General features: G+C 39.8%; 89 protein-coding genes, 3 tRNA genes, 3 rRNA genes and 1 riboswitch. Of the genes, 47 read left to right on the plus strand and 48 right to left on the minus strand.

All coding sequences use genetic code 11. The features are described 5' to 3' along the window. Positions 1-130: 130 nt before the first annotated feature. The 6 genes from MKL51_RS18805 to MKL51_RS21010 all read left to right on the plus strand — a co-directional run bounded on the left by MKL51_RS18805 (position 131) and on the right by MKL51_RS21010 (position 6,144). A 16S ribosomal RNA gene (locus MKL51_RS18805) occupies positions 131-1,668 on the plus strand. A 59-nt stretch (positions 1,669-1,727) separates the two neighbouring features. Beyond that, positions 1,728-1,804 (plus strand) — tRNA-Ile (locus MKL51_RS18810). 55 nt (positions 1,805-1,859) lie between these two features. Beyond that, positions 1,860-1,935, plus strand: a tRNA-Ala gene (locus MKL51_RS18815). A 352-nt stretch (positions 1,936-2,287) separates the two neighbouring features. Beyond that, a 23S ribosomal RNA gene (locus tag MKL51_RS18820) occupies positions 2,288-5,178 on the plus strand. A gap of 186 nt (positions 5,179-5,364) precedes the next feature. After that, positions 5,365-5,479 (plus strand): 5S ribosomal RNA (rrf, locus tag MKL51_RS18825). Together the 16S, 23S and 5S rRNA genes with 2 tRNA genes alongside form the textbook arrangement of a ribosomal RNA operon. Positions 5,480-5,613: 134 nt before the next feature. Continuing rightward, complete coding sequence (locus MKL51_RS21010) at positions 5,614-6,144, plus strand: NMCC_0638 family (lipo)protein (protein WP_017482217.1); 531 nt, start codon at positions 5,614-5,616, stop codon at positions 6,142-6,144. 61 nt (positions 6,145-6,205) lie between these two features. Here MKL51_RS21010 and MKL51_RS18835 read toward each other — a convergent pair whose 3' ends face one another. From MKL51_RS18835 to MKL51_RS18845, 3 genes are all read right to left on the minus strand, one after another. Beyond that, positions 6,206-7,579: a dihydrolipoyl dehydrogenase gene (locus MKL51_RS18835; RefSeq protein ID WP_017482216.1), complete on the minus strand. Its 1,374-nt coding sequence runs from the start codon at positions 7,577-7,579 to the stop codon at positions 6,206-6,208. Positions 7,580-7,661: 82 nt separating this feature from the next. Beyond that, positions 7,662-8,858, minus strand: coding sequence for a hypothetical protein (locus MKL51_RS18840; RefSeq protein ID WP_017482215.1), 1,197 nt, complete (start codon positions 8,856-8,858; stop codon positions 7,662-7,664). Between the two features lie 365 nt (positions 8,859-9,223). Beyond that, positions 9,224-9,559, minus strand: coding sequence for a TIGR01244 family sulfur transferase (locus MKL51_RS18845; protein WP_002116083.1), 336 nt, complete (start codon positions 9,557-9,559; stop codon positions 9,224-9,226). A gap of 192 nt (positions 9,560-9,751) precedes the next feature. Here MKL51_RS18845 and MKL51_RS18850 point away from each other — a divergent pair, with 192 nt between their 5' ends. The 3 genes from MKL51_RS18850 to MKL51_RS18860 are packed head-to-tail and all read left to right on the plus strand — an operon-like array spanning position 9,752 to position 11,504. Further along, the gene (locus MKL51_RS18850) at positions 9,752-10,648 is read left to right on the plus strand and encodes an alpha/beta hydrolase (protein WP_017482214.1); all 897 of its coding nucleotides are present in this window, start codon (positions 9,752-9,754) and stop codon (positions 10,646-10,648) included. Then, complete coding sequence (trxC, locus tag MKL51_RS18855; RefSeq protein WP_017482213.1) at positions 10,649-11,086, plus strand: thioredoxin TrxC; 438 nt, start codon at positions 10,649-10,651, stop codon at positions 11,084-11,086. It abuts the gene before it with no gap. A 1-nt stretch (position 11,087) separates the two neighbouring features. Next, positions 11,088-11,504, plus strand: a complete 417-nt coding sequence (locus MKL51_RS18860) for an acyl-CoA thioesterase (protein ID WP_002116010.1) — start codon at positions 11,088-11,090, stop codon at positions 11,502-11,504. A 70-nt stretch (positions 11,505-11,574) separates the two neighbouring features. Here MKL51_RS18860 and MKL51_RS18865 read toward each other — a convergent pair whose 3' ends face one another. The 3 genes from MKL51_RS18865 to MKL51_RS18875 all read right to left on the minus strand — a co-directional run bounded on the left by MKL51_RS18865 (position 11,575) and on the right by MKL51_RS18875 (position 13,174). After that, a complete protein-coding gene (locus MKL51_RS18865; RefSeq protein WP_014207652.1) occupies positions 11,575-12,081 on the minus strand; it encodes a nuclear transport factor 2 family protein in 507 nt (168 codons plus the stop codon). A gap of 75 nt (positions 12,082-12,156) precedes the next feature. Further along, positions 12,157-12,651, minus strand: coding sequence for a DUF4442 domain-containing protein (locus MKL51_RS18870; protein ID WP_017482212.1), 495 nt, complete (start codon positions 12,649-12,651; stop codon positions 12,157-12,159). A gap of 34 nt (positions 12,652-12,685) precedes the next feature. Beyond that, positions 12,686-13,174 carry a YajQ family cyclic di-GMP-binding protein gene (locus tag MKL51_RS18875; protein ID WP_017482211.1) on the minus strand — a complete coding sequence of 163 codons (489 nt, stop codon included), beginning with the start codon at positions 13,172-13,174 and terminating at the stop codon, positions 12,686-12,688. A gap of 91 nt (positions 13,175-13,265) precedes the next feature. Between MKL51_RS18875 and MKL51_RS18880 the strand changes: the two genes are divergently transcribed. Continuing rightward, a complete protein-coding gene (locus MKL51_RS18880; RefSeq protein WP_002116171.1) occupies positions 13,266-13,580 on the plus strand; it encodes a rhodanese-like domain-containing protein in 315 nt (104 codons plus the stop codon). A 36-nt stretch (positions 13,581-13,616) separates the two neighbouring features. Here MKL51_RS18880 and mnmC read toward each other — a convergent pair whose 3' ends face one another. From mnmC to MKL51_RS18900, 4 genes are read right to left on the minus strand one after another with little or no spacing between them, the layout of a single operon-like run. After that, complete coding sequence (gene mnmC, locus MKL51_RS18885; RefSeq protein WP_017482210.1) at positions 13,617-15,491, minus strand: FAD-dependent 5-carboxymethylaminomethyl-2-thiouridine(34) oxidoreductase MnmC; 1,875 nt, start codon at positions 15,489-15,491, stop codon at positions 13,617-13,619. Between the two features lie 23 nt (positions 15,492-15,514). Then, positions 15,515-15,997, minus strand: a complete 483-nt coding sequence (locus tag MKL51_RS18890; RefSeq protein WP_005804734.1) for a hypothetical protein — start codon at positions 15,995-15,997, stop codon at positions 15,515-15,517. Between the two features lie 4 nt (positions 15,998-16,001). Next, positions 16,002-16,304, minus strand: coding sequence for a YciI family protein (locus MKL51_RS18895; RefSeq protein WP_005804733.1), 303 nt, complete (start codon positions 16,302-16,304; stop codon positions 16,002-16,004). 34 nt (positions 16,305-16,338) lie between these two features. Then, on the minus strand, positions 16,339-16,953 hold the full coding sequence (locus MKL51_RS18900) for a septation protein IspZ (protein WP_005064166.1): 615 nt from the start codon (positions 16,951-16,953) through the stop codon (positions 16,339-16,341). A gap of 44 nt (positions 16,954-16,997) precedes the next feature. Between MKL51_RS18900 and MKL51_RS18905 the strand changes: the two genes are divergently transcribed. Then, positions 16,998-17,849 carry a PHP domain-containing protein gene (locus MKL51_RS18905; RefSeq protein WP_017482209.1) on the plus strand — a complete coding sequence of 284 codons (852 nt, stop codon included), beginning with the start codon at positions 16,998-17,000 and terminating at the stop codon, positions 17,847-17,849. A gap of 5 nt (positions 17,850-17,854) precedes the next feature. Here the strand turns inward: MKL51_RS18905 and MKL51_RS18910 are convergent, their stop codons facing one another. Both MKL51_RS18910 and radC read right to left on the minus strand, forming a co-directional pair. After that, complete coding sequence (locus MKL51_RS18910) at positions 17,855-18,766, minus strand: bestrophin family protein (protein WP_005064169.1); 912 nt, start codon at positions 18,764-18,766, stop codon at positions 17,855-17,857. A gap of 61 nt (positions 18,767-18,827) precedes the next feature. Next, entirely contained in the window at positions 18,828-19,547 is a 720-nt protein-coding gene (gene radC, locus MKL51_RS18915) for a RadC family protein (RefSeq protein WP_017482208.1), read from the minus strand. Between the two features lie 99 nt (positions 19,548-19,646). Here radC and coaBC point away from each other — a divergent pair, with 99 nt between their 5' ends. Then, positions 19,647-20,900, plus strand: coding sequence for a bifunctional phosphopantothenoylcysteine decarboxylase/phosphopantothenate--cysteine ligase CoaBC (gene coaBC / locus MKL51_RS18920; protein WP_002116235.1), 1,254 nt, complete (start codon positions 19,647-19,649; stop codon positions 20,898-20,900). A 64-nt stretch (positions 20,901-20,964) separates the two neighbouring features. On the opposite strand, the gene secF is transcribed toward coaBC, so the two are convergent. The 5 genes from secF to queA form a co-directional block, all read right to left on the minus strand. Beyond that, the gene (gene secF, locus MKL51_RS18925) at positions 20,965-21,930 is read right to left on the minus strand and encodes a protein translocase subunit SecF (protein WP_014207646.1); all 966 of its coding nucleotides are present in this window, start codon (positions 21,928-21,930) and stop codon (positions 20,965-20,967) included. 8 nt (positions 21,931-21,938) lie between these two features. Beyond that, on the minus strand, positions 21,939-23,840 hold the full coding sequence (secD, locus tag MKL51_RS18930) for a protein translocase subunit SecD (RefSeq protein WP_002116237.1): 1,902 nt from the start codon (positions 23,838-23,840) through the stop codon (positions 21,939-21,941). Positions 23,841-23,891: 51 nt separating this feature from the next. After that, positions 23,892-24,221, minus strand: a complete 330-nt coding sequence (yajC, locus tag MKL51_RS18935) for a preprotein translocase subunit YajC (RefSeq protein ID WP_002116168.1) — start codon at positions 24,219-24,221, stop codon at positions 23,892-23,894. 97 nt (positions 24,222-24,318) lie between these two features. Continuing rightward, complete coding sequence (tgt, locus tag MKL51_RS18940; protein WP_002116306.1) at positions 24,319-25,452, minus strand: tRNA guanosine(34) transglycosylase Tgt; 1,134 nt, start codon at positions 25,450-25,452, stop codon at positions 24,319-24,321. Positions 25,453-25,746: 294 nt separating this feature from the next. Next, positions 25,747-26,784, minus strand: a complete 1,038-nt coding sequence (queA, locus tag MKL51_RS18945) for a tRNA preQ1(34) S-adenosylmethionine ribosyltransferase-isomerase QueA (protein ID WP_262448588.1) — start codon at positions 26,782-26,784, stop codon at positions 25,747-25,749. Between the two features lie 181 nt (positions 26,785-26,965). On the opposite strand from queA, the gene MKL51_RS18950 reads away from it, so the two are divergent. The 8 genes from MKL51_RS18950 to MKL51_RS18985 all read left to right on the plus strand — a co-directional run bounded on the left by MKL51_RS18950 (position 26,966) and on the right by MKL51_RS18985 (position 36,431). After that, positions 26,966-27,052 (plus strand) — tRNA-Leu (locus MKL51_RS18950). A gap of 516 nt (positions 27,053-27,568) precedes the next feature. Continuing rightward, a complete protein-coding gene (locus tag MKL51_RS18955) occupies positions 27,569-28,840 on the plus strand; it encodes a sensor histidine kinase (protein WP_017482207.1) in 1,272 nt (423 codons plus the stop codon). 67 nt (positions 28,841-28,907) lie between these two features. Further along, on the plus strand, positions 28,908-31,658 hold the full coding sequence (gene glnE / locus MKL51_RS18960; RefSeq protein WP_017482206.1) for a bifunctional [glutamate--ammonia ligase]-adenylyl-L-tyrosine phosphorylase/[glutamate--ammonia-ligase] adenylyltransferase: 2,751 nt from the start codon (positions 28,908-28,910) through the stop codon (positions 31,656-31,658). A 24-nt stretch (positions 31,659-31,682) separates the two neighbouring features. Further along, positions 31,683-32,609 carry a branched-chain amino acid transaminase gene (locus tag MKL51_RS18965; protein ID WP_004705670.1) on the plus strand — a complete coding sequence of 309 codons (927 nt, stop codon included), beginning with the start codon at positions 31,683-31,685 and terminating at the stop codon, positions 32,607-32,609. A gap of 69 nt (positions 32,610-32,678) precedes the next feature. Further along, positions 32,679-33,566, plus strand: coding sequence for a mitochondrial fission ELM1 family protein (locus tag MKL51_RS18970; RefSeq protein WP_002116427.1), 888 nt, complete (start codon positions 32,679-32,681; stop codon positions 33,564-33,566). Between the two features lie 13 nt (positions 33,567-33,579). Next, positions 33,580-34,389: a polysaccharide deacetylase family protein gene (locus tag MKL51_RS18975; protein WP_005064195.1), complete on the plus strand. Its 810-nt coding sequence runs from the start codon at positions 33,580-33,582 to the stop codon at positions 34,387-34,389. Positions 34,390-34,391: 2 nt separating this feature from the next. After that, on the plus strand, positions 34,392-35,375 hold the full coding sequence (locus tag MKL51_RS18980; protein ID WP_002116302.1) for a glycosyltransferase: 984 nt from the start codon (positions 34,392-34,394) through the stop codon (positions 35,373-35,375). A 12-nt stretch (positions 35,376-35,387) separates the two neighbouring features. Further along, positions 35,388-36,431 (plus strand): ELM1/GtrOC1 family putative glycosyltransferase, encoded by a 1,044-nt coding sequence (locus MKL51_RS18985; protein ID WP_005064198.1) that lies wholly within the window; start codon positions 35,388-35,390, stop codon positions 36,429-36,431. Between the two features lie 105 nt (positions 36,432-36,536). Here MKL51_RS18985 and MKL51_RS18990 read toward each other — a convergent pair whose 3' ends face one another. The 5 genes from MKL51_RS18990 to MKL51_RS19010 form a co-directional block, all read right to left on the minus strand. After that, a complete protein-coding gene (locus MKL51_RS18990) occupies positions 36,537-37,556 on the minus strand; it encodes a glycosyltransferase (protein ID WP_017482205.1) in 1,020 nt (339 codons plus the stop codon). Positions 37,557-37,595: 39 nt separating this feature from the next. Then, complete coding sequence (locus MKL51_RS18995; protein ID WP_002116205.1) at positions 37,596-38,528, minus strand: CgeB family protein; 933 nt, start codon at positions 38,526-38,528, stop codon at positions 37,596-37,598. After that, a complete protein-coding gene (locus MKL51_RS19000; protein WP_002116556.1) occupies positions 38,528-38,746 on the minus strand; it encodes a hypothetical protein in 219 nt (72 codons plus the stop codon). Before MKL51_RS19000 ends, MKL51_RS18995 begins: the two co-directional genes overlap by 1 nt. A 147-nt stretch (positions 38,747-38,893) precedes the next feature. Further along, positions 38,894-40,678, minus strand: coding sequence for an aspartate--tRNA ligase (gene aspS / locus MKL51_RS19005; protein WP_002116046.1), 1,785 nt, complete (start codon positions 40,676-40,678; stop codon positions 38,894-38,896). A 170-nt stretch (positions 40,679-40,848) separates the two neighbouring features. Beyond that, a complete protein-coding gene (locus MKL51_RS19010) occupies positions 40,849-41,613 on the minus strand; it encodes a DUF4184 family protein (RefSeq protein ID WP_017482204.1) in 765 nt (254 codons plus the stop codon). 136 nt (positions 41,614-41,749) lie between these two features. Between MKL51_RS19010 and znuD the strand changes: the two genes are divergently transcribed. Together znuD and MKL51_RS19020 are read left to right on the plus strand one after the other, a co-directional pair. After that, the gene (gene znuD, locus MKL51_RS19015) at positions 41,750-43,825 is read left to right on the plus strand and encodes a zinc piracy TonB-dependent receptor ZnuD (protein ID WP_017482203.1); all 2,076 of its coding nucleotides are present in this window, start codon (positions 41,750-41,752) and stop codon (positions 43,823-43,825) included. A gap of 75 nt (positions 43,826-43,900) precedes the next feature. Next, positions 43,901-45,364 carry a phospholipase D family protein gene (locus MKL51_RS19020; protein ID WP_017482202.1) on the plus strand — a complete coding sequence of 488 codons (1,464 nt, stop codon included), beginning with the start codon at positions 43,901-43,903 and terminating at the stop codon, positions 45,362-45,364. 249 nt (positions 45,365-45,613) lie between these two features. Here MKL51_RS19020 and MKL51_RS19025 read toward each other — a convergent pair whose 3' ends face one another. Further along, entirely contained in the window at positions 45,614-46,060 is a 447-nt protein-coding gene (locus MKL51_RS19025) for a hypothetical protein (RefSeq protein ID WP_002116392.1), read from the minus strand. Positions 46,061-46,225: 165 nt separating this feature from the next. Between MKL51_RS19025 and MKL51_RS19030 the strand changes: the two genes are divergently transcribed. Then, positions 46,226-46,609: an RcnB family protein gene (locus MKL51_RS19030; RefSeq protein WP_032006076.1), complete on the plus strand. Its 384-nt coding sequence runs from the start codon at positions 46,226-46,228 to the stop codon at positions 46,607-46,609. A 38-nt stretch (positions 46,610-46,647) separates the two neighbouring features. On the opposite strand, the gene MKL51_RS19035 is transcribed toward MKL51_RS19030, so the two are convergent. Both MKL51_RS19035 and MKL51_RS19040 read right to left on the minus strand, forming a co-directional pair. Beyond that, positions 46,648-47,130, minus strand: coding sequence for a phosphate-starvation-inducible protein PsiE (locus MKL51_RS19035; RefSeq protein WP_002116490.1), 483 nt, complete (start codon positions 47,128-47,130; stop codon positions 46,648-46,650). Between the two features lie 160 nt (positions 47,131-47,290). Further along, on the minus strand, positions 47,291-48,001 hold the full coding sequence (locus MKL51_RS19040) for a glutathione S-transferase family protein (RefSeq protein WP_032006075.1): 711 nt from the start codon (positions 47,999-48,001) through the stop codon (positions 47,291-47,293). Positions 48,002-48,124: 123 nt separating this feature from the next. On the opposite strand from MKL51_RS19040, the gene MKL51_RS19045 reads away from it, so the two are divergent. Next, entirely contained in the window at positions 48,125-49,003 is an 879-nt protein-coding gene (locus MKL51_RS19045) for a LysR substrate-binding domain-containing protein (protein ID WP_080973434.1), read from the plus strand. Positions 49,004-49,075: 72 nt separating this feature from the next. Here MKL51_RS19045 and MKL51_RS19050 read toward each other — a convergent pair whose 3' ends face one another. The 3 genes from MKL51_RS19050 to MKL51_RS19060 form a co-directional block, all read right to left on the minus strand. After that, a complete protein-coding gene (locus MKL51_RS19050; RefSeq protein WP_032006072.1) occupies positions 49,076-50,857 on the minus strand; it encodes an acyl-CoA dehydrogenase C-terminal domain-containing protein in 1,782 nt (593 codons plus the stop codon). Between the two features lie 167 nt (positions 50,858-51,024). Next, entirely contained in the window at positions 51,025-52,827 is a 1,803-nt protein-coding gene (locus MKL51_RS19055) for an acyl-CoA dehydrogenase C-terminal domain-containing protein (RefSeq protein ID WP_032006071.1), read from the minus strand. A gap of 289 nt (positions 52,828-53,116) precedes the next feature. Continuing rightward, on the minus strand, positions 53,117-53,494 hold the full coding sequence (locus MKL51_RS19060; protein WP_032006070.1) for a hypothetical protein: 378 nt from the start codon (positions 53,492-53,494) through the stop codon (positions 53,117-53,119). 132 nt (positions 53,495-53,626) lie between these two features. Between MKL51_RS19060 and baeS the strand changes: the two genes are divergently transcribed. Beyond that, positions 53,627-55,285, plus strand: a complete 1,659-nt coding sequence (gene baeS / locus MKL51_RS19065) for a sensor histidine kinase efflux regulator BaeS (protein ID WP_032005542.1) — start codon at positions 53,627-53,629, stop codon at positions 55,283-55,285. Positions 55,286-55,306: 21 nt separating this feature from the next. Continuing rightward, complete coding sequence (locus MKL51_RS19070) at positions 55,307-55,993, plus strand: response regulator (protein ID WP_002116101.1); 687 nt, start codon at positions 55,307-55,309, stop codon at positions 55,991-55,993. Between the two features lie 70 nt (positions 55,994-56,063). Here MKL51_RS19070 and MKL51_RS19075 read toward each other — a convergent pair whose 3' ends face one another. The 3 genes from MKL51_RS19075 to MKL51_RS19085 form a co-directional block, all read right to left on the minus strand. After that, positions 56,064-56,645, minus strand: coding sequence for a L,D-transpeptidase family protein (locus MKL51_RS19075; protein ID WP_032006066.1), 582 nt, complete (start codon positions 56,643-56,645; stop codon positions 56,064-56,066). Positions 56,646-56,718: 73 nt separating this feature from the next. Further along, entirely contained in the window at positions 56,719-58,161 is a 1,443-nt protein-coding gene (locus tag MKL51_RS19080; protein WP_032006065.1) for a protein adenylyltransferase SelO, read from the minus strand. Positions 58,162-58,260: 99 nt separating this feature from the next. Beyond that, positions 58,261-59,433 (minus strand): acyl-CoA desaturase, encoded by a 1,173-nt coding sequence (locus tag MKL51_RS19085; RefSeq protein WP_032006064.1) that lies wholly within the window; start codon positions 59,431-59,433, stop codon positions 58,261-58,263. A 208-nt stretch (positions 59,434-59,641) separates the two neighbouring features. Between MKL51_RS19085 and MKL51_RS19090 the strand changes: the two genes are divergently transcribed. Beyond that, a complete protein-coding gene (locus MKL51_RS19090) occupies positions 59,642-60,175 on the plus strand; it encodes an META domain-containing protein (protein ID WP_032006062.1) in 534 nt (177 codons plus the stop codon). 28 nt (positions 60,176-60,203) lie between these two features. On the opposite strand, the gene MKL51_RS19095 is transcribed toward MKL51_RS19090, so the two are convergent. The 3 genes from MKL51_RS19095 to MKL51_RS19105 all read right to left on the minus strand — a co-directional run bounded on the left by MKL51_RS19095 (position 60,204) and on the right by MKL51_RS19105 (position 63,582). Beyond that, positions 60,204-60,917, minus strand: coding sequence for a glycerophosphodiester phosphodiesterase (locus MKL51_RS19095; RefSeq protein ID WP_032006060.1), 714 nt, complete (start codon positions 60,915-60,917; stop codon positions 60,204-60,206). Between the two features lie 74 nt (positions 60,918-60,991). Further along, positions 60,992-61,570, minus strand: coding sequence for a cob(I)yrinic acid a,c-diamide adenosyltransferase (locus tag MKL51_RS19100; protein ID WP_017482190.1), 579 nt, complete (start codon positions 61,568-61,570; stop codon positions 60,992-60,994). A 95-nt stretch (positions 61,571-61,665) separates the two neighbouring features. Next, positions 61,666-63,582, minus strand: a complete 1,917-nt coding sequence (locus tag MKL51_RS19105; protein WP_017482189.1) for a TonB-dependent receptor plug domain-containing protein — start codon at positions 63,580-63,582, stop codon at positions 61,666-61,668. Between the two features lie 24 nt (positions 63,583-63,606). Then, positions 63,607-63,813: riboswitch (cobalamin riboswitch) on the minus strand. A gap of 126 nt (positions 63,814-63,939) precedes the next feature. On the opposite strand from MKL51_RS19105, the gene MKL51_RS19110 reads away from it, so the two are divergent. The 4 genes from MKL51_RS19110 to MKL51_RS19125 are packed head-to-tail and all read left to right on the plus strand — an operon-like array spanning position 63,940 to position 67,367. After that, entirely contained in the window at positions 63,940-64,608 is a 669-nt protein-coding gene (locus tag MKL51_RS19110) for a phosphoribosylanthranilate isomerase (protein WP_032006058.1), read from the plus strand. Next, entirely contained in the window at positions 64,583-65,812 is a 1,230-nt protein-coding gene (gene trpB, locus MKL51_RS19115) for a tryptophan synthase subunit beta (protein ID WP_017482187.1), read from the plus strand. Before MKL51_RS19110 ends, trpB begins: the two co-directional genes overlap by 26 nt. A 9-nt stretch (positions 65,813-65,821) precedes the next feature. Continuing rightward, a complete protein-coding gene (locus MKL51_RS19120) occupies positions 65,822-66,334 on the plus strand; it encodes a DUF1543 domain-containing protein (RefSeq protein ID WP_001139542.1) in 513 nt (170 codons plus the stop codon). Positions 66,335-66,371: 37 nt separating this feature from the next. Then, positions 66,372-67,367: a DUF2804 domain-containing protein gene (locus MKL51_RS19125; protein WP_017482186.1), complete on the plus strand. Its 996-nt coding sequence runs from the start codon at positions 66,372-66,374 to the stop codon at positions 67,365-67,367. A gap of 8 nt (positions 67,368-67,375) precedes the next feature. Here MKL51_RS19125 and MKL51_RS19130 read toward each other — a convergent pair whose 3' ends face one another. Continuing rightward, positions 67,376-68,251 carry a metal-dependent hydrolase gene (locus tag MKL51_RS19130; protein ID WP_025468518.1) on the minus strand — a complete coding sequence of 292 codons (876 nt, stop codon included), beginning with the start codon at positions 68,249-68,251 and terminating at the stop codon, positions 67,376-67,378. A gap of 121 nt (positions 68,252-68,372) precedes the next feature. Here MKL51_RS19130 and MKL51_RS19135 point away from each other — a divergent pair, with 121 nt between their 5' ends. The 5 genes from MKL51_RS19135 (at position 68,373) to MKL51_RS19155 (ending at position 73,697) form a co-directional block, all read left to right on the plus strand. Beyond that, complete coding sequence (locus MKL51_RS19135; protein ID WP_017482184.1) at positions 68,373-69,422, plus strand: AraC family transcriptional regulator; 1,050 nt, start codon at positions 68,373-68,375, stop codon at positions 69,420-69,422. 246 nt (positions 69,423-69,668) lie between these two features. Next, positions 69,669-70,472 carry a tryptophan synthase subunit alpha gene (trpA, locus tag MKL51_RS19140; protein ID WP_002116163.1) on the plus strand — a complete coding sequence of 268 codons (804 nt, stop codon included), beginning with the start codon at positions 69,669-69,671 and terminating at the stop codon, positions 70,470-70,472. Continuing rightward, positions 70,469-71,365 (plus strand): acetyl-CoA carboxylase, carboxyltransferase subunit beta, encoded by an 897-nt coding sequence (gene accD / locus MKL51_RS19145; protein ID WP_002116475.1) that lies wholly within the window; start codon positions 70,469-70,471, stop codon positions 71,363-71,365. Before trpA ends, accD begins: the two co-directional genes overlap by 4 nt. Then, a complete protein-coding gene (gene folC, locus MKL51_RS19150; RefSeq protein WP_017482182.1) occupies positions 71,362-72,648 on the plus strand; it encodes a bifunctional tetrahydrofolate synthase/dihydrofolate synthase in 1,287 nt (428 codons plus the stop codon). Before accD ends, folC begins: the two co-directional genes overlap by 4 nt. Then, positions 72,639-73,697, plus strand: coding sequence for an SPOR domain-containing protein (locus MKL51_RS19155; RefSeq protein WP_032006052.1), 1,059 nt, complete (start codon positions 72,639-72,641; stop codon positions 73,695-73,697). The genes folC and MKL51_RS19155 overlap by 10 nt, the downstream gene beginning before the upstream one ends. Positions 73,698-73,726: 29 nt before the next feature. On the opposite strand, the gene MKL51_RS19160 is transcribed toward MKL51_RS19155, so the two are convergent. From MKL51_RS19160 to MKL51_RS19170, 3 genes are all read right to left on the minus strand, one after another. After that, positions 73,727-74,305, minus strand: coding sequence for a dual specificity protein phosphatase family protein (locus MKL51_RS19160; protein ID WP_270904386.1), 579 nt, complete (start codon positions 74,303-74,305; stop codon positions 73,727-73,729). Next, entirely contained in the window at positions 74,302-75,114 is an 813-nt protein-coding gene (locus tag MKL51_RS19165) for an MBL fold metallo-hydrolase (RefSeq protein WP_181949729.1), read from the minus strand. The genes MKL51_RS19160 and MKL51_RS19165 overlap by 4 nt, the downstream gene beginning before the upstream one ends. A gap of 215 nt (positions 75,115-75,329) precedes the next feature. Next, complete coding sequence (locus MKL51_RS19170; protein ID WP_017482178.1) at positions 75,330-75,980, minus strand: peroxiredoxin; 651 nt, start codon at positions 75,978-75,980, stop codon at positions 75,330-75,332. Positions 75,981-76,387: 407 nt separating this feature from the next. Between MKL51_RS19170 and secA the strand changes: the two genes are divergently transcribed. After that, positions 76,388-79,108 (plus strand): preprotein translocase subunit SecA, encoded by a 2,721-nt coding sequence (gene secA / locus MKL51_RS19175; protein ID WP_017482177.1) that lies wholly within the window; start codon positions 76,388-76,390, stop codon positions 79,106-79,108. Between the two features lie 131 nt (positions 79,109-79,239). Continuing rightward, the gene (locus MKL51_RS19180; RefSeq protein WP_032006050.1) at positions 79,240-79,683 is read left to right on the plus strand and encodes a hypothetical protein; all 444 of its coding nucleotides are present in this window, start codon (positions 79,240-79,242) and stop codon (positions 79,681-79,683) included. 66 nt (positions 79,684-79,749) lie between these two features. Here the strand turns inward: MKL51_RS19180 and MKL51_RS19185 are convergent, their stop codons facing one another. Together MKL51_RS19185 and trhA are read right to left on the minus strand one after the other, a co-directional pair. Continuing rightward, positions 79,750-81,060, minus strand: a complete 1,311-nt coding sequence (locus tag MKL51_RS19185; RefSeq protein WP_017482176.1) for an MFS transporter — start codon at positions 81,058-81,060, stop codon at positions 79,750-79,752. Positions 81,061-81,192: 132 nt separating this feature from the next. Then, complete coding sequence (gene trhA / locus MKL51_RS19190) at positions 81,193-81,834, minus strand: PAQR family membrane homeostasis protein TrhA (RefSeq protein WP_017482175.1); 642 nt, start codon at positions 81,832-81,834, stop codon at positions 81,193-81,195. Positions 81,835-81,962: 128 nt separating this feature from the next. On the opposite strand from trhA, the gene MKL51_RS19195 reads away from it, so the two are divergent. Both MKL51_RS19195 and MKL51_RS19200 read left to right on the plus strand, forming a co-directional pair. Then, on the plus strand, positions 81,963-83,174 hold the full coding sequence (locus tag MKL51_RS19195) for a class I SAM-dependent methyltransferase (RefSeq protein ID WP_032006048.1): 1,212 nt from the start codon (positions 81,963-81,965) through the stop codon (positions 83,172-83,174). Between the two features lie 12 nt (positions 83,175-83,186). Next, the gene (locus MKL51_RS19200) at positions 83,187-83,606 is read left to right on the plus strand and encodes a GNAT family N-acetyltransferase (RefSeq protein ID WP_017482173.1); all 420 of its coding nucleotides are present in this window, start codon (positions 83,187-83,189) and stop codon (positions 83,604-83,606) included. Between the two features lie 29 nt (positions 83,607-83,635). Here MKL51_RS19200 and MKL51_RS19205 read toward each other — a convergent pair whose 3' ends face one another. The 5 genes from MKL51_RS19205 to MKL51_RS19225 form a co-directional block, all read right to left on the minus strand. Further along, positions 83,636-84,496 (minus strand): patatin-like phospholipase family protein, encoded by an 861-nt coding sequence (locus tag MKL51_RS19205; RefSeq protein ID WP_032006047.1) that lies wholly within the window; start codon positions 84,494-84,496, stop codon positions 83,636-83,638. Positions 84,497-84,511: 15 nt separating this feature from the next. Then, the gene (locus MKL51_RS19210) at positions 84,512-84,769 is read right to left on the minus strand and encodes a hypothetical protein (RefSeq protein WP_001280981.1); all 258 of its coding nucleotides are present in this window, start codon (positions 84,767-84,769) and stop codon (positions 84,512-84,514) included. Between the two features lie 165 nt (positions 84,770-84,934). After that, positions 84,935-87,070, minus strand: a complete 2,136-nt coding sequence (locus MKL51_RS19215; RefSeq protein WP_032052665.1) for a 3-hydroxyacyl-CoA dehydrogenase NAD-binding domain-containing protein — start codon at positions 87,068-87,070, stop codon at positions 84,935-84,937. 18 nt (positions 87,071-87,088) lie between these two features. Continuing rightward, the gene (locus tag MKL51_RS19220; RefSeq protein WP_025468516.1) at positions 87,089-88,294 is read right to left on the minus strand and encodes an acetyl-CoA C-acetyltransferase; all 1,206 of its coding nucleotides are present in this window, start codon (positions 88,292-88,294) and stop codon (positions 87,089-87,091) included. 169 nt (positions 88,295-88,463) lie between these two features. Further along, on the minus strand, positions 88,464-89,474 hold the full coding sequence (locus MKL51_RS19225; protein WP_002116561.1) for an AraC family transcriptional regulator: 1,011 nt from the start codon (positions 89,472-89,474) through the stop codon (positions 88,464-88,466). A gap of 210 nt (positions 89,475-89,684) precedes the next feature. Here MKL51_RS19225 and MKL51_RS19230 point away from each other — a divergent pair, with 210 nt between their 5' ends. From MKL51_RS19230 to MKL51_RS19255, 6 genes are all read left to right on the plus strand, one after another. Next, complete coding sequence (locus tag MKL51_RS19230) at positions 89,685-90,803, plus strand: CaiB/BaiF CoA transferase family protein (RefSeq protein WP_032006043.1); 1,119 nt, start codon at positions 89,685-89,687, stop codon at positions 90,801-90,803. A 155-nt stretch (positions 90,804-90,958) separates the two neighbouring features. Further along, positions 90,959-92,191 (plus strand): carbohydrate porin, encoded by a 1,233-nt coding sequence (locus tag MKL51_RS19235; RefSeq protein ID WP_080947650.1) that lies wholly within the window; start codon positions 90,959-90,961, stop codon positions 92,189-92,191. A gap of 174 nt (positions 92,192-92,365) precedes the next feature. Next, a complete protein-coding gene (locus MKL51_RS19240) occupies positions 92,366-94,771 on the plus strand; it encodes a glucose/quinate/shikimate family membrane-bound PQQ-dependent dehydrogenase (protein WP_032006039.1) in 2,406 nt (801 codons plus the stop codon). Between the two features lie 166 nt (positions 94,772-94,937). Next, positions 94,938-96,581: a nitrite/sulfite reductase gene (locus tag MKL51_RS19245; protein ID WP_032006037.1), complete on the plus strand. Its 1,644-nt coding sequence runs from the start codon at positions 94,938-94,940 to the stop codon at positions 96,579-96,581. Beyond that, on the plus strand, positions 96,574-97,059 hold the full coding sequence (locus MKL51_RS19250; protein WP_017400273.1) for a DUF934 domain-containing protein: 486 nt from the start codon (positions 96,574-96,576) through the stop codon (positions 97,057-97,059). The genes MKL51_RS19245 and MKL51_RS19250 overlap by 8 nt, the downstream gene beginning before the upstream one ends. Before the next feature lie 82 nt (positions 97,060-97,141). Beyond that, on the plus strand, positions 97,142-97,495 hold the full coding sequence (locus tag MKL51_RS19255; RefSeq protein WP_032042223.1) for a DMT family transporter: 354 nt from the start codon (positions 97,142-97,144) through the stop codon (positions 97,493-97,495). A gap of 51 nt (positions 97,496-97,546) precedes the next feature. On the opposite strand, the gene MKL51_RS19260 is transcribed toward MKL51_RS19255, so the two are convergent. The 3 genes from MKL51_RS19260 to MKL51_RS19270 form a co-directional block, all read right to left on the minus strand. Beyond that, positions 97,547-97,990 (minus strand): VOC family protein, encoded by a 444-nt coding sequence (locus MKL51_RS19260; protein ID WP_005072758.1) that lies wholly within the window; start codon positions 97,988-97,990, stop codon positions 97,547-97,549. A gap of 129 nt (positions 97,991-98,119) precedes the next feature. Further along, entirely contained in the window at positions 98,120-99,295 is a 1,176-nt protein-coding gene (locus MKL51_RS19265) for a thiolase family protein (RefSeq protein WP_270904387.1), read from the minus strand. A 108-nt stretch (positions 99,296-99,403) separates the two neighbouring features. Continuing rightward, positions 99,404-99,919 (minus strand): GspH/FimT family pseudopilin, encoded by a 516-nt coding sequence (locus MKL51_RS19270; protein WP_017400271.1) that lies wholly within the window; start codon positions 99,917-99,919, stop codon positions 99,404-99,406. Between the two features lie 379 nt (positions 99,920-100,298). On the opposite strand from MKL51_RS19270, the gene omp38 reads away from it, so the two are divergent. Continuing rightward, on the plus strand, positions 100,299-101,339 hold the full coding sequence (gene omp38, locus MKL51_RS19275) for an outer membrane protein Omp38 (protein WP_002116311.1): 1,041 nt from the start codon (positions 100,299-100,301) through the stop codon (positions 101,337-101,339). The last annotated feature ends 28 nt before the right edge of the window (positions 101,340-101,367 follow it).

Raw genomic sequence — 101,367 nt, forward strand, 5'->3', positions numbered from 1 at the left:
TTGATTAATCGAAATAATTTTCATTGATTGATTGGTTTAAATTACTCGAAGTTTATTTGAGCGAAATTTAAGTCAGTAATTGATGAGCCAGAATTGGTACCTTGTCTTTAAATAAGGTACAAAATGATTTTAACTGAAGAGTTTGATCATGGCTCAGATTGAACGCTGGCGGCAGGCTTAACACATGCAAGTCGAGCGGAGAGAGGTAGCTTGCTACTGATCTTAGCGGCGGACGGGTGAGTAATGCTTAGGAATCTGCCTATTAGTGGGGGACAACATTTCGAAAGGAATGCTAATACCGCATACGTCCTACGGGAGAAAGCAGGGGATCTTCGGACCTTGCGCTAATAGATGAGCCTAAGTCGGATTAGCTAGTTGGTGGGGTAAAGGCCTACCAAGGCGACGATCTGTAGCGGGTCTGAGAGGATGATCCGCCACACTGGGACTGAGACACGGCCCAGACTCCTACGGGAGGCAGCAGTGGGGAATATTGGACAATGGGCGCAAGCCTGATCCAGCCATGCCGCGTGTGTGAAGAAGGCCTTATGGTTGTAAAGCACTTTAAGCGAGGAGGAGGCTACTTTAGTTAATACCTAGAGATAGTGGACGTTACTCGCAGAATAAGCACCGGCTAACTCTGTGCCAGCAGCCGCGGTAATACAGAGGGTGCAAGCGTTAATCGGATTTACTGGGCGTAAAGCGCGCGTAGGCGGCTAATTAAGTCAAATGTGAAATCCCCGAGCTTAACTTGGGAATTGCATTCGATACTGGTTAGCTAGAGTGTGGGAGAGGATGGTAGAATTCCAGGTGTAGCGGTGAAATGCGTAGAGATCTGGAGGAATACCGATGGCGAAGGCAGCCATCTGGCCTAACACTGACGCTGAGGTGCGAAAGCATGGGGAGCAAACAGGATTAGATACCCTGGTAGTCCATGCCGTAAACGATGTCTACTAGCCGTTGGGGCCTTTGAGGCTTTAGTGGCGCAGCTAACGCGATAAGTAGACCGCCTGGGGAGTACGGTCGCAAGACTAAAACTCAAATGAATTGACGGGGGCCCGCACAAGCGGTGGAGCATGTGGTTTAATTCGATGCAACGCGAAGAACCTTACCTGGCCTTGACATAGTAAGAACTTTCCAGAGATGGATTGGTGCCTTCGGGAACTTACATACAGGTGCTGCATGGCTGTCGTCAGCTCGTGTCGTGAGATGTTGGGTTAAGTCCCGCAACGAGCGCAACCCTTTTCCTTATTTGCCAGCGAGTAATGTCGGGAACTTTAAGGATACTGCCAGTGACAAACTGGAGGAAGGCGGGGACGACGTCAAGTCATCATGGCCCTTACGGCCAGGGCTACACACGTGCTACAATGGTCGGTACAAAGGGTTGCTACCTAGCGATAGGATGCTAATCTCAAAAAGCCGATCGTAGTCCGGATTGGAGTCTGCAACTCGACTCCATGAAGTCGGAATCGCTAGTAATCGCGGATCAGAATGCCGCGGTGAATACGTTCCCGGGCCTTGTACACACCGCCCGTCACACCATGGGAGTTTGTTGCACCAGAAGTAGCTAGCCTAACTGCAAAGAGGGCGGTTACCACGGTGTGGCCGATGACTGGGGTGAAGTCGTAACAAGGTAGCCGTAGGGGAACCTGCGGCTGGATCACCTCCTTAACGAAAGATTGACGATTGGTAAGAATCCACAACAAGTTGTTCTTCATAGATGTATCTGAGGGTCTGTAGCTCAGTTGGTTAGAGCACACGCTTGATAAGCGTGGGGTCACAAGTTCAAGTCTTGTCAGACCCACCATGACTTTGACTGGTTGAAGTTATAGATAAAAGATACATGACTGATGATGTAAGCTGGGGACTTAGCTTAGTTGGTAGAGCGCCTGCTTTGCACGCAGGAGGTCAGGAGTTCGACTCTCCTAGTCTCCACCAGAACTTAAGAGAAGTTCGGATTACAGAAATTAGTAAATAGAGATTTCGGTCTTGGTTTATTAACTTCTGTGATTTAAGTATCACGGTATTAAGCATGACCTGACGAAGGCGTGTTTATTCATTAACAGATTGGCAAAATTGAGTCTGAAATAAATTGTTCACTCAAGAGTTTAGATTAAGCAATTAATCTAGATGAATTGAGAACTAGCAAATTAACTGAATCAAGCGTTTTGGTATATGAATTTAGATTGAAGCTGTACAGTGTTTAAGTACACAGACAACAGATAGTAGCGATGAAGAATCGCACGGACAACACTCACTTGTAGGTGTTGACGACTGTTTGGGGTTGTATAGTCAAGTAATTAAGTGCATGTGGTGGATGCCTTGGCAGTCAGAGGCGATGAAAGACGTGATAGCCTGCGAAAAGCTCCGGGGAGGCGGCAAATATCCTTTGATCCGGAGATTTCTGAATGGGGGAACCCACCTACTTTAAGGTAGGTATTGCAACATGAATACATAGTGTTGCAAGGCGAACGAGGGGAAGTGAAACATCTCAGTACCCTTAGGAAAAGAAATCAATTGAGATTCCCTCAGTAGCGGCGAGCGAACGGGGATCAGCCCATTAAGTTATGTGTGTTTTAGTGGAACGCTCTGGGAAGTGCGAACGTAGAGGGTGATATTCCCGTACACGAAAGGGCACACATAATGATGACGAGTAGGGCGAGGCACGTGAAACCTTGTCTGAATATGGGGGGACCATCCTCCAAGGCTAAATACTCCTGACTGACCGATAGTGAACCAGTACCGTGAGGGAAAGGCGAAAAGAACCCCTGTGAGGGGAGTGAAATAGATCCTGAAACCGCATGCATACAAGCAGTGGGAGCACCTTCGTGGTGTGACTGCGTACCTTTTGTATAATGGGTCAGCGACTTATATTCAGTAGCGAGGTTAACCGTATAGGGGAGCCGTAGAGAAATCGAGTCTTAATAGGGCGTTTAGTTGCTGGGTATAGACCCGAAACCAGGCGATCTATCCATGAGCAGGTTGAAGGTTGGGTAACACTAACTGGAGGACCGAACCCACTGTCGTTGAAAAGCCAGGGGATGACTTGTGGATAGGGGTGAAAGGCTAATCAAGCCTGGTGATAGCTGGTTCTCCCCGAAAGCTATTTAGGTAGCGCCTCGGACGAATACCATAGGGGGTAGAGCACTGTTTCGGCTAGGGGGTCATCCCGACTTACCAAACCGATGCAAACTCCGAATACCTATGAGTACTATCCGGGAGACAGACTGCGGGTGCTAACGTCCGTAGTCAAGAGGAAAACAATCCAGACCGCCAGCTAAGGCCCCAAAATCATAGTTAAGTGGGAAACGATGTGGGAAGGCATAGACAGCTAGGAGGTTGGCTTAGAAGCAGCCACCCTTTAAAGAAAGCGTAATAGCTCACTAGTCGAGTCGGCCTGCGCGGAAGATGTAACGGGGCTAAAACTATGTGCCGAAGCTGCGGATTTGACATTAGTCAAGTGGTAGGGGAGCGTTCTGTAAGCCGATGAAGGTGTATTGAGAAGTATGCTGGAGGTATCAGAAGTGCGAATGCTGACGTGAGTAACGACAAAACGGGTGAAAAACCCGTTCGCCGAAAGACCAAGGGTTCCAGTCCAACGTTAATCGGGGCTGGGTGAGTCGACCCCTAAGGCGAGGCCGAAAGGCGTAGTCGATGGGAAATTGGTTAATATTCCAATACTTCTGTGTAATGCGATGAGAGGACGGAGAAGGTTAAGTCAGCCTGGCGTTGGTTGTCCAGGTGGAAGGATGTAGGTATGTATCTTAGGCAAATCCGGGGTACTCTATACTGAGATCCGATAGCAAGCTGTACTTGTACAGTGAAGTGGCTGATACCATGCTTCCAGGAAAAGTCTCTAAGCTTCAGTTACACAGGAATCGTACCCGAAACCGACACAGGTGGTCAGGTCGAGTAGACCAAGGCGCTTGAGAGAACTCTGCTGAAGGAACTAGGCAAAATGGTACCGTAACTTCGGGAGAAGGTACGCTGTTGTTGGTGATGGAACTTGCTTCCTGAGCTGACGACAGCCGCAGAAACCAGGCCGCTGCAACTGTTTATTAAAAACATAGCACTCTGCAAACACGAAAGTGGACGTATAGGGTGTGATGCCTGCCCGGTGCTGGAAGGTTAATTGATGGGGTTAGCGTAAGCGAAGCTCTTGATCGAAGCCCCAGTAAACGGCGGCCGTAACTATAACGGTCCTAAGGTAGCGAAATTCCTTGTCGGGTAAGTTCCGACCTGCACGAATGGCATAATGATGGCGGCGCTGTCTCCAGCAGAGGCTCAGTGAAATCGAAATCGCTGTGAAGATGCAGTGTACCCGCGGCTAGACGGAAAGACCCCGTGAACCTTTACTGCAGCTTGACACTGAACTTTGACCTTACTTGTGTAGGATAGGTGGGAGGCTTTGAAGTTGGAACGCTAGTTCCAATGGAGCCGTCCTTGAAATACCACCCTGGTAATGTTGAGGTTCTAACTCTGTCCCGTTATCCGGGACGAGGACCGTGTCTGGTGGGTAGTTTGACTGGGGCGGTCTCCTCCTAAAGAGTAACGGAGGAGTACGAAGGTGCGCTCAGCGTGGTCGGAAATCACGCGTAGAGTATAAAGGCAAAAGCGCGCTTAACTGCGAGACCCACAAGTCGAGCAGGTACGAAAGTAGGTCTTAGTGATCCGGTGGTTCTGTATGGAAGGGCCATCGCTCAACGGATAAAAGGTACTCTGGGGATAACAGGCTGATACCGCCCAAGAGTTCATATCGACGGCGGTGTTTGGCACCTCGATGTCGGCTCATCTCATCCTGGGGCTGAAGCAGGTCCCAAGGGTATGGCTGTTCGCCATTTAAAGAGGTACGCGAGCTGGGTTTAGAACGTCGTGAGACAGTTCGGTCCCTATCTACCGTGGGCGCTGGAAATTTGAGAGGATCTGCTCCTAGTACGAGAGGACCAGAGTGGACGAACCTCTGGTGTACCGGTTGTGACGCCAGTCGCATCGCCGGGTAGCTATGTTCGGAAGGGATAACCGCTGAAAGCATCTAAGCGGGAAGCCTACCTCAAGATAAGATTTCCCTAGGAATTTATTCCTCTAAAGAGCCGTTCGAGACTAGGACGTTGATAGGTTGGATGTGGAAGCATAGTGATATGTGAAGCTGACCAATACTAATTGCTCGTGAGGCTTGACTATACAACACCCAAGCAGTTGTATATGAAGCATCAATCGATTCATAAACATGCAAAGCAACTTGATTTAGTTATACTACTAGCTAAAATGAACAACGAAAAATCAGACCAATCAGCCCATCTGTAAAGATTTGGAAAACGCAACGTATCACACAGTGAATAAAACGAAGCAAGTATCCATACCAGTTGTGCTGGCGACCATAGCAAGAGTGAACCACCTGATCCCTTCCCGAACTCAGAAGTGAAACCTCTTAGCGCTGATGGTAGTGTGGGGTTACCCATGTGAGAGTAAGTCATCGCCAGCTCATTATTCTAAACACCCCCGTTCTAATGAATGGGGGTGTTTTTTTATGTGATAAAAAAACTAAATCCCCGAGTAACTTTAGAATGAATTATGATATAAATCACATTATTTAAAATGATAATAAGAGTATTAATCATGAAATTTTCAGAATTTAAAATATTTTCCTTCATATTGTTTACAATACTCAGTTGTAGTTCTATATATGCTAATGAAACTGTGAAAAGTTTGTATAGTACAAAAGCCTTTTTAAATATTTGTGTAAGTTCTAGAGGAAACCCTGAATTAATAAATAAACAAGCAAAAAATATGGGATTTATCCAAATGCCTGATGAATATGCTGCACATTTTTTAAAAGATTATAATGGTCATGCATGGATGATAAGTTCCTCTGAAGGAAAATTTGTTATTACTCAACTCGATAATGGCGTATGTTCATTATTTATAAATAAAGGAAATTCAACTGAAATTCAGAAGAATTTAGAAAGCTGGTTACCTCCAGAATCTACGGGCCTAACTTACAAAAAAGAAGTATTTAAAGGTAAGAATTTGACCACGACAAATTATATTATTTCTAAAAATGGGAAGCCTTTAGAGACATGGATATATACTAGTTCATCTGAAAAGAATGCTTCATTAGTTGCGGTTATTTCCCATCAAATGAATTAATGAAAGCAAGTGGAAGTAGAGAAGAGCCAATTTAATTAATAAAGGGCTCTTCTAAAATTGATTATTTCAGTTGTCTACGCGCATGCTTTAGAGCAGTTCGAAGACCTTCTTCTAAAGTCGGGTGATAAAAGGGTTTCTCTAGAATATCATTTAGCGTTAATTCTTCACTGATTATCCAGCTTAATAAATGAGCCATATGTTCAGTTGCTTCTGTAAATAGCTCAGCACCGAGAAGCATTTGGCTTTCCCGTTCAATATAAACTTCAATAGCACCTTTATTTTTTCCAAGAACTATAGCTCTTCCTTGTCGTTCATAGGAGGCTTCGCCTGTAATAAAATCTATACTTTCATCTTTTAATTGCTTATAACTTTGACCTACGATCGCCATTTCAGGATGACTAAAGACAATTCCTAATGGAGTAAGCGTCTTAACTGAGTTTACCTGTGGATAATTTAAACAGTTATAAACAACTTTTTTACCTTCATGTGCTGCTTCATGTTGTAGTGGCGTTGAGGTGTAAGCGTCACCGACAACAAAAATTGGATATGTATCTAGCTGCTTAGTTTTAGCATTTACAGGTAATAACTTAATATCTTTGAATGAATTATCGATATTTTCTAGTTTTAAAGTATCAATTAAACTTGTACGGCCGGTTGCAGCTAAAACATATTCAACTTCGAGAGTTTTCTCTGTTTCATCAAGCTGGTAAGTTAATACAGCGTTTTCCTGACTGCATTTAACTTCACTCGGTAAAGTCTCGAATAGAATTGTTAATTCTTTTCCTAGCTCTTTTTGAGCAAGCTGTTGAAGTCTAGAACTAGTTAGAATTCCAATTCGTTTACTGCGAGCGAAGATAGTTGTTTCTACACCTAGGCGATGCATAGCTTGTGCGATCTCAAGAGCGATTACACCGCTACCAATTACAGCAATAGATTTAGGAAGTGTTTTTAACTCAAATATTTGGTCTGTTGTTATAAGCCGGTTTCCTAATTCTTGCTTCCAAGTTTGATCATAATTAGGGGTTGAACCAACCGCCAGAATAAAACTTTTTGATTTGTAATGTTTTCCGTTAACTTCTACAGTTTGTGCATCAATAAAATGTGCTTTGCCAGAAATTTTATGCTCAGTCGGCCATTGATCTACATCTTTTAAAGTTGCTTGTGTAAATCTGTCACGTAAAGTTTGTACATGCTGCATTACTTGATCAGTATTAATATTTGCAGATACATCTAAAGCAACCTCTTGAGCATTTTGAATGTCAAACATACGGTTTGCTGTAGAGATGAGAACTTTACTTGGCATACAGCCTACCCGGGCACAAGTAGTATCCCATGGTCCATCATTTATAATTAAAATATTGTTGGTATGTTTAACGGCTTCTTTGTATGCGCTAATACCAGCAGTACCTGCGCCAATGATAATAATATCGAACATTGTCATTAAGCTATTTTAATAGATATTTAGAATATATAGAAAAACCCTCTTAAACAGAGGGTTTCGTCCTAATTATTTAGCTTTAAAATGTAAATTTTTGCATAAAAGGTGTTTTTAGGGTTGTTGAAACAGTCCCATTTTGATTAATAGATTGACCTTCAATGCTTATCCCATTAATAACATGCTTAAAGTCTAATGTAGTTCCATTCAAGCTTTGTTTGAAAGTAAAAATATTTTGTCCTTCTAAATAAATACTACCATTAAATTTCTGTGCATTCGTTGTTGGTGATTCATTTTCAACTCGGCTTCCTTCAAGGCTAGTAATACTTGGTAGGCTCAATATTTGGTGATTATTAGCCATTACTTTATACGTCGCATTGTTCGTATTACCAGGAGTTGAGTTCACAACAAATGAAATTGGCTCTGCAAAAGGGACATTAGGATTGTCATTAATGAGTACGTTGAAACCAGAACCACCTTGAACTACACAGAGATCACCATCAATTGATGTATTATCTTTATAGACACTCATTGCACCCGTGGTTACTTCTTTTTCAGTTGGTTGGCCAGTCTCTGGATCTTGAACTAGAGCGGTTGTCGTAATTTTATAATCACTTGTGGCAGCATTAATTAATACGAATCTTTTTTGCTTGGTTTGTTCAAGTCCCCATGACTGTTGGAAAGGATAAGCAAACGCACCTGTAATAGTTACATCTTGAAAGTTTTTATCATTATTTTCATTTTCAAAAATATAAATTCTGGTATTTGATTGATAGTCCTGTAAGTTCGGAGATATATTGTCGTTTGCCAGTTTAATATTTTTTAAATCATCTGCTGTAATATCAAAATCCCAATCATTATATCCAGTGAGTAAAGTTTTTATTTCTTCCCCTTTAAATACATAGCAGGCGCGGTAGTCTGTAGTACTCTTGATAAAACATTTATCTCGATAGTGATCGGAGTACTTAGTTAGATCTACTTTTCGAATGTCTAAGGTTAACTTAAGTGGTCCTTGAGCGAAGGTATCTAGTGCATGATCAATATAACCTTTTGATAGCTTTTCATCATTAAGATCATAGGCACCAAATAGATATTTACCTTCTTGTTTTACATTATTTAAAACTAAGGTTGCTAACTCCTGATCTGGTGATGGAGTGGTTGGTGTTGTTGTAGAACCAGAATTTGAATTTTGATTATAGTAGCCATCATTGCCACCCCCACCACAAGCTGTCAAAAAAGCAGCCAAAGTAACTCCACATACTCCTTGAGTAAGTTTCATGATTATCCCCATTAAAATGATAAGTTATTTAAAATAATTTTTTAGATTTATAAAATAACATATATTTCATGAGGTTGCTCATGATATTTATAGGCAGAGTAACTGATTAAATGCGTGTACCCATCGTTACTCCGACAGTAGGTTTTACCTGCATTGAGGAGCATGCGCTAATGATTAAACAGCTTAAAAGAATGAAAATAAATTTATTCATAGAAAATTAATAAATGAATCAAAAGATATAAATACTCTAAATTAATATTATTTTTAGTTCTGTTGAGTTCGTGCAGAGATATGCAAAATAATTTATCAAAAAACCCTACTTTAAAAAAGAAAATAGGGTTTTAAAGAGTGCCAATTTCTTAAACTTAGTCGTCTAATAAATCCATTTGTTTTGCTAATTGATATAGGTTGTTTGAACGGTTTCCTGTGCGGCAGAACATCAGCACAGGTTTTGGCAATTCATTATAATGATTAGCAAAAGTACGTACATCTAGTTCAGTAATTTGTCCAGCTACAACAGGTTGATACACATAGTCTAAGCCTACTTGACGTGCTGCTTCTTCAATCTGAGCGCTTGTAGGTTGTTCTGGGCCGCCTTCCATATCTGGTCGGTTATTAATAATAGATTTAAATCCTTTTTCTACAACTTGGCCAACGTGTTCTGGACCAATTTGACCTGCGAAACCAACATTATCTGACATTTCGTCACTCCAAAATTTAACAAAACCTCTTATGCTGTATCATAGCATTAAGCTTAACCTGAGATACAAGACACTAAAACGTTGTTCCTACATAGATAAAACTTATGTCATAGAACAGCTCTAGATTTTTAAAAGGCGATCAGGATGTTTTTTGTAAATTCATTACTTCGACCATAATGCCACGGAGCACATATGCACGCTTATACGGTTGAGCCTTTATATGTTCCATGTGATCAGGAAATGATCGCAGCTGACTTTTATATTCCAAAAACAAATAATAAATCTGCGGTAATTATCATGGCGCATGGTTTTGCTGGATTGCGTCAATTTAAACTTATTCAATATGCCCAGCGATTTGCACAAGCAGGTTACGCTGTTATTTTATTTGATTACAGATATTGGGGCGGTAGTACTGGTAAGCCTAGAGAAATGGTCTCCATCAATTCACAATTAGAAGATTGGAAGACGGTGATTCAGTATGCTTCGACTTCTAAACTCGTAGATAACCGAAGGATTGTGCTTTGGGGAACTTCTTTAAGTGGGGGATATGCGCTAAGCCTAGCTTCTGAGTTAAAGAATATTCAAGCAGTTTTAGTACAAATTCCTTATGTAGATGGCGCTGAAACTGCCAAGCTCTATCCTTTGCAGCGCTATCCCCAAGCATTAAAGCTATCGAGTCAGGATTATATGGGATCAAAGATGGGGCTTAATCCAAAGAGATTACCTGTTGTTGATCAACATAACCTATGCTTTATGCCTACTGCAGATAGTTATTATGGCTATTTGTCGATTGTAAATCCTGATTATTATTGGAGTGGGGAAGTTCCTGCTCGTGTCTTTTTTAATCTGATGCGATACCGTCCAATCCAAGTTGTGCGCCAGATTAATATTCCTGTTTTATTTATTGCTGCTCAAAAAGATTCGCTTATTCCTATTGAGTCAAGCCGTGAAGCTGCGACAAATATTGCGCCTTTTGTGAGTTATCATGAATGGGATATGAAACATTTTGATATCTATCACGGTTCATGGTTTGAAAAAGCAGTGATAACCCAATTAGAATTTTTACATCAGCATATAGGAGTGATGTAAATGATTATTGTATGTGCATCGTGTGGTGCTAAAAACCGAGTTCCAGAAGAAAAACTTCCAGAGCAACCAAGCTGTGGGCAATGTCATCAGCCGCTACTACCGCTTGCACCAATTGAGCTAAATGAGCAAAATTTTAGTAACTACATCACGAATAGTGATCTACCTATTCTTATAGACTTATGGGCAGAATGGTGTGGACCTTGTAAAATGATGGCTCCACATTTTGCGCAGGTCGCAAAACAGAATCCAGGCGTTATCTTTGCCAAGATTGATACCGAAGAATCTCCTCGCTTGAGCCAAGCTTTTCATGTGAGAAGTATTCCGACACTTGTCTTAATGAATAAAACGACAGAGGTCGCGCGTATTAGCGGTGCATTACGTGGGCCTGAATTGCAACAGTGGCTCGATCAACAACTTCAAACGAATTTCGGGAGCTAAGGTGTCAGAAGCTTATACCAAACCAGAAGGAATTTTATCCTTACAAACGATTGCCATGCCAGCAGATACAAACTGGAGTGGTGATGTATTTGGTGGATGGATTGTGTCACAAATGGACTTGGCTGGAGCAATTCACGCAGAACGTTTCAGTCGTGGTCGCTGTGCTACGATTTCTATTAATCAAATGACCTTTTTGGTTCCGGTAAAAGTTGGCTTTGTCATTAGCTGCTATACCAAGATCTTAAAAGTTGGAAATACTTCTATTCAGATGCAAATTGAAGTTTGGGATAGTCATGATGACTCTCGTGAACCAATACGCATTACTGAAGGAGTCTTTACCTTTGTAGCAGTAGATGTAAAAGGTAATAAGCGTCAAATACCTGAAGAAGCGAAACAAAAGTTTTTGGAAACTCAATAAGAATCAGAAAGCCTGAATATTAGTATTCAGGCTTTAATTTTTATTCAAAAGAAAAACTAGTTTTTAGAAATTAAAACATCGTATTTGTATTTTTGCTTTGCTCAGGAATATTTTGTATCACATCCCAATGCTCTACGATTTTTCCATTTTCAACACGGAATATATCAACAATCGCTCTTCCTCGATCTTTTTCGTTTTCAGTGGAATGGACATGTAAAACGACAAGATTGCCTTCAGCAATCGCACGTTTAATCTCATTTTTAGCTTGCGGATTCTTTTGGAATTTTTCAGTGAAGAAATTAACGAAAGGTGCTTTCCCATCTGGAACATTAGGATTGTGCTGAATGTATTGTTGACCAATATAGCGGTCTGCATATTCTTTGACTTTATGTTTTAAAAAGACACCTTCATAAAAGTCGGTCACTATTCTTTTGTTTTGAGCACTTACTTTATCAATAGCTTCTGATTTAGCCGAAGTTACTTTACTGGTTTCAATGCTGGGTTCAGTCGCGTGAGCCGTTATTGTTGTAAATATTAAACTGGTAAATAAAGAGGAAAGAATTAATATTTTTTTCATTTTAACCTCAAGATACAAAATATTAGTTTTATATCTTGAGGTAAATAACCGTCTAAAAATACTTTAGATTAGTTATTATTTCTTACGTTTAGGTAACCATGCCCAGAGCATTTGGCATTGAATTGGTTCATTGCCTGCATCATCAATCACAGTAACAGGAATCATAAGTTCACCTTTCTCATTATCTGCAATAAACTTTTGTTGTTCAGCAGACAATGTTGCTGTAGCAGTCAAACCGCCTTCAACCACTTTTAAATAATCTACATGTAATGATTTGATTAATAAAATTCGATTATCAGGAATATGTAAACCGGTTAGAAAACCTGTTGCAGTTTCTGCTAAAAGCGCCATAGCCGCAGCGTGGACGCCTTTAATATGATTCTGCATATTTTTTTGGTTATCTAAACGGACAGTAACGTGGTTTGAGTCTACTTCCAGATAGCGGATATTTGCTGTACCCACCATTGGTACGATACGACCAAACGCCTTGCTCCAAAGCGTGCTCCGAATACCTTTAGGGAATTTTGAAGTTGCTTTTACCAGTTTTGATAGACGGTTGGATTGAGACATGGGATTACCTTAGCTTTAAATGGCCGACAAGATATTAATCTTTAAAGTTATTAAACTGTAATGGCACACCGAATTGTTGTTCACGTAAAAAAGTCATGACTTGTTGTAAGGTGTCACGCTTCTTATCAGTCACACGAATTTTGTCGCCTTGAATAGAAGATTGCACTTTAACGCCACTTTCTTTAATGGCTTTATTAATTTTTTTTGCAGTATCAGAGTCAAGACCATCTTTAAGTTTAATGACTTGTACAAAGTTTTTGCCAGAAGCCGCAGCTTTTTGTGGATCAAGTGCTTGAACATCAATTTTACGTTTATAAAAATGATTTTCTAACATGTTATAAACTTGTTCACACTGGAAATCACTTTCGGTACTGATTTTGATTTCTTTACTTTTTTCATTTAATTCGATAGAAACATCGTGACCACGGAAGTCAAAGCGTGTTGCAATCTCTTTTTGTGTGTTTTGTACAGCATGATTAACTTCAAATAACTCTAATTCAGAGACAATATCGAAAGAAGGCATAGTTTAGACCTTTACAAAGTGAAAGAATATTTGAGATGCTAAGAGGGTTTTCTTCATTTGCCAAGTGTTGTTTACATCAAAGGAGTGCACAATGATCCGTAAACAAGAAATTACAACATTTGAATTCCCAGAAAATGCTGTTATCTGGGATGTCCGTGATACTAATGCTTATGCAGAAGGGCATGTTAAAGGTGCGGTGAATCGCCCAATTAATGATTTGAATGCTGATATTTTGAACCAGGTCTCTGCGGGTCAGCCGATTTATATTTTATGTGGTGGTGGTAGCAAAGCTCCTCGTGCAGCTGAGAAACTAGAAGGATTGGATGCCTCGCGTGAATATGTCGTGCTGATGGGCGGGACACGTGCAGCTCGTGATGCTGGCTTGCCTCTAGAGCAGGGCGCATAAAAAAAGCACCTTCGGGTGCTTTTTTATTGAAATGAATTATTGCGGTTTAAAATAAGGCTTTTTAGGTTTCACTTTCTTTTGGAACCGTTGAGGACTCAATTTTTGTAATAGGCGGTCTGGCACTGGACAAGCTTCTCCTAATATTTGAGCAACTAAGATTTCACTGCATAGCGGTGCAAAAAGAAACCCTTTAGAGCCAAGCCCGGCAAAAGTAGCAATTCGGCTATTCTCCTGCATTTTTCCAACCAGAGGAAAATAATCCAAGCTTTGTGCCCGTATGGATGCACGCCCTTGCCATGTCGAAGGTGACGGTAACTTTTCAGCATATTCAGGGAATACACTGTGGATTAATTCAAAGTTATGCACATGGTCTTCGGGAAGTACATCTTGATCTTCACGATTTGGGTAGAAAGATGCACCTAAAATCATCTGTGCAGCGTCAAGTTGCATGCAATAGCCACCATAGCTATAAGCTTCATTTAAAGGCAGGGGGGCAAACGTATTATCAACCCAGCTCACTTGTCCACGTATTGGTTTTAACTGTGGATAGCTGTCAAATAAAGCAGCACTTTCTCGAGCGCAGCACACAACGACATGGTCTGCTTCTGCAATAATTTCATTGTCGGTTTGCAATTGAACTTTATTTTCACAAGAAATCAGTGCTGTGACATGGGCAATTTTGAGATTGATACATGGATGCTGCAAAATTTCATCACGTAATTGATGTGGTGAAACGGAACCAGCCTCAGTTAGTAATATGCTTGAGTAATCAGTTTCAAGTGAGTTCGCTGAGTTAGTAATAACTTGAGCTGGATACTGATTTACCAAATCTAAAAGTTCTTCTGCATTTTTCAATGCAATTTGTTGAATTTGAAGTGGACGGAATGCATTAAAATTTTTATAAAAATTTAAAGCATGTTGCCAACTTAAAGTCATCAGGTGCTCATGACTTTGTTCAATTGGGCATAGTTTCGGATTAAGTAATGCCAAAGGATTTCCAGAGGCACCCGATAATGCATTGGTTTGCTCGTATAAGGTCACTTGGTGGCCACGTGCTGCAAATGCCCACGCCGTACTTAAACCTGCTACACCAGCCCCTATAATCGCAATATGCTGTTGCTCTGTAGCCAATGCGTGAGTTTGCCCTAATTCTGCGGAACCTTCATCAGATTCAGGCGGATTCCAGACTGCTTTGAGCATTTCTCGTTTGTGGCCAAAACCACGTGGACGAGAAATATCAATACCATGTGCTTTGAGTCCACGTTTTAGAATGCCAGCAACACTAAAAGAGGCAAATGTAGTGCCATAACCTGAAAGACGGACAATATTATTTAAAACATTTTGTTCCCACATGTCTGGGTTACAAGATGGTGCAAAGCCATCTAAAAACCAGGCATTCACAGCTTTAGTTTTAGCCATGCTTGGGAAAATTTCTTGCGCGTCTCCAAGCCATAAATCGATGCTAAAACGTTCTTTAGGAAAAGTTAAACGATGACATCCAGCAATAGGCAGGGGATATTGTTCAATTAACTGCTCTGCAAGTGGTTTAAGTTCATCCCAGACATTTAAAGCGCGAATAAGATCAACTTTACTTAATGGAAATTTTTCCACGCTAATTGCATGTAAATGGCTTTGATTATCAGGACGAACTTGCCGCCAAAGTTGCCAGAGTGCAAGAATATTTAAACCTGTACCAAAACCGGTTTCTCCTACACTGAAATATTCAAAATCTTTTAGATTGGCTAATCGTTCCGATAAGTCGTTACCATTTAGAAAAACATGTCGTGTTTCAAGTAGGCCATTATCTTTAGAAAAGTAGACATCACCAAATTGTTTAGAAATGGGAATCTCGATACCATCGACAAATTCCCAGTCCAGCTCTGCTGTTTGGATACGGTTTGATACGTTCATTGAATTTAATAGATCGCTTGGTATTACCACTGGCGTCGACGTTTTGTATGAATATAACTAGCAATAAAGAAACCTAGCAATACACCACCCGCTAAGGTAACAGCGCCATATAAAAACATTTGCGCACTTCGTTCGCTTTGTAAGACTTGAACCTGAACAGAGAGATTATCATTTTTTAGCTGTAACTCTTGGTTCTGGGCTAGTGCTTCAAGGTTGGCATGTTCTAGCTGTTTTAAGCGAGATGCTTGATCTTGAACTAAGGCTTTGATTTTTGCGTCTTGCTGTTGCTTGTTCTTTGCGAGCTGTTCTGCTGTAAGTGGTTGTGTTGCAGTTGGTGCGGCCGTTGCTGCTGTCTTGATCCCAGTTACAGATGTTGGAGCTGGTTTAGCGGCTTGAGCTGAAGGCGCACTTGGAGAAGGAGTTGCTGGTGTCGCAGCAGGTTCAACTGCTCCAGCAGTTGAACAAATCAAACACAAGCCAAGAAAGCTTTTGATTGCAAGCTGCATGCGATTACCCTTTTGGAAATGCTTTATTAAACGGTTTTACATCAACGTGAGCATAAATGCCTTCTTTAACAAATGGTTCTTCTTTTAACCATTCATCTAATGCTTCGCGACTGTCGAATTCAACAATCATGGTGCTACCATAGAAGCCTGCTTGCGGATCATTAGGATCTTTTGGCATAGCACCCGCTGTAACAAGGCGGCCTTCATCATCGAGTTTTTGTAGACGTTCGATATGCTGAGGGCGTACTGCCAAGCGTTTTTCTAAAGTTCCTTCATTATCGGTACAGCTTAGAACAAAAAAAGGCATGTAATCGTATCTCTATAATCAATCTGGAAGCACTTTAAGCGTCTGGTGACTTAAAATGTTTGCGTAAAATAATGAACTGAATAATGATAAATGAAAACATCACGATCATGTCACCAAATGCAGTAAATTCGCCCCAATATTTTCCACCGTGAAATAAAAACGCGAAGAATACATGGAGACAAGACATCACGACAAACATCGCAGCCCAAGCAAAATTGAGGTTTTTCCAACCTTTTTCACTCAAATCTAAAATCGGGTCAAATAAGCGTTGAATGAGTGGTTTACGGTCTTTACCAAACCAAGGTGAAACCAAGAATGCGCCTGCAAAAACTAAATTTAAAATCGCAGCTTTAAGACGAATATAGAAATCGTCACTTAACATGAGGGTGATGCCACCAAAAATGACAGTCATAAACAATACAAACCACTGTTGTTTATCAAGACGGAATTTTTGGAAAACGAATAGGGCACCATATACCACAAGCATTGAAATAATTAAGCCAGTCGTCGCTACAAGAATATTATTATTATCGGCACCACCAGCAGACCCGATCAGTTTCAGTAAAGGATGCTGGGTGTCAGTTGGATCAACTGTTTTATATAAATAGAAGAAAATAATTAATGGAACAAAGTCCAGAAGTGCTTTCATGTTAGAGTATCTGATCAGGTTTGGCGAATGGCATAGTATAAAAGATGCAAGGCATAGATTTACATACACATAGCAATATTTCTGATGGAACTTTGTCTCCGGAATTGCTTGTGCAAGCTGCTATAGATGTGAACTTGCATACGTTGGCTTTGACTGACCACGATACAATGGATGGGTTGCAGCGTGCAAAAATTGCTGCACAAGGCCATGATTTAAATATTATTTCTGGTGCAGAGATTTCTAGTCAATGGTCGCGCCCAACCACTAAGAAGAGTTATGGTGTACATATTGTTGCTTTAAATATGCAAGATGAAGCACCAATTTTAGAAGCATTAGAACAACAAAAAAGAATTAGAGCGCAAAGAGCTAAAGTGATTTGTGAGCTATTAGAAAAATGTATTGGTTTTCAGATTTATGATGATGTTCTTGCCAAAGTAGAAAATCAGGCGGATAGGGTAACAAGAACTCACATTGCTAAAACATTGGTCGAGAAAAATGTCGTGACTCGTCCTCAACAAGCATTTGATCGTTTCTTAAAAGAAGGAAAACGTGCTTTTGTAAAGTTTGAAGGACTAGGCTTAAAAGAAACTATTGATGTGATTCATCAAAGTAAAGGTTTCGCAGTATTAGCACACCCGACCCGTTATGATTTATCTGCAACTAACGTTCGTTATTTAATTGAATTATTCGCAACTTCAGGTGGAGACGCAATTGAGTTACCTCCACCAATGGAACCTCTATCTACTCGCCAAATGATTGATCGAATGATTGAACAATATCAGTTGGCAGTTTCAATTGGCAGTGATTTTCATGGTGAAAATATGCCATGGATTAAACTAGGAAATACACCTAAACCCACTGATAAGCAGCATGGGATTTGGGAACGTTTTGTTTAAACTCTTTACAGTAAGTTGTTATCTTGAGCCTGAATGGGTGGTGGAGTAGGTTTACCGAGCGTCCCTAATAGCTCAATCTCGATACTACGTACCATTGCATCTAGCGGTAAGTCATTACTTTGCGTACCGAAAGGCTCTTCAATTTCAGAGCTTAGAGCATCCAGACCCAAAAATGTGTATGCCAAAATTCCGACGAGTAAAGGTGTTGCTAATCCAAGCAATGAACCCAGACTAAACGGCAACATAAAACAGAAAAAATAGACTGTGCGGTTAAGTAAAACTGAATAAGCAAATGGAATAGGCGTATTGGCAATTCGGTCACAGCCAGTTTGTACGACGCTTAAGTCGGCAACATTCTTATTCATTTGTGCATAAATGATGTCAGAAATTTCGCCTTCTTTAAGTGCCTGCAACAATTCCCAGTGAATGAGACTGAGCGTGTACTGAGGGGCATTATTTTGTTGGTAGAGTTGAGTGAGTGCTTGCTGACTCATACCACTGGTTTGAATCAACTCAGTTGGGTTCGCCGTCTGACGACGTAAACGGTCACGCAATACATTAGCAAAAACAATCACATGTTGAATAACACGCTCACGGCGAGCTTGAGTTAAAATACGGCAGTCACGGTCAAAATGACGTGAAGTCGCAATGAGAACGCCCCATAATTTTCGCGCTTCCCACCAACGGTCATAACACGCCGTATTTTTAAATCCTAAAAAAATAGAAAGTACGACACCAATGAGCGTGAAGCCAACCAAAGGAATCTCTGGAAAGCGATAAAGATTGATGTATTCGACTCCACCAATGATTGCCGAGATCAGCATCACAACGCCTAGGGATGGCAAAATTTTGGGTAAAATTGTGCCTCGCCAAGAGAATAATACTTTGAAAATACTAGGCTGTTCCCGAACAATCATTTTATTTTAAACGTCGCTATTTTTGTTTTGATCTTCTAGGCTTAGTAGTACTTTGTCAATATCATTGAACTGATATTGTTGCTGGGTTGAGCAGTTGTTGTTCAGCAAAGGAAAAGCTCCCTTCTGGTGAGATAATAAAATGGTCAAGCAAACGAATTTCGACAAGCTGACAAGCCTGTTCAAGTTGCTGAGTTAAGGCAATATCTTCGGAAGAAGGCTGCGCTGATCCAAATGGATGATTGTGTGCAATAACGAGCTGGCAAGCATGTTGCTGTAAGGCGTAGCGTAAGGTTTGATTGATCGAAACTGCGCAATGCTTAACTGAACCAAAGAATAGCTTTTTAAAATGAAGCTTTCTTAATTCGGGATCTAGGCACAAAACAGCAAAGACTTCTTGTTTTTCGCCTTTTAACTCATAGCGCAGATAATCCAAAACTAAATCTGATGAATGAAGGCTGAGATTATTTGTCTGGAAGTGATGATCGAGATAACGCCGTCCGAGTTCTTTGACTGCCAGTAATTGTGAATATTTCGTTGCTCCAATGCCATTAAATTGAGTTAACTCACTAAATGAGGCATCAAACACGGCATTAAGATTACCGAAGTGCTGAATGAGTAAACGAGATAACTCGACTGCTGAATATTGCCGTGAACCTGAGCGAAGAAAAATCGCGAGTAGCTCAGCATCTGATAAACTTTGTGGACCTTGTTGTAATAACCGTTCTCTTGGCCGTTCTTGTTCAGGCCAATTTTTAATAGAAGTATTCATATTCCCCAACATAATTCGCTTAAAATTTTATTTTGTTTGCCCAATCAATCTTGGGTCTGCGCGTATTTAATGCTATTGTGAGCGCCACTGCAACAGAAAGGTATCCTGTTCGTGAGCTTTGATCTAAGCGTTATTCCTCATAAAAACATTGTTTTAGCTGTTACTGGCGGAATTGCTGCCTATAAAAGTGCCATCTTAGTCCGCCGCCTCAAAGATTATGGCTTTGACGTGCGAGTGGTGATGACACATGGTGCTCAGGCATTTATTACACCATTAACTTTTCAGGCTCTTTCTGGTAATCCTGTTCATACTGAACTTCTAGACCCTGCGGCTGAAGCGGGTATGGGACATATTGAATTAGCACGTTGGGCTGATTTATTACTAGTCGCACCTGCAAGCTGTGACACATTGGCTAAATTTGCGAATGGTTTGGCAGATGATTTACTCAGTACAGTTTTTTTGGCAACAAAATCTCCTGTTTGGGTAGCTCCGGCGATGAATCAGCAAATGTGGGCGGCTAAAGCAACTCAACGTAATTTGCAAACCTTGGTCGAAGATGGCGTACATGTGATCATGCCGGATGCGGGTGAGCAGGCTTGTGGTGATGTTGGCTTAGGCCGTATGCCTGAGCCAGAAGAAATTGCTCGCCAAGTCGCTGGCTATTTCCATCAAGCTCAACGTGCCATCGCTGAGAAATTTGGACTGTTGGCAGGTAAGCGAGTAGTTATTACTGCTGGGCCGACACGTGAAGCGATTGATCCTGTCCGTTATATCTCAAACCATAGTACTGGCAAAATGGGCTTTGCTTTAGCCGCTGCTTGTTATGCTGCTGGCGCGCAAGTGACTCTGATTGCGGGACCTGTAAGTTTAGATACGCCAAATGGTGTTCAACGTGTAAATGTTGCCTCAGCACGACAAATGCTCGATGTCAGTATGAGTTCACTAGAAACAGGCTGCGATATTTTTATTGCGACTGCGGCAGTTGCAGACTATCGCGTAGCAGAAGTTGCTGAGCATAAAATTAAAAAAGCAGGGGATGAGTTGAATGTTTCCCTTGTCAAAAATCCAGATATTGTGGCAACAATCGCAGGTCAGGAAAAACGTCCATTTATGGTGGGCTTTGCAGCCGAAACGCAAAATGTTGAAGAATATGCGGCAGGTAAACTTGTTGCTAAAAAATTAGACATGATTGCGTGTAACGATGTATCACGTGCTGATATTGGATTTGCTTCCGATGAGAATGCGATGACAGTTTTCTTTGCTGAAAGCTATCACATGAAAAAGCGGGAGTTGGAGAAAGCATCTAAACAGGAAATTTCTCAACAATTGGTTGAAGCTATTTCGGATGCATTACGCCGTAAATAATTTTTGAATCAAATAAAAAACCGCGAATGAATCGCGGTTTTTTATTTGTCTTGTTTTAGACAACTTAAGGAATTTCATCCTCAAATTCAGGTTTAACCTGAACGATGAAGTCTTGACGGTTAAGACCACGCCATAATGCAAATGCAGTACCGATATAAATCGAAGAATAAGTACCGACAAATACACCAACAAACATTGCCACAGAGAACCAGTGTAGACCATCACCACCTAAGAACATCATTGCTAGAACAACAAGTAATAATGTCATTGAGGTATGAATAGTACGACGCAAAGTCTCAGTTAACGCAATATCGACGATTTCACGAGGAGTCGCACCGCGAATTTTACGGAAATTTTCACGAATACGGTCTGACACTACAATGTTATCGTTAAGTGAGAAACCAATAACAGCAAGTACCGCAGCTAACACTGTAAGGTCAAATGGCCATTGGAATAATGCAAAAGCACCAATAATAATGATGATGTCGTGGAATAAAGACATTACAGCACCCATCGCGAGTTTGAACTCAAAGCGGATGGTTACGTAGATCAACATTAAGATAAGTGCAAGTGCAACGGCACCAGCAGAACGAACATAGAGCTCGTTACCAACCTGACCACCTACAGAGTCCACTTTATGAACTTCGGCAGCATTATTTGGTAATTGTACAGCCTTAGTGATCGCGTTATTGAGATCTTCAACCTTAACTTCTTGTACTGGCATACGCACAAGTAAGTCTTTATTACTGCCTAAGGTTTGTACTACAGCATCTTTAAAACCAGCTTTATCGAGCGCCTGAATAACTTCAGACTGATTGGCTGGTTGAGCATAGTTAAGCTCAGCTGAAACACCACCTGTAAAGTCTAAACCGAGGTTAAGACCTTTAGTCGCAATAAAGAAAATACTTGCCAAAGTAATCAGGATCGAGAAGATCGCTGCAGGTTTGGCAATCTTCATGAACGGGATGATTTTTGCATCATCCGGACGACCATATTGTTTTGAATCTTGTTGAGTCACTTTAGTCATCATCGATCTCCTTAAATGCTCAACTTTTTCAAATTACGACGTTTGCCATAAATGATTTGTACGATTGCACGAGTTACTGTAATTGCAGTAAACATCGAACAAATAATACCGATCATTAATGTCACGGCGAAACCTTTGATTGGGCCTGTACCAATTGCAAACAGAATGAATGCAACGAGGAACGTGGTTAAGTTCGAGTCAAAAATGGTGTTATAGGCTCGATCATAACCGGCCACAATGGCCTGTTTGGGTGAGGCCCCCCAGAGCATTTCTTCTCGGATACGCTCACATATCAATACGTTCGCATCGACCGCCATACCAATGGTAATAACGATACCGGCAATACCCGGTAAGGTGAGGGAAGCTCCAATCCATGACATCACGGTTAAAATCATTGCCAAGTTAAACACAAGAGCAAAGTTCGCGATTAAACCGAATACACGGAAGAAAACCACCATCCAGATTGCAACGAGCAAGAAGCCGATTTGAGTAGACAATACACCTTTATCAATGTTTTCTTGACCAAGGCTTGGACCTACTACACGCTCTTCAACAAAGTACATTGGCGCAGCCAAAGCACCAGCACGAAGCATTAATGCAAGTTCAGATGCTTCTTGAGGAGAACTTAAACCGGTAATACGGAAAGTCGAACCTAAAACAGCTTGAACTGTTGCAGCGTTAATGACTACAGACTCAGTATATGGCGTACGAACTTCTGTTTGTGCACCAGTTTTTGGATCTGTGACATAGTTAATTTTTTGCTTGTTCTCGATGAACAATACCGCCATGCGTTTACCAACCGCATTACGGGTTGCATCGGACATTAGCTTACCGCCAGCGCTGTCGAGCGTGATATTTACTTCGGCACCGCCAGAGTCCTGACTAAAGCCAGAGCTTGCATTTTGAACACGCTCACCAGTCAAGATTCGGTTACGTTGCAACAAGAGTTGACGACCGCTATCTAAAGACTCATAAGCAAAAACTTCTGTGCCCGGAGGTAAAGGTTGACCATTATATTTACCCGTATATGGATCGATATATTGATCATTTAAGTCAGAAACTAAACGGAATTCGAGGTTCGCAGTACGCCCTAAAACACGTTTAGCTTCAGCTGTATCTTGTACACCCGGTAATTCAACAACAATACGGTTGCTACCCTGACTTTGTACCAATGCTTCTGCAACACCAAGTTCGTTAATACGATTACGTAATGTTGTTAAGTTCTGATTTACCGCATATGACTGAATTTCTTGGCGACGTACATCGGTATAAGTAAGCTTTAAAGTAGAACCTGTAGAGCTTGCTAATGCCTGTTGGGTATATTCATTCCCATTACGACGTAAAAAATCCATTGCTGCATCACGGTCAGCATTGTCAGCAAATTGAACAGTGATCACATTATTCGTTAATGCAAGACTGTTAAATTTGATCTTGTTTTCACGGAACTGACGACGCAAATCGGTAGCAGAGGTTTCCATACGTTGGGCAACGGCTTTGTCCATATCTACTTCAAGCAAGAAGTGGACACCACCACGTAAGTCCAAACCAAGTTTCATTGGTTTTGCCCCAATCTTTTGCAGCCATTCCGGTGTGGTTGGTGCAAGGTTTAGGGCGACAACATATTCATCACCTAAGTCACGACGTAATACTTCTTTTGCCTTTAACTGCGCTTCAGATGAACTGACACGCAATAGGGCAGCATTATTTGTAAAAGTATTGTCATGGCTCGCAATATTTGCTGTTTTTAAAATTTGCTCTGCTTTTTTCACCACACTTTGATCAATTTGGGTACCAGCTTTGGCACCGGAAATTTGAACAGCGGGCTCATCCGGATATAGACTAGGCAGTGCGTATAATGTACTGATTACCAGAACAACCAGAATCAGTAAATATTTCCATGCAGGGTAACGCATTCGCTTTCTTCTTAAATGAAAAAGCCGTGCTAAAGCACGACTGTTTTATGATTAAAGGTTATTTAGAGTGCCTTCAGGTAATACTGAAATTACGCTGGCACGCTGAATTTTTACTTCTACACCACGGCTAAGTTCAACAACTGCATAGTCACCTTCAATTTTGGTTACTTTGCCCATTAAACCGCCAGCAAAAACAACTTCACTACCAACACCTAAGCTCTCGATTAAAGAACGGTGTTCTTTAGCACGTTTTGCTTGAGGGCGCCAAATTAAGAAATAAAAGATTGCAACGAATACGACAATCATCAAGATGTTTGGCAAAATACCATTAGTTGGGCCAGCTGCCGGTGCTGCATGAGCAGCAGAAATTAAAAAGCTCATTTTGATTTCCTAAAGTTAAAAATATGAGTCAGATAACTGACATAATCCTAATTCGTTTTGCAATTTACCTTGTCTTGAGGTTGAGCGCAAATCTGGCTTATTCATCAACCGGACATGGTGGAACTTCTAAACCACGACGGGCATAAAAGTCCTGAACAAATTCATCAAATGTGCCATTGTCTAATGCATCACGCATACCTTCAGTCAAACGTTGGTAATAACGTAAGTTATGAATAGTACCGAGCATAGACGCCAACATTTCTCCACATTTTTCAAGGTGGAATAGATAAGCGCGGGTAAAGTTCTTACAAGTGTAGCAATCGCAATGTGGATCGAGCGGGCTCTGGTCATGGCGATATTTACTATTACGAATACGTACCAGACCATCAGTGACAAAATAATGACCGTTTCGCGCATTACGAGTCGGCATTACACAGTCAAACATATCGACACCGCGGCGCACCGCTTCAACGATATCTTCTGGTTTACCAACGCCCATCAAATAACGAGGTTTGTCATGTGGCATTTTATTCGGTAGATAATCTAAAACTTTGATCATCTCTTCTTTAGGTTCACCTACAGATAAACCGCCAATTGCGTAACCGTCAAAGCCGATTTCTAAAAGGCCATTTAAAGACTCATCGCGTAAGTCTTCATACATGCCACCTTGAATAATGCCAAATAACGCATTGTGATTTTTGAGCTCATCATGATGATGGGTTTTACAACGTTTTGCCCAGCGTAAAGAAAGCTGCAATGATTTTTGAGCTTCTTCATGTGTCGCAGGGTAAGGCGTACACTCATCAAAAATCATAACGATGTCAGAGTTCAAGACCTGCTGAATTTCCATAGAAATTTCAGGTGATAAAAATACTTTTGAACCATCAATCGGTGAGCGGAAAGTAACACCTTCCTCTTTGATTTTGCGCATTGCGCCAAGACTAAAAACCTGGAAACCGCCAGAGTCAGTCAAAATTGGCTTATTCCATTTAATAAAGTCATGCAAACCACCGTGTTCTTTAATCACTTCAAGACCCGGACGCAAATATAAATGGAACGTATTTCCTAAAATAATTTGTGCCTGAATGTCTTCGATGTCACGAGGTAACATGCCTTTGACTGTACCGTAAGTCCCCACTGGCATAAAAACAGGTGTTTCAACAACACCATGTTCTAAAGTTAAACGACCACGACGGGCGCGCCCCGACTGACCTAATTTTTCAAACTTCATCTAAAAATCCTGAACACGAGCAGAGGCGAAGAAACAGTTCGCTGCTAAAAAGAGGGCTATTTTCCTTGATTCTGCGATGTAGTTCTACTACTAAATGTAGCTGTTATATAAAAAGATTGGAGAAACTAAGGATAGGTTTTATGGCATAGATATTTTAATGAAGGAAATATCTAAAATTCAGGCTTATAAAAATTATAATCGACTTGGTAAAGCTAATCGATATTGCTAAATATTTGCATCCTTATTATAGAAGATGTTTATAGATGATTAACAATATCGATCAGAATTTAGTTTTTAAACTTCTAGCTTATCAATCAGCATTGCATCGCCATAGCTAAAGAAACGATAGCGGCTTTTAACTGCATGTTCATAGGCAGCCAAAATGTTGTCTCGATTTGATAGCGCTGATACCAACATGAGCAGGGTAGACTCTGGTAAATGGAAGTTGGTAATTAAACGGTCCACGATGCAGAACTCATAACCCGGATAGATAAAGATTTGTGTGTCACCCGTCCAAGCTGCAATTTTACCGCCATGAGCTTGAGCTGCACTTTCTAAAGCACGTGTCGCGGTTGTACCAATGGCAATCACTTTATTGCCGCGTGCTTTAGTCGCCAAAATTAAATCAATAGTTTCTTGAGGAACATCACACCATTCACTGTGCATGACATGATTGGTAATGTCATCAGTACGAACAGGCATAAATGTGCCAGCACCGACGTGTAAAGTCACAAAAGATTTTTGAACATTTTTTTGCTCTAACTTTGCTAGTAACTCTTCGTCAAAGTGCAAGCTTGCAGTAGGAGCGGCAACACTGGCAATTTTTTCAGGATTATGGAAAACCGTTTGATAGCGTTCAGTATCAATTTCTTCTGCTTCACGGTTAAAGTAAGGCGGAATAGGTAACTGACCATATTGCTCAAGTACAGGCAAGATGGGCTGTGAAAACTCAACCACAAATAAATTTTCGTGACGACCACGAACAATCACAGGAATGTTATCTGCACCAACAAAAAGCTCAGCATCTGCTTTAGGTGAGTTGCTCGATTTAATATGACAATACGCTGTAGTGTGGTTCAGCATGCGCTCAACCAAAATCTCGATAGCACCGCCTGTAGAGCGTTTTCCTTTAAGTCGCGCTTTCATGACCTTGGTGTCATTAAGCACCAACAAATCACCTTCTTCGAACAGATCGATAATGTCTGTGAACATGTGATCGTGATATTGACCCTTTGAATCTAGGTGCAACAACCGCGAAGCACTACGTGATTCGAGAGGGTAACGGGCAATAAGTTCATCAGGTAATTCAAAGGAAAAGTCAGACAGTTGCATATTTAGAAAAAACACCGCAAAAATTGGGCCTAGTATAAACTTTTTCGCTTTTTTATGGCTGTGCTTCTGACCTAAATCATGAAAAATGTTTAAATGATCTAAAAGTGAACGATAATATTCACTTAGGGTTTGACAAGTTTTACAAACGCGCTAATATACGCAACACAAACATACTTCCTCTCCCGAGGTGGTGAAATTGGTAGACGCGGCGGACTCAAAATCCGCTGTCAGAGATGACGTGTCGGTTCGAGTCCGACCCTCGGGACCATATTCAGAATCGTAAGATTCTACGAAAACCCCTAAGTTAACGGCTTAGGGGTTTTTTGTTGGGTATAAAAAAGTGGATAGAGCTTAAGAAATTATTATTTGATCCCGAGGGTCGGACTCGAATTTCTAGCTATAAATTTAGAGCTTATAAAAATCTTTCATTTTTTAAGCTCAAGAAGTTCTTCTTTAAATACCAAACATGTTTGATAAAAGCGAAACTGAGTAAGAATCTAAGCTCTTATTCAAAATAATATTTTTTGACCATCTCTTACGAGTATTCCGAACTCGTATTTCTAACATCTTACAACTCTTTACCTTCAAACATTTGTTGTATTTTCCTCAAGCATACCCACTTTATGTATCTGAAAACCTTTAATTGAAACTTCACATTTCTATTTTGAAAAGAACGTTGCTCTTTTAATGTACTGTGTTAAAGTTTGTAGTAGATCATAATGATTATAAGTACATTTCTTGAGAGCGGTTCCGACCAAAAACGACATAATCTGTGAGGCGGGCAATGACATTCCAACGTTTAGAACTAAATCAGGTTGAGCAGTTAAGTGCTTGTAGGATATCTCTGTTGCTTGGATTAAATGCCGAGCAGAACTACATCGAGCAATTTTTCCGGTTTAGTCTTCGTCTTTTGAATTGTAAAAAAGCCTTATTGACTTTTAATGAGGAACCCTACTTTTGGCACCGTTGCCCTGAAGGCATGACCGCCATTTCGTTTAAGCCATCGAAGCATTTAAAACAGTGCTTCGCCAAACAACAGATCATTAATCACTTACATCCTTCATATCAAAATTTAATCAACTATTTAAAAGAATTAAATATTGAGTGCAGCAGGGCATTGGCCGTGCATCTTTTACATCCTGATAAAACCTCGATGGGGTTTGCTGTCTTTTTTGATGACGATGCTGCAACGTTTGAAGATGATGATATTCAATTATTGCTCGATTATTGTTCTACTTTTATGCAACAAGTTGAGTTGAAGTTTAACTATGAAGAGTTAAATGAACTTTATGAACAACAAGTTGCGATTAATTCGAGTAAGACGAAATTCTTTTCGATTATCTCACATGACTTACGTGCACCGTTTCATGGATTACTTGGATTTTCTGAAGTACTTGCCAAAGAGCGTGAAACCTTAGATGAATCTAGTATTCAAAATATTGCAGATTATTTATATGACACCTCACAATCGACCTATAACTTGCTTGAAAGTTTGCTGACATGGGCGATGGCTGAGGGAGGGCGTTTTGTTTATCACCCAATTAACTTTAAGCTTAGACAAGTCAGCAATATCGTTTGTGATGTACTGCACACATTAGCTTTAAAGAAAAATATTGAACTGGTGAATGGTGTTCCAGATGATTTAAATATCTACGCCGATATCAATATGATGACCTCTGTAATTCAAAACTTGGTGTCAAATGCGCTGAAATTTACCGACATTGATGGATCGGGCAAAGTCTTTATTGAAGCTCAACAAGCGGATGCAAATGTAGAAATTACTGTTCGAGATACAGGTCTGGGTATGACCGAGCAACAAATAGCAAATTTATTCCATCCACGTATTACCGCTAGTTTTAAAGGCACTGCAGGTGAAAAAGGTGCCGGCTTAGGTTTGAGTCTTTGCAAGCGTTTTGTCGAGATTAATCAGGGGCAAATTACTGTTAGCTCCAAAGAAGGGGTAGGAACGACATTTAAGGTTCTATTACCTTCAGCTCAAGAAAGTCATGAGGTACATACCGAACATCATTCTTCATCAGAAGCAAAATTAGTCTAATCCCTTTTCCTAACACTACTCGAACTGCTATAACTAAAAACAGAGTACGAGGAAAAGAGCTTTTTATATGAATGCGGAGCAGTTACAAAAAACATTGCGTGCCAGCCAGTACGCAGAACAAGTTTTAGGTTTGCATCAAGCTGTTTTACAACAAGATTATCAAATAGATCAATTTACTGCACCGCTCTCGACCGAACAGATTTACCAATTTGTACAGACCACGCTAGATGGGATTGGTGATGAAACGCTTTGGATGCGCGAAATGCGCATTTTACGTAGCCGTTTAATGTTCCGCTGGATCTGGCAGGATGCCAATCAGCTTACCGATGTTGTCACACTCACTCGCGAACTTTCTGATTTTGCAGATGCCAGTATCTGTGCTGCAAAAGATTTTGCACGTGTCGCACTTGTGACGAAACACGGTGAACCTGTGAGTTACTCTGGCAAAGTTCAAGATTTGATTGTGGTTGCCATGGGTAAACTTGGTGCTCAAGAGCTTAATTTGTCGAGTGATATCGACTTAATTTTTGCCTTTGATGAGCAAGGTGAAACCAACGGTCGCAAATGTATTGATGTACAGCAGTTCTGTATTTTGTGGGGACAAAAACTCATTTATTTGCTTGAACACATCACCGCAGATGGTTTTGTGTTTCGAGTTGATATGCGCTTACGTCCTTGGGGGGATGGCTCGGCATTAGCGATTAGTCATGCCGCTTTAGAAAAATATTTAAGTCAACATGGCCGTGAGTGGGAACGTTATGCGTGGATTAAAGCGCGTGTAGTGACTGGAGGTAAAGAAGGGCAGGATTTGTTAGAAATGACACGTCCTTTTGTGTTCCGCCGTTATGTCGATTACACCGCTTTTGCTGCCATGCGTGATATGAAAGCGATGATTGAGCGCGAAGTCTTACGTCGTCATATTGAGGATGATATTAAACTCGGAGCAGGTGGTATTCGTGAAATTGAGTTTATTGTTCAGGTCTTCCAGCTTATTTATGGCGGGTCTAAACGTGAGTTACAAGACCGTCAATGTTTAGTTAGTCTTGAGCACATTGGTGAAGCTGGCTTATTAGAAAAACAAGCTGTATTAGAACTTGAAGATGCTTACCTATTCTTACGCCGTGTTGAACACGCGATTCAAGCCCTTAATGACCAACAAACCCAATTATTACCAGAAGAATTAGACTTAAGACAACGCATTATAGATACCTTAGGTTTCACTAGCTGGAAGGAGTTTCTTGATGTTCTTAATGAGAAACGTCAAAAAGTAAAAGTTCAATTTAAGCAGCTCATTGAAGATACAAGTTCAAATGCCGCAACTGAAAATTTCGGACAGTTAGAGCAGCAGTTAGATGAAGTGTTGGATGACAATGCGAGAAATCTGATTCATGAGTTTTGGCATGGTCATGCACTTAAGAAACTCCCTTCAAATGCTGTGCAGCGTTTAAAAACCTTCTGGCCTCATTTAATTGAAGCCATCTTGCAATCAGAACAACCACAAACTGCACTGTTGCGCTTAATGCCACTTATTGAATCAGTCATGCGTCGAACCGTGTATTTGGTGATGTTGATTGAAAGTAAGGGGGCACTGCAACGCTTAGTGAAAATGGCGACGGTGAGTCCGTGGATTTGTGAAGAGCTAACGCAATATCCAGTACTGCTGGATGAGTTCTTATCGATGGATTTCGAGTTGCCAAAGCGTAAGGACCTAGAAGACTCATTACGTCAGCAATTGCTTCGCATTGAAATTGATCAGGTCGAAGACCAAATGCGAGCACTTCGCCTGTTTAAAAAGAGCAATGTACTCACTGTTGCTGCAAGTGATGTGTTAGCTGAAAGCCCATTAATGAAAGTATCTGATGCATTGACTGATATTGCTGAAGTCAGTGTAAACGCAACTCTCCATTTAGCTTATCAGACCGTGGCGAAGCGTCATGGTTACCCATGTGATGTTGATGGAAAACGTTGCTCTCTAGACTACAAAGCTTTTGCTGTCATTGGTTATGGCAAAGTGGGTGGTATTGAGCTGGGCTATGGTTCTGACTTAGATCTTGTCTTTATTCATTATCTAGATGAACAAGCTGATACGGATGGAACGAAGTCAATTAGTGGCTTTGAGTTTGCTATGCGTGTTGCTCAAAAGTTTATGTCTTTGATGACTACGCAAACGCTAGATGGTCGTGTCTATGAAATTGATACACGGTTAAGACCTTCAGGTGAAGCAGGTTTATTGGTAACAAGCTTGAAAGCCTATGAACACTATCAGTTGAAAAGTGCATGGCTTTGGGAACACCAGGCATTAGTACGTGCCCGTTCTATTGCAGGTGATGAGGTGCTTTGCCAGAAATTTGAAATATTTCGACGCGAGATATTGACTCAATCTAGAGATGAGGCTTATGTTCGTGAGGAAGTGTTGAAAATGCGTCAGAAAATGAAAGACCACCTAGGTTCGTCTTCTGAACAAAAAAAACATGGTATTTTTCATTTAAAACAGGACGCAGGTGGTATCGTCGATATCGAATTTATGGCACAGTATGCTGTACTTGCATGGAGCGGGACGAAACCCGATCTCGCCCATTATTCTGATAATGTAAGAATATTAGAAGATGCTGCTAAAGCAGACTGCTTATCCAGTGAAGATGCCACAGCATTAATTCGAGCCTATCTTAGTGAACGTGCCGAAAGCCACCGTTTAGCCCTTGCAAATCAATCCATGCAAGTCAGCGCAGCGGACTGGCGTAGTACCCGTGCGGTCGTTTGCAATTTATGGCAAAGATTAATAGACCCAACCGCTTCGGTTGAGTTGGATAGTGAATGATTTTATAACAATTTGGAGTGTTCCATGAATTTGGCTGATCGTGATGGTTTTATTTGGCAAGATGGAAAATTAATTGATTGGCGTGATGCAAAGATTCACGTTTTAACCCATACATTACACTACAGTATGGGCGTATTTGAAGGTGTTCGTGCTTATGAAACGCCTAAAGGTACAGCGATTTTCCGTCTTCAAGACCACACAAAACGTTTGTTAAATTCAGCAAAAATTTATCAAATGAAAGTGCCGTATGATCAAGCAACGCTTGAACAAGCACAAATCGATGTTGTTCGTGAAAATAAATTAGCTTCTTGCTATTTACGCCCGTTGATCTGGATCGGTTCAGAGAAACTAGGTATTGCAGCAACAAATAACACAATTCATGCCGCTGTTGCTGCGTGGGCGTGGGGTGCATACCTTGGTGATGAAGCGATGGCTAAAGGTATTCGCGTTAAAACTTCATCATTTACTCACCATCATCCAAACGTGACTATGTGTAAAGCAAAAGCATCTGGTAACTACACGTTGTCAATTCTTGCTCACCAAGAAGTTGCACACTCAGGTTACGATGAAGCAATGTTAATGGACCCACAAGGTTATGTATGCCAAGGTTCAGGTGAAAACGTATTCTTGATTAAAGATGGCGTTTTACACACTCCAGATATCGCTGGTGGTGCACTTGACGGTATTACACGCCAAACTGTGATGACAATCGCTAGAGATCTTGGTTACCAAGTTGTTGAGCGCCGTATTACACGTGACGAATTCTATATTGCAGACGAAGCATTCTTCACAGGTACTGCTGCTGAAGTAACACCAATTCGTGAATACGATGACCGTCCAATCGGTTCGGGTACTCGTGGCCCAATTACCACTGAAATCCAAAAAACTTACTTTGATGCGGTTCAAGGTAGAAATCCGAAATATGAACACTGGTTAACTTACGTAAAATAAGTTAATCCGTTAACATAAAAAGGCGAACTTCGGTTTCGCCTTTTTTATTTTTTGGCTTAGGGAGCTTCTATGCATATTGTCTATGTGTCTGATGGTAAGGCAGGGCACCGCTCACAAGCATTAGGCTTGTTTCAGGCAATGCAAAGACAACAGCCAGAAACAACTTTTGAAGAGGTCCTAATTTCTGATTTACCTATTATTTCCTTAATTCAGGCACTCTTCTCTTCGAAAAATTCCTTATTTAAACAAGCGCCTGATTTTGTATTTGGCGTGGGAAGCCACACACATTTTCGTGTTTTGTTGCTCGGTAGAATTTTTAAAAAGGCTAAAACGATTATTTTAATGAAGCCGAGTTTACCTATTGGTTGCTTTGATTATGCTGTTATTCCGGAGCATGATGGTATTCACGCCGATAACCATGTGATTGTCACGCGTGGTGCATTAAATCCTATCCGTAATGAAAATCGTCATCAAACCGCGAGAGTTTTAATCGCTTTAGGTGGTTCATCTAAACGACATCAATGGAACCAAAATAAAGTATTAACCAGTGTTCAAAAAATTGTTGAGAATAATCCAGACGCTGAAATTATTCTGACCACTTCACGTCGAACCCCAGCAGAGTTTGTCGATATTTTAAGGCAACAAAGTTTTGCCCAGCATTTACACATATTTCCAGTTGATCAAACACCCCAAGGCTGGATTTTCGAAGAAATGCAAAAAGCAGAAGCAGTTTGGGTGACAGAAGACAGCGTCTCTATGATTTTTGAGGCGCTTACCGCGGGTTGTCGAGTCGGGGTGATGGCAATGGACCGTTTGAAAGACGACCGGATTACGCACTCAGTTGACCAAATGTTAGAATCAAAATTAATCTCACAGCAGACTTATGTTGTACAGTTACCACAACCTTATGCTTTTAAAGAAGCAGACCGTGTGGCAACATATCTTTTAGCAAAATAATGAGTTTGAGATTGTGCTATATATACTGATTTTATTGGTTCTGCTTATCTTCGTATTAAGTTATAAGTATGCTTGGTGGAAGCCGAAAATAAGTTGGAATCAGCCTCGTATATTGATGTATCACATGGTCAGAAACCATATTGATGGTGCTAAATTTAATAAACTTCGTGTGAAACCCGCTGAATTTGAAAAGCAGATTGCCTGGATGAAATCACAAGGATTCCATTTTGTAACTATGCAAGAGTTACAAAATGGTTGGGGGGAACACCCTGCTAAAACAATAGCAATTACATTTGATGATGGTTATTTAGATAACTTACAAAATGCCTATCCAATTTTAGAAAAATATCAAGCAAAAGCAACAGTTTATGTGGTGGTTGACCGTCATGATAGAGATTGGTCAACTTATAAAAAAGAACATCACAATAGTGGTGAACTTATGCGTGAAGCTAAGTTGAATGATGCCCAAGTCAAGCAACTCGCAGACAGTGGGCTGATTGAAATTGGTTCACATACATTGACGCATGCCAATTTAAATAAACTCAGTGATGCCGATTGTTTAAGAGAATTGACTGACTCAAAGCAACAACTTGAGCAATTAATTTGCAAACCCGTGACCAGTTTTGCATATCCATTTGGGATTTATTCAGACCGCGATGTCAAACTGGTAAAACAGTCAGGGTATAGCAATGCTGTAACGACTGTAGAAGGAATTGAAGGCGAACAGCCAGACTTTTTTCAACTACAACGTATTAAAATCAGTGGTAAAGATTCATTATTTGCTGTCAAGCTCCGTTTAAAGCTTGGTAAGCGTGAGGGATAAGCATGAAAATTACTCTTGTAATGGCGAGTGATGAGGAAGGGGGACTAGAAAAGCATGTACTTGAGTTGGCTGCTGGTTTGTCACAATCACATGAAGTATCTTTAATTGCACATCAGAAATATAAAAGTCAGGTGAAAAGTGCGGTGAACTTTGTGGCTTTCGACATGAGTGGTAGCCGTTATAACCCATGGACAAAATATCGGCTTAAAAAATTAATATTGGCGACAGAGCCACAAGTGCTACATGCTCATGCTTCGAAAACAGCAAAACTTTTACAAGGTATATTGAATAGTTTGAATTTTCCATGTGTTGTAACCATGCATGGTGCAAAAAAGAATATTAAAACCTATTTGGCATTTGATCATATTATTTGTGTAAGTAAACGTCTTGCACAAATAGTAGGGCAACCACATAAAGTAAGTGTGGTTTATAATGGGATTTCCTTAAATATAACTGCTCAACCATTTGTAAAGAATAGAAAATTTATTGCAATAGGCCGTTTAAATGAAGTGAAAGGTTTTAATCTTTTATTAGCCGCTTGGCAGAACATTCCTTGTGAATTAACTATTATTGGTGATGGTGAAGAACGGGACAGACTGGAAAAATTGATTAAAGAATATCAGTTAGCTGATCGTGTTAAGCTATATGGTTATAGTAATAATATTCATCCATTGATTGCGGAACATGAAGCCTTAATTGTTTCATCTTTACGTGAAGGCGGTCCTTATACACTTGCTGAGACCTTGTTGCTTGAGCGACCAGTTATTGGTACAAATGTCGGGATGATGTCTGAATTTATTCCCACAGAATTTTTATGTGAACCTAATAATATATTGGCTTTACAGCAGCTCATCCAAAATTATTTAAAAATATCTGATCCAGAGAGTAGTTTTAAAACTGCTTATGTACTAGCACAAGAACAACTTACTTTCACGAAAATGATTGATCATACAGTACAAGTATATCAGTCACTGTTTTCAGTATAGGATTATGTATTGATGACACAACAAAAGGATTTTATTCTTGCATTGACAGATGGTAAACCTGGTCACGAAACTCAAACTCAGGGAATGGTTCAGCTATTGAATCAACAGAAAAACTATCAAGTGGAATGGATTCAACTAAATTTACCTAAGAAATGGTTATACCGTGTTCTTAAGTTTCTGTCCAATTTTTCAATAAATACTCATTGGTTATGCTATTTCCTTGATATGAAAACTATCAAGTCGTTAGAACAGAAACAAGTTGCATATATTGTATCAGCGGGGGGAAATACCTTGCTCGCCAATTTGTTGTTAAAACAACATTTACGCAATAATCAAGCCATTAAAAATTTAGTAGCGAGTTCATTACGAGGAATTCGTGCTGATTTATTCGATGTGGTATTTACCATTCATGATCAACAAGCTACATTGCCACATTACTTTTACTACCCAGTTGCACCTAATAAAATGTGTGCTTTGCCTTTGACACGTGATCAGGCACGTGAGCATTTAGGAATTCACAGTGCTGAATTAGTGATAGCAGTTCTAATTGGTGCGAATACCAAAACAGTCAAAATCGGTGATGCTGTACAATGGGCAACTGTTTTACAACAGATTCGGTTGCAATATCCAACAGCGAGATTATTAGTTACGACATCGCGTAGAACGTCAGTTAATTTCGAAAAAGAGTTACAAGAGCTTACTGAACAGTACGATATTTTTCAGGCAAATGACTTGCTAACATGGGTTGCACAAGGGCAAAGTTGTGATATTAAAGACTACATTAAAGCAGCTGATTGGATTTTAGCGAGCCCAGACTCAACCTCGATGGTTGCAGAGGTTATTATGTCCGGAAGCAAATTGCTAGTACTTTATGATGAAGTTGCAGTACAGGATGTGGCTATCAAACAACAATTAAACTCCTTAGCTCAACAGCGGTGGTTATATTTATTAAATTTTTTAGATGCTCATCAAATTGTTGAGGCTGTCCAAAAATTAAAAGTACAAGACCATACGGGAGAGATGACTCGGAAATTGAATAATATTTTGGGAAAATAAACTAAATATTTAGATTTTATTTTTTAATAATCGCCAACTTGATCATTCAATATATCAAATTCTAGATAAATTTAAAAAATAAAAAGAGCAGGAATCTCCTCTTTTTTATTTTGTTTGCTTTAATAATGCTTTATAAGGAGCAACGAAGCAAATTGATAAAATAAGTTGTATAAGTAGTTTTAGAATATAAATAGGTACAATGTAGAAAGGTAAAGTCTCCAGCGCTGTTATACAGGTTGGCATAATCCGATTATAATAACGACGACGAATAGCTAAAGAAGCATTTTTTCTTAATTCTTTTGATAGACATCTTTGGTTAATTTGATAAGCCTTATTCGCTTCTGGATGTTGATGGGAATAGGCTTTTAAAAACTGTGACATGCTTTGGCGGAACAAAATGACTTGACGTCTAACTTCAAAATGATCTTTTTTCTTTTTTGCCTGCGCAATAACGCTTGTATTATGATAACGAAAATAGTTTAAACATTCATGAGTAAAAAAAATATCGCCTTGTGTTACGATCTTTGCCCAAATTTCCCAATCGCCAATGAAGCGTAAGCTCGGGTTAGCCCCTCCCACATCAAAGTAAGTTTGTTTTTTGAAAATAACCCCACTCGCATTAGGAATAGTATTTTGAGTATTTAAAAATTTTTCTATATATTCAAGCCCTTTCATTTCAAAGTTGTTTTCGAAAAGTTTTGGGTCTACTTGATCTGTAAAATCTTTCCAAGAACCAGTTATTTCTCCTTTAGCGTTCATTCGATATGATTGGCTATACGCCAGTACTAAATTGTGGTTTTTCTCAAACTGTGGTACTAATTTTTCTAAAAAACGAGGATCTGCTATATCATCGGATTCAGCAATCCAGATCAGCTCTCCTTTCGCTAAATGCATCCCTTTGTTCCATTGGTAGAAGGTGGAGCCTGAATTTTTTTCATTGATAATGCAATGAGAAACTTTAGGATGTTTTCGGTATTTTTCTAAAATTTTAGCGCTATGATCTGGTGACAAATCATCTAAAAGGATTAATTCAAATTGTGAATAGCTTTGATTAAGAATACTATTAATTCTTTCTTCTAAATATTGAGCATGATTATAACTTGGGACAATGATACTAACAAACACTGAGTAGAACCTATAACATGAATACTGGTAACGATACTCTTAAAGCAATAGGTCAACAATCGTATCTATCCTATTTTTATAGGTATGATCTCGTTGAACCTTGTCCATTGCTAGTAAGGGATTAATAGAATTTTCTTTGAGTTTGCTTTGCAGTTCGGAAGGGTCTGAAAAAGTTATAATTTCATTTTCTATGCTGAATGCAAATTCAAGATCTTTTACATATTCACTGACTAAAATGCAACCGCAAGCAGGTGCTTCAAAACAACGCATATTCATGCCTTGTCGTATATTTACTTTATTAATGAGGTTAAGAACATACTTATGTTTACGGTAAAGTTCAGCGACATTGGGTAGACTAATATTATGTGGATGAATAATACTGTCATTTTTTACAAGATTATTCCAGCCTTTACCATAAATAGTAATTGGGAGCGGAATTCGTTCAATTAGTTCTTGTCTGTCAGGAGACCAAGCTCCTACAAATAAAAGTCTGTCATTTTTTTGTTCATCCTTCGGAAAAAAGATTTCAGGATTGTAAGCTAGTGGAAGGTAGATTGAATGATCTAATCCTATATCTTTAGCATCTTTAATAAAACTGAAGTCGGTAAAGCAGTATAAGTCAATAATTTCTTTTGTTTTTTTTAGCCTTGAATCAAAAAAATCTCCGATCCAATGAGCTTTTTTGCATGGAAAGTCAGCTAAAACTTCTAGTAGATAATCATTAAAATAAAAGAGATCGGCAATCAATATTAGATCGGGCTGAAATGTTTGTAACTTTTTCTTTAGTAAATTAGCTGTATATATATCTTTATTTGGTAAAATTTTCTTAAGAAATCGTTCACAGGTATTATTGTGATTTAAAGCAAAGCCTTGAATCACATAATTAGGGTGTCGGTGAGAAGTGGCAAGAATATTTTCGAACCATTGCAATATACCCCCACGTTTACCAAGAATGAGTAATTTCTTTTGCATTACTCTTTGTCCGCATTTCCTTTTAAAACCATATAAATCAATGCAACAAAAATGAGCAATGCACCAACCAAGCTACTTACACAGAAAAATAAAATACGTTGATTTGTAGTCATGTTAAATAATTCATTTGCAAGAATATAGCGCATGAAAAACCATTGTGCGAGGGAGAATACAATCACGACTAAAGCATGTCGACGTACATCAGGGCGCATAGCCATAAAGCTGACCTCTTAATTAAAAGCAGCCTATTATGCCACTGACGTGCTTTTTCGCAAAGCATAGCTTATGAAAATTGAATGTTTGTTTAATACTGTCTAATAAGAAACCCTGCATAAGCAGGGTTTCTTATTGAGAAAATCTAAAAATTATTTAGATTCTTCAGTTTTTGGCTTTTCACGTAGGCGGATACCCAAGTCACGAAGCTGGTTTGCTTCAACAGGAGCAGGTGCTTGAGTAAGTGGACATTCAGCAGTCTTAGTTTTCGGGAACGCAATAACGTCACGAATTGAAGTCGCGCCAGTCATAAGCATAACTAAACGGTCAAGACCAAATGCCAAACCACCGTGAGGAGGAGCACCATAACGAAGCGCGTTAAGTAAGAAGCTGAATTTCTCTTCTGCTTCTTCATCAGAAATACCAAGCGCTTCAAAAATCGCTTTTTGCATTTCTAATGTGTAAATACGAAGTGAACCACCGCCAACTTCAGTACCATTCAATACCATGTCGTAAGCAACAGAAAGTGCTTCACCTGGATTGCTCTTCACGTCTTCTACGCTAGATTTAGGTAGTGTGAATGGGTGGTGAACAGAAGTCCATTTACCATCGTCAGTTTCTTCAAACATTGGGAAGTCAACAACCCAAAGTGGAGCCCACTCACAAGTTGAAAGATTCAAATCGTGACCAATCTTGACACGAAGCGCACCCATTGCGTCATTTACAACTTTAGCTTTATCAGCACCGAAGAATACGATATCGCCATCTTGTGCGCCAACACGTTCCAACAGTTCAAGTACAATCGGTTCAATGAATTTCACGATTGGAGATTGAAGACCTTCAATTCCTTTAGCGAGTTCATTAACTTTAATGTACGCTAAACCTTTAGCACCATAGATGCCAACGAATTTGGTGTATTCATCGATTGCACTACGTGGCAATGAAGCTGCACCAGGAACACGTAAAGCAACAATACGACCTTTAGGATCTTTTGCAGGGCCAGCAAATACTTTGAACTCTACTTCTTGCATTAAGTCTGCAACGTCAACGAGTTTCAACGGAATACGCAAATCTGGTTTGTCAGATGCATAGTCACGCATTGCTTCGCTATATGGCATACGGCGGAATTTTTCAAATTTTACGCCAAGCAAGTCGTTAAATAATTTAACAGTCATGCCTTCCATCAAATCCATGATTTCATCGTCGTTTAAGAACGATGTTTCAATGTCGATTTGAGTGAATTCTGGCTGACGGTCAGCACGTAAGTCTTCATCACGGAAACATTTCGCGATTTGGTAGTAACGATCAATACCACCCACCATCAATAATTGTTTAAACAATTGCGGTGATTGTGGAAGTGCGTAGAAGCTACCATTTTGTACACGACTTGGTACTAAATAGTCACGCGCGCCTTCAGGAGTTGCACGAGTTAAAATCGGAGTTTCAACGTCTAAGAAACCGTGATCGTCTAAATAATTACGGATCAAGTTAGTTACTTTAGAACGGAAACGTAAGCGATCTAACATTTCTGGACGACGGATGTCCAAGAAACGATATTTTAAACGGTGTTCTTCTGACACGTTAATCGTGTCATCATTTAACGGGAATGGCGGAGTTTCAGAAGCAGCAAGAACTTCGATTTCTTTGCCTAAAACTTCGATTTGACCACTCACCATATTTTGGTTTTCAGTACCTTCATAACGGCGACGAACACGACCTGTAATTTTTAATACATATTCAGAACGTGCTTTATCTGCTGTTGCAAATGCTTCTGGAGTATCTGGGTCAATAACCACTTGAACGAGACCATCACGGTCACGCATATCAAGGAAAATAACACCGCCATGGTCACGGCGACGATGTACCCAACCGCATAGTGTAACGGTCTGGTCGATTTGGGCTTCAGTTAAAGAGCCACAGTAATGAGTTCGCATCATGATGAAGATTATCCAAACTATATTGGCTGAAAGGACGGATGCGTAAACCGCGCACCGTCAAAAAAGTAAGTTTTCGATTATGCCTTGTTGGATGGTTTGTCACAAGAACTAGATCAAAAAACCGCAGAAATTAACCTGAAAATGAGCAATTTGGCAGCGATTTTAGTTATTCATCCCATTCTTTGTTGTCGATCTAAAATCAAGAATAGTAAGCATCCTAAGCTAAAAGTACTTAACCAACCTTGCATAAATTCATTAATGGAGCGGCCCGTGAAATAATAGGTATCGGCATGCCAAACTTCATGAGGAATGTAGCGGGCATAATCCCAAAAAGAAAATAGGCCTAACACTGTAGATAAAAACAACAGACACCATGCAAAAATTTTAATTTTTTTACTTACTTTCCAGTGTTGTTTATAGCGCTGATAATAGTGAACACACATCCAAACAATAAAAGGTAAGGCAAGAGCAGAGGAGCCTAACTGCAAAAGACGATGTAAGGGATAGGGGTGTCCTAAAAGGTGAATATTTGTTGCTAATACATCTTTAAATACAAAAGTCCGAAAGTCTGAGTGTGTTAGACCATCCCATATTAAATGTGTTGCAATTCCTAAAGTAAGTGCGAGTAATGTTCCAACCAAAAATAAAAAAATACGTTTTAAAGAGTTGAGGCCAAGATCATGCTGAATGCCGAAAAAACGGTAAATTACAGGTCGATATAGAAAGTACCAAATAGCACAAAAAATGAAGCCTAAGGCAAGGTTGGGATAAATCAGGCCTTTCCATTGATGTGTCAACATACCTGATTGCATTGTAAATAAGCGGTAAAGATCGGGTGTCATACTTCCAATTGCTAGAGCTGCAACTGGTAAAGTATTTCGGCTAAGCTTTGAAAGAGGAGGAGCTATAACGGCATGAGAGATTGTAAAAGGCATTATAAAACAGAGATTACTCACATCATTTAATTGCCCAGTCTAACGAATCAGCCGATTGGAAATGTTTTTTATTGCAAAAAGACTGAAATGTTATAATATAACAAAACAAAAGGCGTAGCGATCAGAGAATCACCTCATGTTGTTCTATAAAAATATTTTGACCTTATCCATTTTAGCTGTCATATCGGTACCTTCGTTTGCAGCAGAAAGTGAAAATGTTGAAAAGCTAGAAACCATTCGAATTAAGGCTCATCCACTTGAGCAAACTTCACAAGATTTTGCTGTGGCAGATACTGTTGTTGATCAAAAGCATCTGTCGCAAGGCGCTGCTACCATTGGGGATGCACTCAGTAGTGAAGTCGGAATTTACGCGAATCAGTTTGGGGCTGGTTCGAGTCGTCCAGTCATCCGTGGACAAGATGGGCCACGCGTTAAAGTACTGCAAAATTCATCAGAAAATATTGATGTCTCGACCTTGTCTCCTGACCACGCTGTCACTGTAGATCCTGTGCTTGCGAAACAAGTCGAAGTAATTCGCGGCCCTTCAACTTTACTGTTTGGTGCGGGGACTGTCGGTGGTTTAGTCAACGTCATTGATAACAAGATCCCTACGCAAATGCCTGAAAATGGTTATGAAGGACAAGTTGGCTTACGTTACAACACTGGAAGTGATGAAAAACTGGTGAGCGCTGGCGTAACTGTTGGCTTGGGCAGCCAAGTTGCTTTACGTGTTGAGGGGTTAACTCGTGATGCGAATAATTATATTGCTCCCAATTATATTCATGAAGGTGAAAAAGAGCGCCGTGTAGACAATACTTTTGCGCAGGGTGACTCGGTTAATGTTGGTCTATCTTGGATTTATGACCGTGGTTATACGGGTATTTCTTATAGCAACCGTCGTGATCAATATGGCTTACCGGGGCATAGCCATGAATACGAAAGTTGTAGCGCTCATCTAGGTGGAAGACCGCATTTGCATTGTGGAGACCATGAACATGAAGAGGGTGAAGAAGGTCACGATCATGAGCATGAAGAACATGAACACGAACATGGCGGCCCATGGATTGATTTAAAATCTGAGCGTTACGATTTTAAAACCGAGTTAAATGATCCATTTGCAGGCTTCCAAAAGTTACGTGCGCAAGCAAGCTATACTGACTATCAGCATGATGAAATTGAAGAGGGAACAATTGCGACCCGATTCCAAAACAAAGGCTATGATGGTCGTATTGAGTTAGTACATAACCCGATTGCAAGTTGGGAAGGCGTAATTGGCGCACAGTTAGGTCAACAGAAATTAGATTTAACTGGCGAAGAAGCATTTATGGCTCCGACCACTACCAAAAAGTGGAGCGTATTTGCTTTAGAACATAAACAATGGAAAGACGTACATTTTGAGCTTTCTGCCCGTGCAGATCAGCAAGAAATTGATGTAGACGACAACTCTAAACAGGATTTTGATGGTTCGGCATTCTCTTACGCAGGTGCTGCGAATTGGGAGTTTGCACCGAACTATAAACTTTCTTTTGTCGCTTCACATCAAGAGCGTTTGCCTTTAGCTCAAGAGTTATATGCAAATGGTGGACATTTTGCGACGAATACTTATGAGTTAGGAAATGATCAACTCAGTAAGGAAAAATCGAATAATGTTGAGTTAGGTTTGCATTTTGATAATGACAAACTTGATTATCATCTTCATGTGTACCATAACTGGTTTGATGACTACATCTATGCGCAAACCCTTGACCGTTATAAAGACTTCCGTTTAGTTCAATACACTCAAGATAAAGCACGCTTCTATGGTGCAGAGGGTGAAATTGGTTATCAAATTACCCCAATGTACAAGATCAGTGCTTTTGGTGATTATGTGCGCGGTAAAATTGATGCAGAAGGTAATGCTCCACGTATTCCAGCAGGACGTTTAGGTACTAAAGTCGATGCAGATTTTGGTGATGGTTTTAGTGGTTCTGCCGAGTACTACCATGTCTTTAACCAAGATAAGATTGCAGCTTACGAGACCGAAACTGAAGGCTACAACATGCTTAATCTTGGCATAGCATACTCTGGACAATATGGTGCAAAAACTGATTACCGTGTTTATATGAAAGCAAATAACTTGTTAGATGACACGGTTTATCAACATGCTTCATTCTTATCAAATATTCCACAAGTTGGACGTAATTTTACTGTAGGTGTTGATTTTAGTTTCTAAGGTTTTAACACGAAACTAAACTTGAAAAATCAATCCAAAAGGCCTAATTTGAAAGCATCAAGTTAGGTCTTTTTTATGCGTATTTTTCAACGAATTCATCAAAAAATAAATTGGTCAGGGCGTCGTTATATGGCGGTATTACTTTGCGTTGTTGCTATTGCATATCTTGCATCAGCGATTTACCACACAGTAAAACCATTACCACAAGGGATTAACTTTAGTGGCAAGCTTAGACATGCCGATGTCAAATTTTTAGCTGATAAAACCTATCTAGATACGAAAGGACACCAGCAGGTTGACCAGCATATTTTTGATGAAATTTTGAAAATGATTGATGAGGCAAAAACCACGATTGTGGTGGATATGTTCTTGTTTAATTCAGAAGTGGGTGACTCAAAACTCAAGCAAAGACCATTAATGCAAGAGCTAACCGATGCATTAGTAAGTAAGAAAAGACAGAACCGCCAAATTCAGATCGTTATGATTACCGACCCGATTAACTCGGTATACGGTGGTATCAGCCCTGAACACTACCGTCAGTTACGTCAGGCAGGTGTTGATGTGATTGAAACGAATTTAGTCCCTTTGCGTGCTTCTAACCCGTTTTGGTCTGGCTTCTGGTACATCTGCTGTCAAAATATTGGCAATAACCCTGAAATGGGCTGGTTACCGAATCCATTCGGTGATGAAAAAATTACACTGCGCAGCTATCTAAACTTATTTAATTTTAAGGCCAATCACCGTAAGACTGTTGTGGTCGATACCGATGCTGGTTGGAAGTCATTGGTGACCTCAGCAAATCCACATGATGGCAGCTCTAGACATTCTAATGTCGCGTTAGTTGTAACCGGGGCGACAGCTGCTGATGTTCTCCAAACTGAAGCTGCCGTTGCACAAATATCAGGCAGTAGCTCTCCATCGCTCATTTTAGGTGACTTTGAAAAAGACGTTAGCAAGCCTCAAGTGCAGGTGTTAACTGAAGGCGCAATTTATCAATCTGTATTGAAATTGATTAATTCAGCGAAGCCGAAAGAGCATCTTGATTTAAGTATGTTCTATTTGTCTGAACGTAAGATTATTAAAGCTCTAAAAAGTGCTCAAGAACGAGGTGTTATTGTTCGTGTTTTACTCGATCCAAATAAAGATGCATTTGGTCGACAAAAGAATGGTATTCCAAACCGTCAGGTGGCTTCAGAGTTGCATGCTGTCGGTATTCCAATCCGTTGGTGTGATACTCATGGCGAGCAGAACCATAGCAAAATGATTTTGAAATATAACACCCAACAAGCTGAGTTGATTGTAGGATCTGCCAACTTTACGGCCCGTAATTTAAAAAATTATAACCTTGAAACGGATATGTTGGTCATTGGCAAAGTTCAAGATCAAGTTTTTAAAGATGCGCAAGATTACTTCAATACCTCGTGGTCAAACCTAAAAGATAAACAGATGAGCGTGGACTATGCGAAGTATGCAGATGAGTCTAAAGTGAAGTATTGGATTTACCGTTTTATGGAATGGTCAGGGTTATCGACTTTTTAATCACTATCTTTGGAGTTTCCTAAAAAATGGCTGTGCCTAGAGTCATCCACAACCTGCCCAAAATCTGCGATTAAATTGTTTTTGCAATAAAATTAGATAAACGAAAACAGTGAACAGGTTTTGTGGATGACAAATGCTTTTGGTTACTTTGGGCGAAACCAAAGTAACGAATTAGCTACTACAAGTGGAACTTAAAGCGGTAAGACCCCGTCGTGCTAATTAAAAATAGAGAGTAAAACTTTGAATATTTTAAGGCGCTGGCGGAATCAATTGATCCAACGCTTTATCATCAAGTTTTTCGATTTCACTCAAATCCGTCTTAATTTTCCACTGTGACTCGTCGTCAACAGGATTTGGCAAACGCGCTTCAAGCCAATCACAGACCACATCGGGAGAAAATTCAGGATGGTTACATTGAATAATCCATGATAAAAAATCTTTGGCTTCACCATTCATGTAAGGTGGCGGTGAAACAGGGAAGAATAATGTGGGTAGGCGTTCATTTGTCGATAGATAATTTAAAACATGACCTAATTCTTGAACTGTTTGCCATGCAAGTGCATGCTCTACGTCAATACTGAACTTAAACCACCAAGCATGTTCGCCATCTGCTCCATGAGCCATAATACGGGCTTCTTGTACACTTGGAACTTTGCAAAAAAATTGATGAAGACGCTCAAAACTGATTTCAGACACAGCAATTGACCTAGTTTGAAAAATGCTAATGGTAGCACAGATACAGATTCTTCATATTTTCTTTATAGTCATTACAAAGTTTAGCAATCAAAGCGGTTTTATTCATGGTTTCTCCTTGAGTCTCTTTTAATCTAGCTTCATATCAAGATTAAAAGGAAATAGGCCATGAAAAAGCCAATCGTTCTTGTACTTTCGACATTAATGTTAGGTATATCAGCTACCGCGATGGCCGATTCTGGACACCGTTGGAACAATGACCATGGTAAAAACTATGATCGATATGAGCATCGTGATGACCGTCGTCATGATTATCGTAATGATCACCGCGCTCCACAGTGGTCAAATGCTGATCGTGGTAAGCATTATGGTAACTATGTTGCTTTTAAACGTGGTGAACGTATTCCTACCCAATATCGCCATAGCCGTTATTATGTTTCGGACTGGAGAGCGCACCGTTTATACGCGCCACCACGTGGATACCACTGGGTTAAAACACCTAATCAATACTTATTAGTAGACTCAAGACACAACATTTACCGAGTTCGTTAAACGTAAAAATAAAAAGGCCTCAATATTGAGGCCTTTTTCTATGCTAATTCGTCATCTTGCGGTTGAGGGGTTTTCAAATTATTAGAAGTTTTTGCATGTTTCTCTTTCATCACTGATGGGTAGTGCCATGAAGCAAATCGGACGACTAAAATAGATAAAGCTAAAATCAAAATTGAGCCCGTAATAATGACTTGATCAATATCCGCTTTGTGGTCATGTTGAATATCTGAAATGAGTAGACGGGTTAAGGCTGTAATCGCGACATAAATAAGAAAACGTACAGGCATATGGTTGGTTTTAAAGTAAATTCCAACCATTGCTCCAAGCTCTAAGTAAATAAATAATAATAAAATATCATCAATTGAAGCATACTTTTTGACGGTCAGAATTTCAAAAACCGTATTGGCTGCCGACCATGCCACCATACACCCGATAATGAATAAGGCTAAATAATGGAAGGCTTCTACGGCGTAATGTCCGAAACGGTCGAGTATTCGTTCGTATTTTTTAGGATCAGGCATAATAAGATCTTTTGTTTACTTCGTAATGTTTAGAAATTAAACAAATTTTGTGCCAATGGAAATAGTAAATACAAAATAAAAACGCCTGATTATTCAGGCGTTTTTATGAAGATTTAATTCAACTCAGGTAGTAAGGTGATATCCACTATAAATACAAAGTCTATTTCAAGTTTTTATATTGTTGAATGACATCTTCAAATGCAATATGACCTAAAAAGTTGCTTATACTCTTTGTTGACTGTTCTTGTTCAATTGCATGTGCAAATTTAACTGCTGCCTCATTCTGTAATTGTTCATAAAGTCGTTTGCAGTTTGGAAATTGATCAATATCAATAACATTATGATATTTCAACCATCGTGCGATACCTGCGTAGTATCCGTCCACAAAAGACAATTGATCGCCCATTAACCAAGTTTGATTTATCAGGCTATTCTCTAAAGCTGTAAATGCTCTTTTAACTTGGGCTGCTCCATATTCACGTAATGCTTGTTTATTACTTTCTGAGGACGAGTGTTCAAGGCTATACCAGAGTGGGCTAAATGCATTGAATAAAGTCGTATTCAAAAAAGCTAGTTTCTGATTAAACATATTAAATTGTTCTGTTCCTTGTTCATAATGAAAAGCCGCATTCAGGCTTTTTGCCATGACATGGTTCAAGATAGCTATGCTTTCCGTTAAAACTTTACCATTATCGTAGAGCAGTGCAGGCGTTTCACCGACTGGATTAATTTGGCGGTATTCCTCGGTGTTGCATTGAGCTGGCATCTCGATTCTACAGAGTTGATATGGTAAACCTGACCATTCCAATGCAACTATTGAACCAAATGAACATCCAGAAGGTACGCCATAAAATAAAGTGAAAGTTGACATGATGATTACTCTTTTTTGATGTGTAAAATCATCATAAGTCGACAGAAAAGTTTCTAGTAGTCAGGTATTATGAAACTTATTGTCTACATATATGGACATTGAAGAATGCTACTTAGACAAAACTTGAATGATGTTTATCTCTTTGTTGTTGCTGTAGAGCATCAAGGATTTTCTGCCGCAGCTAAACAGCTCAATTTACCTAAATCAACTATTAGTAAGCGTGTTGCAATATTAGAAAATAAGCTGGGCTTAACGTTAATTCATCGTAGTTCACGTAGTTTTGTCTTAAGCGAATCAGGAAAACTGTTTTATCAACATGCCAAAAATGCAGTAGATGAGTTTCGTTACGCAGAAGAAAATTTATTAATACAACAACAAGAGCCAAGTGGTGTAGTCAGGCTCAGTGCTTCTGTACCCATTGCTCAGTATCTTCTATCTGATTGTTTGCCTGAACTTGCAGAACGTTATCCTAAGCTGTTATTACAAGTAGAGGTAACTGATCGTTACGTTGATGTTATGAGTGAAAACTTTGATATTGTGATCCGTAGTCATTTTCAACCATTGCCGGATTCTGGATTAATTCAACGTGTGCTTAAAAATGATAAAATCATTGCTGTTGTAGCGCCTACCTACTTAATGAAATCGGCTCCTATACATACACCAGAAGATTTGCTTAAACACGAAGGCTTATGGCCTGAATTGCAAATGAATCCATGGCATTTTCAAAATATAAATGGTCAGAAAGAGATAGTACGTCCAAACATCCGCTTTGTAGCAAATGAGTCGGAGATCTTAAAGGGGGCTGCAAAAAGGGGATTGGGTATTACGCTTTTACCTGAAACTTTTTGTATGAATGAACTATCTGAGGGTAGCTTAATTCATGTTTTGCCAGACTGGTCTGCTGGTAGCGTAACGACAAGTTTATTGATGTTGACAAGACGAGGGCTTTTACCCAGTGTCAATATTACTGCTGACTTCTTGGTCGAGAAATTAAAAACTTAAAAGCTATCTATCTTTTATGATTAGAAATAAAAAAACGCCTGATTATTCAGGCGTTTTTTATAAAGAGCTTAATTAAGCTTGATTTGTAAAGTAATCTTCACTAAAGCCCATAATTAAGTCAGAACCAGCTTTGATTTTAGCAATACGCGCATCAATATCCGGCAAGATACGTTCAACAAAGTACTGAGCCAAAGCAAGTTTGTTCTGATAGAAATCACCAGACTTATCTTTAGCAGCGGCAGCAATTTTTGCAAACATATATGAGAAGCTGAGTAAACCAACCGCATGTAAATAATCAACCGCAGCTGAGTTCGGGAACTCTACATTTTCAGCAGCTTGCTCAATAATAAACTGAGTGATTGCTTCAATTTCAGTTGCAGCATCTAAAGTTGCATCTTTAATGAAGTTCAAGTCAGTGTCTAGGTCATTTGCAAAGTCACGGATTTCAGTGATGTATTCAGCAATGAAAGCGCCGCCACACTTAATGGTTTTACGACCAATTAAATCTTGAGACTGAACGCCGTTGGTTCCTTCGTAGATTTGAGCAATACGAAGGTCACGAATACATTGTTCCATACCCCATTCACGGATGTAACCGTGACCACCAAAAACCATTTGAGCATCTAAAGTTGCTTGGAATGCGGTATCTGTGAGGTAAGCTTTTGCAATTGGAGTTAAAAGCGCAACACGGTCATTGGCTTTTTTCACTGCTGCTGCATCAGTTGAGAATTTAGTAATATCGAGTTGTTGACCTACATAGACAGCAAATGCACGAGATGCTTCATTATTGGCACGTACATTTAACAACATACGACGTACATCACCATGCACTAAAATGCTGTCAGCAGGTTTGTTTGGTGATTGAACACCAGCTGCACTACGACCTTGTAAACGGTCAGTCGCGTATTGAGCAGCATTTTGATAAGCAAATTCAGATGCACCTAAACCTTGAATACCCATTGATAAACGTTCGTAGTTCATCATAACGAACATTGCAGCAAGGCCTTCGTTTTCTTTACCAACGAGGTAACCTTTAGCTCCATCAAAGTTCATCACACAAGTTGCAGATGCCTTGATACCCATTTTATGTTCAATAGAACCTGGACCAACATGGTTACGGTCGCCTAAAGAACCATCTTCATTTACAAGGTATTTCGGTACGATAAATAACGAGATACCACGTGAACCAGCAGGGGCATCTGGAGTTTTAGCAAGTACCAAGTGAATGATGTTTTCTGCTAAATCGTTGTCACCGCCAGTAATGAAAATTTTAGTACCTGTAATGTTATAAGTACCGTCTTCATTACGTTCTGCTTTAGTTTTGATAATCCCTAAGTCAGTACCTGCATGTGGCTCGGTTAAGCACATGGTACCTGACCATTCACCTGAATAAATCTTAGGTAAATAAGTTTCTTTTTGTTCTTGAGATGCGTAGCTGCTTAAAGCCATACCAGCACCTACTGAAAGAAGCGGGTAAAGCATGAAAGATGGGTTAGTCGCAAATAACATTTCATCAGAAAGAACGGTGAGCATTTTTGGCATGCCTTGACCGCCCCATTCCTCATCGGCACCTAAGCCAATCCAACCACCTTCTGCATATTGACGAAATGCATCTTTAAAACCAGCTGGTGTGAATACTTCGCCGTTTTCATAGCGAGCACCTTCTTCATCACCAGTACGGTTTAATGGATGAGTCACGTTCTGAGCAAATTTAGCCATTTCTTCTAAAATTGCTTCAGCTATTGCAGCATCTACATGAGCGAGTTTCTCATTAGACTGCCAAAATTGTTCTGCTTTAAATACATCATTTAAGATGAATTTCATATCAGCTAAAGGAGCATTGTAAATTGGCATAATCGTTCACCTTTTTTGTGCACATTGGCCTGTGCTAGATATCCTGTAAAACGAAATGGATATGGAATTTAAAGTGTAAATTTATCATTGATTTTATAAAAAAAGGACCGTCAAAACTGAGCAGTCCTTTTTTGTTTTTTAACATTGCATATCGCAACTAACTATGGTTAGAAAGCGAAATGTTCAGCGTCTAATGACATTAATGGATCTAGACCACCAGCGATCACATCTACGTGAGAACGTACACGTGGCAAGATTTTCTTGAAGTAGAAACGAGCAGTAGTTACTTTCGCATTGTAGAAGTCAACATCGGTTGTACCTTCTGCTAATTTCTCTTGTGCTACAAGCGCCATACGAGCCCATAGGTAAGCTAAAGTGATATAACCTGCGAAGTATAGGTAATCTACAGCAGCAGCACCGACTTCATCTGGGTTTTGCATCGCACGCATACCGATTTGCATAGTAAGATCGCCCCATTCTTTGTTAAGCGCCGCAAGCGGTTCAACAAATTCTTTTATAGCAGCGTTGTCTTTGTTTGCTTCTACGAATTTATGGATGATCTTAGTGAAGTCACGTAGCATTGCACCTTGAGTTTGCAATACTTTACGACCTAACAAATCAAGTGCTTGAATTTCAGTTGTACCTTCGTATAAGCAAGCAATACGTGTATCACGTACGATTTGCTCCATGCCATGCTCAGAAATAAAGCCATGACCACCGAAGACTTGTACACCGTGCTTAGCAGATTCAGAACCTGTTTCAGTTAAGAATGCTTTTGCAATTGGAGTCAATAAAGACAAGATGTTGTCAGCAAACTTACGCTCTTCTTCAGTTTCGCCCTTTTCAACGATATCTGCGTATTGAGCAAGTAAGTAAACAAGAGCACGACCACCTTCAGCAAACGCTTTTTGAGTTAAAAGCATGTTACGAACAGCAGGGTGAACGATAATAGGGTCTGCTTCTTTTTCTGGAGCTTTAGGACCAGAAAGTGAACGCATTGCTAAACGTTCTTTCGCGTAAGTCAACGCACCTTGGAAAGATGATTCAGACGCTGCTAAACCTTGAACAGCAGTACCAATACGTGCTGTGTTCATGAAGGTGAACATACAGTTCAAACCACGGTTTTCAGGTCCAATCAAGTAACCTTTAGCTTGGTCAAAGTTAATGACACAAGTCGCGTTACCATGAATACCCATTTTGTGTTCGATAGAACCACAACGTACCGCATTACGTTCGCCAATAGATCCATCTGCATTTACATTGAATTTAGGAACGATGAATAATGAGATACCTTTAGTACCTTTTGGTGCACCAGGTAGGCGAGCAAGAACGATATGGATGATGTTCTCAGCCATGTCATGTTCACCAGCAGAGATAAAGATTTTCTCGCCAGAGATTGCATAGCTACCATCAGCATTTGGTTCTGCTTTAGAACGGATAATACCCAAGTCTGAACCTGCGTGAGACTCAGTTAAGCACATCGTACCCGTCCAAACACCTGAAACAAGGTTTGGTAAGTAAGTATTTTTTTGTTCATCAGAACCGTGATGCTCTAATGTACGTACAGCTCCGTGAGACAAACCTGGGTACATGCCCCATGCCCAGTTAGAGCTACCTACCATTTCAGAAATTGCGATACCTAAAGAGTTAGGTAATGCCTGACCACCGTATTGTTCTTCTGCTGATAAAGACGGAAAGCCAAGTTCAATATACTTTTGATAAGCTTCTTTAAAACCTGTTGGAGTGGTAACTACGCCATCATTCCAAGTACAACCTTCGCGGTCGCCAACTTGGTTTAAAGGAGAAAGCTCATTTTCACAGAAGTCCGCCGCAGCTTCTAAATATTGATCAACCAATTCACGGCTTACGTTACCTTGGAAATCAGGTAATTTTGCATAGTGTTCTTCAGCATTTAATAATTCATGCAAAACGAATTGCATATCACGTAAGGGCGCTTTGTATTGTGGCATATCGGGTTCCTCAATACTGGTGAAACCAGAGTTATAATCTTAATCTATGATAATGTGCCATGAGGCACCTTGGACTATTACATCGTGCAACAACTTGCATAACTGTACAAGCACCTCAGGACCTTTACTTTGTGACTGCAAAGTCAAGAAAAAAATGCTGAAACTATGTAAGTGCTTTGAGTGTAAATACTTTTGGTTATGTTTATATGATACAAATAGTCAAAATCGTAAACACTTATGTATAAACAAAAGGCGCCTATAGGCGCCTTTTGTTTTATGATTTTTAGAATTATTTTGCTTGAACTGGTGCAGGAGCAGGAGCGTTAACTGGTGGTTGAGGACGCTTTGGTTCAAAACGAAGGTTACAAGTACCTTCAAGTGTCTTATCTCCAACTTGAACATTTACTGTTTGTCCATTCGCTTTACCATCACATGCTTTTTGAATTTGTTCAAAGCGAGCTTGACGTTCTGCTCGATGCTGTTCCCATGCAGCTTTTTGTTCTGGAGTGAACTCACGGTGCTTCATACGGTGGTGACCCTCACGTGGGCCATCTTGCATCATTCCATGCTCTGGTTTAGGTGGTTGAGTTGTCGATTGACACGCAGCCAAACTTCCCATTGTTACAATTGCCGCACTGAATAATGCAATTTTTGCCGTCATTTTCATATTTAAAGACCTTTAATGTTGTGTTTTCTGATGTCTTAAAGATTAGATAATAAAGATGTAGAAACAATGGAGAGTTTTTCTTTTCGTTGTTGGTTACAATGCAAAATATAGGGTAAAAATGAGAGAGTGCTTTTGAACGTTCTACGTGTTCCCATTGCATTACGGTTATTTTTGACAGTCTTGCTCACCACATTGCTTATTGCGACTGCAAGCTTGAGCGTTTTGCACTGGACAATGCAAAAGAACTTTGCCAAATATGTAGCTGACGTTGAAATGCAGAAACTAGACCGCCTCATTACCAATCTTGGCGATGTCTATACGGTGTACCATGATTGGGGGAATGCGATTCAGGCACAGATTTTACAAATCGAAGGAACCGCGGCTCCCGATGACTATGACCGTCTCTCGCAGTGGTGGCTCCGTCGCCAATATGACATTGCCATACAGCAGCATTCTTTTGATGAACACGCGCTCATCAATATTTCGCCTCAAGTTGCGCCGACAAATAAAAATACTATTTTTAGTGATGAGGAATTAAGAGCACTCGAGCAAAATTTACCTTCACAGTATCAACCCTTTGAAGGATTACGTTTCCCTTTAAGCGCAAATCAGTTTCGCCCAAGTGATGATAAAAATAAATCAAAGAAGGGAAGCTTAAAAGATATTGAAACCCAAAATGGGAAGAAGCGTTTTATCGCTTTGCCAGACCGTTTAGGGTTGAGTTCGCGTTTATCTCTATATGACGCGCAGCACCAGTTTGTAGTAGGTGAACCGCCTTCTTCAGATCAAATGTCATTTCGCCCAATTATTTTAAATAATAAAGTCGTGGGATATTTAGGTTTAAAGCCTGTTTTAGATAAAGAAGACGCTTTGAGTATTAATTTCTTTAGTAATCAAAAGCGTTATTTACTCTTAATCTATGCTTTAACCTTACTATCAAGTTTAGTTGCAGCACTGTTAATGGCGACTTATTTTAAAAAGCCAATTCAGCGTTTATTAAATGCAACCAATGAATTAACCAAAGGAAATTATCAACACCAAGTAGTTATTAAGCGAAATGATGAGTTAGGTGATTTATCAACTCAATTGAACCATTTGGCAGAGATTTTACATCAGCATGAAGAGTCACGACGTCAATGGGTGGCAGATACGTCCCATGAATTAAAAACGCCTTTGGCTGTATTGCAAGCACAAATTGAAGCCATGCAAGACGGGATTCGAAAAGCCACACCTGAACATTTAGATGCAATGATGCGTCAGGTTTCAAGCTTGAAAAAATTGACCCAAGACCTTGCAGACTTGGCGCAGGCAGATGCTCAGCAGCTTAAGTGTTATTTGAGCTCTGTAAATCCATGGGAAGTGGTACTACAAGAAGTTGAAAACTTTAAACCCAAACTTGAGCAGGCTGGTCTCGAAATTCAAGTTGAAGGAACAAGTTCTCCGCTATTATTAGACCGTGACCGTTTTAAACAGATTATTGTTAATTTAATTAGTAATAGTATTCGTTACACAGAAACAGGTGGCAAAATTCATATTCATACAAGTCAGAATCCTCAAGAGTGGACTTTGTATGTCGATGATAGTCCTTATGGTTTAAGTGATGAGCAGTTATCCCGTTTAGGTGAACGTTTCTATCGCGTAGATGATTCGCGTACGCGTAGTACAGGTGGAACAGGGCTGGGTTTAGCTTTGTCTTGTAAGATTGCGCAGGCGCTTGGTGGTACACTCAGTTTTGAACATTCACCATTAGGTGGTTTACGTTGTGTACTTACTTTTAAAAAGCAGAGTTAAATATAAAAGGAAAAATATCTCATGAAACATGTGATGTTGGTTGAAGATGAAGTCGAATTGGCGCATTTGGTGCGTGATTATCTTGAAGCTGCCGGTTTTGAAGTAAGTATGTTTCATGATGGTCAAGATGCCTATGCGAGTTTCCAGCAACGTAAACCAAATTTGATGATTCTGGACTTAATGGTTCCACGAATGGATGGTTTAACGATTTGCCGTAAAGTTCGTGAACAATCAGATTTACCGATTATTATGGTCACTGCCCGTACCGAAGAAATTGACAGAGTATTAGGTCTTAACATGGGCGCTGATGATTACGTATGTAAACCATTTAGTCCCAAAGAGTTAGTTGCTCGTGTACAAGCTGTTTTACGTCGTTTAGAGCGTAAGGCAGAGCCTGAGCAAAATGATTCTTTCAGAATTGATAAAGCACAACAAAGAATTTGGTATCAACAAAAATCATTGAGCTTAACGCCAACCGAATTTCGCTTACTTGAGCTATTTTTAGAGCATGTAGGGCAAGTATATTCACGTGCACAATTATTAGATCATATTAATCCAGATAGTTTTGACGTTGCCGACCGTGTAATTGACAGCCATATCAAAAACTTGCGCCGAAAAATTAGTGAAGCGGCTGAAACTGGTAACCGTCATGAATGGATTCAAGCCGTTTATGGTGTAGGTTATCGCTTCGAATATCCTGAAGAGTAAGTCTTCATAAAAGTTATTCTGTGGATAACCACAATGTTATCCACAGAAAATGTGGATAGTTTTAAAGATTTTATGGATAAATTATAATCTTGGTATGATTGGGTACTAATTGCCAAATCTCATCTATATCTACATTTCTAACCGCGATACATCCTAACGTCCAATCCTTATGGGGCATATAAGTCGAGCTAAAAGGTATCGAGAGTAATGATTTCGGAACAGATCCATGAATCATGATATCTCCTCCTGTTGGTTGATTATGTTGCTTGGCATAAGCAATATCTTTCGCATCGGGATAGGAAATATGCAAAGATTTATAGTAAGCACTTTGTGAGTTTCGCCAATCTATAGAATAAATCCCTTCAGGTGTTCTACCATCATTTTCAAAGTGTTTATGTCCATTGGGATTAAAGCCGAGACGAATCGGATATTGCCGAATCACGCCCTGATTACTCTTGAGCAGAAGTAGGCGTTGGTTTTTAAACACTTCAATTGAGGTAACTGGCTTGGTCTTTATGAGTTCTAATATTTCTTCTTTTGAGAGCGCTTGATGGCTTGACGTAAAAGTCGGTAAATATCTTTCATAATTATAAAAAGCGATTCCCAGTGGAATGATAAGAAGTGTGCAAATAATGAACGGTCTAATTTTCATATATTATTTTTTATACTCAATGAACTCTCTTAAGTGTCTCAAATTAACTTAAGAGAGTTTTAGTTTTTTAATATTAAGATGAACAGCTCACTGCTACATCTGGAACATCACTTGGTAATGGCCCTAAGTCTTGTGGTTGCTCAAGCTCTGGTTGTTTTGTGTATGGGTGATTAAGTAGCTTAAATAAACGATCTACCTCACTAAAATCATCTCGTTCAGCTGCTTCAATAGCACGCTGCGCCATGTGATTACGTAAAATATAAACTGGATTTGCTTTTTGCATATTTGCATCAAGTTCATCAATATCTTGATGTTCACGAATGCTTTCATATTGGCTAAGAAACTCATCAAACTGTCGAATATCAAGACAATCATCTCGTAAAGCTTTGTATTCTTTATTTTGAAGACGAATAAAACTTTGAGTGTAATCGAGTTGTTCAGTTTGTAAGATTCTTAAAAATGCAAAACTACAATCAAGGCTGTCTTTATGGAAATGAGGAAGTCCCATTTTTTGACATAAACCTTGTCCATAGTGTTCTAAAAAGATTGGTTCAAATTGTTCTAAGCAACGTGCTAACTCTTCTTTAAACTTATCTTTTTGTTCAGGTTCAGCGAGAGGAATTAAGTTGTTTAGCCACGTCCATAAGTTCCAATGGCCTATACTCGGTTGATTTTGATAAGTATAACGACCTTGGTAGTCCGAGTGATTGTTGATCCAGTTCGGGCGGAAACGCTCCATAAAACCATATGGGCCAAAATCGAGTGTTGAACCTGTAATATTTAAGTTATCTGTATTCATCACGCCGTGAGCAAACCCAACCAATTGCCATTTCGCAATCATGATTGCAGTACGCTCAACCACCTTTTTAGCAAAGGATAAAATTGGATTTTCGGTTTCTAGACATTCTGGATAATGCCATTCAATACATTTTTGAGTGAATTCTGACAGCAACTCAGGCGCATATTGATTAATCCATTCAAAGTGCCCTAAACGAATATGGCATTCAGATGTTCTGAGTAGCATTGCACCTAACTCTAATTTTTCACGCTGTACGCCTTGAGTCGAGGTTGTGAAACCGACTGCATGACTAGATGCGACGCCTAAAGCATTTAGAGCATGTCCTGCTAAATATTCACGGACCACAGAACGTAATACTGCTCGTCCATCTCCCATTCTTGAATAAGGGGTAGGGCCTGCACCTTTGAGATGTAGGTCAATGGTTTGACCCTTTGTATTTAGTATTTGCGCAATCAGTAAGCCACGTCCATCGCCGAGTTGTCCTGCCCATTGTCCGAATTGGTGGCCAGCATAGACCATCGCAAGAGACGGAAATTCAGGGAATGTACGCTGTCCACTACAGATCTCAACCCATGTATTTTTATCGTCTTCTGACCATTGCAGTTCATCAGCCAAAGCACTGTTAAAATGTCCTGCTTTTGCACCACGTAAGGGTGATGGCTGCTGAACATGAAATAGTTTAGACGGAAGTGAAGGGTAGAGCGGATTAAACTGCATAGGATTAGCAAAATAGAGAGAGCAGATTTCACTATAACACAGTTAAAAAGCAGGCATAAAAATAGCTCCCGAAAGAGCTATTTTAGATCAGAATTTATTTTAGTCTGACACCACATTGGTATTCTTTTTAACACTACGCATAAGTGTTTCTAAGCATTCGCGGTGATGACTTAAACGGTGTTCAAGCAATTGGAAATCAACTTTAAGCTTATGATCCATTCTATGAATCTTTTCAGCCATTGCTGCTTTTTTAGCTTGTAACTCTTGTTCTTTAAGTTTTGCCCAATCATTTAATGTATGTGTAAATGCTTCGTACTCTTGTGCAATACGTTGCTTCATTTGAGTAATGTCTGCATTTACATCATGACCATAAATAGCGAGGTCTTGTTCAGCGTATTTAAATTTCATCGCCAGTTCTGCTTTTTTAATATTAAAGCTTGGGATGCGACGTAAATTTTTAGCTAAACCAATTTTAGAACATGACCAGATCAACCATTTTGTTGGGTCATACTGCCACCATTTCACACCATTACGATAGTCGTATTGGAAGATATGGTGATAGTTGTGGTAACCCTCGCCCCAAGTGGCAATGGCTAACCAGAAATTATCACGTGCTGAGTTTTCGTCTGTATAAGGACGTTTACCAAACATATGGCAAAGTGAGTTAATAAAGAAAGTTACTTGATGGCTAATGATTAAACGTACTAAACCACCCAAGAGTACTACACCCCATAGGTCGCCAGTCGCCCAACCGATTAAGCCTAAAATACTAACATGAACTGCAACTACCAGTAAACCGTAGTATTTATGTTGGAACATGACCAATTTATCGTTGAGTAGGTCTGGTGCATTTTTAAAATCTGGCTCAGATGGTGAGTGATCACGGATCATCCAACCCATATGGGCATACCAAAAACCACGCTCAATTGAATACGGATCTTCATCAACATTATCAACATGTCGATGGTGAGTACGGTGACCAGATGCCCAGAACAAAATACTATTTTGCACGGCAAATGTTCCACCGATCATTAAAAGAATTTTAAGCGGTAACGACGCTTCATAAGCTCGGTGAGCCCAAAGGCGATGGTAACCAGCAGTAATCCCCATACTACTTAGAGCTAAAAGAAAAAATAAGCTTACCCATGCGCTTACACTAAAATCATAATAATACGCATAAATCGGGATTATGATTGCGGCAAGAATTGGTAAACCAATTAAGGTAATGCTAGCGGTCCAGTTAATTGGGGCTTTGAGTGGGGCGGAAGTCATATCCGGCAGCGCTCCTAGAATCCTTGTGAAACAAGGTACAAAGACAAAACGACATAGCAAAACCAATCATCAAGATATATTGCTATTCTATCCTTCATATTAGCACGTGCTTAGTGAGAATCACTAGCATTATTGTACAGATGTATTGAAAGAACCGTAACAGAATTAAACTATGTCAAAGAGTTTTTCAAGCAGGAGAAGTTGTTTAATGAACGTACAACGATTGAAAAAAAAGAACAGCATTGATATTTCAAGAAAATTATCATTGAAGTGTGTCTTGGTCACAATCAGTCTTGTATTAGCCGCATGTCAAAGTGCACCCGAACAAACTACGAAAAAAGTTCAAACAAAAAGAACAGTTCATCAGACTCAAACCCCTGTTGTAAAAAAGAGAGTGAGTTTAGATGGCATTCAAGATATTGATTGGCAGATCACTCAGATCAGTGGTCATAAGGCAAAATTTTTTAACCAATGGCCTACTCTTTCACTGAACTCAGCAGTCAAAACAGTATCGGGACATACTGGCTGTAATGCTGTTTTTGGCCGTTATACATTTAACTTCAGTCAGCAAAAACTTGATATGCAAGTAAATGCAGGCCATTCAAGCTGTGATGGTGCTTTGGCTCAAGAAGCAGAGCTAGTAGATGCTTTGCAACGTATTCAACGCTTTCAACTCGTAGGTAATACCCTATATCTACTTGACCAGAGTGGTCAGCGCCTCATTCAGGCACAAAAGAAATAAAAGGTGGTTTTTACCACCTTTTTTATATTTACAGGGCTTGTAACATCGTAGTTGGAATATCTGTAATTAAGCCTTGAACCTCTAAATCACGCAGCCTTTTTGCTCTTTCTACATCATTGACTGTCCAGACACTAATGTTCAAACCAGCTTGATGTGATAGTTGGATCATTTCATCTGTTGCCAGCTGATCATGCCAACCAATATGACCGCAACCATATTGATGCGCGAGTTCAATTGCCGTTGCCCCAACAGGAAGTTCAACTAACAATCCGCGTTTAAATTGAGAGTTTATATCGCTTAAGGCAGTTAAAATTTGAAGATCAAAACTTGTGATGGTTACAACTTTTTCAAAGCCCTGTAATTCCGTCTCAAGCTTTTGAACGAGCTTTTCGGCCAACGCCATATCTCTTACAGCTTTAACTTCAACTTCAATATGATCGAAATTATCAAGTAAGTTTAAAACACCTGTAAGGGTCGGTGTTGATTCAGAAGTTGGCCAATTGGGCCAGCCTTGCCGATGATCGAATAACAACGCTTGAGCCAAAGTCGATTGCTCTACAATTTGATCGACTCCAGCTGTACGCAAAAAATTGTCATCATGAATAACAACTAACTCTTGGTCTTGAAGCTGACGAATATCAAATTCGACACCACGAATACCTAAATTTTTTATATGCTGAAACCCACCAAGTGTATTTTCAGGAGCTTCTCGGCGTGCACCACGATGACCAATAACGCGCATAATTTTCTTCTATGAAATATTTTAACTATGGTCTCTTTAAAATGAGTAGAGACCATGTTTAATCTAATCTATTTTTAAATAATCTCATTAATATTTTTTTGCCAAAGTACTTCTTGTCCGCCTTCGGCACGCTGTAAAGCACGCGATGCGACAAATAACCAGTCAGATAGACGGTTTAAAAGTTGGAGTGCTGTAGCTTGAATATTTTGATCACGAGTTTGCACCGACATGAGTGATCGCTCTGCACGGCGGCAAACGGCACGGGCTTGATGAGCATAACTACAAGATAAAGAACCAGACGGTAGAATAAACTCCTTAAGCATCGGTAAGTCTTCATTCATACGATCAATTTCTTTTTCAAGAAATTCAATACAAACTGGCTGGAGTAGATTGTAATTTGGAATACAAACCTCTCCACCTAAATCAAAAAGCCAATGTTGAATTAGACTTAAGCTTTTATCCCAATCAGCCTTATCAGTTACTTGGCTATCTGTGATTTGAGCACGAAGTACCCCAATAATGGCGTTGAGTTCATCAACATCACCAAGTGCCGTAATTCGTAAATCATCCTTGGCAACACGAGAACCATCGCCTAAACCTGTTGTACCTGAGTCGCCTGTGCGTGTATAGATTTTGCTTAAACGGTGTCCCATGATGGATATCCTGAACATAAAAAAGGGATAATGTCGGTCAGAACATTACCCCGAAACTGGAGTTAAGAAAATATTTTTATAGTTGGTGTGAGAAATTAATAACGGAAAGTTACGCCAACAGAAGCTTGACGGCCACCGTTCACATACCAGTTACTAAAGTTGTAAACTGTTTTATATTCAGCATCACCTACATTTTCGATATTAGTAAATACTTTAACGTTTGGATTGATATTCCAGTAAGCATTTAAATCGACAGTAGCATAGCCTGGTACTTTTTGTGGATTAGAGCTATTCTGCGCATTAGAGCTAGAGCGGGCAATAACAGAAGCGCTAACACCGTAAACAGCATTTTCTAAACCTGTAGTTAAGGTAAGTGTTTGTTTAGGTCGATAAGCAATTTCTAAACCAGTTTCTTTATTCTCAGTTTTTACATAGGCATATTCAGTCGATAAAAATAGATCATCTTGTTTCCATTTAAATCCAACTTCTCCACCAGAAAATTGTGCTTTGTTTAGATTTTCATAAGTACTAGTCGTTGTATTAGTTGCAACATCAAAGCTTGAAGTTGAGGCAATTAAATTTTTGACGTCTGTTTTGTATGCCGATAAATATGCTGTTAATGCAGGAGTAAACTGATGATCTAAGCCAATTTCATATGAAGTACTTTCTTCTGGTTTTAGATTAGTATTCCCATAAGTATGATAAATTCCAAAAGAACCATAATCCGCTTCGCTGTGATAATACAATTCAGTAAGTGAAGGAGCTCTAAATGCTGTTCCGATATTTGCATATATACTGGTTGACGGTAATACAAAGTAACGAATAGCCCCTTGTCCTACATTATGTGTTCCAAATTTTTCATTATCTTCGAGGCGGACGCCTAATTGCGTGCTGATTTTATCAGTTTTATATTGATGTTGTAGATAATAGCCAGTAGAGTCAATATCTTGCTTTCCATTTAAAATGGAGGCATCTTGATACTCTGTATTATCAATACTTGTGCCAACCAAGATGTTTTGTGCCTGTGTAAATTGCCACTTAACATTTAAATCACCTTCATTGCGTTTAGTGTCGGCATGATAAGGTGATGATTCACGATACTTCTGTGTATCTTTAAAATTAGAATATCTTGTATTGATAGTGATATTAGTTGTCGGTTTGTATTCGACTCTGGTACTGACTAACTGATTGTCAAACTCACGTTTAGCTGTATTACTTATGCCACCATTGTCTGAATAATTATTAGCGCCTTTATTTTGAGAAATTTCAACACTTGTATTTAAATTATTTTTATTGTCATATCCTAATTTTGCGCTATAACCTTTTTGATCATAAGCAGCTTTTAAATTGTCTGGTTGTGTGTTGAAAATATGTGTTCCATCACTTTCCATACTTTGCCCACGAATCTGAGCAAAGAATCCTGCATCACTGACTAAATCTGTTCCAATAATGGCCTTATAAGTATTATCTTCACCATAAATACCTGTAACGAATGCAGAGTTTCTTTCAGGTGTAGATGTAATCATTTGGATCACACCACCAATCGCATCAGTACCATATTGAACTGATGCAGGACCTTTTAATATCTCAATGCGGTCAAGATTAGTTGTATCTAAAAGTTCAGGATAGATTGGGGAAAGGGTATTTGGAGTATTTAGACGTGCTCCATCTTTTAATAACAGTACATGATTTGGATTTGTACCACGAATCAAAAGATTAGTGCCTTGTCCAAGACCACCATTTTGTTTGATATAAATAGATGCATCTTTTTGTAAGATATTAGATAAATTTGAAATAGGATTTTTTTCAATTTCTTCTTTTGAAATCACTGAAATCCGCGCCGGAACTTCACTTGCTTTTTCAGCACTTTTTGAAGCAGTCACTACAATTGGATCAAGCTGAGTTACATTCGTTGCATCTTCAGCAAAAATAACAGGTGAAAACCCCATCGCAATAGCGATAGCCCCTACCAGACGAGTAGGTTGAAAAGACTTAGACATAACATGCTCCATACATTCACCCCACGTGAATGATCGGGTAGATAGATGAAACAAGTAGGTCTCCGGACTTCAGCGCCATATTTATGTTATGGACATATTCACCTTCCCACATTACTGCAGTGGCGTAAGTCGAGAACGACTTAAAAAATATGCTTTACATTGTTACCGTTGCGGGGGCAGTGCCGGACTTTCACCAGCTTCCCTAAAGCATGAATTGCTTACACTTGCTTCCAATTTTACGCAGTATAAAGTGGCGATTTACTTCATACAATGTCATTTGGAGCAATTCTCAGAGAACTTTTACGCAAGGGACAAAAATTGCATTACAATGGCGCTTATTTTAAGAAATGGTCGTAGTTTAGGCAGATCATGAACCCATCAAACCAAAAACGTACACGAGCAAAAATCTGTGGAATTACTCGGATGCAAGATGTTCAGGCAGTTGTTGTTGCTGGAGCGGATGCGATTGGTTTTGTTTTTTTTCCGCCAAGTCCAAGACATGTAACAGTTGAACAGGCCCAAGAATTAGCAAAAGTAATTCCGCCTTATGTACAAATGGTAGGTTTGTTTGTAAATGCGAGTGCTACTGAAATTCAGGATGTACTTGATTGTGTTCCCCTAGATGTATTACAACTACATGGCGATGAAACTCCAGAACAATGTCAGGAAATTGCTCGCCATTGTAAACGTCGCTGGTATAAAGCGATTCAGGTTAAACCTGATCTGGATGTAGTTGCTGAAATTCAAAAATATCAGGCGGCTGGTGCCAGTGCTGTATTGCTCGATGCGTGGCATCCTGAGCTCAAAGGGGGCACAGGACATCAGTTTGACTGGTCTAAGTTCCCAAAACTTGATATTCCATTAATCTTGGCAGGTGGTTTAAGCCCTGACAATGTCATTGACGCTATTCATACTACCGGTGCTTTTGCAGTAGATGTGAGCGGAGGCGTAGAGTCCGCAAAAGGTATAAAAGACCAACAACTCATTGAACGATTTATGCAAGGAGTCCAACGTGGATCAGCAAAACAATGTGATTGACTATACACAGTACCCAGATGCTGCAGGGCATTTCGGTATCCATGGCGGACGTTTTGTGTCAGAAACTCTAATGGCGGCATTAGAAGATTTAGAAAATCTCTATTCTCGCATGAAAAATGATGAACAGTTTTTGGCAGAATTCGACCGTGACCTCGCCTACTATGTAGGTCGTCCTAGTCCACTTTATTATGCTGAGCGATGGTCAAAAGAGTTAGGTGGTGCGCAAATTTACCTTAAACGTGAAGACTTGAACCATACAGGCTCACATAAGGTAAACAACACGATTGGTCAGGCGTTATTGGCAAAGCTTTCTGGTAAAAAACGTATTATTGCCGAAACTGGTGCAGGGCAGCATGGCGTAGCAACAGCAACAATTGCAGCACGTTTAGGTCTCGAATGTGTTGTTTATATGGGTGCTGAAGACGTTAAGCGTCAAGCGATGAACGTTTATCGTATGCGTTTGTTGGGTGCTACAGTTGTTCCTGTACAAAGTGGTTCTAAAACGCTGAAAGATGCCATGAACGAAGCGATGCGTGACTGGGTAACCAACGTTGATACGACATACTATGTAATTGGTACAGTTGCAGGCCCACATCCATATCCTCAATTGGTTCGTGACTTCCAGTCGATTATTGGCCGTGAAGCACGCAAACAGATCTTTGAGCAAGCAGGCCGCTTACCAGATGCATTAGTTGCGTGTGTGGGTGGCGGTTCAAATGCAATGGGCTTGTTCTATCCATTCTTAAACGATGCCAACGTGAAAATGTATGGTGTTGAAGCAGCTGGTTTTGGTATTGAAACTGGTAAACACTCTGCACCATTAAATGCGGGTCACGTGGGTGTATTACATGGTAACCGTACTTACTTGATGAGTGATGAACAAGGCCAGATTATTGAGACACATAGTATCTCGGCAGGCCTTGATTATCCGGGTGTTGGCCCTGAACATAGCTTCTTGAAAGATATGAAGCGCGTAGAGTACGTGCCGATTAATGATACAGAAGCTCTACAAGGTTTCCGTGATTTAACCAAAATCGAAGGGATTATTCCTGCACTTGAAAGCTCGCATGCTATGGCGTACGTCTCTAAGCTTGCACCGACGATGTCTAAAGATCAGATTATTATTGCGACTGTTTCAGGCCGTGGTGATAAAGACTTAATGACAGTTGCACGCATTGATGGCGTAGAAATGGTTGAGATGTAAGAGGAAAAAATGCCAAGTTTGTTTATGGTGATGTTAGGCGGGCGTCATGCTCGCGCTAATACAGAAGTTCATGATGTAGTCATGGCTGTAGGAGATACTTTGGAAGAAGTTTATCCTCAACTTAAACAGGCTTGGTTTGGGGAGGCTCAAGGATTGCATATTGATGCTTGGGCCAAGCTCTCAGGAGTTAGCTCTCAAGGGCAAAATTATCAAATTCATTTTACAGATGCTGCTCCACAACCAGATGATTTAAAATTATATTTAATTAATCTGGGCGGATATAATGCAAGTGAATTCGGTGAACTTCACCGTTATGAGTTTGTGGTTGCACCGAATGCGGTAGCTGCCAAACAATTAGGTAAACAATTTATAGATCGGCAGTGGCAAAAAGCACATACAGATCGAGTCATTGATATTGATGACTGCTTAGCGATAGATTGTGTAGCAGGGCGCTATATTCATTTAATAAAAGGCGATTTTGCTGAAACAATTTGGGAAAATACGTATTTGACCGTGGTATAGGTCATTTGAAATCTAATATTCATATGGAAGTGGGTAAATGGATTTAATTCAAGAAAATGGACAGCCTCGCTACGGGCGTTTTGAATCTGTACCGTCAACCATTCACGTACAACATTATATTTATAAAACCCCTTACGGTAAGGTCCTTAAAGGCTGGCGTAAGCAATTAAAATATAAAAAATTTAAATTCTGCGGCATTCAACATAAACACTATAGTATTGGTCTGGCAATTGCAGATATTGGCTGGGTTGGGCACGGTTTTTTCTATATTTATGACCATGAAACAGAGCAAGTCATCGAGTGGAATGCGATTCAGCCTTTGGGGCATAAAACCTACCTTGATGAACAGCCCTTATTTAATCAAAGTTATTTTTCTAAATCGCCTTATCAGTTTGATATCCAGCATGCCAATGGTGTGCGATACATTCGAGTCACTAAATATGGTGAGATTCAGCTTAGCGCTCGTATTTTTTGTGCTGGAACCGATATATTAAGTTTGTGTACACCAACTGGCATCAATGGTTGGACTTATACCCAAAAGCAGACCACATTGGCTGTAGAGGGAATGTTTATTAATAAGCAAAACCAAGTCGTACAATTTGATGAAAAGACATTTGCCTCTTTAGATGATACCTGCGGTTTTTTGCGACCTGAAACGGCTTGGTTCTGGCTTTCATGTAATTTCTGGGATGAGCAAGGGCGTCGTATTGGTTTAAATTTAGCTTCTGGTGTTAATGAAAGTTTTGGTAATGAAAACTGCTTATGGATTAACGGAGTTTTATTTCCACTAACTGATGTTTTATTTGAAAAAGTAAATGATGAGCTTTGGCAAATTAGCTCTTTAGATCAAAAACTTAATCTACAGGTCCATATTGGTTGGTGCCGATACGAAAATATTAATTTAAGAATGATCGGCAGCCAGTTCAATCAGTGGCAAGCTAAAATTAGCGGAACGATTGAGCATGAGGCAACCGATATCATCAATTGCTACGAACAATATGGTTTACTAGAACAACATTATGCGAAATGGTAACAAGCAGGTTATAAACCTGCTTGCCAGAATGCCTCACCAGCTGCAATAGGATCATTTGTCTTTTCGAGTGTTTCAATCCAAACAGGATATTGACGAATGACTGGATGCTGACTTGGATGAAAGTCTTTTTTAAACCAATCTAAATATTGGCTTTTCATGGCAGTTAATGTGCCATTTTTGCCGAAGAACCAAGGTAAACCTTTAAGGTTCATCAAGAGTCTTTCTCTTGGACTAAAGCCATCACATTTCAACATGATGTTGGTGCGATAGAGTGTAAAGCCAAACATTAGTACTGTCGTAAGAACCAATACAAAACGACGAGTCGACTCAGGAACTTCACCTACTTGTTTCATGACATCAAAAGCAACATCGCGGTGCTCCATCTCTTCAATGGCATGCCAAGCAAACAGCGCTCGAACATAGGGGTGAGCATTTTCTAAAGTTTTTTTATGGCTATAAAACGTTTCTGCCATTAGCGCTGTTAAATGTTCCGCTGCTGCTGTCATCGCAATATTGTATTGTGGTGAGCGTTTGGTGAGTTCAAAACGAAAAATTCTTTTAAGTGTGGCTGTGAACTGGTCAACAGGCATGCCTTGCTCTTTCATGAGCTGATTCATTTTGTCATGTGCAATACCGTGTTGAGCTTCTTGTTTAATAAAGTCTGCAACCCGTTTTTGTAGTTCAGGATCATCAATTTTGTCTCGGAACATACGGACACATTCAATAAAATAACGCTCTCCATCTGGAAAGGTTAAGCTGAGCGCATCAAACATACGAGTCAAAAAAGGATCATTATTAAACCAAAAGCGAGGCGCTTCGTTTAAATGAAAATCTAGATCTTTACGAACTACTGGCTCGACCTGATAAGAAACATGTGCGTTCATATTTTTATTTCTCGCATCTAACATGTTCATTAGTATGTCGCTAATAGTCGGCTTTGTTTTGACAGTTATTGCCAATTTTTATACAGTTTGCGACAAGATGGCATTAAAAAAAGGATGAGCCATGCAGGATTTTACGATTTCAAATGGCTACTTTTATCTGTGGAATACTTATCTAAAAGAGAAAGGAATCGATTGGCAGGCATTAAACCTTACAGATGTTCAGGCCCGTCAAGTTCAAAATATTTTAGCTTCATCTATTGATGCTCAATCTTCTTTAAACTTTTTTCTTGAACTTTTAGAGCTGACAGAGTCTCGTCTACAAGTTTCTAATTTAGCCCTAGAAATGGCAACTTGTATTACACCTGCCAATTTTGGTGTACTGGGATATATGGCTTCTCGGAGTGGCAGCTTTGCAGAGGTTCTTGAATATGTCATGAAATTTCATCGTCTCGTGATTGACGGTGAGCAAGTCGTGCCTATGCAAGTTGAACAAGATGCTTCTAACATTCGTCTGTATTGGCCGCTAGTTGATGCCAGTAATATCATACTTTGTGAGCTGACTTTAGCTGCTATGGTTCAGCTTGCTAAACAAATTGCTCCTTTCCATGATTTTCTCTTGCAGCATGTTGAGTTTGTGCACCGCTCACGTGGTCCCTTAGTTCACTATCAGCGTTTCTTTCAATGTAAATTATCATTTGAGCAACCTTACTATGCATTAACTTTTGCAAGTGAGGGATTGAATGTTCGTCCTCGACATGCGGACCCCAGCTTAATGCAACTTTTGGTGAAACAAGCAGAAGAGGCATTAGCTCAGCGGAAAATACATACAGATTTAGCCCAGCAAATACATTGGATTGTTCATGAATATTTTAAACATAAGCAACAAGCCCCTAAAATAGAGGATATTGCCATCGAGTTGAATATTTCAGTACGAAGCTTGCAGCGTCAATTACAGTCATTAAATACTTCATTTAAATTAATTTTAGATACTGAACGCATGAAACGCTGTGAAATATTACTTCACCAAAATGAAAGCCTCACCACAATTGCTGAACAGTTAGGATATTCCGATCAGTCGGCACTTGCACGGGCTCATAAAAATTTGACAGGACAAACTTTACTCACGCGGAAAAAGGAATTACAACTCGCCAATAAAAATATTGAGAAATAAGTTTTGTGTGATTGTTTTTTGATCGGGAAGCAATCTAATAATGGCTCGAAAATAGGAAGCTTTGATCATTGAGAAAAGTTTCAAAATATTGATAAATGTACACCATGGGTTGTATGAATCATACAATCGAATATCGCCATAACGTTAGACCTGTTCAATGGACAAAAAATAGCGTTAAAATGCGATGTTCTTGTATTTCTACAAACAACTCCTCAATTTTAAATAATTCAAGGAAAGCACAACCCTATGTCACGTCTTGCCACCCGTTTTGAAAAGCTTAAGTCCCAACAACGTAAAGCGCTTGTATCTTATGTTATGGCGGGTGATCCACAGCCACAAGTAACGGTTCCGTTACTGCATAAAATGGTTGCGGCAGGAGTAGATGTCATTGAGCTTGGTTTACCATTTTCAGATCCAATGGCTGATGGTCCGGTAATTGCGCTTGCAGCTGAACGTGCGCTTGCAGCAGGGACTAACACGTTGGATGCACTCAACATGGTAAAAGAGTTCCGTGAGCAGGATCAGGAGACACCTGTTGTTTTAATGGGTTATCTCAATCCGGTTGAGGTGATTGGTTACGAGAAGTTTGTTTCTCATGCGAAACAATGTGGTGTAGATGGCTTATTACTTGTGGATTTACCACCAGAAGAGTCAAAAGAGTTTGGTGCTGTGTTGAAACAACATGATATGGACCAAATTTTCTTGCTTGCGCCAACTTCTACAGATCAACGCATTCAACATGTGACTAATCAGGCAAGTGGTTTTATTTACTACGTTTCACTTAAGGGTGTAACTGGAGCAGCAACACTTGATACGGCAGAAGCTGCTGCGCGTATTCAAAAAATCAAAAATGCCACTAATATTCCAGTGGGTGTTGGTTTTGGTATTAGTGATGCCGCTTCAGCAAAAGCAATGGGTAATGTTGCTGATGCCGTGATTGTAGGTAGTGCTTTCGTTAAAAATTTTGCAACGTTGGCAGCGGATGACGCTGTTGAACAGACGGTGAGTAAAGTCAAGGAGCTTCGAGCAGCGCTCGATGAGTTAGTATGAATCAAGAAGTGAAACCAGGGAAAGTTCTTAGCCCTTCGACACCATGGACAAAACGTCCGGTTCCAGGTATTGAAGTCGCAGATGAGCAACAAATTCTCAAAGCAACATTTACTGAGCCAACGATTGAATGTCCTGAATGTCATGCACTAGTGACACGTACAGCAATTTCTTTCAATGCATATGTTTGTCCGCAATGTGACGAACACTTACGAATGAAAGCTCGTGACCGCTTGAACTGGTTCTTCGATAATGTTGTAACTGAATTGGGTCAAGAATTTACTGCAAAAGATCCATTAAAGTTTGTTGACTCTAAACCGTATCCAGATCGTATGCGTGAAGCGCAAAGCAAAACTGGTGAAACGGAAGCGTTAATTGCCATGCAAGGTAACTTAAATGGCGTAGATATGATTGCATGTGCTTTTGAGTTCGACTTTATGGGCGGCTCAATGGGTACAGTTGTAGGTGATCGTTTTGTAAAGGCTGCCGAGCTTGCAATTGAAAAACGTCAGCCATTAATCTGTTTCGCAGCTTCTGGCGGCGCGCGTATGCAAGAAGGTATGTTGTCGCTTATGCAAATGGCGCGTACTTCTGCTGCGATTCAAAAATTAAAAGATGCTGGCTTACCATATATCGTCGTGTTAACACATCCTGTGTATGGTGGTGTAACAGCTTCTTTAGCAATGTTGGGTGATATTCATATTGCTGAACCTAAAGCAATGATTGGCTTTGCTGGTAAGCGTGTAATTGAGCAGACTGTACGTGAAACTCTTGAAGAACCGTTCCAACGTGCTGAATATTTGCTTGATCATGGTGTAATCGATCAGATTGTTCATCGTCATGCTTTACGTGATACTGTATCTCGACTTGTATCGAAATTGATGAACTTACCTTGAACCAACAAGCTCCACTTTCAATAGACTCTTTAGATACATGGCTCAATTATTGGAGCCATGTTCACGTTACAGGGATAGATCTTGGTCTGGAACGTGTAATTCCTGTTGCAGAAAAGCTGGGTGTAACTCAGCCTCATGCTAAAGTTTTTACAGTAGCCGGAACGAATGGTAAAGGCTCAACCACAACCACACTGGCTGCGATATTAAACGCACAGGGTTATAAAGTTGGGTTATATCAGTCACCGCATATCTATCGCTTTAATGAGCGAGTTAAGTTAGGTGGAGTTGAAGTCGATGATCAAAGTCTGATTGATGCTTTTGTTCAAGTCGATCAGGCTCGTCGCGATTGTGATTTAAGCTTATCTTTTTTTGAAGCAACCACTTTGGCTGCTTTTGTTATTTTTAAACAACAACAATGTGATGTATGGGTGCTCGAAGTCGGTTTGGGCGGACGTTTAGATGTCGTCAATGTGATTGATCCCGACATTGCAGTGATTACTAATATTGGCCTAGATCATATAGACTGGTTAGGCGATACCATCGAAAAAATTGCTTTTGAAAAAGCAGGCATTATTCGTCCATATATTCCGGTTATCTTCGCGGGTGAGCAACAATTACCGCAAGCAATTCAAGATAAAGCACAAAGTTCACAAGCAGACTTATATACCGTTAATCGTGATTATTTTTATAAGCTCGCAGAAGATGGACAAAACTGGTACTTTGCTTCGGAAGGAACCACTTTAAAACTTCCTTTAGGTACATTAGCGATTGAAAATATTGCAGGAGCAGTTGCGGCCATTTTAAATAGCGGACTAGAGATTTCTCAGTCAGCATTAGAAAAAGGTATTCAATCTGCTCGCTTAGCAGGGCGTTTTGAACAGCGCCAAGTGGACGGGAAAACGGTCATTTTTGATGCTGGGCACAATCCACATGGTGTTGAATTTTTGTTAAAGCAATTGCGAAATTTCTTAGAATACAATAAACAGTACACAGAAGTTGTCGCAGTATTTTCAATGCTGGCAGATAAAGATATAAAATCAGTGGTCGATTTATTGAAACCTACTGTTTTACATTGGAAAATTGCTGAATTGAATGTGCCGCGTGCTGCACCGATTCAGCAACTCAATGATGCCTTGCAAGGCCAGACAGTACAACAATATGGCAATATCAAAGAGGCTTTTAAATCAGCGCTTGAGCAAACAAATAACAATCAGCTGATTTTGGCCTGTGGTTCGTTTCATACTTTAGAAGCGATTTGGGAGTATTTGGAAGAATGTCAATGAATAACAAACAACGCTGGATGGGTGGCGTTGTTTTACTAGGAGGTGGTGTTTTATTGGCAGCATTACTTCTAAAAGGAAATGAGGAAATAAAACAGGTTGAAGCTCAACCATCCGCATCCACATCGCCAAAAACTCAAACTAAACCAAAACAGACAACTGAAGGGCAAATGGTACAACTACAACCGCTTGCGGTTGATGTTGAGACTGAAAAACGTTTGCTAGAAGAACAGCGTCGTGCACGTGAAAAGGCCGTTGCTGAACAAGAAGCACGTGCAGCTGAGTTCTTAGCAATGCAGCAGCAAGCTGAAGCTGATGCTGCTCGTAAAGCTGCAGCAGAGTACGCTGCGATTAATGCGCGCCGTACAGCGGCTCAAGAAAGTTCAGATAATATTCCACCGGAGTTAGTGGGTGAGGCGAAAGCTAAAAACCAGCAAACCAATACGGTGAATAAAATAACTGATACTTCAAAAATAGATGCAGACAAAAAAGCTGCTGAAGCAAAACGCCAAGCAGAAGCAGACAAGAAAGCAGCTGAAGCTAAACGACAGGCAGAAGCAGACAAAAAAGCAACTGAAGCAAAACGCCAAGCAGAAGCAGAAAAGAAAGCAGCTGAAGCTAAACGACAGGCAGAAGCAGATAAAAAAGCTGCTGAAGCAAAACGCCAAGCAGAAGCAGACAAGAAAGCTGCTGAAGCCAAACGACAAGCAGAAGCTGATAAAAAAGCCTCCGATGCTAAACGAAAAGCTGAGGCTGAGAAAAAAGCTGAAGCTGAAAAAGCACGTGAACTGCTTGAAAATGGCGATAAAAAGTGGATGGTTCAAGTCGCTTTGGCTGCTAACCAAGCCAATGCAGATGCAGTTGTTTCTAAATTACGAGCTAAAGGCTATAAGGTCACTACAAGCCCAACCAGTAAGGGTATTCGTATTATGGTTGGACCTGCAAAAGACCGTGATACAGCAGATGCTGCTCGTAAGAAAATTACTTCTGATTCAAGTTTAAACATGAAATCAGCGTGGGTGATTGACTGGGTACCGTTAGACCAACGTTAACCAAATTAAAAATTCCACTCAAGATGTTACTAAGATGGATTCGACAGTTGCTGTTGAATCCATTTTACATTTTCAGGTGTAAATAATCGGTCAATGTTCTTCCAAATAATATGATAACCGTAACCCCCTTGTTTCATTTCCTTAACCGCATCATCAATTGCCCAATTTTCAAAAATAATGCGATACATGGCAACGCTGGCGCCTGTACGATCTGAACCATGGTAGCAGTGCAATAAAACGCGCTGATCATTCTGTTTGGCAAGTTTGATTTGTAGCATGACTTCTAAGAGGTCATGTCGGTCAATTGCCCAAGTGTTGATAGGAATATGCACAAGATTAAAATTTTCATTTTTAAAAACTAAACTATCTGCGTCTTTGGCTCTTAAATTAATGATCGTTCCAATTTGATGATTCTTTAATTCAGAAATCATTGCAGTATCAGGTTGTTCACTGCGATAAACATCATTACTAATTTGATAAAAGTTATGAGTCTGAGAAACTAAGCTTCCCCAATCTTGTGGTCGATGCTCATGGGCGATACTTTCGTGCTGAATACACCCTTGTAAACTTATACAGATGACAAGTGTAAGGAGCGATAATTTCTTCATGTTTGATACCGTTTAAGCTCATCGGGGTCGTGAGCACAAATTATTTCAATCGTGGGTTCATGTTGGGCTAAATGCTGTAAACGCTTGAGGTTAAAAAGACGCTTTTCATTATCTTCTGCAAATGTTTTTTCCACCAGACCAAGTGATCTTAATTTATTTTTAGGGTTTAACTCTAGGTGTGAGTAGTAGGCATCTCCACAAAATAATAACCATTGATTTTGTTGCTTTATGGCAATCCCGCAATGTCCAGCTGTATGTCCTAACAGTGGTATCATTAAAATTTCATCTTGAAACAGCGGAAAACCTTTGACTTTTTCGAGGTTGAACCATGCTTCACCTTTTTGATATTCAACGAAGTTCCAATACCGATGATCTTTATATTGATTGGTTCTATAGCGAAGTTTGCCTTTAAAATTTGGAAGTTGGGCAGCGTTGTATTCTGCTGCTAAAACATGAATTGTGGCATGAGGAAAATCTGAGATACCACCAGCATGGTCAAAATCAAGATGAGTGACAAAAATATGCTGTACATCTTTGGGACTAAACCCGAGCTTTTGAATTTGTTGGATCGCACTAAATTCAAGATTATGCTCAATATTGCCTAAGCGTTTAACTAATGAGCCTAGGCGCTGCTTCATATGTAAGTAATCTTGCAAGCCAAAGCCAGTATCGATAAGCACTAAGCCTCGATCAGTTTCAACTAAAAGACAATGACAGATTACTTCAGCTCGGAAGCCTTTTTGTCCAAATAAGGGTGCACAAACTGGGCACATGCTGCCGCACTTTAAATGATGAATTTTATAGATCATGATTTTTATTTTTTTACCGAATCGTTTCGAGTTATAACTGATCTGGACAATAAAAACCATGAGTATTCAATACATAAATAAAAAAGCCATCACTACGGATGACTTTTTCGGGTGTGATATTTAATCTAAGTGTGCCTACGCGCTTTGCTTGTCTTGTAGGGAATTTTTCAGATATTTGCCTACGCACTGCGTTTGTCTTGCAAGCAATAAAACCTTTAGTCGGTTTTATTGTTTTCAGGCTGTGGCGTGAGGCGTAAATAAGGTTTAACAGCCGTATAACCTTTAGGGAAACGTTGTTTAATTTCTTCTTCATCTTTAAGTGATGGCACAATAACGACATCTTCACCTTGCTGCCAGTTCGCAGGTGTAGCGACTTTATGCTTGTCTGTTAATTGTAATGAATCCACAACACGTAAGACTTCGTTAAAATTTCGGCCCGTCGAAGCAGGGTAGGTAATGATTAAGCGAACTTTTTTGTTAGGATCAATAATTACTAAAGAACGCACCGTGAGTGTTTCACTGGCATTAGGATGGATGAAACCATAAAGCTCAGATACTTTACGATCTTTATCTGCAATGATTGGAAAGTTTACAGTTGTATTTTGTGTTTCATTGATGTCGTTGATCCAGCCTTTGTGAGACTCTACATCATCTACTGACAAAGCAATCGCTTTAACATTACGCTTCGTAAATTCATCTTTTAATTTTGCTGTATAACCTAATTCAGTTGTACATACGGGAGTATAGTCGGCTGGATGTGAAAATAAGATTCCCCAACTATCCCCTAAAAAATCATAAAAATTAATTGTGCCTTCACTCGATTCTTGTTGAAAATCGGGAGCAGTATCTCCTAATCGTAGTGTCATGATCGTTCCTCAATTGCGCATAATTTGTTATTCGATTGAATGAATATGCAGCATTTACTTTATGATTAAAATTATTGTTTTTGTATTTTATTATGAACTTTTTATATAAGTGTAAATATATATGACTAAAACTCATTATTTTAAGTGCTTAATCAATGTAACTTTAAGGTAAATTTGCTAAATTAGATTTCTCGGAAGTTATGCTTAATCGATGAGCGTTAATGGTGTGTTTTTGGTGCTCGGCACATTAAGGGGAGATTAGATGAATGAAAAAACCATTCGTCTAACTATCAGTTTTTTTTTAGGGGTTTTGTGCAAACCCCTTGTACTTCAAATTTCTGGCACCATAATAAACGACTGAGAAAAAGTTTATTCATTTGACCAAGCAAGATTTAGAGAGTTTATCCATGTTGGCAAGTCTGATCGGAGGTATCTTCGGTACAAAAAATGAGCGTGAACTCAAACGCATGCGCAAAATTGTTGAGCAAATCAATGCGCTCGAGCCGACGATATCAGCTTTAAGCGATGCAGACTTATCTGCAAAAACTCCAGAATTCAAACAACGTTATAATAATGGCGAAAGTTTAGATAAATTACTTCCAGAAGCGTTTGCAGTTTGTCGTGAAGCTGCTAAGCGTGTGATGGGTATGCGTCACTATGACGTTCAGTTAATCGGTGGTATTACTTTACATGAAGGTAAGATTGCCGAGATGCGTACTGGTGAAGGTAAAACCCTTATGGGTACTCTGGCGTGTTATTTAAACGCTTTGAGTGGCCAAGGTGTACATGTCATTACTGTGAACGATTATTTGGCACAGCGTGATGCCGAGTTGAACCGCCCATTATTTGAATTTTTGGGTCTATCAATTGGTACGATTTATTCAATGCAAGGTCCGTCAGAAAAAGCGGCAGCTTACCTTGCCGATATTACTTACGGTACCAATAACGAATTCGGTTTTGACTATTTACGTGACAACATGGTGTTTTCTTTAGCAGAAAAGAAACAACGTGGTTTGCACTATGCCATTATCGATGAAGTTGACTCCATCTTAATTGATGAGGCTCGTACACCATTAATTATTTCTGGTCAAAGTGAAGACTCTTCACACCTCTACAGTGCAATCAATACGATTCCACCTAAATTACATCCGCAAAAAGAAGAAAAAGTAGCAGATGGTGGGCATTTCTGGATTGATGAAAAGCAGCGTTCAGTTGAAATGACCGAGGTTGGTTATGAAACTGTTGAACAAGAACTTATTCAGATGGGCTTGTTGGCTGAAGGCGAAAGCTTATATTCAGCAACAAACCTGAACCTTGTTCACCATGTATCTGCTGCTATTCGTGCGCATTTCCTATTCCAACGTGATGTTCACTATATTATTCATGATGGTGAAGTGGTTATTGTCGATGAACATACGGGTCGTACGATGCCTGGTCGTCGTTGGTCAGAAGGTTTGCATCAAGCTGTTGAAGCAAAAGAAGGCTTAGAAATTCAGCCTGAAAACCAAACTTTAGCGACAACAACATTCCAGAACTATTTCCGTCTCTATAAAAAGCTTTCAGGTATGACAGGTACTGCTGATACTGAAGCTGCGGAAATGAAAGAAATTTACGGTCTTGATGTTGTGATTATTCCAACTCACCGTCCAATGATTCGTAACGACCAAAACGATTTAATTTATTTAAACCGTAACGGCAAATATAACGCGATTATTCAAGAAATTATGAATATTCGTCAGCAGGGTGTTGCTCCAATTTTGATTGGTACAGCAACCATTGAAGCCAGCGAAATTTTATCTTCTAAGCTAATGCAAGCTGGTATTCATCATGAAGTTTTGAATGCAAAGCAGCATGAGCGTGAAGCTGACATTATTGCTCAAGCGGGTAGCCCGAATGCAGTAACGATTGCAACTAACATGGCTGGTCGTGGTACGGATATTATCTTGGGTGGTAACTGGAAAGCTAAGCTTGCCAAACTTGAAAACCCAACAGCAGAAGATGAAGCACGTCTAAAAGCACAATGGGAACAAGACCACGAAGATGTATTGCAAGCCGGTGGTTTGCATATCATTGGTTCTGAACGCCATGAATCACGTCGTATTGATAACCAGTTACGTGGTCGTGCCGGTCGTCAGGGTGACCCTGGTGTTTCTCGCTTCTATTTATCTCTTGAAGATGACCTTATGCGTATTTTCGCAGGCGACCGTGTCGTTGGTATGATGCGCGCGATGGGTTTAAAAGAAGATGAAGCGATTGAACATAAAATGGTGAGCCGTTCGATTGAGAATGCTCAGCGTAAAGTTGAAGCGCGTAACTTCGATATTCGTAAGAACTTGTTGAAATACGATGACGTGAATAATGAACAGCGTAAGATTATTTATTCACAACGTGATGAAGTATTAGCTGAAAACACCTTAAAAGAATACGTTGAAGAAATGCATCGTGAAGTGATGCAAGGCATGATTGCTAACTTTATTCCACCAGAGTCAATTCATGACCAGTGGGATGTGGAAGGTTTAGAAAATGCTTTACGTATTGATTTAGGTATTGAGCTTCCAATTCAAGAATGGTTAGACCAAGATCGTCGTTTAGATGAAGAAGGTTTGGTTGAGCGTATTAGCGATGAAGTAATTGAGCGTTATCGTCAGCGCCGTGCTCAAATGGGTGATGAATCAGCAGCAATGCTTGAGCGCCATTTCGTTTTAAACTCTCTTGATCGCCATTGGAAAGATCACTTGGCTGCAATGGATTATTTGCGTCAAGGTATTCACTTACGTGGCTATGCGCAAAAGAACCCTGAGCAGGAATATAAGAAAGAAGCCTTCAACTTGTTCGTAAACATGTTGGGTATTATTAAAACTGATGTTGTAACTGATTTGTCTCGTGTACATATCCCAACACCAGAAGAACTTGCAGAAATGGAAGCTCAACAGCAGCAGCAAGCTGAATCAATGAAGCTTTCTTTTGAACATGATGATGTAGATGGTTTAACTGGTGAAGTTACACTTTCTCAAGAAACCATGAACGAGTCTGCCGATCAGCAAGCTTTCCCTGTTCCAGAAAGCCGTAATGCCCCATGCCCATGTGGTTCAGGATTAAAATATAAGCAATGTCACGGTAAGATCTAATCTGCCTTCACAAAAAAAGCAGAACAATTGTTCTGCTTTTTTTATGTTTGTAGTAAGCCTGTGAATAATGTTTGCAGTTTTAAGCATTAAATGCTATTTACTTCTCATCCAGAGTGTATGTTGGAAAGACAATGAAAAAAGTATTACAACCTTTATTTTTAACTGTTCTTGCTGTACCAAGTTTTGTTTTTGCAGCAGAAGCAGCTTCAGCCCCTCAAACGACAACGGTTGACAAAGTACTTGCAGCAAAAGGCCCAACTTCGGCTCAAGCTGTAGTGAAGCAAGAAAATACTACAGTGATTAGTCCACGTACAGGTATTCGCTATACGTTGGGTAACACAGGTAATCGCCCAATTATTTTACAAACTACAGCGATTGCTCCGGCAAACTCAGCAAACATTAATCGAATTGTGGCAAGTAACCCAGCTCTTTCTGCAAAAAGCCAAGAAAAAGCAAAAGTTGCTTTAATTGGTGAAGCAGCAGTAGCAGGACCAGCAGCAGTTGCAGCAAGCAATGTAACAGCGCCAGCTGCAACAAATAGTGTTGCTCCCGCAAATCCTGCATCAATTAATTAATTCATATACGTATAAAAAAGCCAGTTCAAATTGAACTGGCTTTTTTATGGGGGTGTCTTTACAACTTTAAATCTGATTATTCACATCATCATTTTTTGTTTCACGAATGAGTAAGAATGCGATAAGTGATAAAAGTGATGCAGCAGTAAGATAATAACCAACCGCATATAAACCATAAGTTTCAGCAAGTTTAGTCGCAATCAGTGGGGCAAACGATGCACCAAAAATACCAGCCAAGTTAAAAGTTAATGCTGAACCTGTATATCGAACTGAAGTTGGGAAAAGTTCAGAAAGAACTGTACCAATTGGACCATAGGTTAAGCCCATAATCGCCAAGCCAGTACATAAGAAAAGGAATACGATTAAGGTATTTCCAGACTCTAACATACTAGAGAAGAACAAGCCGAAAATCGCAGCAGCGATACAGACGCCAATAGAAGTTGTTTTCCGACCAAATTTTTCTGCAAAAATAGCAGATAAAGGAATAAATGCGGCAAAGCAAAGTGTGGCAAACAATTGAAGTTCTAAAAACTCTCCACGCGCATAACCCAGTTTAGTGGTTCCCCAGTTTAAGGCAAATACGGTAGTAAGATAGAACACAACAAAGGTACAGATTGCTGCAACTGTACCAAGAATAAGCTTACCTGTATGTTTGGTTAAGACTTCTTTAAATGGAATATTAACTTCTTTTTGCTTATCTAAGACTTTCTGGAAAGCTGGAGTTTCATGAAGTTTTAAACGGATATATAAGCCAACAATAACCAATACAGCACTGGCAATGAATGGAATACGCCAACCCCATTGCATGAATGCTTGCTCAGGAATAACTGCACTCAATAATAAGAATGAACCTGTTGCCAGAATAAAGCCAATTGGAGCACCTAGCTGTGGAAACATCCCGTACCATGCTCTTTTACCTTCTGGGGCATTTTCAGTCGCTAATAATACTGCGCCGCTCCATTCACCGCCTAAACCTAAGCCTTGTCCTAAACGACAAACAGCTAATAGTAATGGTGCGATAATTCCGATTTGAGCATAAGTTGGAAGTAAACCAATACATACGGTTGAAATACCCATGGTCAGTAAAGCTGCAACTAGAGTTGCTTTACGACCGATACGGTCTCCTAGATGGCCAAATAATGCGGCACCGATAGGACGAGCAATAAAGGCAATTGCAAAGGTTGCCAGAGATTGTAAGACTGCGGCACTGCCACTACTAGCAGGAAAAAATAGGTGAGGAAAGATAATCACGGCAGCTGTTGCATAGATATAAAAGTCGAAGAACTCAATGGTTGTACCGACTAAGCTTGCAAACAAAACTCGTGTTTTTGAATTAGTGGCTACTACAGGAGCAGCAGTCGCAGAAGTTGACTCCATATAAGTCCTTATATCTGTTAAAATTTATTTTTAATGACTACTCTTTTTAAAGACGTATTTTTCTCAAAGAATAGCGTGAAAGAACATCATCCATGACTCTTTCAGGATCACTGAATATGAGTGAAAAATGGACTAAACTACGTACCAATAGATTGCAAGAAAATGTGCCCCTGCACCTAAAAGCACAAAAATATGCCAGATCGCATGGGTATATCTTACCTTTTTTAACGCGTAAAACAATGCTCCAACCGTATAAGCTAATCCGCCAATAATTAACAAAATCAACGCGTCTTTACTCAGATAGGTGCGCATATCATCCATAACAAATACAGCAAGCCACCCCATAAGAACATAAGCAAGTAGCGAAATTTTCTGAAAACGATGAATAAAAACTAACTTGAAAAGTGTACCAATTGCAGCAATGCTCCAGAGAGCAATAAGTAAAATATGAGCTTTTTGTGTAGGTATAGCAATGCTTAAGAACGGGGTATATGTTCCAGCAATTAAATAATAAATAGCAGTGTGGTCGAGTTTTTTATACCAGTAGCGTAGGTTTTGTGTTTGAGCAAAATGATAAAGTGTAGAACTGGTAAAAACTAGAATGAGACTAAATGAGTATACCCATAAGCCCACCCACTGAGCAGTTGGAAGATAAGATCCCTTTATAATTAAAAAGATAGAAGCTACAACTGCCATAACAACACCAGCACCATGACTATAGGCATTAAATAGTTCTTCTTTTGGATCGTAAGTTTCCAACACAGATTTACTCATAACTTTAATTTTTTTGATTAAAAATACAAATGTATAGAAATAAAAAACAGTCGTAAAGTTATTTTATTTTTAATCCTAGACCCTTTAAACTTCTATTTTATATGAGTCTTCATTTTTTAGGTATATCCGTGTCGGTTTTCTCCTTTGAGCAAGAACAGCAATTCTTTTATGAAATCAAGCAAATGCTTGACCAACAAGCTTTTGAGCGTTTGATCTTGAGCCAATATAAGGGAGAGTTGGCGCAACTGGAAAAAATCACTTTCCGCGTTGTAGAGCTACATGGACAAAAACAGCTTTCAGCTCTATACCATCATACGACCCAAGATGTGACTAAAAACTATTCATTTCAAGAAGGTTTGCAACAGATTGAGCAATTAATCATTCAGTGTAAGCAAGCAAACTTATTTTCGACTACTCAAGAAATTCAACTTAAAAAAAATAAGAAAAAAGCCATATTGAATATGGGGAAAAAGCAGGCGGTAAATGCGACACAAACGGTTCAGGCGCATGACCGTGAAAAGCAGCGCTATCTACAGCAGGGCAATGCATTTTTAAAAGAGCTGGGTATTACTGATGAAAAAGCTCAGGTCATTCCAAGCATGGCTCGTAAGTGGAAACAGATTAATAAATTTATCGAAATTTTTGCAAGTGCCTATGAACAAATTGATGCGTCTCCACAAGAGTTACGCATTGTCGATTTTGGATCAGGGAAAGGTTATTTAACTTTTGCATTGTATGATTATCTGCAACAACAACAGAAAACACCATTCATTACTGGTGTAGAGCTGCGCCGTAATTTGGTGGAGTTTTGCCAGAACGTTGCAGACAAAGTTCATTTCAATCATTTAGATTTTTTTGAAGGTGACGTTCGTAGTTATCAACCAGAAAAGTTGGATGTAATGATTGCCTTACATGCGTGTGATATTGCGACTGACTTTGCTATTCATACAGGAATTCGTTTAAACGCTTCGATGATTATGTGCGCGCCATGTTGTCACAAAGAGTTGCGCCCACAATTACATAGCCCAGAAGTTTTACAGCCAATGCTACAGTTTGGTATTCATGCTGGGCAACAAGCCGAGATGTTAACTGACACTTTACGTGCGTTACTTTTAAAAGCGTATGGTTATGAAACCAAAGTTTTTGAGTTTGTATCGCTTGAACACACCAGCAAAAATAAAATGATTTTGGCGACAAAACGCAAAAACGTTTCACAACCTGACGCCAAGATTATGTCTCAAATCCAAGCATTGAAAGAAATGTATGGTATTAAAAAACAAACGTTGGAATTGTTATTGCAAGATCAGTTGCCGATCGAAAATATCGGCTGTAAGTGCTAGGAAGGTGAATGGATGTATAAAATTGTAGAGGATGGTTGGGAACAGCTTGAGCAAGATGCGAAATACATCCGTGAACAAGTCTTTATTCAAGAGCAAGGAATTGCACCTGAAGATGAATGGGACGACTTGGATGCCACAGTTCTACATTTTATTGTCTATGACAAAGAGCAGCCTATCGCTACAGCACGTTTGTTGCCGCAGCATAGCGTAGGGCGTGTTGCTGTTTTAATGCCTTATCGAAAGCAGGGTATAGGTAAAATTTTAATGCAGCATATTATTGAATATGCGCGCCAACATAAATTGCCTTACTTAAAGCTTTCAGCACAATCCTATGTGACAGCTTTTTACGAAGCTTTAGGTTTTAAAGTGCAGGGGGAGGTTTATGAAGACTGTGGCATTCCACATATTGATATGGTTTTAGAGTTAAATTGAGACTTCTTTTTAGAAATCTCAATTTAGATTTATTTCATTGCATTCCAGCTTTCAATTGCCTGTAGTCCTGTTTCTAAACCAACTTCATAACTGTAGCGAAGCTTTTTCGGATTGGTAGTTAAACGGCCAGCCATATTCTTAAGAGGCGGTGGGCCAACTTCTAAAATTTGCTGGTCTGAGTTTTGACCACGAACAAACTCTACCGACGCGTTATAACGAGCACAACGGCTACGTAAGCTGTTTGCAAAACCATAATGATGTTTAAACGCATATTTTGCGAGGAATTGATCACCTAGACTACTTGCTTTGAAATAGTTTTTCGGACGAGTACGTAAAACTAACATTTTTTTGACGCCACTTTGCTGAGCTGTCCAGCGAACGGGTAAGGCATCTGCAACACCCCCATCAAAATAAGGTTCACCCATAATATCGACGGGATGACGCGTTAAAACTGGAATTGAGCTAGAAGCACGAAGCGCATTGAGTAAATTGTCTTTACCCGCACGAAGATATTCTGCATGACCTGTTTTGGCATGCGTCAACACCATATAAAAATCAGGATTTTTGGCAAAAAGACTCTGTTGATCAAGAGGATGCTCTTGCTCACCAATTTCCCACATCCATTTTAAATCAAGTAAATCGCCGCCCTTAAAAAAGCGCTTGTAATCGATAAATTCAGGACGCAGTGAATGATCAATATAAAATGTTAAAGTGCGGCCTTGCTGGCCTGCCAGATAGTTGGCGACATTAGTTGAACCAGACGATACACCAACATATAAATCGAATGGGTTGAACTGTTGTTGTAAAAACGCGTCAAGTACACCACTGGTAAAGGCACCACGCATGCCTCCACCTTCTACAACCAGTGCGTTGCGGGAAAAATCTGTCATTTGAAAAATATCTGATTACTGAGTTGATTGCTTATGTTCTTGCATATCCATTTCAGGCATGTTGTCACTATGTTGAGCGTGTTGCTCTGTAGAGTGTTCAGCCTTTTGCTGCATTTGCTCTTGTTGTGCTTTGCGCTGTGCACCTGGCATATAGTCAGGTTCATTACTCATTGCTAAATAAAAAAAGCCAAGGAAAATTGCACTTAAAACACCAACGATCAGAACAAATTTCCAGCCTAAAATTGCTGACTCGGAAGAATTTTTATCGGACATAAGAATTTCTCGAATGTGCTGTAGAAGCACAAAAATGAAGTCTATTTATAGCATATTTAGGCAGGGGGCAGGAATCTTAAAGGTCATAAAGAAAAACCCATATAAATAAAATATATTTATATGGGTAAGGTTTATGCAGTTTTTTAAATATTCAATAAGACTAAATTACTGAATATTTTGTTTCTGCTCAGCTTTGGTTTTTAGTAAAGCTGGTGGTGTAAAACGTTCACCATATTTGGCAGCCAATTCTTCTGCACGTTTTTGTGCTTTATCAGTACCATACTGATTTAGGAATTGAATTGCTCCTCCAGTCCAAGGTGCATAACCAATCCCAAAGATAGAACCGACATTGGCATCAATTACAGACTCCAATACGCCTTCTTCATAACAACGTAAAGTATCTAAGGCCTGTACAAACAGAATGCGATCAATCATATCTTGTTCAGAAATATCATGATCTTTTTTCCAGCGGTTTAAGCCTTCCCATAGATGCTTTTTACCATTTTCAGGGTATTCATAAAAACCAGCTCCAGCAGCTTTACCTTTACGGTTTAACTCATGAATCATGGTGTGAACCACTTCATCTACAGAAGTTTTAGGTAAATCTTTTCCTTCGGCTTGTAGAGCTTTGCGTGCTTCACTGGCAACATGTTCGGTTAATGTTAAAGATACTTCATCTTGAATAGCGAGGGGGCCAACTGGCATACCAGCTTTCAGTGCTGCCATTTCAATACGCGCTGGGTGGACACCTTCGGCAAGCAAGCGCATACCCTCTTGAATGAAAGTACCAAACACACGACTGGTAAAGAAACCACGGCTATCATTGACAACAATCGGTGTTTTTCCAATTTGTTGTACAAAGTCGTAAGCTTTGGCAAGTGTCTCTGCGGAGGTGTTTTTACCTTTAATAATCTCAACCAACTGCATTTTGTCGACAGGGCTAAAGAAATGCAGACCGATAAAAGCTTTATCATCCTTACTTGCCTGAGCTAAACCTGTAATTGGCAGGGTTGAGGTGTTTGATGCCATCACACCGTTAGGCGCTAGATATTGCTCGGCTTCTTGAGTGACTTTAGCTTTGAGTTCTTGATTTTCAAATACCGCTTCAATAATTAAATCACAACCTTGAAGATCTTGAGCGGAAGCTGTCGCCGTGATGAGAGATAAAATCTGATCACGTTTTTCTGCGGTCATGCGGCCTTGTGAAACACGTTTATCTAAGAGCTTTTGTGAGTAAGCTTTACCTTTCTCAGCATTTTCAACAGATACATCTTTAAGTACAACTGGAATGCCTTTAATGGCTGTTGAATAAGCAATACCTGCACCCATCATGCCTGCACCCAATACACCAACTTTAGTCGCTTGCCATTTTGGAACGTCGGCAGGACGACTAGCACCAGACTTAATTGCATTTAGACCATGCCAGAAAGTGCCGATCATATTTTTAGAAATTTGACCTGTTGTAAGCTGAGTAAAGTAGCGAGACTCAATACGTAAAGCAGTATCGACATCAACTTGTGCACCTTCAACTGCGGCAGCCATAATTGCTTCAGGGGCAGGGTAACAACCTTTGGTTTTGTCTTTTAACATGGCTGGTGCAATTGCAAGAACTTGTGCAACTGCTGGAGTTTTTGGATCGCCACCCGGAATTTTATAACCCTTCACATCAAATGGCTGCTGAGATTTTGGATTGGCCTTGATCCAAGCAATTGCTTTATCTAAAAGTTCTTGTTCATTTTCGGCAGTGTCATGAATTAAGCCTAAAGATTTTGCTTTATCAACACCGAACTGTTTGCCCTCCATTAAAAATGGGAACGCATTTTGAAGTCCGAGGAGACGTACCATACGCACAATACCGCCGCCACCCGGTAACAAACCTAAAGTAACTTCTGGTAGACCAAATTTGCTCTTCGGGTCATTGATTGCAATACGGTGATGGCAACTTAATGCAATTTCCCAACCACCGCCAAGTGCAGTGCCATTTAATGCTGCAATCACTGGAATCCCTAGTGTTTCAATTGTACGTAAATGACCTTTTAGCTTTTCAACCATATTGAAAAAGTCAGTTGCGTGTTCAGGCTGAACTTGGATTAGCTCATCTAAATCACCGCCTGCAAAGAAAGTTTTTTTAGCCGAGCGGAAAATAACACCTGAAAGTTCTGTTTCTGCTTTAAGTTTCTGAGTTGCTTCATCAAGCGAGTCACGAAACTCAGCATTCATAGTGTTCGCAGATTGACCAGTTGAATCAAGCGTTAAAATGACAATATTGTCGGCATTTTTTTCGTATTGAATTGCACTCATCTTTTATATCCCTAATTTTTATACGCGTTCAATAATGGTGGCAATACCCATCCCACCGCCAACACAGAGGGTCGCTAAACCGCGCTTTTTATCTTGTCGTTCAAGCTCATCAAGTAAAGTACCTAAAATCATGGCACCTGTTGCACCTAATGGATGACCTAAAGCAATCGCACCACCATTTACGTTGACTTTTTCAGTAGGGACATTGAGCTCATTAATAAAACGCATAACAACTGCTGCAAATGCCTCGTTGACTTCAAATAGGTCAATATCATCAATCGTGAGGCCAGCTTTTTCTAAAGCTTTACGTGCAGCAGGCGCAGGGCCAGTCAGCATAATGGTTGGGTCGGTACCAACTAATGCAGTCGCCAAAACTTTAGCGCGTGGTTTTAAGTTTTGTTCTTTTACCGCTTTTTCAGAAGCTAATAAAACTACAGCTGCTCCATCGACAATGCCTGATGAGTTACCTGCATGGTGAACATGATTGATTTTTTGTGCTTCTGGATATTTTTGTAAAGCGACTGCATCAAAGCCCATTTGGCCCATCATTTCAAAACTTGGGTTGAGCTTTGCTAGGCCTTCGAGTGTGGTATTGCCTTTAATAAATTCATCTTTCTCTAAAATCACCACACCTGCGTGATCTTTTACTGGTACGACTGAGTGATTGAAATAACCATTTGATTGAGCTGCTGCCGCTTTTTGTTGGGACTTTACAGCAAAATTATCAACATCTTCACGGCTATAGCCATCTAGGGTTGCAATGAGGTCAGCGCCGATACCTTGTGGAACAAATGATGACTTAAGATTTGTTTCTGGATCTAGAGCCCATGGTCCGCCATCGGAACCCATTGGAATGCGTGACATTGATTCAACGCCACCAGCAACTACTAAATCTTCCCAACCAGAGCGGACTTTCATGGCTGCCATGTTGACTGCTTCTAAACCTGATGCACAAAAGCGATTGATTTGCACCCCAGCAACATCATCATTCCAACCTGCTGCAATCGCTGCAGTTTTGGCAATATCACCACCTTGATCGCCAATTGGTGTTACACACCCCAAAACAATGTCATCGACTTTAGAGGTATCGAGTTGATGGCGTTGTTGTAATTCATTTAATAAGGTGGTCAATAATGTAATTGGTTTTACTTCGTAAAGAGAGCCATCTTTTTTTCCTTTTCCGCGTGGGGTGCGAATGGCATCAATAATATAAGCCTCGCTCATAACAGTTCCTTTTTTATTACTTAAACTTTGTTGTGTTTTGAGTGTACTGGTTTTAAAAGGCAACGCAATGACGATAAGCGCACCAGTCAGGTGATGATTTTTGCCAATAGAAATACAAAAAAGCCCAAGTTGAACTTGGGCTAAATGTGAAACTAAAGAGATTTGAGAATTAGTGATAACCATGTAGCTGGCGATATAGGCCAGGTGTTACACCCGTCCACTTTTTAAATGCGCGGTGGAAGGTACTGGTTTCACTAAAGCCAACTTGTTGAGCAACATCTTCAAGTGTTAACTCAGGGTTGAGTAACAAGTGAATTGCAGCATCTCGGCGTAAAGCATCTTTTACACCTTGGTAGCTTTTACCTTCGGCAGCCAAGCGGCGGCGTAAGGTTTGAGGAGATAAATATAACATTGATGCAACGTCATTAAGCGTTGGCATTTCTTCACCAATTTGGCTTTTGAGTACTTCACGAATACGAGAAGTTAGCGAGTTGGTGTTTTTGAATTTCACTAAAAGCTGAGCAGGAGCTGCTTTTAAGAATTCTTCTAGCGTTTTTTCATCTTGGCGGATTGGTAAATCAAGATAATCAGCTGCAAAGGTAATTTCAGTACGTGGTGCATCAAACTGCATGACTGGTGCAAAAAATAATGCATCATATTCATCGGCATGTGCAGGACGTGGATAGCTAAAATGAACGCGCTCTAATGGCAAACGACGTTCAATCAACCATGATGCTAGACCGTGCCAAATCATCAGCATACTTTCAGTAATGAAATGGTCTGGATCTAAAGTTTTCGGAATGAGGGGAACTAGACGTGCTTCATGTTTGTCACGCTCTAGAGTTACAGACCATTCATCGCCAAATAATTTGTAGAATTGAGATGACAGTTCAAGGGCTTGGCCCAATGTTTTTGCGTGAATAATCAACTGACACATAATGGCAAAAGTGCCCAGACGACGTGGTTGTACGTCAAATCCAACGTGTTCATCCTGTGTGACCATCCACAACATTTTTATAAAACGAGTGTATTGTTCTGGTGAGATTCGAGCTTTAGGTTGACGTAATAATTCCGCTTCAATACCCACATGTGAAAGGAGCATTTCAACATCCATGCCAAGGCGTTTTACGCCTGTCAAAGCCGCATTCACGAAGTGGATGCTAATCGTATCGCGACTCATATTGAATCCTTCAGTCTCTTTGATGTTCACTTTAAATTGACCTAAATGACCGTCTAAAAAAATAAATTGGCGATTTACAACAGAGTAAAAGCACTTTTTACATGTTAAATTGCCGAAATGATCAAGGTAAATGGCTGAACATGACATTGTTTTAGTATATTTGCTTAACTAATATAAAAGAAAATTCGAATAATAGTGGTTAAAAATACGATGACGACAGCATTAAATGGACTTAAAGTTCTCGATTTCTCGACGCTCTTACCTGGACCTTTTGCCACAATGTATTTGGCCGATATGGGAGCAGAAGTCATCCATATCGAATCTCCATCACGTCCTGATTTAATCCGAATCATGCCACCATATGCAAATGGTCAAGCAACAGCACATAGTTATTTAAACCGAAATAAACAGTCGATTGTTCTGGATTTAAAAGATAAAGCGAGTATTGATCTGATTAAAGCCAAAATTTCTGAGTTTGATATTGTCATAGAGCAGTTCCGACCTGATGTTATGCGTCGTCTCGGTTTAGACTACGCGACACTTGCCGAAATTAACCCACGTCTCATTTATTGTTCAATTACAGGTTATGGACAAACAGGGAGCTATAAAGACAGAGCTGGGCATGACATTAACTATTTAGCTTTAGCAGGTATTGCTGGATATAGCGGCCGACAAGACAGTGGTCCACCACCACTCGGTATTCAAGTTGCAGACATTGCAGGTGGTTCACTTCATGCTGTCATTGCAATTTTAGCTGCGGTTGTCGAACGTGGACGTAGTGGAATGGGACAATATATTGATATTTCCATGACCGATTGTGTTGCTAGCCTCAATAGTATGGCCGCATCCGCTACACTTGCGGCACAAGTTGAACAGGCTCCAGAGCATGGCATGCTCAATGGCGGTATTTTTTATGACTATTATATGACTCAAGATGGTCGTTATCTTTCAATAGGTAGTCTTGAGCCACAATTTATGTCTGGTTTATCAGTGGCGCTTGATTTGCCTTTATTATTACAAAAAGGTGCTTCCTTAGATGTCGAAGACCGACAGGAAGTTAAACAAGCTATTCAAGAGAAAATTAAAACGAAATCATTTAAAGAATGGCATGAAATTTTTGCAAATCTTGATGTGTGTGTAGAACCTGTTTTAAGCCTAACTGAGTCCTTGAACTCGCCTTTAGCACAAGAACGTGGATGGATTGTGGATGTACCTTTGCAAAATAATACAGTGGATACAGAACCACAATTGGCTTGTCCAATTAAGTTTTCAAGATCGAAAATGAGATATTCCTTTATAGGTCAAAAACTTGGTGAAGGGCAGTGGTAAAGAGCTGGGGCCATTTTTCATACAATGTGTATTAAGATTATTATTAGATTAATCAATCGATTAACATTTTGAATAATTTCTTTACATAAAATTAGCGTACCCTTTATAAACAAAGACATAAAAGGTATGTAAACATGAAAACACATAAATCCTTGATGGCTTCCTGTTTATCCGTTTTATCAATTACTCTTTTTATACAGCATGCACAAGCTGCTGCTGCATTCGACCCAAATAGTCCTTGGATGTTGGGTGATTGGAACGGTCAACGCACCGCGTTACAAGCACAAGGTTATGATTTTTCTTTTGGATATACCGGCGAATATGCCGGTATTTTAGATTCAAAAAATACGTCTACGCATGGTAGTGCTTATACGGGGCAACTTGCACTAGGAACTCATTTTGACCTAAATAAAATTTTAGGTTGGCAAGATACTGAAGCTCAAATCACATTAACATATCGTGATGGGCAGTCGCTTTCTGAACATTCACCAGCTTTAGCAGGGCACTTAAGCTCGGTGCAAGAAGTGTGGGGGCGTGAGCAAACTTGGCGTTTAACAGATTTATGGATCAAGAAGAAATTCCTTGACCAGAAGTTAGATGTGAAAGTTGGTCGTTTTGGTGAAGGTGAAGACTTTAATAGTTTTGACTGTGATTTCCAGAACTTGGCACTTTGTGGTTCGCAGGTCGGTAACTGGGTGGGCGATCAGTGGTATAACTGGCCAGTAAGCCAATGGGCAATGCGTGTTAAATATAACTTGCAGCCTGATTTATATACGCAAGTTGGTGTATATGAATACAACCCGGAAAATCTGGACCGAGGTAAAGGTTTTAACTTAAGTACTGATGGTTCTCACGGTGCAATTATTCCTGCCGAAGTAGTTTGGTCACCTAAATTAGGTGTTCAAAGTATGGCTGGTGAATACCGTTTAGGTTATTACTACAGCACTGCTGACGCCGAAGAAATTACGAATAAGGCTCAAACATCTCATAAACAAGGGGTGTGGGTAACTGCAAAACAAAAATTATTCCAGCCTGCTGATCAAACAGATCGCGGTTTGACAGGTTTTGTGAATCTGACTTTCCACGACTCTGATACCAACAAAATTGATAACATGCAAAATGTAGGCTTGGTCTATAAAGGTTTGCTCAATCAACGTCCTCAAGATGAGTTGGCACTCGGTGTGGCTCGTATCCATATCAATGATGATTGGAACGATGTTCAAACTAAAGAATATGACACTGAATACAATACCGAGCTTTACTACGGTATTCATGCCACTAACTGGTTAACTATTCGTCCAAATGTGCAATATGTTCGTCATGTTGGTGCATTAAAAAATGGTGATAACACTTGGGTTGGCGGTATTAAATTCTCAACTGCATTCTAAGCGTAATTACTCCGAAAAACGGATTGTCGAGGGCTAAATCATTGATTGAATTATCCTGACCTTCCGTTTTTTCTTGATGCCTGAATTTGTTTTAGATGTATTGGTGATGCCATTTTTCTATAAGGTTCTTGGCACATCTTTCCTATAAAAATGATGATTGATAAGAGGTGGTTTATGAATCAACCTACTTCAAGATCAGGTTTAACGACTTTTACCGTAATTATTATTGGGTTACTGGCGTTATTCCTGTTAATTGGAGGTATTTGGCTCGCTACACTAGGCGGTTCAATTTACTACATTATAGCTGGAGTATTACTCCTCATTGTTGCATGGCAACTCTACAAGCGTGCTTCTACTGCTTTGTGGTTTTATGCTGCATTAATGCTAGGAACTATTATCTGGAGTGTCTGGGAAGTTGGAACAGACTTTTGGGCGCTTGCACCACGTTTAGATATTTTAGGTATTCTTGGTTTATGGTTATTGGTTCCGGCTGTAACTCGTGGAATCAACAACCTTGGATCAAGTAAGATTGCCTTATCTTCAACTTTAGCAATTGCAATCGTGTTGATGGTTTATTCTATCTTCAATGATCCGCAAGAAATTAATGGTGAAATCAAAACACCTCAACCAGAAACAGCTCAAGCCGTGCCTGGTGTTGCTGAAAGTGATTGGCCAGCTTATGGTCGTACTCAAGCAGGTGTGCGTTATTCTCCATTGAAACAGATCAATGATCAAAACGTAAAAGACTTGAAAGTTGCCTGGACTTTACGTACTGGCGATCTTAAGACAGATAACGACTCTGGCGAAACGACCAATCAGGTTACACCGATTAAAATCGGTAACAACATGTTTATCTGTACAGCTCACCAGCAGTTAATTGCGATTGATCCTGCTACAGGTAAAGAAAAATGGCGTTTTGATCCGAAACTTAAAACGGATAAATCGTTCCAGCATTTAACTTGTCGTGGTGTGATGTACTACGATGCAAACAATACAACTGAGTTTGCAACGAGTCTTCAAAGCAAGAAATCTAGCTCTACACAATGTCCACGTAAGGTATTTGTACCAGTCAACGATGGCCGTTTAGTGGCTGTAAATGCTGACACTGGTAAAGCATGTACTGACTTTGGTCAAAATGGTCAAGTGAACTTACAAGAGTTCATGCCATATGCTTATCCAGGCGGTTATAACCCGACATCTCCTGGTATCGTGACTGGTTCAACTGTTGTGATTGCTGGTTCGGTAACAGATAACTACTCAAATAAAGAGCCATCTGGTGTGATTCGTGGATACGACGTTAACACTGGTAAACTTCTTTGGGTATTTGATACTGGCGCAGCAGATCCAAATGCAATGCCGGGCGAAGGAACTACTTTTGTTCATAACTCACCAAATGCGTGGGCACCTTTAGCATACGATGCCAAACTTGATATTGTTTATGTACCAACAGGTGTAGGTACACCAGATATCTGGGGGGGTGACCGTACCGAGCTGAAAGAGCGTTATGCAAACTCAATGTTAGCGATTAATGCTTCTACTGGTAAATTAGTGTGGAACTTCCAGACAACCCATCACGATTTATGGGATATGGACGTACCATCTCAACCATCTTTAGCTGATATCAAAAACAAAGCTGGCCAAACTGTTCCTGCAATCTATGTATTGACGAAAACAGGTAATGCCTTTGTGCTTGATCGCCGTAATGGTCAACCGATTGTTCCTGTAACTGAGAAACCAGTTCCACAAACAGTTAAACGTGGACCACAAACTAAAGGTGAGTTCTATTCAAAAACTCAGCCATTCTCTGACTTGAACTTGGCTCCACAAGATAAATTGACTGATAAAGACATGTGGGGTGCCACTATGCTTGATCAGCTCATGTGTCGTGTATCTTTCAAACGTCTAAATTACGATGGTATTTATACGCCACCATCTGAAAACGGTACTTTAGTTTTCCCTGGTAACTTAGGTGTATTTGAATGGGGCGGTATGTCAGTTAACCCTGATCGTCAGGTTGCTGTAATGAACCCGATTGGTCTGCCATTCGTCAGTCGTTTAATTCCTGCTGATCCAAACCGTGCACAAACTGCAAAAGGTGCAGGAACTGAGCAGGGCGTACAACCGATGTACGGCGTACCGTATGGTGTTGAAATTAGCGCATTCTTATCTCCGCTTGGTTTACCTTGTAAACAACCGGCTTGGGGCTATGTAGCTGGCGTTGATTTGAAAACTCATGAAGTGGTATGGAAAAAACGTATTGGTACAATCCGTGATAGCTTGCCGAACTTGTTCCAGTTACCAGCTGTGAAAATTGGTGTGCCTGGTTTAGGTGGTTCAATTTCTACTGCCGGTAATGTCATGTTTGTTGGTGCAACTCAAGATAACTACTTACGTGCGTTTAACGTTACTAACGGTAAGAAACTTTGGGAAGCGCGTTTACCAGCAGGTGGACAAGCAACACCAATGACTTATGAAATCAATGGTAAGCAATATGTTGTGATCATGGCTGGTGGTCATGGTTCATTTGGTACGAAAATGGGCGACTATTTAGTGGCTTATGCCTTACCAGATAACAAATAAAAAGCTTTTATAGAAAGGGCCTGGATTTATCCGGGCTTTTTTTATGTCGATTTATATTAAAGCTTATCAATAAAACCGTTATTAAATATGCAAAAAAAGCATTTTATTGATGAATAAAAGCTCGCTATGCTATCCGCCTTAATAATGAATCTACTAGCCATACGCCATGTATTTATATACCGATTTCGACCAGCAGCTTGTTAATGAGCGAGTTGCTCAGTTCCGTGATCAAACAGAACGCTATTTAGCTGGCAAACTTTCTGAAGATGAATATCGTCCATTACGTTTGCAAAATGGTTTATATGTGCAACGTTATGCGCCTATGCTGCGTATTGCTGTGCCGTATGGCTTAATGAATTCTAAACAATTACGTAAAGTCGCTGAAGTTTCAACTGCTTATGACCGTGGTTATGCACATGTATCTACACGTCAAAACATTCAGTTAAACTGGCCTGCACTTGAAGATGTGCCAGACATTTTGGCTGAACTTGCAACTGTACAAATGCATGCCATTCAAACCAGTGGTAACTGTATTCGTAACACGACAACTGACCAATATGCAGGTGTGGTTGCTGGTGAAATTGCAGACCCACGTCCAACATGTGAGTTGATTCGTCAGTGGAGTACATTCCACCCAGAATTTGCATTCTTGCCACGTAAGTTCAAAATTGCTGTTTCTGCACTTGAAGAAAAAGATCGTGCGGCAACTGCATTCCACGATATTGGTGTTTATATCGTGCGTAATGAAGCAGGTGAAATCGGCTATAAAATTATGGCTGGTGGTGGTTTAGGCCGTACCCCAATCATCGGTAGCGTGATTCGTGAGTTTTTACCACGTGAAGATTTAATTGCTTACTTAGAAGCGGTTTTACGTGTTTATAACTTGCATGGTCGTCGTGATAACAAATATAAAGCACGTATCAAAATTCTAGTTAAAGCATTAACTCCTGAAGTGTTTGCACAGAAAGTTGAAGCTGAATTCGAACATACACGTGAAGCATTGAAGATTCAGCCAGAAATCTTGAAAAAACTGGATGAAGAGTTCACTCCATTTGCTTACCAAGATTTGACAGATGAAGACTTCACAGCTTTATTTGCTGAACATCCAAAATTCAAACAGTGGTTCAATATCAACACGCATGCGCATAAAGTGAAGGGCTATCGTATTGTTACGATTTCTCTAAAACGCGCAGGTATTGCGCCAGGTGATATGACCACCGAAGAAATGAACTTTATTGCAGATCTTGCTGATAAATATACGTTTGGTGAACTTCGCACGACTCACGAACAAAACATTGCTTTGGCAGATGTACCTCAAAAAGATTTGTTCGATGTATGGCAAGCGCTTGAACAACAAAATATGGCACGCGCACATATCGGCTTTATTACCGATATCATTAGTTGCCCAGGCGGTGATTTCTGTTCACTTGCAAATGCGAAATCAATTCCAATTGCTGAAGCGATTACACGTCGTTTTGATGACTTAGACAAAGTTTATGATCTTGGTCATTTGGATCTAAATATTTCTGGTTGTATGAATGCTTGTGGTCACCACCATGTAGGTAACATCGGTATTTTAGGTGTAGATAAGAAAGGCGCTGAGTTCTATCAAATTACATTAGGTGGTAATTCAGACCATGATGCATCAATCGGTGACATCTTGGGTCCTTCATTTGCAGCAGATGCTGTGCCTGATGTTATTGAAGAAGTATTGAATACTTATCTTGATCTACGTACTGAAGGTGAGCGTTTTGTTGATACATATCGCCGTGTAGGAATTCAACCATTTAAGGAGCGTGCATATGCTTAATACAGCTCTACCAGTGCTTTATAAAGATGGCACGATTGCAGATAATACTTATCAAATCATTGCTGAAGATGGTGTTATTCCCCAAGGTGATGTTGTGGTCACAACAGCTCAACTCGATCAATTAGCTAACGTTCAAGGCAAAAAAGCTTTGTATGTGACCGTAAATGATTCACCTGAAGAGCACACATTTCCATTAAATGAACTTGATGCAATCTTCATTGAATTTGCAGGTTTTGGTGATGGTCGTGGTTATTCATTTGCTGCACTATTGCGCCGTCAAGGTTTCCAAGGCGAATTGCGTGCAACTGGTGATGTGTTTAAGGATGTCTTAAACTACTTGAAACGTTCAGGTTTTGATAGTTTTGTGATTAAAGAAGGTAAAGATGTGCAAGAAGCGGCAGCTGGTTTGCAAGACTTTACCAACCCATACCAAGCTTCAACAGCCGTACCACAAGCAAGTTATCAAACTGGTGCTTAAATAGTTTTTAAATATAAAGGCTGAACTCAGGTTCAGCTTTTTTTTATGAATAATTTTTAAATGACTCAACTGAAGAACAACAATGTTAGGTTTAATTTCAAAAATAAATTCTGGTGCTTGGTGGCTACTTTTTGCTATTGCGACAGATGTACTCTCAACATTTTATTCTGCTAAGGGGAATGGCTTAGTCAATAAAACAGCTCAGGGTATTGCTCTGGTCTTGTATATTATTTCTTTTGCATGCGCTGCTATTGCTTTGAAATATATGCAAGCTGGAATCTTATATGTGCTTTGGTCTGGGATAGGTGTATTAGCAACAGCTTTTTTGGCAAAGATTTTTCTTGGTCAGAATATCGATGTGGCAGGATGGGTGGGAATTGGTTTTATTACTGTAGGTTTAATGATTATTGCGCAATATTCCAATATCGATGTTTAAAGTCCTTATAGAAATAGTAAGTATCTCTATAAGGGCTAAATATTGAAAATATTAGGTATCAAGCTGGCAGTTAACCATCCACTTTATACCGAACTGATCGGTAAATGCGCCGTACAATGCACCCCAGAATGTTTTTTCTAAAGGCATTTCAATTTGACCATTAACAGATAACGCATCAAAAAGTTGTTTTGCTTTTTCTTGCTCATCTTTTTCAAGGTTGATCGAGATGTAGTGATTATTTCCTTGGGTAAAAACGCTGTTAGGGGCACAAAACTGATCATTTGTATCTGAGGCCATAAGCACAGTGTACTCATTAATCGGTAAAGAAACATGTAGAACCAGATTTTTGTCGGCTTCCGATAATGTCACACCTTCAGGCGCTGGCATATCACCATAACGGCTTAACATACCAAATTCACCACCAAATACTGACTTATAAAAGTTAAAGGCTTGTTCTGCTTGACCTTGGAAATTGAGATAGTGATTGAGTTGCATTGTTATTGTCCATTGTTGTTTTCGTTTAAAGGAATAAGTTAAAACTTAAAAGTGATTTTGTGGGTCATTTTTTGTAGTTTTTTCATAAAAAATCCCACCGAAGTGGGATTTTAAAATAATGAATTTGGATTAAATGAGTTCAATTGCAACTGCTGTTGCCTCACCACCACCAATACAGAGTGCAGCAATACCTTTTTTACCGCCAGTACGTTTCAGTGCATGAATAAGTGTAAGAATAATACGAGAGCCCGTAGAACCTACAGGGTGACCTAGTGCACAAGCACCACCATTGATATTTACTTTCTCTGCATCAAGTTTGAAATCATCAATTGGGCACATGGTAACCATAGCAAACGCTTCGTTAATTTCCCACAGGTCAACATCTTGCGCATTCCATCCCGCTTTTTTAAGCACTTTTTCGATAGCACCAACTGGAGCGATCGTAAATTCTGAAGGATGCTGAGAGTTTGACGCTGTTGCGATAATTTTTGCAAGCGGTTGCAAACCGCGCTGTGCTGCAACTTCACTTGAAGTTAATATTAATGCAGATGCACCATCCGAAATAGAACTTGCATTTGCGGCGGTAATCGTACCGTCTTTTGCAAAAGCTGGTTTGAGTGAAGGAATCTTGTCAATCTTGGCATTTAAAGGTTGTTCATCCTGATCAACAACGACATCACCTTTACGACTAGGTACAGTAACTGGAACGATTTCGTCTTTGAAATAACCTTCAGTAATTGCTGTTTGAGCACGTTTTAAAGAGCGAATCGCAAAGTCATCCATTTGTTCACGTGTATAGCCACGAGTATTGGCCATATCTTGAGCAAATGAACCCATTAAACGCCCAGTTTCAGCATCTTCAAGCCCATCAAAGAACATATGATCTTTAATTTCGCCATGGCCCATGCGATAGCCAGCTCGTGCTTTTGGTAAAACATAAGGTGCATTTGTCATAGACTCCATACCGCCAGCAACAACAACTTCAGCACTACCTGCTTTAATCATATCAGCGGCTTGCATAACAGCTTTCATGCCAGAACCACAAAGCTTGTTAATCGTTACTGCACCTGTAGAGTCTGGTAAGCCAGCTTTACGCATCGCTTGACGTGCTGGACCTTGCTTTAGGCCAGCAGGCAGTACACAACCCATAATGACTTCTTCGACATCAGTAGGCTGTAAACCTGCTCGTGCGATTGCTTCTTTAATCGTTACAGCACCTAATTCAGGCGCTGTAAGTCCTGATAGTGATCCTTGAAAACCACCCATGGCAGTACGAGCACCATTTACAATTACGATGTCAGTCATTGTTGTAATCTCCGATTGTTCTTAATCTCAAAATAAGAAATGTTTAAAACCTAGGCAGTATATTGCAAAAATCAAAGAGAGATATCTTCTGCATTAGACTGTAGAGTTCTAACAATTTTTAAGGTCTTCTAAACGGGTGTGTCCCATTTTGCTGAGAATTAATTTAAAGTTTTTAAGCTGGTTATAAGAACAGTAAGTAAAAGTGCCGTTAGATTCGCGTGGGAGTCCTGTGTCGCCCTGAAATACAATACTATTTAGTTTTTTTCCAAACTTTTGAAATTTTAAAGAACCGTAGCGATGAGCAAATTCAACATTGGTTAATACTTCTTCATTATTTTCTCTTTGTAGATTCTGATTCGTGTCTACAAAGCTTATAAGACTTGTATCCCAGTTACTATTACATGTAGACAAATCAACACTTGGGCAAAGTACGACACTCTTATGTCGTAGAATTGCGTCGTATTTGGCTTTTTGTATATGAATTGTGAGTAGTCGAGACGAATTTTTTAATTCTACAGAAGCCATAAATTGATGATATAAAGGAAGCGCTATAGTGGCCATAATCATAAGAATTGCGAGCGTTATAGCGAGTTCCAACAACGTGAAACCGGGAGATTTAAACATTAAAATTCCTTAATATATAAATAGGTATTTTGATTTTATGCTTTCTATCAATGATTTATAATGATTTTTATAGTGAGGAAACACAAAATTAAATAAAGGTTATCAGGATGCTAGAATACTGGTAAAATCACCGTAAGCGAAAGAAAGAAGTTGTTCATATTTGCTAGTTGAGTGAAAAATTACCGAATTACAACGGAAATTGTAAGTAATTTTGTCAATAATTTACTTGATTAAAATTATCAAGCACTTGGAAAGTCTATCAAGTGTTTGTATGATTCAAATGTGAATAGCTTAAAAATAATACTGGGGTGAAAATATCTCAGGGGCCAATAAATTTAGGCTGAGCTTGAACAACAATTGTTATCTCTGGAGGATATCCATGAAATTGAGTCGTATTGCACTTGCTATGCTTGTCGCTGCTCCATTAGCTGCTGCTAATGCTGGCGTAACTGTTACTCCATTATTGCTTGGTTACACTTTCCAAGACAGCCAACACAACAATGGTGGTGACAAAGGCGAGTTAACTAACGGACCTGAATTACAAGACGATTTATTCGTTGGTGCAGCTCTTGGTATTGAGTTAACACCATGGTTAGGTTTCGAAGCTGAATATAACCAAGTTAAAGGTGATGTAGATCCTAACTACGGTGAATACAAACAAAAACAAATCAATGGTAATTTCTATGTTACTTCTGATTTAATCACAAAAAACTATGACAGCAAAATTAAGCCATATGTATTGTTAGGTGCTGGTCACTACAAATATGAGTTTGATGATGCTCGTTTAGCATATCATGATGGCGAAGAAGGTACTTTAGGTAACGCAGGTGTAGGTGCTTTCTACCGCTTGAACGATGCTTTATCTCTTCGTACAGAAGCTCGTGGTACTTATAACTTTGACGAAAAATTCTGGAACTATACAGCTCTTGCTGGTTTGAACGTAGTTCTTGGTGGTCACTTGAAGCCTGCTGCTCCTGTAGTGGAAGTTGCTCCAGTTGAACCAACTCCAGTTGCTCCACAACCACAAGAGTTAACTGAAGATCTTAACATGGAACTTCGCGTGTTCTTTGATACTAACAAATCAAATATCAAAGACCAATACAAACCAGAAATCGCTAAAGTTGCTGAGAAGTTAACTGAATACCCTAACGCTACTGCACGTATCGAAGGTCACACAGATAACACTGGTCCACGTAAATTGAACGAACGTTTATCTTTAGCTCGTGCTAACTCTGTTAAATCAGCTCTTGTAAACGAATACAACGTTGATGCATCTCGTTTGTCTACTCAAGGCTTCGCTTGGGATCAACCGATTGCTGACAACAAAACTAAAGAAGGTCGTGCTATGAACCGTCGTGTATTCGCGACAATCACTGGTAGCCGTACTGTAGTTGTTCAACCTGGTCAACAAGCTCAATAATTTGAGTTTTTGAACAGTAAAAAAGCGA

It is taken from the genome of Acinetobacter sp. AOR18_HL, from assembly GCF_027855145.1.
In the GTDB taxonomy this organism is placed as follows: Bacteria; Pseudomonadota; Gammaproteobacteria; order Pseudomonadales; family Moraxellaceae; genus Acinetobacter; species Acinetobacter pittii.

Excerpts from the sequence above, each read along its gene's own strand:
- MKL51_RS19130 (WP_025468518.1), bottom strand. The coding sequence starts at position 68,251 with ATGAACGCACATGTTTCTTATCAGGTCGAGCCAGTAGTTCGTAAAGAT.
- aspS (WP_002116046.1), bottom strand. The coding sequence starts at position 40,678 with ATGATGCGAACTCATTACTGTGGCTCTTTAACTGAAGCCCAAATCGAC.
- accD (WP_002116475.1), top strand. The coding sequence starts at position 70,469 with ATGAATCAAGAAGTGAAACCAGGGAAAGTTCTTAGCCCTTCGACACCA.
- MKL51_RS19030 (WP_032006076.1), top strand. The coding sequence starts at position 46,226 with ATGAAAAAGCCAATCGTTCTTGTACTTTCGACATTAATGTTAGGTATA.
- MKL51_RS19205 (WP_032006047.1), bottom strand. The coding sequence starts at position 84,496 with ATGACAGATTTTTCCCGCAACGCACTGGTTGTAGAAGGTGGAGGCATG.
- MKL51_RS19075 (WP_032006066.1), bottom strand. The coding sequence starts at position 56,645 with ATGAAAATTAGACCGTTCATTATTTGCACACTTCTTATCATTCCACTG.
- MKL51_RS18980 (WP_002116302.1), top strand. The coding sequence starts at position 34,392 with ATGAAAATTACTCTTGTAATGGCGAGTGATGAGGAAGGGGGACTAGAA.
- MKL51_RS19220 (WP_025468516.1), bottom strand. The coding sequence starts at position 88,294 with ATGAGCGAGGCTTATATTATTGATGCCATTCGCACCCCACGCGGAAAA.
- MKL51_RS19215 (WP_032052665.1), bottom strand. The coding sequence starts at position 87,070 with ATGAGTGCAATTCAATACGAAAAAAATGCCGACAATATTGTCATTTTA.
- MKL51_RS18955 (WP_017482207.1), top strand. The coding sequence starts at position 27,569 with ATGACATTCCAACGTTTAGAACTAAATCAGGTTGAGCAGTTAAGTGCT.
- MKL51_RS18880 (WP_002116171.1), top strand. The coding sequence starts at position 13,266 with ATGATCCGTAAACAAGAAATTACAACATTTGAATTCCCAGAAAATGCT.
- MKL51_RS19185 (WP_017482176.1), bottom strand. The coding sequence starts at position 81,060 with ATGGAGTCAACTTCTGCGACTGCTGCTCCTGTAGTAGCCACTAATTCA.
- MKL51_RS18970 (WP_002116427.1), top strand. The coding sequence starts at position 32,679 with ATGCATATTGTCTATGTGTCTGATGGTAAGGCAGGGCACCGCTCACAA.
- MKL51_RS19240 (WP_032006039.1), top strand. The coding sequence starts at position 92,366 with ATGAATCAACCTACTTCAAGATCAGGTTTAACGACTTTTACCGTAATT.
- MKL51_RS18895 (WP_005804733.1), bottom strand. The coding sequence starts at position 16,304 with ATGCCTTTTTTTGTTCTAAGCTGTACCGATAATGAAGGAACTTTAGAA.
- MKL51_RS19170 (WP_017482178.1), bottom strand. The coding sequence starts at position 75,980 with ATGACACTACGATTAGGAGATACTGCTCCCGATTTTCAACAAGAATCG.
- queA (WP_262448588.1), bottom strand. The coding sequence starts at position 26,784 with ATGCAACTGTCTGACTTTTCCTTTGAATTACCTGATGAACTTATTGCC.
- MKL51_RS18905 (WP_017482209.1), top strand. The coding sequence starts at position 16,998 with ATGCAAGGCATAGATTTACATACACATAGCAATATTTCTGATGGAACT.
- MKL51_RS18890 (WP_005804734.1), bottom strand. The coding sequence starts at position 15,997 with ATGCAGCTTGCAATCAAAAGCTTTCTTGGCTTGTGTTTGATTTGTTCA.
- yajC (WP_002116168.1), bottom strand. The coding sequence starts at position 24,221 with ATGAGCTTTTTAATTTCTGCTGCTCATGCAGCACCGGCAGCTGGCCCA.
- MKL51_RS19100 (WP_017482190.1), bottom strand. The coding sequence starts at position 61,570 with ATGGGACACCGTTTAAGCAAAATCTATACACGCACAGGCGACTCAGGT.
- mnmC (WP_017482210.1), bottom strand. The coding sequence starts at position 15,491 with ATGAACGTATCAAACCGTATCCAAACAGCAGAGCTGGACTGGGAATTT.
- MKL51_RS19110 (WP_032006058.1), top strand. The coding sequence starts at position 63,940 with ATGAACCCATCAAACCAAAAACGTACACGAGCAAAAATCTGTGGAATT.
- secA (WP_017482177.1), top strand. The coding sequence starts at position 76,388 with ATGTTGGCAAGTCTGATCGGAGGTATCTTCGGTACAAAAAATGAGCGT.
- MKL51_RS18965 (WP_004705670.1), top strand. The coding sequence starts at position 31,683 with ATGAATTTGGCTGATCGTGATGGTTTTATTTGGCAAGATGGAAAATTA.
- MKL51_RS19035 (WP_002116490.1), bottom strand. The coding sequence starts at position 47,130 with ATGCCTGATCCTAAAAAATACGAACGAATACTCGACCGTTTCGGACAT.
- MKL51_RS19085 (WP_032006064.1), bottom strand. The coding sequence starts at position 59,433 with ATGACTTCCGCCCCACTCAAAGCCCCAATTAACTGGACCGCTAGCATT.
- MKL51_RS18870 (WP_017482212.1), bottom strand. The coding sequence starts at position 12,651 with ATGTCTCAATCCAACCGTCTATCAAAACTGGTAAAAGCAACTTCAAAA.
- MKL51_RS19225 (WP_002116561.1), bottom strand. The coding sequence starts at position 89,474 with ATGAGTCGCGATACGATTAGCATCCACTTCGTGAATGCGGCTTTGACA.
- tgt (WP_002116306.1), bottom strand. The coding sequence starts at position 25,452 with ATGAAGTTTGAAAAATTAGGTCAGTCGGGGCGCGCCCGTCGTGGTCGT.
- MKL51_RS19250 (WP_017400273.1), top strand. The coding sequence starts at position 96,574 with ATGCTTAATACAGCTCTACCAGTGCTTTATAAAGATGGCACGATTGCA.
- MKL51_RS19050 (WP_032006072.1), bottom strand. The coding sequence starts at position 50,857 with ATGCCAATTTACAATGCTCCTTTAGCTGATATGAAATTCATCTTAAAT.
- MKL51_RS19120 (WP_001139542.1), top strand. The coding sequence starts at position 65,822 with ATGCCAAGTTTGTTTATGGTGATGTTAGGCGGGCGTCATGCTCGCGCT.
- MKL51_RS19255 (WP_032042223.1), top strand. The coding sequence starts at position 97,142 with ATGTTAGGTTTAATTTCAAAAATAAATTCTGGTGCTTGGTGGCTACTT.
- omp38 (WP_002116311.1), top strand. The coding sequence starts at position 100,299 with ATGAAATTGAGTCGTATTGCACTTGCTATGCTTGTCGCTGCTCCATTA.
- MKL51_RS18875 (WP_017482211.1), bottom strand. The coding sequence starts at position 13,174 with ATGCCTTCTTTCGATATTGTCTCTGAATTAGAGTTATTTGAAGTTAAT.
- MKL51_RS19245 (WP_032006037.1), top strand. The coding sequence starts at position 94,938 with ATGTATTTATATACCGATTTCGACCAGCAGCTTGTTAATGAGCGAGTT.
- MKL51_RS19070 (WP_002116101.1), top strand. The coding sequence starts at position 55,307 with ATGAAACATGTGATGTTGGTTGAAGATGAAGTCGAATTGGCGCATTTG.
- MKL51_RS18850 (WP_017482214.1), top strand. The coding sequence starts at position 9,752 with ATGCACGCTTATACGGTTGAGCCTTTATATGTTCCATGTGATCAGGAA.
- MKL51_RS19160 (WP_270904386.1), bottom strand. The coding sequence starts at position 74,305 with ATGAAGAAATTATCGCTCCTTACACTTGTCATCTGTATAAGTTTACAA.
- secD (WP_002116237.1), bottom strand. The coding sequence starts at position 23,840 with ATGCGTTACCCTGCATGGAAATATTTACTGATTCTGGTTGTTCTGGTA.
- MKL51_RS19020 (WP_017482202.1), top strand. The coding sequence starts at position 43,901 with ATGCGTATTTTTCAACGAATTCATCAAAAAATAAATTGGTCAGGGCGT.
- glnE (WP_017482206.1), top strand. The coding sequence starts at position 28,908 with ATGAATGCGGAGCAGTTACAAAAAACATTGCGTGCCAGCCAGTACGCA.
- trhA (WP_017482175.1), bottom strand. The coding sequence starts at position 81,834 with ATGAGTAAATCTGTGTTGGAAACTTACGATCCAAAAGAAGAACTATTT.
- MKL51_RS18900 (WP_005064166.1), bottom strand. The coding sequence starts at position 16,953 with ATGAAAGCACTTCTGGACTTTGTTCCATTAATTATTTTCTTCTATTTA.
- MKL51_RS19155 (WP_032006052.1), top strand. The coding sequence starts at position 72,639 with ATGTCAATGAATAACAAACAACGCTGGATGGGTGGCGTTGTTTTACTA.
- MKL51_RS19135 (WP_017482184.1), top strand. The coding sequence starts at position 68,373 with ATGCAGGATTTTACGATTTCAAATGGCTACTTTTATCTGTGGAATACT.
- MKL51_RS19210 (WP_001280981.1), bottom strand. The coding sequence starts at position 84,769 with ATGTCCGATAAAAATTCTTCCGAGTCAGCAATTTTAGGCTGGAAATTT.
- MKL51_RS19060 (WP_032006070.1), bottom strand. The coding sequence starts at position 53,494 with ATGAAAATGACGGCAAAAATTGCATTATTCAGTGCGGCAATTGTAACA.
- MKL51_RS19180 (WP_032006050.1), top strand. The coding sequence starts at position 79,240 with ATGAAAAAAGTATTACAACCTTTATTTTTAACTGTTCTTGCTGTACCA.
- secF (WP_014207646.1), bottom strand. The coding sequence starts at position 21,930 with ATGATGACTAAAGTGACTCAACAAGATTCAAAACAATATGGTCGTCCG.
- MKL51_RS19095 (WP_032006060.1), bottom strand. The coding sequence starts at position 60,917 with ATGCGCGTTATTGGTCATCGTGGTGCACGCCGAGAAGCTCCTGAAAAT.
- MKL51_RS18995 (WP_002116205.1), bottom strand. The coding sequence starts at position 38,528 with ATGCAAAAGAAATTACTCATTCTTGGTAAACGTGGGGGTATATTGCAA.
- MKL51_RS21010 (WP_017482217.1), top strand. The coding sequence starts at position 5,614 with ATGAAATTTTCAGAATTTAAAATATTTTCCTTCATATTGTTTACAATA.
- MKL51_RS19000 (WP_002116556.1), bottom strand. The coding sequence starts at position 38,746 with ATGGCTATGCGCCCTGATGTACGTCGACATGCTTTAGTCGTGATTGTA.
- MKL51_RS18985 (WP_005064198.1), top strand. The coding sequence starts at position 35,388 with ATGACACAACAAAAGGATTTTATTCTTGCATTGACAGATGGTAAACCT.
- MKL51_RS19265 (WP_270904387.1), bottom strand. The coding sequence starts at position 99,295 with ATGACTGACATCGTAATTGTAAATGGTGCTCGTACTGCCATGGGTGGT.
- MKL51_RS19055 (WP_032006071.1), bottom strand. The coding sequence starts at position 52,827 with ATGCCACAATACAAAGCGCCCTTACGTGATATGCAATTCGTTTTGCAT.
- trpA (WP_002116163.1), top strand. The coding sequence starts at position 69,669 with ATGTCACGTCTTGCCACCCGTTTTGAAAAGCTTAAGTCCCAACAACGT.
- MKL51_RS18865 (WP_014207652.1), bottom strand. The coding sequence starts at position 12,081 with ATGAAAAAAATATTAATTCTTTCCTCTTTATTTACCAGTTTAATATTT.
- trxC (WP_017482213.1), top strand. The coding sequence starts at position 10,649 with ATGATTATTGTATGTGCATCGTGTGGTGCTAAAAACCGAGTTCCAGAA.
- MKL51_RS19235 (WP_080947650.1), top strand. The coding sequence starts at position 90,959 with ATGGCTTCCTGTTTATCCGTTTTATCAATTACTCTTTTTATACAGCAT.
- MKL51_RS19125 (WP_017482186.1), top strand. The coding sequence starts at position 66,372 with ATGGATTTAATTCAAGAAAATGGACAGCCTCGCTACGGGCGTTTTGAA.
- MKL51_RS19270 (WP_017400271.1), bottom strand. The coding sequence starts at position 99,919 with ATGTTTAAATCTCCCGGTTTCACGTTGTTGGAACTCGCTATAACGCTC.
- MKL51_RS19230 (WP_032006043.1), top strand. The coding sequence starts at position 89,685 with ATGACGACAGCATTAAATGGACTTAAAGTTCTCGATTTCTCGACGCTC.
- znuD (WP_017482203.1), top strand. The coding sequence starts at position 41,750 with ATGTTGTTCTATAAAAATATTTTGACCTTATCCATTTTAGCTGTCATA.
- MKL51_RS19260 (WP_005072758.1), bottom strand. The coding sequence starts at position 97,990 with ATGCAACTCAATCACTATCTCAATTTCCAAGGTCAAGCAGAACAAGCC.
- MKL51_RS18845 (WP_002116083.1), bottom strand. The coding sequence starts at position 9,559 with ATGTCAGATAATGTTGGTTTCGCAGGTCAAATTGGTCCAGAACACGTT.
- MKL51_RS18910 (WP_005064169.1), bottom strand. The coding sequence starts at position 18,766 with ATGATTGTTCGGGAACAGCCTAGTATTTTCAAAGTATTATTCTCTTGG.
- MKL51_RS19090 (WP_032006062.1), top strand. The coding sequence starts at position 59,642 with ATGAACGTACAACGATTGAAAAAAAAGAACAGCATTGATATTTCAAGA.
- MKL51_RS18835 (WP_017482216.1), bottom strand. The coding sequence starts at position 7,579 with ATGTTCGATATTATTATCATTGGCGCAGGTACTGCTGGTATTAGCGCA.
- MKL51_RS19165 (WP_181949729.1), bottom strand. The coding sequence starts at position 75,114 with ATGATCTATAAAATTCATCATTTAAAGTGCGGCAGCATGTGCCCAGTT.
- MKL51_RS19200 (WP_017482173.1), top strand. The coding sequence starts at position 83,187 with ATGTATAAAATTGTAGAGGATGGTTGGGAACAGCTTGAGCAAGATGCG.
- MKL51_RS19010 (WP_017482204.1), bottom strand. The coding sequence starts at position 41,613 with ATGCCTTTTACAATCTCTCATGCCGTTATAGCTCCTCCTCTTTCAAAG.
- MKL51_RS19040 (WP_032006075.1), bottom strand. The coding sequence starts at position 48,001 with ATGTCAACTTTCACTTTATTTTATGGCGTACCTTCTGGATGTTCATTT.
- radC (WP_017482208.1), bottom strand. The coding sequence starts at position 19,547 with ATGTTGGGGAATATGAATACTTCTATTAAAAATTGGCCTGAACAAGAA.
- MKL51_RS18840 (WP_017482215.1), bottom strand. The coding sequence starts at position 8,858 with ATGAAACTTACTCAAGGAGTATGTGGAGTTACTTTGGCTGCTTTTTTG.
- MKL51_RS19080 (WP_032006065.1), bottom strand. The coding sequence starts at position 58,161 with ATGCAGTTTAATCCGCTCTACCCTTCACTTCCGTCTAAACTATTTCAT.
- MKL51_RS19105 (WP_017482189.1), bottom strand. The coding sequence starts at position 63,582 with ATGGAGCATGTTATGTCTAAGTCTTTTCAACCTACTCGTCTGGTAGGG.